This window comes from Limibacillus sp., from assembly GCA_037379885.1.
Classification (GTDB): domain Bacteria; phylum Pseudomonadota; class Alphaproteobacteria; order Kiloniellales; family CECT-8803; genus JARRJC01.
In genome coordinates, this window is record JARRJC010000017.1 from 1 (window position 1) to 83,620 (window position 83,620).

At 65.5% G+C, this 83,620-nt stretch carries 81 protein-coding genes and 2 riboswitches; of the genes, 44 read left to right on the forward strand and 37 right to left on the reverse strand.

What is annotated here, in order from left to right; translation table 11 throughout:
• On the forward strand, positions 1-1,428 hold a 1,428-nt coding region (carB, locus tag P8X75_07365; protein ID MEJ1995020.1), incomplete at its 5' end, for a carbamoyl-phosphate synthase large subunit.
• A gap of 87 nt (positions 1,429-1,515) precedes the next feature.
• On the forward strand, positions 1,516-1,992 hold the full coding sequence (gene greA / locus P8X75_07370) for a transcription elongation factor GreA (GenBank protein ID MEJ1995021.1): 477 nt from the start codon (positions 1,516-1,518) through the stop codon (positions 1,990-1,992).
• A 75-nt stretch (positions 1,993-2,067) separates the two neighbouring features.
• Here the strand turns inward: greA and P8X75_07375 are convergent, their stop codons facing one another.
• Positions 2,068-2,559: an Lrp/AsnC family transcriptional regulator gene (locus P8X75_07375; GenBank protein MEJ1995022.1), complete on the reverse strand. Its 492-nt coding sequence runs from the start codon at positions 2,557-2,559 to the stop codon at positions 2,068-2,070.
• Between the two features lie 127 nt (positions 2,560-2,686).
• Between P8X75_07375 and P8X75_07380 the strand changes: the two genes are divergently transcribed.
• On the forward strand, positions 2,687-3,673 hold the full coding sequence (locus P8X75_07380) for a mitochondrial fission ELM1 family protein (protein MEJ1995023.1): 987 nt from the start codon (positions 2,687-2,689) through the stop codon (positions 3,671-3,673).
• A 113-nt stretch (positions 3,674-3,786) separates the two neighbouring features.
• Positions 3,787-4,749, forward strand: coding sequence for a thioredoxin-disulfide reductase (gene trxB / locus P8X75_07385; protein MEJ1995024.1), 963 nt, complete (start codon positions 3,787-3,789; stop codon positions 4,747-4,749).
• A 16-nt stretch (positions 4,750-4,765) separates the two neighbouring features.
• Here trxB and P8X75_07390 read toward each other — a convergent pair whose 3' ends face one another.
• Entirely contained in the window at positions 4,766-6,388 is a 1,623-nt protein-coding gene (locus P8X75_07390) for an acyl-CoA synthetase (GenBank protein ID MEJ1995025.1), read from the reverse strand.
• Positions 6,389-6,498: 110 nt separating this feature from the next.
• On the opposite strand from P8X75_07390, the gene P8X75_07395 reads away from it, so the two are divergent.
• The 3 genes from P8X75_07395 (at position 6,499) to P8X75_07405 (ending at position 10,078) form a co-directional block, all read left to right on the forward strand.
• Positions 6,499-8,481, forward strand: coding sequence for a propionyl-CoA synthetase (locus P8X75_07395; GenBank protein ID MEJ1995026.1), 1,983 nt, complete (start codon positions 6,499-6,501; stop codon positions 8,479-8,481).
• Positions 8,482-8,493: 12 nt separating this feature from the next.
• Positions 8,494-9,228 (forward strand): hypothetical protein, encoded by a 735-nt coding sequence (locus P8X75_07400; GenBank protein MEJ1995027.1) that lies wholly within the window; start codon positions 8,494-8,496, stop codon positions 9,226-9,228.
• Positions 9,229-9,298: 70 nt separating this feature from the next.
• A complete protein-coding gene (locus tag P8X75_07405; GenBank protein ID MEJ1995028.1) occupies positions 9,299-10,078 on the forward strand; it encodes a glucose 1-dehydrogenase in 780 nt (259 codons plus the stop codon).
• A gap of 83 nt (positions 10,079-10,161) precedes the next feature.
• On the opposite strand, the gene P8X75_07410 is transcribed toward P8X75_07405, so the two are convergent.
• Positions 10,162-10,332, reverse strand: a complete 171-nt coding sequence (locus tag P8X75_07410; protein MEJ1995029.1) for a YdcH family protein — start codon at positions 10,330-10,332, stop codon at positions 10,162-10,164.
• A 110-nt stretch (positions 10,333-10,442) separates the two neighbouring features.
• Here P8X75_07410 and P8X75_07415 point away from each other — a divergent pair, with 110 nt between their 5' ends.
• A complete protein-coding gene (locus tag P8X75_07415; GenBank protein MEJ1995030.1) occupies positions 10,443-11,030 on the forward strand; it encodes a UbiX family flavin prenyltransferase in 588 nt (195 codons plus the stop codon).
• On the opposite strand, the gene P8X75_07420 is transcribed toward P8X75_07415, so the two are convergent.
• Entirely contained in the window at positions 11,027-11,527 is a 501-nt protein-coding gene (locus P8X75_07420; protein ID MEJ1995031.1) for a TIGR02444 family protein, read from the reverse strand. The genes P8X75_07415 and P8X75_07420 overlap by 4 nt on opposite strands.
• Positions 11,528-11,600: 73 nt before the next feature.
• On the opposite strand from P8X75_07420, the gene P8X75_07425 reads away from it, so the two are divergent.
• The 3 genes from P8X75_07425 (at position 11,601) to P8X75_07435 (ending at position 13,534) form a co-directional block, all read left to right on the forward strand.
• Positions 11,601-11,807: a DUF465 domain-containing protein gene (locus P8X75_07425; GenBank protein ID MEJ1995032.1), complete on the forward strand. Its 207-nt coding sequence runs from the start codon at positions 11,601-11,603 to the stop codon at positions 11,805-11,807.
• Positions 11,808-11,913: 106 nt separating this feature from the next.
• Positions 11,914-12,411 carry a 5-(carboxyamino)imidazole ribonucleotide mutase gene (gene purE, locus P8X75_07430; GenBank protein ID MEJ1995033.1) on the forward strand — a complete coding sequence of 166 codons (498 nt, stop codon included), beginning with the start codon at positions 11,914-11,916 and terminating at the stop codon, positions 12,409-12,411.
• Between the two features lie 25 nt (positions 12,412-12,436).
• Positions 12,437-13,534 carry a 5-(carboxyamino)imidazole ribonucleotide synthase gene (locus P8X75_07435; protein MEJ1995034.1) on the forward strand — a complete coding sequence of 366 codons (1,098 nt, stop codon included), beginning with the start codon at positions 12,437-12,439 and terminating at the stop codon, positions 13,532-13,534.
• 149 nt (positions 13,535-13,683) lie between these two features.
• Here the strand turns inward: P8X75_07435 and P8X75_07440 are convergent, their stop codons facing one another.
• Positions 13,684-14,370, reverse strand: a complete 687-nt coding sequence (locus tag P8X75_07440) for a COQ9 family protein (protein MEJ1995035.1) — start codon at positions 14,368-14,370, stop codon at positions 13,684-13,686.
• A 235-nt stretch (positions 14,371-14,605) separates the two neighbouring features.
• On the opposite strand from P8X75_07440, the gene rpsU reads away from it, so the two are divergent.
• On the forward strand, positions 14,606-14,809 hold the full coding sequence (gene rpsU, locus P8X75_07445) for a 30S ribosomal protein S21 (protein ID MEJ1995036.1): 204 nt from the start codon (positions 14,606-14,608) through the stop codon (positions 14,807-14,809).
• 116 nt (positions 14,810-14,925) lie between these two features.
• Here rpsU and parA read toward each other — a convergent pair whose 3' ends face one another.
• Positions 14,926-15,564, reverse strand: a complete 639-nt coding sequence (gene parA / locus P8X75_07450) for a ParA family partition ATPase (GenBank protein ID MEJ1995037.1) — start codon at positions 15,562-15,564, stop codon at positions 14,926-14,928.
• Between the two features lie 154 nt (positions 15,565-15,718).
• Here parA and P8X75_07455 point away from each other — a divergent pair, with 154 nt between their 5' ends.
• The 4 genes from P8X75_07455 to P8X75_07470 all read left to right on the forward strand — a co-directional run bounded on the left by P8X75_07455 (position 15,719) and on the right by P8X75_07470 (position 20,980).
• A complete protein-coding gene (locus tag P8X75_07455) occupies positions 15,719-16,711 on the forward strand; it encodes an L-threonylcarbamoyladenylate synthase (protein MEJ1995038.1) in 993 nt (330 codons plus the stop codon).
• A 39-nt stretch (positions 16,712-16,750) separates the two neighbouring features.
• Positions 16,751-18,202 (forward strand): FAD-binding oxidoreductase, encoded by a 1,452-nt coding sequence (locus P8X75_07460; GenBank protein MEJ1995039.1) that lies wholly within the window; start codon positions 16,751-16,753, stop codon positions 18,200-18,202.
• A gap of 141 nt (positions 18,203-18,343) precedes the next feature.
• On the forward strand, positions 18,344-18,817 hold the full coding sequence (locus P8X75_07465; protein ID MEJ1995040.1) for a YHS domain-containing (seleno)protein: 474 nt from the start codon (positions 18,344-18,346) through the stop codon (positions 18,815-18,817).
• Between the two features lie 375 nt (positions 18,818-19,192).
• Positions 19,193-20,980, forward strand: coding sequence for an acyl-CoA dehydrogenase (locus P8X75_07470; GenBank protein MEJ1995041.1), 1,788 nt, complete (start codon positions 19,193-19,195; stop codon positions 20,978-20,980).
• Here the strand turns inward: P8X75_07470 and rnhA are convergent.
• From rnhA to ispH, 3 genes are read right to left on the reverse strand one after another with little or no spacing between them, the layout of a single operon-like run.
• Positions 20,977-21,426 (reverse strand): ribonuclease HI, encoded by a 450-nt coding sequence (gene rnhA / locus P8X75_07475; GenBank protein ID MEJ1995042.1) that lies wholly within the window; start codon positions 21,424-21,426, stop codon positions 20,977-20,979. The genes P8X75_07470 and rnhA overlap by 4 nt on opposite strands.
• Positions 21,423-22,388: a homoserine kinase gene (locus P8X75_07480; protein MEJ1995043.1), complete on the reverse strand. Its 966-nt coding sequence runs from the start codon at positions 22,386-22,388 to the stop codon at positions 21,423-21,425. The genes rnhA and P8X75_07480 overlap by 4 nt, the downstream gene beginning before the upstream one ends.
• A gap of 29 nt (positions 22,389-22,417) precedes the next feature.
• Positions 22,418-23,383 (reverse strand): 4-hydroxy-3-methylbut-2-enyl diphosphate reductase, encoded by a 966-nt coding sequence (gene ispH, locus P8X75_07485; protein ID MEJ1995044.1) that lies wholly within the window; start codon positions 23,381-23,383, stop codon positions 22,418-22,420.
• Positions 23,384-23,528: 145 nt separating this feature from the next.
• On the opposite strand from ispH, the gene P8X75_07490 reads away from it, so the two are divergent.
• From P8X75_07490 to gcvP, 5 genes are all read left to right on the forward strand, one after another.
• Entirely contained in the window at positions 23,529-23,768 is a 240-nt protein-coding gene (locus P8X75_07490) for a CDGSH iron-sulfur domain-containing protein (GenBank protein ID MEJ1995045.1), read from the forward strand.
• Between the two features lie 30 nt (positions 23,769-23,798).
• On the forward strand, positions 23,799-24,344 hold the full coding sequence (locus P8X75_07495) for a hypothetical protein (protein MEJ1995046.1): 546 nt from the start codon (positions 23,799-23,801) through the stop codon (positions 24,342-24,344).
• A 92-nt stretch (positions 24,345-24,436) separates the two neighbouring features.
• A riboswitch (glycine riboswitch) is annotated at positions 24,437-24,550 on the forward strand.
• Positions 24,551-24,684, forward strand: a riboswitch (glycine riboswitch).
• A 67-nt stretch (positions 24,685-24,751) separates the two neighbouring features.
• A complete protein-coding gene (gene gcvT, locus P8X75_07500; GenBank protein MEJ1995047.1) occupies positions 24,752-25,900 on the forward strand; it encodes a glycine cleavage system aminomethyltransferase GcvT in 1,149 nt (382 codons plus the stop codon).
• 36 nt (positions 25,901-25,936) lie between these two features.
• Complete coding sequence (gcvH, locus tag P8X75_07505) at positions 25,937-26,311, forward strand: glycine cleavage system protein GcvH (protein ID MEJ1995048.1); 375 nt, start codon at positions 25,937-25,939, stop codon at positions 26,309-26,311.
• Between the two features lie 59 nt (positions 26,312-26,370).
• Positions 26,371-29,265, forward strand: a complete 2,895-nt coding sequence (gcvP, locus tag P8X75_07510) for an aminomethyl-transferring glycine dehydrogenase (GenBank protein MEJ1995049.1) — start codon at positions 26,371-26,373, stop codon at positions 29,263-29,265.
• A 98-nt stretch (positions 29,266-29,363) separates the two neighbouring features.
• Here the strand turns inward: gcvP and P8X75_07515 are convergent, their stop codons facing one another.
• From P8X75_07515 to P8X75_07550, 8 genes are all read right to left on the reverse strand, one after another.
• Positions 29,364-29,846, reverse strand: coding sequence for an ATP F0F1 synthase subunit B (locus P8X75_07515; GenBank protein MEJ1995050.1), 483 nt, complete (start codon positions 29,844-29,846; stop codon positions 29,364-29,366).
• 15 nt (positions 29,847-29,861) lie between these two features.
• Entirely contained in the window at positions 29,862-30,344 is a 483-nt protein-coding gene (locus tag P8X75_07520; GenBank protein MEJ1995051.1) for a F0F1 ATP synthase subunit B', read from the reverse strand.
• 150 nt (positions 30,345-30,494) lie between these two features.
• Entirely contained in the window at positions 30,495-30,722 is a 228-nt protein-coding gene (locus P8X75_07525) for a F0F1 ATP synthase subunit C (GenBank protein MEJ1995052.1), read from the reverse strand.
• Between the two features lie 72 nt (positions 30,723-30,794).
• Positions 30,795-31,535, reverse strand: coding sequence for a F0F1 ATP synthase subunit A (locus tag P8X75_07530; protein MEJ1995053.1), 741 nt, complete (start codon positions 31,533-31,535; stop codon positions 30,795-30,797).
• 9 nt (positions 31,536-31,544) lie between these two features.
• The gene (locus P8X75_07535; GenBank protein MEJ1995054.1) at positions 31,545-31,922 is read right to left on the reverse strand and encodes an AtpZ/AtpI family protein; all 378 of its coding nucleotides are present in this window, start codon (positions 31,920-31,922) and stop codon (positions 31,545-31,547) included.
• Between the two features lie 211 nt (positions 31,923-32,133).
• The gene (smc, locus tag P8X75_07540) at positions 32,134-35,595 is read right to left on the reverse strand and encodes a chromosome segregation protein SMC (protein ID MEJ1995055.1); all 3,462 of its coding nucleotides are present in this window, start codon (positions 35,593-35,595) and stop codon (positions 32,134-32,136) included.
• A gap of 79 nt (positions 35,596-35,674) precedes the next feature.
• Entirely contained in the window at positions 35,675-36,304 is a 630-nt protein-coding gene (locus P8X75_07545; protein MEJ1995056.1) for a DsbA family protein, read from the reverse strand.
• 179 nt (positions 36,305-36,483) lie between these two features.
• On the reverse strand, positions 36,484-36,996 hold the full coding sequence (locus P8X75_07550) for a DUF721 domain-containing protein (GenBank protein ID MEJ1995057.1): 513 nt from the start codon (positions 36,994-36,996) through the stop codon (positions 36,484-36,486).
• Between the two features lie 45 nt (positions 36,997-37,041).
• Between P8X75_07550 and mutY the strand changes: the two genes are divergently transcribed.
• A complete protein-coding gene (gene mutY / locus P8X75_07555) occupies positions 37,042-38,124 on the forward strand; it encodes an A/G-specific adenine glycosylase (GenBank protein ID MEJ1995058.1) in 1,083 nt (360 codons plus the stop codon).
• 6 nt (positions 38,125-38,130) lie between these two features.
• Here mutY and P8X75_07560 read toward each other — a convergent pair whose 3' ends face one another.
• The 6 genes from P8X75_07560 to P8X75_07585 all read right to left on the reverse strand — a co-directional run bounded on the left by P8X75_07560 (position 38,131) and on the right by P8X75_07585 (position 44,695).
• Positions 38,131-39,246, reverse strand: coding sequence for a site-specific DNA-methyltransferase (locus tag P8X75_07560; protein ID MEJ1995059.1), 1,116 nt, complete (start codon positions 39,244-39,246; stop codon positions 38,131-38,133).
• 130 nt (positions 39,247-39,376) lie between these two features.
• Positions 39,377-40,003: a ribonuclease HII gene (locus tag P8X75_07565; protein MEJ1995060.1), complete on the reverse strand. Its 627-nt coding sequence runs from the start codon at positions 40,001-40,003 to the stop codon at positions 39,377-39,379.
• 17 nt (positions 40,004-40,020) lie between these two features.
• The gene (locus tag P8X75_07570) at positions 40,021-41,445 is read right to left on the reverse strand and encodes a cation:proton antiporter (protein ID MEJ1995061.1); all 1,425 of its coding nucleotides are present in this window, start codon (positions 41,443-41,445) and stop codon (positions 40,021-40,023) included.
• Positions 41,446-41,476: 31 nt separating this feature from the next.
• Positions 41,477-41,821 carry a tRNA-binding protein gene (locus P8X75_07575; protein MEJ1995062.1) on the reverse strand — a complete coding sequence of 115 codons (345 nt, stop codon included), beginning with the start codon at positions 41,819-41,821 and terminating at the stop codon, positions 41,477-41,479.
• A 133-nt stretch (positions 41,822-41,954) separates the two neighbouring features.
• The gene (locus tag P8X75_07580; protein MEJ1995063.1) at positions 41,955-42,434 is read right to left on the reverse strand and encodes a peroxiredoxin; all 480 of its coding nucleotides are present in this window, start codon (positions 42,432-42,434) and stop codon (positions 41,955-41,957) included.
• A 110-nt stretch (positions 42,435-42,544) separates the two neighbouring features.
• Positions 42,545-44,695 (reverse strand): protein-disulfide reductase DsbD family protein, encoded by a 2,151-nt coding sequence (locus P8X75_07585; protein MEJ1995064.1) that lies wholly within the window; start codon positions 44,693-44,695, stop codon positions 42,545-42,547.
• Between the two features lie 182 nt (positions 44,696-44,877).
• Here P8X75_07585 and P8X75_07590 point away from each other — a divergent pair, with 182 nt between their 5' ends.
• On the forward strand, positions 44,878-45,447 hold the full coding sequence (locus tag P8X75_07590; protein MEJ1995065.1) for a YqgE/AlgH family protein: 570 nt from the start codon (positions 44,878-44,880) through the stop codon (positions 45,445-45,447).
• Between the two features lie 8 nt (positions 45,448-45,455).
• Here the strand turns inward: P8X75_07590 and P8X75_07595 are convergent, their stop codons facing one another.
• Positions 45,456-46,115 (reverse strand): 50S ribosomal protein L11 methyltransferase, encoded by a 660-nt coding sequence (locus P8X75_07595; protein MEJ1995066.1) that lies wholly within the window; start codon positions 46,113-46,115, stop codon positions 45,456-45,458.
• Positions 46,112-47,074 (reverse strand): 4-hydroxybenzoate octaprenyltransferase, encoded by a 963-nt coding sequence (ubiA, locus tag P8X75_07600; GenBank protein ID MEJ1995067.1) that lies wholly within the window; start codon positions 47,072-47,074, stop codon positions 46,112-46,114. The genes P8X75_07595 and ubiA overlap by 4 nt, the downstream gene beginning before the upstream one ends.
• A 57-nt stretch (positions 47,075-47,131) precedes the next feature.
• Here ubiA and P8X75_07605 point away from each other — a divergent pair, with 57 nt between their 5' ends.
• Together P8X75_07605 and P8X75_07610 are read left to right on the forward strand one after the other, a co-directional pair.
• Positions 47,132-47,920, forward strand: a complete 789-nt coding sequence (locus P8X75_07605) for a 16S rRNA (uracil(1498)-N(3))-methyltransferase (GenBank protein ID MEJ1995068.1) — start codon at positions 47,132-47,134, stop codon at positions 47,918-47,920.
• Between the two features lie 49 nt (positions 47,921-47,969).
• The gene (locus P8X75_07610) at positions 47,970-49,340 is read left to right on the forward strand and encodes a glutamate--cysteine ligase (GenBank protein MEJ1995069.1); all 1,371 of its coding nucleotides are present in this window, start codon (positions 47,970-47,972) and stop codon (positions 49,338-49,340) included.
• Between the two features lie 12 nt (positions 49,341-49,352).
• Here the strand turns inward: P8X75_07610 and P8X75_07615 are convergent, their stop codons facing one another.
• The 3 genes from P8X75_07615 to P8X75_07625 are packed head-to-tail and all read right to left on the reverse strand — an operon-like array spanning position 49,353 to position 51,781.
• Positions 49,353-50,573 (reverse strand): CCA tRNA nucleotidyltransferase, encoded by a 1,221-nt coding sequence (locus tag P8X75_07615; GenBank protein MEJ1995070.1) that lies wholly within the window; start codon positions 50,571-50,573, stop codon positions 49,353-49,355.
• An 18-nt stretch (positions 50,574-50,591) separates the two neighbouring features.
• The gene (locus tag P8X75_07620; protein ID MEJ1995071.1) at positions 50,592-51,257 is read right to left on the reverse strand and encodes a CoA pyrophosphatase; all 666 of its coding nucleotides are present in this window, start codon (positions 51,255-51,257) and stop codon (positions 50,592-50,594) included.
• Entirely contained in the window at positions 51,254-51,781 is a 528-nt protein-coding gene (locus P8X75_07625; protein ID MEJ1995072.1) for a DUF1285 domain-containing protein, read from the reverse strand. The genes P8X75_07620 and P8X75_07625 overlap by 4 nt, the downstream gene beginning before the upstream one ends.
• 152 nt (positions 51,782-51,933) lie before the next feature.
• On the opposite strand from P8X75_07625, the gene P8X75_07630 reads away from it, so the two are divergent.
• Genes P8X75_07630 through P8X75_07650 form a run of 5 tightly spaced genes read left to right on the forward strand, consistent with a single transcriptional unit; the run spans position 51,934 to position 58,695 of the window.
• On the forward strand, positions 51,934-52,959 hold the full coding sequence (locus P8X75_07630; protein MEJ1995073.1) for a MoxR family ATPase: 1,026 nt from the start codon (positions 51,934-51,936) through the stop codon (positions 52,957-52,959).
• A 43-nt stretch (positions 52,960-53,002) separates the two neighbouring features.
• A complete protein-coding gene (locus tag P8X75_07635) occupies positions 53,003-53,926 on the forward strand; it encodes a DUF58 domain-containing protein (protein MEJ1995074.1) in 924 nt (307 codons plus the stop codon).
• Positions 53,926-55,296, forward strand: a complete 1,371-nt coding sequence (locus P8X75_07640; protein MEJ1995075.1) for a BatA domain-containing protein — start codon at positions 53,926-53,928, stop codon at positions 55,294-55,296. Before P8X75_07635 ends, P8X75_07640 begins: the two co-directional genes overlap by 1 nt.
• 59 nt (positions 55,297-55,355) lie before the next feature.
• The gene (locus P8X75_07645; protein ID MEJ1995076.1) at positions 55,356-56,579 is read left to right on the forward strand and encodes a DUF4159 domain-containing protein; all 1,224 of its coding nucleotides are present in this window, start codon (positions 55,356-55,358) and stop codon (positions 56,577-56,579) included.
• Between the two features lie 13 nt (positions 56,580-56,592).
• Positions 56,593-58,695, forward strand: coding sequence for a hypothetical protein (locus P8X75_07650; protein MEJ1995077.1), 2,103 nt, complete (start codon positions 56,593-56,595; stop codon positions 58,693-58,695).
• On the opposite strand, the gene P8X75_07655 is transcribed toward P8X75_07650, so the two are convergent.
• Positions 58,649-59,206, reverse strand: a complete 558-nt coding sequence (locus P8X75_07655; protein MEJ1995078.1) for an N-acetyltransferase — start codon at positions 59,204-59,206, stop codon at positions 58,649-58,651. The genes P8X75_07650 and P8X75_07655 overlap by 47 nt on opposite strands.
• A gap of 341 nt (positions 59,207-59,547) precedes the next feature.
• Complete coding sequence (locus P8X75_07660) at positions 59,548-60,474, reverse strand: LysR family transcriptional regulator (GenBank protein ID MEJ1995079.1); 927 nt, start codon at positions 60,472-60,474, stop codon at positions 59,548-59,550.
• Between the two features lie 128 nt (positions 60,475-60,602).
• On the opposite strand from P8X75_07660, the gene wrbA reads away from it, so the two are divergent.
• The 5 genes from wrbA to P8X75_07685 all read left to right on the forward strand — a co-directional run bounded on the left by wrbA (position 60,603) and on the right by P8X75_07685 (position 66,256).
• A complete protein-coding gene (gene wrbA, locus P8X75_07665) occupies positions 60,603-61,205 on the forward strand; it encodes an NAD(P)H:quinone oxidoreductase (GenBank protein MEJ1995080.1) in 603 nt (200 codons plus the stop codon).
• 30 nt (positions 61,206-61,235) lie between these two features.
• Positions 61,236-61,943: a pirin family protein gene (locus P8X75_07670; GenBank protein MEJ1995081.1), complete on the forward strand. Its 708-nt coding sequence runs from the start codon at positions 61,236-61,238 to the stop codon at positions 61,941-61,943.
• 54 nt (positions 61,944-61,997) lie between these two features.
• Positions 61,998-62,957 (forward strand): glutathione S-transferase family protein, encoded by a 960-nt coding sequence (locus tag P8X75_07675; GenBank protein MEJ1995082.1) that lies wholly within the window; start codon positions 61,998-62,000, stop codon positions 62,955-62,957.
• A gap of 166 nt (positions 62,958-63,123) precedes the next feature.
• Complete coding sequence (locus tag P8X75_07680; GenBank protein ID MEJ1995083.1) at positions 63,124-65,643, forward strand: mechanosensitive ion channel; 2,520 nt, start codon at positions 63,124-63,126, stop codon at positions 65,641-65,643.
• Positions 65,633-66,256: a pyridoxamine 5'-phosphate oxidase family protein gene (locus P8X75_07685; GenBank protein ID MEJ1995084.1), complete on the forward strand. Its 624-nt coding sequence runs from the start codon at positions 65,633-65,635 to the stop codon at positions 66,254-66,256. The genes P8X75_07680 and P8X75_07685 overlap by 11 nt, the downstream gene beginning before the upstream one ends.
• A 24-nt stretch (positions 66,257-66,280) precedes the next feature.
• On the opposite strand, the gene P8X75_07690 is transcribed toward P8X75_07685, so the two are convergent.
• Together P8X75_07690 and P8X75_07695 are read right to left on the reverse strand one after the other, a co-directional pair.
• Positions 66,281-66,658: a hypothetical protein gene (locus P8X75_07690; GenBank protein ID MEJ1995085.1), complete on the reverse strand. Its 378-nt coding sequence runs from the start codon at positions 66,656-66,658 to the stop codon at positions 66,281-66,283.
• Between the two features lie 20 nt (positions 66,659-66,678).
• Positions 66,679-67,176: a DUF924 domain-containing protein gene (locus P8X75_07695; GenBank protein MEJ1995086.1), complete on the reverse strand. Its 498-nt coding sequence runs from the start codon at positions 67,174-67,176 to the stop codon at positions 66,679-66,681.
• 71 nt (positions 67,177-67,247) lie between these two features.
• Here P8X75_07695 and P8X75_07700 point away from each other — a divergent pair, with 71 nt between their 5' ends.
• A complete protein-coding gene (locus P8X75_07700) occupies positions 67,248-68,009 on the forward strand; it encodes a DUF4197 domain-containing protein (protein ID MEJ1995087.1) in 762 nt (253 codons plus the stop codon).
• Positions 68,010-68,024: 15 nt separating this feature from the next.
• On the opposite strand, the gene P8X75_07705 is transcribed toward P8X75_07700, so the two are convergent.
• Positions 68,025-68,210, reverse strand: coding sequence for a Flp family type IVb pilin (locus P8X75_07705; GenBank protein MEJ1995088.1), 186 nt, complete (start codon positions 68,208-68,210; stop codon positions 68,025-68,027).
• 274 nt (positions 68,211-68,484) lie between these two features.
• Between P8X75_07705 and P8X75_07710 the strand changes: the two genes are divergently transcribed.
• A complete protein-coding gene (locus P8X75_07710; GenBank protein ID MEJ1995089.1) occupies positions 68,485-69,660 on the forward strand; it encodes a cupin domain-containing protein in 1,176 nt (391 codons plus the stop codon).
• A gap of 25 nt (positions 69,661-69,685) precedes the next feature.
• On the opposite strand, the gene P8X75_07715 is transcribed toward P8X75_07710, so the two are convergent.
• Positions 69,686-70,441 carry an SDR family NAD(P)-dependent oxidoreductase gene (locus tag P8X75_07715; GenBank protein ID MEJ1995090.1) on the reverse strand — a complete coding sequence of 252 codons (756 nt, stop codon included), beginning with the start codon at positions 70,439-70,441 and terminating at the stop codon, positions 69,686-69,688.
• A gap of 475 nt (positions 70,442-70,916) precedes the next feature.
• Positions 70,917-72,539, reverse strand: a complete 1,623-nt coding sequence (locus tag P8X75_07720) for a rhodanese-like domain-containing protein (protein MEJ1995091.1) — start codon at positions 72,537-72,539, stop codon at positions 70,917-70,919.
• 147 nt (positions 72,540-72,686) lie between these two features.
• On the opposite strand from P8X75_07720, the gene P8X75_07725 reads away from it, so the two are divergent.
• The 4 genes from P8X75_07725 (at position 72,687) to P8X75_07740 (ending at position 76,604) form a co-directional block, all read left to right on the forward strand.
• Positions 72,687-73,442 (forward strand): IclR family transcriptional regulator, encoded by a 756-nt coding sequence (locus tag P8X75_07725; protein ID MEJ1995092.1) that lies wholly within the window; start codon positions 72,687-72,689, stop codon positions 73,440-73,442.
• A 141-nt stretch (positions 73,443-73,583) separates the two neighbouring features.
• The gene (locus tag P8X75_07730; protein ID MEJ1995093.1) at positions 73,584-74,366 is read left to right on the forward strand and encodes a CoA-transferase; all 783 of its coding nucleotides are present in this window, start codon (positions 73,584-73,586) and stop codon (positions 74,364-74,366) included.
• Positions 74,363-75,097: a CoA-transferase gene (locus P8X75_07735; GenBank protein MEJ1995094.1), complete on the forward strand. Its 735-nt coding sequence runs from the start codon at positions 74,363-74,365 to the stop codon at positions 75,095-75,097. The genes P8X75_07730 and P8X75_07735 overlap by 4 nt, the downstream gene beginning before the upstream one ends.
• Before the next feature lie 10 nt (positions 75,098-75,107).
• Entirely contained in the window at positions 75,108-76,604 is a 1,497-nt protein-coding gene (locus P8X75_07740) for a class I adenylate-forming enzyme family protein (GenBank protein ID MEJ1995095.1), read from the forward strand.
• A 146-nt stretch (positions 76,605-76,750) separates the two neighbouring features.
• Here P8X75_07740 and P8X75_07745 read toward each other — a convergent pair whose 3' ends face one another.
• Positions 76,751-78,478 carry a SulP family inorganic anion transporter gene (locus tag P8X75_07745; protein ID MEJ1995096.1) on the reverse strand — a complete coding sequence of 576 codons (1,728 nt, stop codon included), beginning with the start codon at positions 78,476-78,478 and terminating at the stop codon, positions 76,751-76,753.
• A 699-nt stretch (positions 78,479-79,177) separates the two neighbouring features.
• On the opposite strand from P8X75_07745, the gene P8X75_07750 reads away from it, so the two are divergent.
• The gene (locus P8X75_07750) at positions 79,178-80,131 is read left to right on the forward strand and encodes an autotransporter domain-containing protein (protein ID MEJ1995097.1); all 954 of its coding nucleotides are present in this window, start codon (positions 79,178-79,180) and stop codon (positions 80,129-80,131) included.
• 833 nt (positions 80,132-80,964) lie between these two features.
• Here P8X75_07750 and P8X75_07755 read toward each other — a convergent pair.
• Positions 80,965-81,318 (reverse strand): hypothetical protein, encoded by a 354-nt coding sequence (locus P8X75_07755; protein ID MEJ1995098.1) that lies wholly within the window; start codon positions 81,316-81,318, stop codon positions 80,965-80,967.
• A 257-nt stretch (positions 81,319-81,575) separates the two neighbouring features.
• Here P8X75_07755 and P8X75_07760 point away from each other — a divergent pair, with 257 nt between their 5' ends.
• Both P8X75_07760 and P8X75_07765 read left to right on the forward strand, forming a co-directional pair.
• On the forward strand, positions 81,576-82,193 hold the full coding sequence (locus tag P8X75_07760) for a hypothetical protein (protein MEJ1995099.1): 618 nt from the start codon (positions 81,576-81,578) through the stop codon (positions 82,191-82,193).
• Between the two features lie 123 nt (positions 82,194-82,316).
• The gene (locus P8X75_07765) at positions 82,317-83,078 is read left to right on the forward strand and encodes an META domain-containing protein (GenBank protein MEJ1995100.1); all 762 of its coding nucleotides are present in this window, start codon (positions 82,317-82,319) and stop codon (positions 83,076-83,078) included.
• Positions 83,079-83,620: the final 542 nt, after the last annotated feature.

The following is an 83,620-nucleotide window of genomic DNA, read 5'->3' on the forward strand; positions in this document are numbered from 1 at the left end:
GAGACGGTCTCGACCGACTACGACACCTCCGACCGCCTCTATTTCGAGCCGCTGACGGCCGAGGACGTGATCGAGATCGCCAAGCGCGAGCAGTCCAAGGGAACGCTCCTCGGCGTGATCGTGCAGTTCGGCGGGCAGACGCCCCTGAAGCTGGCCGACGCCTTGCAGCGCGCCGACGTGCCGATCCTGGGCACGCCGCCCGACGCCATCGATCTGGCCGAGGACCGGGAGCGTTTCCAGGCGCTGCTCTCCAAGCTCGACCTGAAGCAACCGGCCAACGGCACCTCCCGCTCCAAGGAGGAGGCCAAGAAGATCGCAGGGGAGATCGGCTATCCAGTGCTGCTGCGTCCCTCCTACGTGCTGGGCGGGCGCGCCATGGAAATCGTCAACGACGAGCTGGAGCTGGAGCGCTACATCGACACGGCGGTGAAGGTCTCCGGCAAGAACCCGGTGCTGGTCGACAGCTACCTGCGCGACGCCATCGAGGTCGACGTGGACGCGCTCTGCGACGGCGAGAAGGTCCATGTCGCCGGGATCATGGAGCACATCGAGGAAGCGGGCATCCACTCCGGCGATTCCGCCTGCTCGCTGCCGCCCTACACCCTGGGCGAGGAGGTCGTGGCCGAGATCGAGCGCCAGGCCGAGAAACTGGCGCTGGCGCTGGGCGTGGTCGGGCTGATGAACGTCCAGTTCGCCGTCGCCAACGGCGAGATCTACATCCTGGAGGTCAACCCGCGCGCCAGCCGCACCGTCCCCTTCGTCGCCAAGGCGACCGGCCTGCCGGTGGCCAAGATCGCCGCCCAGGTCATGGCCGGGGCGAAGCTCTCCGACTTCCAGCTGGAACGCGCGGAGAACGACCACGTCGCGGTCAAGGAGGCGGTCTTCCCCTTCGCGCGCTTCCCCGGCGTGGACGTGATCCTGGGCCCGGAGATGAAATCGACCGGAGAGGTCATGGGCCTGGACCACGACTTCGGCATCGCCTTCGCCAAGTCGCAGCTGGGGGCCGGCGTTGCGCTGCCGACTTCCGGCAAGGTCTTTCTCTCCGTGAAGGACGCCGACAAGGAAAAGGTGCTGGGCGCGGCCAAGGCCTTGATCGAGATGGACTTTTCTGTGGTCTGCACCGACGGCACCGCGGCCTATCTGCGCGAACAGGGGCTGGAGGTCGAGCGCGTCAACAAGGTGCGCGAGGGCCGGCCCCACATCGTCGACGCCATGAAGTCGGGGAAGATCGATCTGGTCTTCAACACCACCGAGGGCGCCAAGGCCATCGCCGACTCCTTCGATATCCGCCACACGGCGCTGGGGTCCGGCATCCCCTATTACACCACCGTCGCGGGCTGCAATGCCGCCGTGCAGGCGATTCGCGCGCTCAAGGGCGGACAGCTTGAAGTCGCGCCGCTTCAGTCTTACTTTGTTGGATCGTTCTGACGGAAGCTGCGACCGCTGGGCCGAATCCGGGCTGGCGGGCGTTTTCTTTTGAAAGCCCTACGCGAGACCAACCAAGAAGAGTGACGGATGAACGCCAAGGTACCCATGACCGCCAGCGGCTTCACGGCGCTGGAAGAAGAACTGAAGCACCTGCGCTCGGTCGAGCGCCCGGCCGTCATCAAGGCGATCGCGGCGGCGCGTGAGCACGGCGACCTCTCGGAGAACGCCGAGTACCACGCCGCGCGCGAGCGCCAGTCCTTCATCGAGGGCCGCGTGGCCGAGCTGGAGGACAAGATCTCCCGCGCGGAGGTCATCGACCCCTCCAAGCTGTCGGGCGACACGGTGAAGTTCGGCGCGACCGTCACCCTGGTGGACGAGGACACCGACGAGGAGTCCACCTACCAGCTGGTCGGCGAGGACGAGGCCGACGTCAAGCAAGGGCGCATCGCCATCACCTCGCCCATCGCCCGCGCAATCATCGGCAAGGCCGTGGGCGATTCGGTCGAGGTCGACACCCCGCGCGGCGCCAAGCAGTACGAAATCCTGAAGGTGGCCTTCGTCTAGAAAGTCTTCGAATCCGCTCAAGAAAAGGGCCGCTGCCTCTGCCGAGGCGCGGCCCTTTTTACTGTTACCTTTCCCTTAGTCCGCTTCGGGCGGATGGGTCGGGTCGACCGGCACGCCGGGGTCGTCCTTTGAGGTCTGGATGACCTGGATGGTGCGCACGGTGGAGACGTTGGGCGCGGAGGTGAGCTTCTGGGTCAGCTCGTTCTCGTGCGCGGTGTTGCGGGCGACGATCTTCAAGACGAAGTCGTCGGGCCCGCGCGCCATGTGGCACTCGCGCACCTCCGGCCAGTCGGCGACCAGCTTCTGAAAGGCGTTCAGCACCGTCTCGCTCTGCCCGGACAGCCCCACGAGCGCGAAGAAGACCACTTCGTAGCCCAGCGCCATGGGGTCGATGTCGGCGTGATAGCCCTTGATGAAGCCGCCCTCCTCCAGCGCGCGCACCCGGCGCAGGCAGGGCGGCGCCGAGATCCCGGCGCGGCGCGCCAGCTCGACGTTCGTGATGCGGCCGTCGTCCTGAAGGTCCTTCAGGATACGGAGGTCGATGCTGTCCAGCTTGTCGCGGCGCATGTTTTCAGAAGACTCCACGGGAAGGTTGGTTGGCGAAATAATATTGCGCGATCACTAACGACTGCAAGCCCGATCTGCAAGGGACTTTTTTGTTGCACAGAACCCGAGGGCCTGCCTCACTCCCCGCATGGCGCAAGCGAGCGAAAAAGGGCCGCGCTGCTGGGTTCTGAGCGACGGCGGGGCCGGCATGGAAAACCAGTGCCTGGGCCTGGCCGCGGCTTTGGGTCTGGAGCCGGAGGTCAAGCGGGTCCGGGTCCGCGCGCCCTGGCGCTGGCTGCCCGCGGCCTTTCAGCCTTTCGCGCTCTCCTCCCTGTCCCCCGCTGGCGACAGCCTGGAGCCGCCCTGGCCGGACATCCTGATCGCCTGCGGCAAGCAGGTGGCGGCGCCCGCCGCGGCGCTGCGCAGGGCGTCGGGCGGCAGCTGCTTCACGATCTACATCCAGAACCCTCAGCGCGCGCTTACCGGCTATGACGCGGTGATCGCCCCGATGCATGACGGGCTCGAAGGCGAGAACGTGATCGAAACGCTGGGCGGCCTTAACCGCATCACCAGCGAGCGGCTGGAAGAAGCGCGGGAGGCCGCGCCCGAGCGCCTTCAGACCCTGGAGCGGCCCCGCGTCGCCGTGATGATCGGCGGGCCCAGCAAGTCCCATCGGATGACGCCGGAGATCCTGAAGCCGCTGATCGGCGTCCTGCTGATGGCCACCGCCGTCAAGGGCGGCAGCCTGATGGTCACCACCTCGCGCCGCACGGGGCTGGCAAACCAGGAAGCGCTGGTCGAGGCCCTGGGCGGCCACGCCGGCGACCTCTACCTGGGCGAGGGGCCCAATCCCTACTTCGACTATCTGGCGCTGGCCGATCTGCTGGTCGTGACGTCGGACAGCGTCAACATGGTCTCGGAGGCCGCCGCCACCGGCAAGCCGGTCTACCTGCTGGCGCTGCCCGGCGGCACGCCGAAGTTCAACCGCTTCTACGAGGCGCTGATCGACTCGGGGCGCATCCGGGTCTTCGAGGGCGCGCTCGAGTCGTTTCACTACGTGCCGCTGCGCGAAACAGAACGCGTCGCCGGGCTTTTGAAAGAAATCCTGGTCGAACGGGGACTTATCCCCAAGTGAAGGCTCCCCTGGGCGCATGGCTGCCTCCCGCTTCCTTGCGGCTGCGGGCCCCGCTTTCTATCTTGGGACCCTGAAGCCTTATTCGGATAGGAAAGCCCCAGGAGTTCGCCGTCATGAGCCAGTCCGATCACAGCAAGGTCCTGATCCTCGGGTCCGGGCCCGCCGGCTACACCGCCGCGATCTACGCCGCGCGCGCCGCGCTGGAGCCGCGCCTCGTCTCCGGCCTGCAGCCGGGCGGCCAGCTTTCCATCACGACCGACGTCGAGAACTACCCCGGCTTCGCCGACGCCATCCAGGGGCCCTGGCTGATGGAGCAGATGCAGGCCCCGGCGGCCAACGTCGGGACCGAGATCATCAACGACACCATCCTGGAGGTCGACCTCTCCAAGCGTCCCTACAGCCTCAAGGGCGACAGCGGACGAACCTACACGACCGACGTGCTGATCATCGCTACCGGCGCCACGGCGCGTTGGCTGGGCCTGCCCAGCGAGGAGAAGTTCCGGGGCTTCGGCGTCTCGGCCTGCGCGACCTGCGACGGCTTCTTCTACCGCGAGCGCAAGGTCGCCGTGGTGGGCGGCGGCAACACCGCCGTGGAGGAGGCGCTCTTCCTGACCAACTTCGCGTCCAAGGTGACCCTGATCCACCGCCGCGACGAGCTGCGCGCCGAGAAGGTCATGCAGGACCGCCTCTTCAAGCACCCGAAGGTCGAGGTGATCTGGGACTCGGTGGTCGAGGAGGTCGTGGGCGGCCAGGATCCGTTGGGCGTGACCGGCGTGAAGATCAAGAACGTGAAGTCCAATCAGGTCTCCGAGATCGAGGCCGACGGCCTGTTCATCGCCATCGGCCACGACCCGGCGACCGGGCTCTTCAAGGATCAGCTCGAGATGGACTCCGAGGGCTACCTGATCACCAAGCCGGACTCCACGGAGACCAACCTGCCGGGCGTCTACGCCGCGGGCGACGTGAAGGACAAGGTCTACCGCCAGGCCGTCACCGCCGCCGGCATGGGCTGCATGGCCGCCCTGGAAGCCGAGCGCTACCTCGCCGAACTCGAGGTCGCCGAAGCCGCGGAGTAGTTGGTCGCGTCCCGGCTCAGCCGTTGCGCGCCTTTTCTCTCAGCACGAACTTCTGGATTTTGCCGGTCGAGGTCTTGGGCAGTTCGCCGAAGATGATGGTGCGCGGCACCTTGAAGCCCGCCATGTTGTCCTTCGCGAACTGGATCAGCTCCTCGGCCGTCGCCTCGGCGCCCGGGTGGAGCTCGATGAAGGCGCAAGGCGTCTCCCCCCACTTCTCGTCGGGCTTGGCGACCACCGCGGCGCCGGCCACCGCCGGATGCTTGAACAGCAGGTTCTCCACCTCGATGGAGGAGATGTTCTCCCCGCCGGAGATGATGATGTCCTTGGAGCGGTCCTTCAGCTCGATGTAGCCGTCGCCGTGAATGACACCCAGGTCGCCGGTATGGAACCAACCGCCCGAGAAGGCCTGGTCCGTGGCGCTCGGGTTCTTCAGGTAGCCCTTCATGGTGATGTTGCCGCGCATGAAGACCTCGCCGATGGTCTCGCCGTCGGGCGGCACCGGCTCCATGGTCTCCGGATCGGCCACCATGATCGCCTCCTGCACCGGATAGGTGACGCCCTGGCGCGCCTTCCTGGCCGCCTGCTCCTCCTTGGGAAGCGCACTCCAGCCCGGGTCCCACTCGCAGACCACCGCCGGGCCGTAGACCTCGGTCAGTCCATAGACGTGGGTCACCTCGATCCCCTCGTCCGCCATGCGCTGGAGGACGGAGGCGGGCGGCGGGGCGGCGGCCGTCATGAAGTTCACCTTCTGCGAAAAGGGCTTGCGATCGGCTTCCTTGGCGCCGCTCACCACCTGCATGACGATGGGCGCGCCGCACATGTGGGTGACGCCCTCCTTGGCGAAGGCCTCGTAGATCGCCCCGGCCTCGACCTTGCGCAGGCAGACATGGACCCCCGCCTTGGCGGTCACGGTCCAGGGGAAGCACCAGCCGTTGCAGTGGAACATCGGCAGGGTCCAGAGATAGACGGGAAAGGCCGGCAGCGACCAGACCATGGTGTTGCCGACAGCGTTCATGTAGGCGCCGCGATGGTGATAGACCACGCCCTTTGGATTGCCCGTGGTGCCGGAGGTGTAGTTGAGCGCGATGGCGTCCCACTCGTCTTCCGGCAGGGACCACTCGAAAGCGGGATCGCCCCCGGCCAGGAAGGCCTCATAGTCGCTCTCCCCCAGCCGTTCGCCGCCCGGGCCCTCGCTGTCGTCCACGTCGATCACGGGGATCTGCTGGTCCAACATCGCCAGCGCCTGCTTGACGGCCGGCGCGAACTCCGTGTCCGTGATCAGCAGCTTGGCCTCGCCATGCTGCAGGATGAAGGCGATGCTGGCGGCATCCAGCCGGTAGTTGAGCGCGTTCAGAACCGCACCGGTCATCGGCACGCCGTGGTGCGCCTCCACCATCTCCGGTGTGTTGGTCAGCATCACCGCGACCGTGTCGCCCTTGCCGATCCCGCGGGCAGCCAGCGCCGAGGCGAGCCTCAGCGAGCGCTCGTAGGTTTGAGCCCAGGTGTAACGGCGCGCGCCATGCGCCACCGAAGGCCGCTCGGGAAAGGTCGCCGCCGTGCGCCTGATGAAGCTCAGGGGCGAGAGGGGGACGTAGTTGGCCGGGTTCTTGTCGAGACCTGTATCATAGGGGCTGCTCATCGGAACGGCTCTCCTTGCCTGTTGGCGCTCTGGTCTGGGCCCTTCTTCTTAGGCACGGACGCAGGTCTCCCGCAAGAACTTGATCCATCTCAACGTCAGGGACTTTCGATATCGGCTATCCCCGCCTACAGTGTGCGCCAAAGCGCCATCCAGGCGCTGCTGAAGAATTTGAAGACCGGGAGGATGACTTCATGGCTGGCTACCGCGAGCTTCACCAGCGTTCGCTTGAGGACAAGGAGGCTTTCTGGGCCGAGGCGGCCGAGAAGATCCACTGGGACAAGAAGTGGGACAAGGTGCTGGACGACAGCAACCCGCCCTTCTACCGCTGGTTCACGGGCGGCAAGCTCAACACCTGCTACAACGCGCTGGACCGCCACGTCGAAGGCGGGCGCGCCGATCAGGCGGCGCTGATCTACGATTCCCCGGTCACCGGAAACAAGAAGACCTACAGCTACCGCGAGTTGCGCGACGAGGTCGCCAAACTGGCCGGGGCGCTCCAGGCCCTGGGTGTCGGCAAGGGCGACCGGGTCATCGTCTACATGCCCATGATCCCGGAAGCCGTCATGGCCATGCTGGCCTGCGCGCGCCTCGGCGCGGTTCATTCGGTCGTCTTCGGCGGCTTTGCCGCCAACGAGCTGGCGACCCGCATCGACGACGCCAAGCCCAAGGCGATGCTGGCCGCTTCCTGCGGCATCGAACCGGGCCGCGTGGTCGCCTACAAGCCCCTGCTGGACGGCGCCATCGAGCGCGCCACGCACAAGCCCGATCACTGCCTGATCCTGCAGCGCGACCAGGCCGAGGCCGAGTTGACGCCGGGCCGCGACCTGGACTGGGCGGAGACGGTCGCCAAGGCCGAGCCCGCGGACTGCGTTTCGGTCGAGGCGACCGATCCGCTCTATGTCCTCTACACCTCAGGCACCACCGGCCAGCCCAAGGGCATCGTGCGCGACAACGGCGGCCATGCGGTGGCGCTCTACTGGTCCATGAAGAACATCTACGACGTCAATCCGGGAGAGGTCTATTGGGCCGCCTCCGACGTCGGCTGGGTGGTCGGACACTCCTACATCGTCTATGCCCCGCTGCTGCACGGCAACACCACCATCGTCTATGAAGGCAAGCCGGTCGGAACCCCCGATGCAGGCGCTTTCTGGCGCATGATCGAAGAGCACGAGATCGTCACGCTCTTCACCGCGCCCACCGCCTTCCGCGCCATCCGCCAGCAGGACTCGGAGGGCGAGGAGCTGAAGAAGTACGACCTCTCGCACTTCCGCTCCCTCTTCCTGGCGGGCGAGCGCTGCGACCCCGACACGCTGTTCTGGGCGCAGGAGAAGCTCAAGGTGCCGGTGATCGACCACTGGTGGCAGACCGAGACCGGCTGGTCCATCGCGGCCAACCCCATGGGGATCGAGCCCCTGCCGGTGAAGCCCGGCTCGCCGACCCTGGCCGCGCCCGGCTGGGACCTGCGGGTTCTGGACGGCGAGGGGCGCGAGGTCTCTGCCGGCACCATCGGGGCCATCGTCGCCAAGCTGCCCATGCCGCCGGGCACCTTCCCGACCCTTTGGGGCGCGGAGGACCGCTACCGGCAGGCCTATCTGGCCGACTACCCCGGCTACTACAAGACGGGCGATGCGGGTTACATCGACGAGGACGGCTACGTCTATGTCATGGCCCGCACCGACGACATCATCAACGTCGCGGGCCACCGTCTCTCGACCGGCGGGATGGAGGAAGTCCTGGCCGCCCATCCCGATGTCGCCGAGTGCGCCGTGATCGGTGTCGCCGACCAGTTGAAGGGCCAGTTGCCGCTGGGGTTCGTGGTGCTCAACGCGGGCTGCAAGCGCGACGCCAAGGAGATCCAGGGCGAACTGGTGAAGATGGTGCGCGATCAGATAGGCCCGGTGGCCGCCTTCAAGAACGTCACCGTGGTCAAGCGGCTGCCCAAGACGCGCTCGGGCAAGATCCTGCGCGCCACCATGCGCTCCATCGCCGATTCCGAGGACTTCAAGGTTCCCGCGACCATCGACGACCCCGCCATCCTGGAGGAGATCGCAGAGGCCCTGGGCGCCCTCGGCTACGCCAAGCCCAAGGGCTGAGCGCTCAAGCCCTTGAACGGAATCCTCTACCAGCTGGCGGCGGCTAGGCGCCCCGCCTGGATCGAGCCCTGCCTCGACAGCGCCAGGGCCTGGGCCGCCGGGGAAGGGCTGAGCTACCGCCTCTATGGCGATGAGGCCTTCGCCGCCCTGCCCGGCGATCTGGTCGCCAAGTGCGGGGGGCGGCTCCAGATGGTGGCCGATCTGGCGCGTCTGGCGATCGCGCGCCGTCTGCTGGAAGAGGAAGGCTGGGACCGGGCGGTCTACGCCGACGCTGACTTTCTGATCTGGGACCACGCGGCCTTCGCCCTGAGGCAGATGCCCTGCGACCGGGGCGCGGCCTTCGGGCAGGAGTACTGGGTCACCCGCGACGGCCCCCGCCTGAAGCTCCACCGCAACGTCCACAACGCCTTCATGATCTTCGAGAAGGGCGGCAGCGTGCTGCCCTTCTACGAGGAGACGGCGCGCCACCTGCTGGCCCGCGTCGAAGGCGGGGTGCCGCCGCAGTTCCTGGGCCCGAAGCTGCTGACTGCGCTCCAGGGGCCGGCCGCCTTTTCTCTGCTGCCGCAGGCAGGCGCGCTGAGCCCGGATGTGATCGCCGACCTGCTGGGCGAGAGCGACGGGCGGGCGTTGCGCCACATGAAGGGCGCGCTGCCCCGGCCCCTCGGCGGGGCCAACCTCTGCGCCTCGCTGCTGGGAGAGGAACAGGCCGGACGGCTGGTGGATAGGCTCCTGACGCGCAGCGCTTGAAGCCCCTCGCGCCGCATGGCAGCTTGGCGCGAAAGCCCCGGAACAAGCGAAAAAGAAAAAGGAGTTCGCCATGCGTCTTCAAGGAAAGGTGGCCGTCATCACCGGCGCCGCGGCGGGAATCGGCAAGGCCTGCGCCAAGCGTTTCGCCGAGGAGGGCGCGAAGGTCGTGCTGGCCGACGTCCAGGAGACCCGCGGAGAGGAGGCCGCCGAAGAGATCCAGGCCGCCGGCGGGGAGGCGCTTTTCGTTTCCTGCGATGTCGGCGACAAGGCCCAGGTGGAAGCGCTGATGGACAAGGCCGAGGCGGCCTTTGGACAGATCGACTGCTGCATCCCCAACGCCGGGATCGTGCATGCCTGCGATTTCCTGGACCTGAGCGAAGAGGACTTCGACCGGGTGCTCCGCGTCAACCTCAAGGGCGTCTTCCTGACCGCCCAGGCCGCCGCCAAGCGCATGGTGGCCAAGGGCGTGAAGGGCACGATCATCAACATGTCCTCGGTCAATCAGGTCATGGCGATCCCGGCCATCACCTCCTACGTGACCGCCAAGGGCGGCGTCGGCCAGTTGACCAAGGTCATGTCGCTGGCGCTGGCGGACAAGGGCATCCGGGTCAACGCCATCGGGCCGGGCTCAATCCGCACGGAAGTCTTCGAGCAGGTCGCGAACGATCCGGAAAAGCTGCGCGGCATCCTTTCGCGCACGCCCATGGGGCGCGTCGGCGAGCCCAAGGAGATCGCAAGCGTGGCGGTGTTCCTGGCGAGCGAGGATTCGAGCTACATCACCGGGCAGACCATCTTCCCGGACGGCGGGCGCATGGCGCTGAACTACACCGTGCCCGTGAAGGACCAGTGAAGCAGCCGCTAGGCTTGGGATTTAGATTCTGAGCCCGGCGCGGGTGAGCAGATCCGTCCGCGCCGGGAGTCAAAAAAACCGCTTCAGGCTTCTACCTGCAAGCGGCTCAACGTTTCCTTGATGTGAAGCTTCTTCTTTTTGAGTTCGTGCAATCTGATGTCGTCTGGGTGGGGGCGTTGGTTTTCTTGGTCTATCTCCTGCTCCAGGCTTGCATGCTTGGTGCGGAGGGCTTCCAGGTGTTCTGGATTGATCATATCCAACCTCCCTTCAGTAAAATCACCTACCATTTGCACTTGGTATGCTACGCCTCTATCTGCAAGCTGGAAAGATGGTGACTGTGCGCTGCGACAAGGACCGTTAGGCCATGACCGATAAACAACGCATGATCGTGGGGATCTCCGGGGCCAGCGGCGTAATCTATGGCGTCCGGCTCTTAGAGATACTGCGCGATCTGCCCGTTGAGACCCACCTGGTGATGAGCCGTTCGGCAGAGTTGACCCTGGCGTACGAAACCGACCTAAAGGTGAGTCACGTCCAGGAACTGGCCGATGTTATCCACAAGGTCGAAGACATGGGCGCGGCGATTTCCAGCGGTTCCTTCAAGACCTCCGGCATGGTGATCGCGCCCTGTTCGGTGCGCTCGCTGGCCGAGATCGCCTCCGGCGTCACCTCGAACCTGCTGACCCGCGCCGCCGACGTGGTCCTGAAGGAGCGGCGGCGCCTCGTTCTGATGGTGCGCGAGACGCCCTTTCATACGGGCCACCTGAAGAACATGCTGGCTGTCTCGGAGATGGGCGGGATCATCGCCCCGCCGGTGCCAGCCTTCTACGCGCGTCCCAAGGATCTGGACGCCATGGTCGACCACAGCCTGGGGCGCGTCCTGGACCTCTTCGGGCTGGAGAGCGGGCGCGTCGGGCGCTGGGGCGACGACCAGAAGCGCCGGCCCGACTAGACCCCGCTCCCAAAAACCGCCTTCAGGAAAGCCTGCGTCTCATGCGCTCCCTGCCCCGTCGCCTCGAAAAACACGCTTAGGTTCTCCCCGGCCAATTCTTGCGCCCCGGCCTCCTCCCCGGCGGCGGTCAGCGGAAGCAGGCGATTCAAGCGGTCTTGCTGGAGCCGCTCGGCCGCCAGTTCCTGGCGCTTTACCTGGGCTCTGAGCGCCGCCACTCCCGGCTCGGGTTCAAGCGGCTTCAGATGGCGCCGGACCTGGCGGAGCGGCCGCACCACCGAGCGCCGCCACTCCTCCGATTCGGCCTCGAGCGCGCGGGCCTCCGCTTGGCTCAGAGGGTGGCCGCAGACCGCCGCCCAGCAGCAGAACAGCAAGAGGTTCACATCTTGCCCGCCCTCGTCCTGCAGCTTCAGGGCCGCCTCGGCGGCGCCGGGGCGGGCGTAGACCTTCAGCGAGAAGTCCCAGAAGGGATTGGCGCTTGTTTTCTCAGCCTTTTCCACCGACAAAGCGGACTCCTAAGTAACTGGGCCCTGGGCTATAATCACGGACATGAACGACGATACGCCCCAAGACATGGAAGACCAGCAGACCGAGGCGATCAAGGCGCGTCTCTCGGTGCTGGAGAGCGAGCATCGCGACCTCGACGACGTGATCGCGCGCCTGACCGAGAGTTCGGTCATCGACCAGTTGCAGCTGCGCCGTCTGAAAAAGCGCAAACTCCAGCTCAAGGATCAGATCACGCGCCTGCACGCGCAGATACTGCCGGACATCATCGCGTGAGGCCCGAAGGGCAAAAAGCGGGCAAGCGAACCTTGCCTCGCCGGGCCCTTTTCCCAATAATCGCGCTCCCACCCGCCAGGGGTGACGCCGAGACAAGGGACCTATCATGAGCGATCAGAGCGTGGACGTCGGGATCATCATGGGAAGCCAGTCCGACTGGGAGACCATGCGCCATGCCGCCGAGACCCTCGAAGCCTTGGGCGTCGCCCACGAAACCCGCATCGTCTCCGCGCACCGCACGCCCGACCGCCTGACGGACTACGCCAAGTCCGCGCGCGATCGCGGGTTGAAGGTGATCATCGCGGGCGCCGGGGGTGCGGCGCACCTGCCCGGGATGACCGCGGCCATGACGCCGCTTCCGGTCTTTGGCGTGCCGGTCGAGTCAAAGGCCCTGAAGGGCATGGACTCCCTGCTCTCCATCGTACAGATGCCGGGCGGCGTGCCGGTGGGGACGCTGGCGATCGGCAAGCCGGGCGCCATCAACGCCGCGCTGCTCGCGGCCTCCGTCGTGGCGCTCGGGAACAGCGCGGTCGCCAAGGCGCTGGACGAGTGGCGCGCGCGCCAGACCGCCGCCGTCGCGCAAGAACCGAACGGCGAAAGCTGACGCCGATGGGGGGACGGGGGACATCATGGTGAAGAAGAAGGACGCGCTTCCGCCGGGATCGGTGATCGGCATCCTGGGCGGCGGTCAGCTTGGCCGCATGGCCGCCCTCGCCGCCGCGCGGCTCGGCTACCGCTGTCACATCTACTGCCCGGACACCGACTCGCCGGGCAGTCAGGTCACCAGCCTCACCACCGTCGCCGCCTACGAGGACGAAGAGGCCCTCACCCGCTTCGCCGAGTCGGTCGACGTGGTCACCTTCGAGTTCGAGAACGTACCCGCCAGGACCGCGGAAATCCTCGAGCGCCATAAACCTGTCCGCCCGGGGCCGAAGGTCCTGCACATCTGCCAGAACCGGCTGCGGGAAAAGGACTTCTGTGTCGCCAACAAGGTCGGAACGACGCGCTACGCGGAAGTTTCCGGGCCGGACAACCTGGCGCGCACCCTGCGCGAGTTCAGCAAGCCGGCGGTCCTGAAGACCACCGAGTTCGGCTATGACGGCAAAGGTCAGGTGCTGATCCAGAACGACAAGGATCCGGCCGAGGCCTGGGCCGAGATGTCCGGCGGCAAGAAGGACGTGCAGGGCATCCTGGAAGGCTTCGTGGACTTCGACCTGGAAATCTCCGTGATCGTCGCACGGACGCCGGACGGCGCCATGCAGAGCTATCCGCCGGTCGAAAACCAGCACCGGAACCACATTCTCGATCAGACCATCGCACCGGCCCGCATCTCACCGCAGATCGCCGAGCGCGCGGAGATGATCGCCAAGCGGCTGACCGAGGCGATGGACGTGGTCGGCCTGCTCGCGATCGAGATGTTCGTCACCACCACGGGCGAGGTGCTGGTCAACGAAATGGCGCCGCGCCCCCACAACTCCGGCCACTGGACCATGGACGCCTGCGTCACCTCGCAGTTCGAGCAGTTCGTGCGCGCTGTCGCGGGCCTGCCGCTGGGCTCGGTCGAGCGCAGCTCCAACGCGGTCATGAAGAATCTGATCGGCGACGACGTGAAGCAGTGGCACAAGATCCTCCAGGACCCCGCCGCCCGGCTCCACCTTTACGGCAAGGCCGAAGCGCGCCCGGGCCGCAAGATGGGCCACGTCAACAGGCTGTTTCCCAAGGAATAGACGGAATCTGGGCGGCAAGCGTCCCATCCTTCGAGACGACGCTGGCGCGCCTCCTCAGGATGAGGGGGAAACCCACGCTCCAACCTCATCCTGAGGAGGTCCCGAAGGGACCGTCTCGAAGGATGAGCCGCCACCAAGGCGACCGGTCTTTAGCGCATGGGGCGTAGGCGGCGGCGCCCGGGCCGCAGACCGCCTTCGAACAGGCGGTCGGGCAGGTCGAGAAGCTGCTTCATGCCCTTGCCCAGCTTGCCGCCGATCTTCAGCACCTCGTCGATGCGCCGCTCCAGGAAATCCCAGGTCTTCTGGTTTCCTTCGCTTTGATCGTCGAGCCAGACGAGCAGGGTCGAGGAATAGACGCCCGAGAGCAGGAGGCGCTTGGTGTAGAAGTTGTAGTCCGTGGAACGGTCGCCCGCGGCCAGCCACATGGCGTCCACCGTGCGGTAGAGCAGCTTCGTGGCGAGGCCCGCGTTCTGCGGCATGGCGAGGAAGGCGAGCGCCTTGCGGATCGCCTCTCGCTCGCCCGCGTTCTGCTCCAACCGCAGTCGCACGGCAGCGGAGATGCGCTCACGCACCTTCATGTCCTCCAGGCCCATCTCGGCAAGGCCCGTCAACATGCGGCGGTCGGCCTCCTCGCTATGAAAGGCGATCGCCTCCGCCGGGCCGCCGGGAAAGAGGTTGAGCGCCTCGGCCTTGTCCATTCCGGCCGACTCCGCCCCAGCCATCAGCGCGCGCTGGGTCCAGCCGTCGAAGGGCACTTGCGGCAGAACGGCCTCCAGAAGCGCGCGGCGGCGCGCCCTCAGGGCCTCATCGGGATTTTCCTTGCGGTGTGGGCTCATGCCTGCAATATGGCGCGCATTCGCCTTGCTTTCCAGGGGGTTTGCGGATTTCGCCAGCCTTCCGAAAGGGCGAGATTCCGGGCCGAATCCCCTTCACAAGGGACTCCGCTTGTGATAACAACGCCCATCCTTGGTGCCGGAGATCGGCGCCAGGGCCCGTTTTTTGCTTAAACGCGGGCCTTTAGAGTGAAATCGTCCAGCTGAAAAGCTGAGCCGGAAGGAGTGTGACACTACCGTGCACGTAACTGTTCGCGACAATAACGTCGATCAGGCCCTGCGCGCGCTGAAGAAAAAGATGCAGCGCGAGGGCATTTTCCGCGAGATGAAGCTTCGTCGTAACTACGAGAAGCCCTCTGAGAAGAAGAAGCGTGAGCGCGCCGAGGCCGTTCGCCGCCACCGCAAGCTTATGCGCAAGCGCATGGAGCGCGAGGGCTTCTAAGGGGCTGTTCTTCCGGCATTTCCCGGAAGACTCGAGACCACGACCGACCCGCCGGGCAGCTTGCTTCGGCGGGTTTTGTCGTGTCTGGAGCGGGAAGCCGGAGGACGGCGCCCGCTCTACTGCACCTTCTTGAGGATTTCCTTGGCCAGCGCGGCGATCTCCTTGGCCGCCTTGCCGCTGGGCTGAACCTCGCCCACGGCGCGGCCCTCGGAAAGCGCCGAGGCGAAGACCACGCGGTTGCCGATGCGCGTGCGGGCGACGCTGGCGCCCAGTTTCTTCATCTCCGCCAGCATCTCGCCGGTCAGGTTGGCGCGCGGCGGGACCCGGTTCAGGACCATCAGGACAGGGGACTTCTCGTCCGCCGCCATCTCCAGCGTCGGGCGGGTCGCCCAGACGTCCATCGGCGAAGGCTGCACCGGCACCACCACAAGGTCGGCGGCGCGCACGGCCACGCGGGCTTCGGTCTCCATGTGCGGCGGGCTGTCGATCAGCACGATGTCATGGTCGCGCGCCAGCTTCTCGACCTCGTTCTTGGTGCGCCAGCCCTTCACCTGATTGACCAGAACGCCCGCGCCCGCGTCGCCGAAGCGCTCTTCGCGCATGCGGTACCACATGGTCAGCGACTGCTGGGGGTCGATGTCCACCACCGCGACCTTCTTCTTGGCGGCGGTCAGGGCAATGGCGAGGTGGGCTGCGATCGTGGTCTTTCCGGCGCCGCCCTTCTGCTGGGCGACCGTGATAACTTTGGCGCTCATGGGCCAAGGGTCCTTTGCTGCTCGGCTTGTTGCACTGCAACATATAGTGATACATGGGCTGATAGCGGACTTCAAGCGCACTCCGCCGATTAGCAAGGCGGCGGCATTTCTGATAAGCAGGATGGAATCCCAATCCTGGAGACAAAGTCAGCGAATGACCGAAAAACCCCTTCCCAAGCCCCTCCCCGCCAACCCGGAGACCATCAAGGAAGCCGCCCAGCTGCTGGCCGAGGGAAAGCTCGCCGCCTTTCCCACTGAGACCGTCTATGGCCTGGGCGCGGACGCGCGCAGCGACGAAGCGGTCGCCGCGATCTTCGCCGCCAAGCAGCGGCCCAGCTTCAACCCCCTGATCGCGCACTTCGCGGAAGTCGAGGCGGCGCAGCGGGAAGTGCTGTTTGATCACCGCGCGGAGAAGCTCGCCGAAGCCTTCTGGCCCGGCCCCTTGACCCTGGTGCTGCCGCGCCGGGCCGACTGCGGTATCTCGCTGCTCTGCAGCGCGGGACTGGCGAGCCAGGCCGTGCGCCTGCCAAGCCATCCCGTTGCGCGCGCGCTGCTGAAGGAGACCGGCTTTCCCCTGGCCGCGCCCAGCGCCAACGCCTCCGGCCGCCTCAGCCCGACCCAGGCAGAGCACGTCTCGGAGAGCCTGGGCGCCAGCGTCGCCATGATCCTGGACGGCGGTCCCTGTCAGGTGGGCCTGGAGTCCACCGTCGTGGAGCTGTTGGAGGAGGAGGCGCACCTGCTGCGCCCCGGCGCGGTCACGCTGGCCGACCTGGAGCGCGTGATCGGTCCGATGAAGGCGCGCATCAAGGGCCCCGTCACCGCCCCTGGCATGCTGGAGAGCCACTATGCGCCCAAGGCGCCTCTACGGCTGAACGCGACGGAGCTTGCCCCCGGCGAGGCCCTGCTGGCCTTCGGGCCCGATCCCCTGCCCGGCGCAACGGTCACCGAGAACCTGAGCGAGAGCGGCGACCTGCTGGAAGCGGCGGCGCACCTCTTCGCCGCCCTGCATCGCTTGGACCGCGAAGCCGAAGGCGGGATCGCCGTCATGCCGATCCCCGCCGAGGGCCTGGGGCTGGCCATCAACGACCGTCTGGCGCGCGCCGCGGCCCCGCGCCCAAGCCCTGAGGGCGAGGCCGACCCGGAATAACTTGTCAGACAAATTTTGGGCGCTACACTCCTTGCCGTCATGACAGAAAAACCCGACAGAAAAGAACGGCTCGATCGCTTCAAGGCCGCGGCCAGCGACCTGCTGGGCGAGAAGTTCGTGATCGCCGATCCGGACGGCAAATCCCATTACGAGAAGGAGTGGCGCGGGCGCTACCAGCCGAAGTGCGCCTTCGTGCTGCGTCCCGGCAGCACCGAGGAGGTCTCCAAGATCCTGGCGTTGGCCAATGAATACGAAGTGCCGGTCATTCCGCAGGGCGGCAACACCGGTCTGGTGGCCGGCGGCGTTCCCTTCGAAGGCGGCGACGAAGTGATCCTCAGCCTTGGCCGCATGAACAAGATCCGCGACCTGGATCCGGACAACTTCACCATGACGGTGGAAGCGGGCTGCGTGCTGCAAAACCTCCAGGAAGCCGCCGAGGAAGCCGACCGCCTGTTCCCCTTGAGCCTGGGCGCGGAAGGCACCTGCCAGATCGGCGGCAATCTCTCGACCAACGCCGGCGGGATCCACGTCATCCGCTATGGCAACACCCGCGACCTCGTCCTGGGGCTGGAGGTCGTGCTGGCCGACGGGCGCATCTGGAACGGGCTGCGCGGTCTGCGCAAGGACAACACCGGCTACGACATGAAGCACCTCTTCATCGGTGGCGAGGGCACGCTGGGCGTGATCACCGCCGCCGTCCTGAAGCTCTTCCCGCAGCCGCGGGAGACCGCCGTGGCCTTCGTCGCGGTGCCGAGCCCGGAGGCCGCGCTGACGCTGCTGGGGCGCATGCGCGCGGGCACCGGCGATGCGGTAAAGGCCTTCGAGCTGATCCCGCGTCAGGCGCTGGACTTCGCCTTGGAGTACGTGGAGGGCGTGAAGGACCCGCTGGAGAGCCCGTCCGACTGGTACGTCCTGACCGAGATCACCTCGGGCAAGAAGGATTCAGGCATCGGCGAGGCGATGGAGGAGATCCTGGCCGCGGCCTTCGAGGAGGAGATCGTCACCGACGCCACCATCGCCGCGAGCGAGGGGCAGGCCAAGGAGCTTTGGTACATCCGGGAGGCGATCGTCGAGGCGCAGATTCCAGCGGGCGGCTCCATCAAGCATGACGTCTCCGTGCCGGTCTCCTCGGTCCCGGCCTTCCTGAAGGAAGGTCTGGCGCTGGTCGAGAAACTGGTGCCCGGCATCCGCCCTGTCGCCTTCGGCCACATGGGCGACGGCAACATCCACTTCAATCTGACCCAGCCCGAAGGCGCCGACCGCGACGCCTACCTGGCCCGCTGGGACGAGGTGAACGACGCCGTCCACGACCTGGTGGTCAAGCGCTTCGGCGGCTCGATCTCCGCAGAACACGGCCTGGGCCGCATGAAGGTGGAGGAGAACGAGCGCTTCAAGTCCGAGATCGAGATCGGGATGATGCGCGACCTGAAGAAGCTCTTCGATCCCAAGGGCATCCTCAACCCCGGCAAGGTGGTGAGGATCCCGGAGTAACGGATCCCGCCCCGCCGGCCCCGCGCTCACTCAGGCGTGATATCTTGTGTCTTTTCCAGCGTGGCCGCCGGGCACATCTTTTCCAGTGAGCGGGGCGGCGATTCCCTGACCGCCCCGGACCCAAGAAGGGAGAGACAAGACATGCGCGCTTTCCGCATCTACTTCTTCAGCCTGCTGGCCGCCGGGCTCCTGGCCGCCGGCGCCAGCCTCCTGCAACCCTCCGCCGCCCAGGCCGCCGATCCGGTCTACACCGGAACCTTCAGCAGCCTCGCCGTCGACGGCCACGATCCGGTCGCCTACTTCACCATGGGCAAGCCCGTCGAGGGCAGCGCCGACTACGAATACGAATGGAACGGCGCCACCTGGCGTTTCGCCAGCCAGGAGAACCTGGAGAGCTTCAAGGCCGACCCCGAGAAGTTCGCACCCCAGTATGGCGGCTACTGCGCCTGGGCGGTCTCCCAGGGCTATACCGCCTCGGCCGATCCGGACGCCTGGAAGATCGTGGACGGCAAGCTCTACCTCAACTACAGCAAGGACGTTCAGCAGCGCTGGAGCGAGGACATTCCCGGCAACATCGCCAAGGCTGACGGCAACTGGCCGAAAGTGATCGAGTAGGAACGCCCGCGCACCCTCAACAAAGACGCAATCGACAAATACAAAGCCGCCCGGAGCAAGACCCTGCTCCGGGCGGCTTTTTCATTGAACGCCGGACGGAGTCCGCTACTCGGCATCCTAATCCTCTTACACAATACGGTGGCTCACGACCTGTTCCTCTCCCTGCTGACGCTCGGCCTCGTAGCGCGCCCGCTCGGCCCTCCGGTTTTCCAAGGTTCTCCTTAGAACTCTCGAAGTTCCAAGATAGAGGAGAAGGCCCCAAGCGACCAGCCCCCGCATTTCCTAAAGGGGCGACACGCTTGACCCGGATCAGGTTGACCTATAGGTAAACCTGCTGAGACGAGACCGCCGAACGCTAGGAAAAGAGCCTAAGAGATGACCGATTACGCCGCCCCTCTCGCCGACATGCGCTTTGCTCTCAACGAGCTTGCGGGCCTGAAAGACATCGCGGGCCTGCCCGGTTACGAGGAAGCGACTCCAGATCTTGTGGATGCGGTGCTGGAGGAGGCGAACAAGCTGGCCTCCGAAGTGATCGCCCCGTTGAACCACAGCGGAGACAAGGAGAAGGCCGTTTACGAGAACGGCGCGGTGCGCACCCCGAAAGGCTTCGCCGAGGCCTATGGGCAGTTCGTTGAGGGCGGCTGGAACGCGCTACCCTTCGATCCCGACTATGGCGGTCAGGGTCTGCCCTGGACCCTGGGCTCGGCGCTGGCGGAAATGTGGAACAGCGCGAACATGGCCTTTGCGCTCTGCCCGCTTCTGACCCAGGGCGCGGTGGAACTGCTCCAGGCCCACGGCAGCGAGGAGCAGAAGGACAGCTACCTGCCGCGCCTGATCTCCGGCGAGTGGACCGGGACCATGAACCTGACCGAACCGCAGGCCGGCACCGACGTCGGCGCGGTCAAGACGCGCGCCAAGCCGAACGGCGACCACTACCTGATCACCGGGCAGAAGATCTACATCACCTACGGCGAGCACGACTTCACCGACAACATCATCCACATGGTGCTGGCGCGCACGCCCGGAGCGCCCGCCGGGTCCAAGGGCATCAGCCTTTTCATCGTGCCGAAGTTCCTGCCCAAGGAAGACGGCACGCCCGGCACGCGCAACGACCTGCGCTGCGTCTCCATCGAGCACAAGCTGGGCATCAACGGCTCCCCAACCTGCGTCATGGCCTACGGCGATTCCGGGGGCGCGGTCGGTTATCTGATCGGCGAGGAAAACCGGGGCATGGAGTACATGTTCACCATGATGAACAACGCCCGCCTGACCGTGGGGCTCCAGGGCGTCGCCATCGCCGAGCGCGCCTACCAGCAGGCGCTGCACTACGCGCGTGACCGCGTGCAGTCGGCTGAGATCGGCTCGCGCGGCGACGCGGTCGCCATCATCCGCCATCCCGACGTGCGGCGCATGCTGATGACCATGAAGAGCCAGACCGAGGCGGCGCGCGCGCTCGCCTACGTCGCCGCGGGAGAGATGGACCGCGCGCGGCGCGACCCGGACGAGGCGGCGCGTCAGAGCCACCAGATCGACGGCATCGACCTCCTGACCCCCATCGTCAAGGCCTGGAGCACCGATCTGGGGGTCGAGATCGCCTCCCTTGGCGTGCAGGTCCATGGCGGCATGGGCTTCATCGAGGAGACCGGGGCCGCCCAGCACCTGCGCGATGCCCGCATCACGCCGATCTACGAAGGCACGAACGGTGTCCAGGCGCTCGACCTCGTGGGCCGCAAGATCCTGCGCTACAAGGGCGAGACCGCCCAGCGCGTGATCGCCCGCATGGAAGAAGAGCTTCAAGGTCTGACCGCCTCCACCCGCGTCAAGATGATCGCGAGCGCCGTGGGGGCGGGCGTGGAGAACCTGAAGCAGGCGACCGGCTGGCTGGTCGAGGCAGGGGGCAAGGACATGAAGCTGGCCGCCGCGGCCTCCTCCCCCTATCTGCGGCTCTTCGGCACGGTCGCCGGGGGCTGGCAGATGGCGCGCGCCGCCGAGCGGGCGGAGACACTGCTGGCCGAGGGCGAAGGCGATACGGCCTTCCTGGAGGCCAAGATCAAGTCCGCGCTCTTCTACGCCGACAACGTCCTGCCCCAGGCCATCGGCCTGATGACCGCGGCGACCCGCGGGGCGGAAACCCTACAGATGATCGAAGACGCCGACTTCTAGTCGCTCAGGGTCTTGATCGCGTCTCGGGCGAGCTTGTCGGCCCGCTCGTTCTCGGCGTGACCGGCGTGGCCCTTCACCCAGTGCCACTCGATATCGTGGCGCTTCGCCACTTCATCCAGCCGCAGCCACAGGTCCTGATTCTTGACCGGCTTCTTGCCCGCGGTCTTCCAGCCCTTGGCCCGCCAGGCATGGATCCACTTGGTGATGCCGTCGCGCAGGTAGGTGGAATCGCTTGTCAGATCGACCTTCGACGGCCGCTTCAAGGCTTCCAGCGCGGCGATGGCCGCCATCAGCTCCATGCGGTTGTTGGTGGTCGCGGCCTCCGCGCCCGATAGTTCCCTCTCCACCCCGCGCCAGCGCAGGACAGCCCCCCAGCCGCCCGGCCCGGGATTGCCGCTGCAAGCGCCGTCGGTGAAGATTTCAACGCGCTGCTCAGCCGAGGTCATGCATCCAGCCCATAGGCGCCGGGGCCGCGCACCTCCTGATGAAAGCGCAGCTTGCGGCAGTACTCGGTCGGGTCCTTGGGCGTCACCAGCGCGCCTTCGGGATGGTTCAGCAGGTCGTAGAGGCGCGTCAGCAGGAACCGAATCGCGCTGCCGCGCGCCAGGACCGGCAGAGCCTCCAGTTCCTCACGCTCCAGCGGGCGGTGCTCCCGGTAGGCCTGGAGCAACTGGCGCGCCTTGGTGGCGTTGAAGGAGGTGTCCGGCTCGAAGCACCAGGCGTTGAGGCAGATCGCCAGTTCATAGGCAAAGAAGTCATTGCAGGCGAAGTAGAAGTCGATGATGCCGGACAGCTCGTCCCCGACGAAGAAGACGTTGTCCGGAAAGGCGTCGGCGTGGATCACGCCTTCGGGCAGATGCTTCGGCCAGTTCGCCTCCAGGAAGTCCAGCTCCCGATCGAGCGCCTCGCTGAGGCCGGGCTCCACCGTGTCGGCGCGCGTCCGGCAGGACTCGAAGAGCGGGCGCCAGCCCGCCACGGAGAGGTTGTTCGCGCGGCGCATACCAAAGCTCTGCCCCGCCTTGTGGAACTCGGCCAGCGCCGCGCCCAGCCGGTTGCAGTGCCAGGGATGGATGCGCTTGGGCCAGAGCCCCTCCAGGTAGGAGATGATGGCCGCAGGCCGCCCGCAGAGTTCGCGCAGAGCCTCGCCGTCCTTGCCCTTGATCGGCACCGGACAGGAAAAACCCTGGCCGGAGAGATGCTCCATCAGCCCCAGGAAAAAGGGCAGGTCCTCGCGGTGCACGCGCTTCTCATAGAGCGTCAGGATGTAACTCCCCTCCTCGGTGTGCAGCAGGTAGTTGGAGTTCTCCACGCCTTCGGCGATGCCCTTCAGCGAGAGCATCCGCCCCAGGTCGTACTGGGTCAGGAAGTCCTGCAGGTCCTCGTCGGATACCTCGGTGTAGACGGCCATGAGCTTCCCGGATCCCGCCCTTCTCGAATCTAGCCGCTCTGGGCCGCGGCTTCGCTCAGCGCGCGCGGCAGCTTGAAGTGGACGTCCTCCTGCGCAACGTCGCGCATCTCCAGGGCGACCTCGTAGCGCTGGCGGAAGGCCTCCACCACCTCCTCCACCAGCACCTCGGGCGCCGAGGCGCCGGCGGTGATGCCGAGGCGGGCGATGCCTTCGAGCGCCGGCCAGTCGATGTCGCTGGCGCGCTGCACCAGGAAGGCGCGGGAACAGCCGGTCTTCTCGGCGACCTCGACCAGGCGGCGCGAGTTCGAGGAGTTGGGCGCGCCCACCACCAGCAGGGCGTCGCAGTCGCCCGCGATCGCCTTGACCGCCTGCTGGCGGTTGGTGGTGGCATAGCAGATGTCTTCCTTGCGCGGCGCGGCGATCCCCGGGAACCGCTCGCGCAGGGCCGCCACGATCTCCGCCGTGTCGTCCACCGACAGGGTGGTCTGGGTGGCGAAGGCCAGCGGCCGGTCGCTGGGAATGTCCAGGGTGACGGCGTCCTCGACCGTCTCGATCAGGGTGATGGCGCCTTCCGGCAACTGGCCCATCGTGCCGACCACTTCCGGGTGACCTTCATGGCCGATCAGAAGGATGTGGCTGCCGTTCTTGTGATGGCGCTCCGCCTCGCGATGGACCTTGCTGACCAGCGGGCAGGTCGCGTCCAGATAGATCATCTTGCGGCGCTCGGCTTCCTCGGGCACGGACTTGGGAACGCCGTGCGCGGAGAAGACCACCGGCAGGTCCGGCGGGACCTCGTCCAGTTCCTTCACGAAGACCGCGCCCTTTGCCTCCAGCGATTCCACCACGAAGCGGTTGTGCACGATCTCGTGGCGCACGTAGACCGGCGCGCCATAGACCTGGAGCGCGCGCTCCACGATCTCGATGGCGCGGTCGACCCCCGCGCAGAAGCCGCGCGGCCCGGCGAGCAGTATTTTCAGAGGGGGTTTGGCGATCATCCCATCCAACCTTCGGTCGTCGCTTGTCCTTGAACCCGGCCTTCCATAAAGTGTCGGGAAATGCGGCGCCGCGGCAAGGCCGGACGCTCCATTCAAGAACCGCCCGGACAGTAAACCAGCCTGGGCCTGGAAGGAAGACGTGAAGATGACGAAGCCGGTCCCCGCCCGCAAAGGCCCCTACAAGGCGCAGGTCGAGGAGGGCAAGAAGTACTTCTGGTGCGCCTGTGGCCGTTCGGCCTCGCAGCCTTTCTGTGACGGCTCCCACGACGGCAGCGGCATCACGCCCCTGGCCTATAGGGCTGAAAAGAGCGGCGATGTCTGGTTCTGCGGCTGTAAGTCCAGCGGCGACAAACCGCTGTGCGACGGCACCCATTCGACGCTTTAGACACCCGCCAACCATGAAGGATCACCTTCCGTGATGCAGCGACCCGCCTCTTTCGCCTCTCTCGCCGCCCCGCTCTCGCTAGCGGCCCTGCTGCTGCTCGGCGCTTGCTCCTCGACGCAGGAAGCCTCGTCGGTCCGTCTGGTCTGCCCGGCGCTCAGGATCATCACCGGCGCCGATGAGATGACCACCTACCGCGGCAGCGGGCGCGACCTGACCGACGTGGACTTCACCGTCGCCATGACCGACGCCAGCTTCGACTGCATCGCCAACGAGGATGCCGTCGAAGGGGAGATCCAGGTACTGTTCGACGTGCGGCGCGGCCCAGCCAACGAGACCAATCAGGCGCCCTTCAACTACTTCGTGGCGGTGGCGAACAGCGAACAGCAGATCCTGGCGCGCGAAGCCTTCGACGTTGTCGTGCCCTTTGGCGAGAACCGGGGACGGGTTACCTTCGCCGAGGTGATCGGGCCGCAGATTCCCCTGCCCGCACCGGAAGCGGGCGGCAACTACACCATCTTCCTGGGCCTGGAAATCTCCCGCGAACAGCTGGACGACAACCTGAGCGGGCTGCAGTAGGCGCTCAGCCTGATTGACTCCCGCCTGCCTCTGGTTAGACTCTCGTCTTGTCCGGGCGAGCCGTCGAGTCGGCCCGTTCGAACAGCGCCAACGACTTCCCCGTGGGAGAGTTCGGCGAGGCGGGTCACAGGGTTCGATCCGCAGCGCCGGCGCCGAAGGAGCAACCGCCCCGGAAACTCTCAGGCAAAAAGGACCGTGGGGAAAGGCGCCTCTGGAAAGCAGGAGCGGACAGTCTGTCTGGCCGCTTCTCACCGACGGGGTAAGCCGGTGTTGTCTTTAGGGTCTCCCGCCTTTTTGGGGTGATCCGCCGGTGAATCTCTCAGGTTTTGGACAGAGGGGGTTCTGGCGAGCCGCAGTCTATCGCGGATCGCGCCCCTATAATGTCCGGCCAGGAGGCGCTGGCGAGCATGACCACCGAAGAACAATCCGGCGAAAGCCCCCTCAAACAGACTCCGCTCAACGCGCTTCATGAAGAGCTGGGTGCGCGCATGGTGCCCTTCGCGGGCTACGCCATGCCGGTCCAATTCTCCGAAGGCATCATCGCCGAGCATCGCCACACCCGCCGCGCGGCGGGCCTCTTCGACGTCTCCCACATGGGTCAGGCCGTCCTGGAGGGCCTTGGGGACAACGACCCTGCCGCCCTGATCGAAGAACTGATGCCGGGAGAGATCCAGGCCCTGGCGCCCGGCCGCACGCGTTACAGCCAGCTGACCAACGAGCGGGGCGGGATTCTCGACGACCTGATGGTCACCCGCCGCGCCGAGGGCGAGGGGCTCTACATCGTGGTCAACGCGGCCTGCAAGGAGCAGGACTTCGCCCATATCGAGGAGGCGCTCGCGGGACGTGCGCGCCTGACCCGGCTGGAAGACCGCGCGCTCTTGGCGCTGCAAGGTCCGGAGGCGGTGAACGTGCTGGAGCCGCTGGCCCCAGGCGCGGCCGGGCTGGTCTTCCTGGAACAACAGCCGCTGAGCGTGGACGGCATCGACTGTCTGGTGAGCCGCTCGGGCTACAGCGGCGAGGACGGCTATGAAATCTCCGTCCCCGCCGACGAGGCCGAAGCCCTCGCCCGCAAGCTGCTGGAGGCGGAAGAGGTGGCGCCGGTCGGGCTTGGCGCCAGGGACTCCCTCCGCCTGGAAGCCGGGCTCTGCCTCTACGGCCACGACATCGACGAGACCACGACCCCGGTCGAGGCCGGGCTCACCTGGTCGATCGGCAAGCGCCGCCGGGCCGAAGGCGGCTTTCCGGGCGCGGAGATCATCCAGAAGCAGATCGAGGAGGGGCCGGAACGGCTGCGCGTCGGCCTGCGGCCGGAGTCCCGCGCGCCCCTGCGCGAAGGCATCGAACTGCTCGAGGAGGGCGGCGGCGAGGTCGGGGTCATCACCTCCGGCGGCTTCAGCCCCTCGCTCGGCATTCCCATCGCCATGGGCTACCTGCCCCGCCATCTGAGTGAACCCGGCACCCGCGTCGCCGCCCTGTCGCGCGGCAAGGAGGTGCCTTGCGACGTCGTCGGCCTGCCGTTCGTGCCCAGCCACACGGTCAGCCGCATCAAGAAATAGACCCGCATCAAAGGACCGAAGGGAGACGAGGAAACCATGAGCGACACGAAGTACACGAAAGACCATGAATGGATCCGGATCGAGGGCGACGAGGGCGTCATCGGCATCACCGACTACGCCCAGGAGCAATTGGGCGACGTGGTCCACGTCGACCTGCCGGAAGTGGGCGCCAGCCTCAGCAAGGGGGACGAAGCCGCGGTGATCGACTCGGTGAAGGCCGCGAGCGAGGTCTACGCGCCGGTCGACGGCGAGGTGACCGCCGTCAACGAGGCCCTGGAAGAGGACCCCGGCAAGGTCAACAGCGATGCCGAAGGCGACGGCTGGTTCCTGCGCCTGAAGCTGTCCGACAAGGGCCAGTTGGACGGCTTGATGGACAAGGCCGCCTACGACGACTTCGTGGCCGGCCAGTGAGTTTGCGCTGATCCACCGGCCGAGGCGGCCGGGCAGATAAGAGAAAGCGAGACCCGACGATGCAGAATGACGTCACTCCCCTGGCGGCCCTTCAGGGCCAGCGCGATTTCTCCCGCCGCCACATCGGTCCGCGCGACGCGCACTTCCCCGCGATGCTGGAGCGTATCGGCGCGGAGAGCCTGGAAGGCCTGATCGACGAGGCGGTGCCCGGCGGCATCCGCATGCCGCTGGCAAAGGAACTGCCCGATCCGCTGACCGAGCGGCAGGCCGTCGCCAAGCTGAACGGCTATGCCAAGCGCAACAAGGTCCTGACCTCCCTGATCGGCATGGGCTACCACGACTGCGACCTGCCCGCCGTGATTCAGCGCAACGTGCTGGAGAACCCCGGCTGGTACACGGCCTACACGCCCTACCAGGCGGAGATCAGCCAGGGGCGGCTCGAAGGGCTGCTCAACTTCCAGACCATGATCGCCGACCTGACAGGCATGGACCTCGCCAACGCCTCCCTGCTGGACGAAGCGACGGCGGCGGCGGAGGCCATGACCCTGCTGCACCGCCTCTCCAAGGCAAAGACGAACCGCTTCTTCGTGGACCAGGGCGTGCACCCCCAGACCCTGGCCGTGCTGCGCACCCGGGCCGAACCGCTTGAGATCGAGCTTCAGGTCGGCGACCCGGACTCCGATCTGGCCTCGGCAGAGGTCTTCGGCGCGCTCCTCCAGAACCCGACGAGCGATGGCGCGGTCCGCGACCTGACCGGCGTGATCGCCGGGCTGCACGAGCGCGGCGCGCTCGCCGCCGTGGCCGCCGATCCACTGTCGCTGGTGCTGGTGAAGTCTCCCGGCGAGATGGGCGCGGACGTGGTGATCGGCTCTGCCCAGCGCTTCGGCGTGCCGCTCGGCTTCGGCGGCCCGCATGCCGCCTACATGGCGACCAAGGACGCGCACAAGCGCAGCCTGCCGGGCCGCATCGTCGGCGTCTCCGTCGACCGGGCGGGCCGCACGGCCCTGCGGCTGGCGCTGCAGACCCGCGAGCAGCACATCCGCCGCGAGAAGGCGACGAGCAACATCTGCACCGCTCAGGTGCTGCTGGCGGTCCTGGCCGGTTTCTATGGCGTTTATCATGGTCCCGAGGGCCTGCGCCGCATCGCGCGCCGGGTGCATCGCCAGAGCTGCGTGCTGGCCGCCGGGCTGAAGAGCCTGGGCGCGGAACTGCAGGAGGAGGTCTTCTTCGACACCCTGACCCTCAAGGCCGCTGAGGGGAATGGGGCCTTCGTCGCGCGCGCGCTGGAAGCGGGCATCAATCTGCGCCGATATGACGACGGCCGCGTCGGCATCGCGCTCGACGAGGCGACCGAGGTGCATCACCTGGAAAAGCTGTTCAACGCCTATGCGGGCAAGGAAGCCGGCGTGACGGTGGCCGACATCGAGGCGCAGGTCCCCGACGCCCTGCCCACCGCGCTGCTGCGGCAGGACGAGATCCTGGAGCACCCCTCCTTCCACGCCTACCGCTCGGAAACGGAGATGCTGCGCTACCTGCGCCGGCTCCAGGAGAAGGACATCGCGCTCGACCGCTCCATGATCCCGCTCGGGTCCTGCACCATGAAGCTGAACGCCACCACGGAGATGCTGCCGATCACCTGGCCGGAGTTCAGCCGCATTCATCCCTTTGCCCCGCTGGATCAGGCCGAAGGCTACCTGGCCTTGATCCGCGAGACCGAGGACTGGCTCGCGAAGCTGACCGGCTTTTCCGCCGTCTCCCTGCAACCCAACGCGGGCAGCCAGGGCGAGTACGCGGGCCTGCTGGCGATCCGCGGCTATCACCGCAGCCGGGGCGAAGAGCAGCGCAAGGTCTGCCTGATCCCCTCCTCCGCGCACGGCACCAACCCGGCAAGCGCCATCATGGCCGGCATGTCCGTGGTCGTGGTGGGCTGCGACGAGCTGGGAAACATCGACATCGAGGACCTGAAGGCCAAGGCCGAGAAGCATGCCGAAGAGCTCGCGGCCCTGATGGTCACCTATCCCTCGACCCACGGCGTCTTCGAAGAGGCGATCAACGAGATCTGCGACCTGGTCCACCAACATGGCGGACAGGTCTACATGGACGGCGCGAACCTGAACGCGCTGCTGGGCATCGCCAAACCGGGCCGCATCGGCGCCGACGTGATGCACATGAACCTGCATAAGACCTTCTGCATCCCGCACGGCGGCGGCGGGCCCGGCATCGGGCCCATCGGCCTGGCCGAGCATCTGGCGCCCTTTGCCCCCAACCACCCGCTGGCCGCCGAAGCGGGGCCGGAGACGGGGCCGGGACCGGTGTCGGCGGCGCCTTGGGGCTCCGCCTCGATCCTGCCGATCTCCTGGGCCTACATCGCCATGATGGGGCGCGAGGGCCTGATCAAGGCGACCCAGGTGGCGATCCTCAACGCCAACTACATGGCGACCCGCCTGGGCGAGCACTTCAAGGTGCTCTACACCGGCCAGAACGGCCGGGTGGCTCACGAGTGCATCCTCGATGTGCGGCCCCTGAAGGACGAGGCGCACATCTCCAACGAGGACATCGCAAAGCGCCTGATCGACTACGGTTTCCATGCGCCGACCATGTCCTGGCCGGTGCCCGGCACCCTGATGATCGAGCCGACCGAGTCGGAGTCGCGCGCCGAACTGGACCGCTTCTGCGACGCCATGATCTCGATCCTGGAAGAAGCGCGGCGCGTGCAGAAGGGCGACTGGCCGGAGGACGACAACCCCCTGGTCAACGCTCCCCACACCGCCGAGGAGTTGATCGGCGACGTCTGGAGCCATCCCTACAGCCGGAGCGAGGCGGCCTATCCGGTGGACCTGCTGCGTCAGGACAAGTACTGGCCGCCGGTCGCGCGGATCGACAACGTCTACGGCGACCGGAACCTGGTCTGCTCCTGCCCGCCGCTGGAGGACTATCAGGAGGCGGCGGAGTAGCGTCGGCCCGTTGCAAAGACCCGGGGACAAATGAAAACCCCGCCGGGGCGCTGAGGCTCCGGCGGGGTTTTTCTTGTCCGGCTATCGGATGACGGCGATCAGTTGAGCTTGCTGCCCAGCCCGTCGATGGTGTCGTCGATGATCTGGCCGGCCTGCTTGTCCGTCATCTTCTCCGAGACCAGCTTGGCCGTGGCGGCGATGGCGAGGTCAACGGCCTGACCGCGAACTTCGCGCAGGGCGGCCTGCTCGGCCTGGGCGATCTTGTCCATGGCCTGCTGCTCGCGACGCTTCAACTGCTCTTCCAGCTCTTCATGAGCCCTGGTCTGCATGCGCTCGGCTTCCTGCTTGGCGTGCTCGACGATCTGCTCGGCCTCGCCCAGGGCATCGCGCTGTTTGCGCTTGTACTCGGCCAGCATGTGCTGGGCCTCTTCGCGCAGCGTGCGCGCCTCGTCCAGCTCCTGCTTGATCTTGGCGGCGCGGTCGTCGAGGCTCTTGAGCGCCGGGCCCATGCCCTTCCAGACCGCCAGGCCAAGGAAGATCACCAGGGAGAGCGCGATCCAGAATTCCGGCGTGCTGAACATCCTCTAGCTCTCCTCTCAGCCCTTGTCCGCGCCGATGGCTTTCTCAGCCTCGGCCTTGTCGACCTCGGCGCCAATCAGTCGCTTGGTCGCGGCCACGGCGGTCTCCGCGGCGACCGAGCGGATTTCGCCCATCGCCTTGGACTTGGCCTTGGAGATGCGCTCCTCGGCGGCCTTGGTGGACTTCGCCAGTTCCTGACCGAACTCAGCGTGACGCTTGCTGCTCTCGGCCTGCAGGGCCTCTTGCGTCTTCTTCAGCTCGGCCTGCGCCTTGCCGCGCGCCTCCGCCAGCGCCGCCTCGTACTCCTTCAACACGGACTCCGCTTCGGCCTTCAGGTTCTCCGCCTTGTTCAGATCGTCTTCGATCTTGGCCTGGCGTTCTTCGAGAACCTCGCCGATGCGCGGGATCGCGAACTTGTTGAGCACGTAGTAGAGCGCCGCGAAAATCACGGCGAGCCAGAAAATCTGGCTGGCGAACCACTGCGGATCAAATTGAGGCATGACGCACTCCTGCTTTACCGAATGACGCGGGACAGGGACCCCGGCTCAGCCGTGGCCCCGATGGTCCCGCTTTCATCGCCGGCGGACGCTTTGGCCCCTGTCCCGATGGACGGAGGAGCCACCGCGCCGCCTTTCAGCGACCCAGTCGGCTCAGACGACGAAGAGAGCGATCAGCGCGACGATCAGGGCGAAGAGCGCGATGGCCTCCGTCACGGCGAAGCCGATCCAGATGTTCGCGCCGATCTCCTCCTTCGAGGCGGGGTTGCGGGCGATGGCCTGCATGTAGGAGGCCCAGACGTTGCCCACACCGATACCGGCGCCAATCATGCCGATCGCGGCGAGACCCGCACCAATCACCTTCGCAGCTTCAGCTTCCATAACTCTTACTCCTTGCTTTGCAGCGGACAGTTGGAACTAAGACGATAACCCTTGGTCCTTGACCTTAACGCATCAGTGCAGATGGATCGCATCGTGCAGGTAGATGCAGGTCAGGATCGTGAAAACATAGGCCTGGAGGATCGCCACCAGGAACTCAAGCGCCGTGATGCCCACCAGCACCGCCAGCGGAACCACCCCGAAGATACCCATCAGCAGCACGAAGCCGGCCATGACCTTCAAGAGGGTGTGACCGACCAGCATGTTGGCGAAAAGACGCACGGAAAGGCTGATCGGGCGCGAGAGATAGGACACCAGTTCGATCGGCACCAGAATGACGGCGGTCCAGAGCGGCGCCCCCTCAGGGAAGAACAGCCGCAGGAAATGTGCGCCATGGCGCACGATTCCGATCACCGTGACCGCCACGAAGATGACGGAGGCCAGCGCGAAGTTGACGATCAGATGACTGGTGAAGGTAAAGGACCCCGGGATCATGCCCTGGACGTTGCCGATCAACAGGAACATGAAGAGGGTGAAGATGAAGGGGAAGTACTTGCGCCCTTCCGACCCGACGTTGTCGCGCACCATGTTGGCGACCACGAGATAGAGCATCTCGGCGACGGACTGCCAACGGCCGGGCACCAGGGCGCGTCCACGCATGGAAAGCGTCAGCAGGACCGTCGACAAGACGGCCGCGATCACCATCCAAAGCGATGAGTTCGTGAAGGAAAGATCGAGCGAGCCGATCTGGATCGGCACGATCGCATGAATCTCAAACTGGTGGATCGGATCGATGCCGCCGCCTTCAGCTGCCACGAGACGCCCTCACCCCTCTTTTCCGCCGCCGCCCGCTTTGGCCTCACGCTCCGCCTTCACTCGGCGGTCGTAGTCCCGGGCGACCCGGATCACATTCATAAACGCGGCACCAGACCCAAGGATGAAGAAGAGGATCATCATCCAGGGCGTGGTGCCCCACCACTTGTCGAGACCGATCCCGATCCCGATGCCGACAGCCAGCGCGGCGATCATCTCGACGGTGATGCGGAACCCCACACCGATACCGCGAGAGTTAAGCCTGCCGCCGCTCCCCGGACCCTTGACCCGCTTGTCGTAGCGGGACTTGGCGTCGCGCAGACGCTGCTCGAACGTCCGCTTCTGGGAGCCGCTCGGCTGGGGGTTGTCGTCGTCGGGATGATCGTTCATCAGACCCCGATAAAAGCCCCGAACCCGGCCTCTCCGCGCCCTCCTGAAGGCGGGCAGACCTTACGGAGGCACCCTGAGACTGTCAAGGCTGAATAAAGCACCGTCCAGCGCCGGTGAAAGCCGCTGAAACCCTTGGATTTCCGGCCTCCGCGGAGTCCCTGCGGAACGCCATGTGGATGCGCCGTTAAGGATTCGCCGCGCGCTGCTCGCCTCACGCCGTCTCGCGCATCTCCTCGGCCTGACCGAGGTCGACCGAGACCAGTTGCGAGACGCCCCGTTCCGCCATGGTGACGCCGTAAAGGCGGTCGACCCGCGCCATGGTCATGCGGTGGTGGGTGACCACCAGGAAGCGGGTCTCGGTGGAGCGCGACAGTTCCTGCACCAGGGTGCAGAAGCGGTCGACGTTGGCGTCGTCCAGCGGCGCGTCGACCTCGTCCAGCACGCAGATCGGCGCTGGATTGGTCAGGAAGCAGGCGAAGAGCAGCGAGAGCGCGGTCAGCGCCTGCTCGCCGCCCGAGAGCAGCGACATGACCTGAAGGCGCTTGCCCGGCGGGCTCGCGAAGATCTCCAGCCCGGCGTCCAAGGGGTCCTCGGCTTCGGTCAGCGCCAAATGCGCGCGCCCGCCGCCGAACAGGCGCACGAAGAGCTCCTGGAAGTGCTCGTTGACGGTCTCGAACGCCTTCAAGAGCCGCTCGCGTCCTTCCTTGTTGAGGCTGGAGATGCCCTGGCGCAGCCGGCTGATCGCGGCGATCAGGTCGTCGCGCTCGGCCTGAAGCTCGTCGATCTGCTTTTGCATCTCCTCGGCCTCGGCCTCGGCGCGCAGGTTGACCGGCCCGATGTTCTCCCGCTCGCGGGTCAGGCGCTCGGTGCGGCTGACCAGATCATGGCGCGGCGGCAGGTCCTGGGACGGATCGTGCTCGGCCAGTTCCAGCGCCTCTTCCAGGCCGCACTCCAGGCGTTCGCGCACCCGCTCCTCCAGCGTCTTGAGCGCGATCTCCGCCTGCTCGACCTGGCCTTCGGCGCGCACCCGCTGCTCGCGGGCTTCGCCCAGCTCGGCTTCCGCGGCCTTCACAGCCTTGTCGGCTTCGATCTGCGCGCTCTCGCCCAGGGCCAGATGATCGGCGGCCTCGCGCCGGGCAGCCTCGGCGGTGGAGACCTTCTCGGCCAACGCCTCGCGGCGTTCGACCAGGTCTTCCGGCTGCACCTCGAGCGTCTCCAACTCCGCGGTCACCGCGGCGCTGCGCTCGCCCAGTTCGGCGAGGTGGCGCTCGGCGCCCTCGGCCCGCTGGCTCCAGCTCTGGCGCTCGGCCTCGATCGACTCCAGACGGCGGCGGCGCTGGGCGGCCTCGGCGGCCAGGCGGTTGACGGCGGCCAGGGCCTCGCTGTTGCGCGCCTTGGCCTCGGCCAGTTCGCTGCGCAGCTCGCCCGCGCGGTTCCGCTCGGCGGCGAGGTCGGGCAGTTCGGCGTACTCCTTGCGCGCCTCGGCCAAGGCGGCGGCGGCCTCTTCACGTTCGCCCTCAAGGCGCTCCAACTGCTCGCTCAGGCCCGCGAGCCGCTGCGCCAGCGCGCCCGCCTGCTGGGTCAGGCGCGTTTCAGTCTCACGCTTCTCGGAGAGCGCGCGATAGGCCGCGCGCTGCGCTTCGCGCGCGGCGCGCTCGGCTTCCTGCGCCGCGTTCGCGGCCTCCTTGGCCTCGCTCAGCCGCGCTTCGGCGGCTTCCGCGGTCTTGGCCGCGCCCGTCATCTGCTCGCGCAGTTCGGCGAGACGGTTGCGCTGTTCCAGGCGCTGCGCAGCGGAGGTCGGCGCGCCCTCGCGCACGGAATAGCCGTCCCAGCGCCAGAGCGCACCCTCCTTGGTGACGAGGCGCTGGCCGGGCTTCAACTCGGCCTGCAGGCGGCGGCCCGCGGCTGCGTCCGGCACAACGCCGATCTGGGAAAGGGCGCGGGCCAGCGCCTTGGGGCCCTTGACCTTGTCCGACAGGGGCTCGGCACCCTTGGGCAGGGGCTGCGCGCTGCTCAAGGGCGGCAGTTCCAGCCAATGCACAGGCGCGGCGTCGTCGCCGGAGGCTTCCAGTTCATCGCCCAGGGCGGCGCCCAGAGCCTGCTCGTAGCCCGCAGAAACCTTCACGGCGTCGATCAAGGCCGGCCAGATCTCTCCCTCGGCGGGCTCGACCAGCGCGGCCAGCGCCCCGGCTTCAGCTTCCAGGCGCTCCAAGGCGCGGCGTGCCTCCCGCTGGGCTTCGCTCGCTTCGCCATCGGCGGCGCGGGCTTCGGCCAGCGCGGCCTCGGCGCGCTCCAGTTCGCTCTCCGCGGCCGTCAAGGTCGCCTCCGCCGCCTCGCGCTCCTCACGCGCCGCGGTCAGGCGTTCTGCGGGAAGCGTCTCCTCGGAGAGGCGCTCCTTCTGGTCTTCGGCCTGGCGCTGCTGCTCGCCCAGGCGCTCCACCCGGCGGCCGAGCTCTTCGATGCGCCGCTCCAGGCCGGAGGCCCGCGCCGCGTCGGCGGCGATCCGCTGGTTGAGTGCGCCCAGCGCCTCTTCCTGCTCGGATACTTCCGCTGCGGTCTTGTCCAGGGTCTCGCGCGCTTCTTGCTCGGCCTCGGCCTCTCCCGCTGACGCCTGCTTCAAGCCCTCGCCCTCTTCATCCAGGCGCTGGCGGGCCTCGGCGGCGTCGGTCATCAAGGACTGGGCGCGCTCGCGGTCGCGCTCCAGTTCCGCCAGCCGTTCGCGGGCCTGCCGCGCGGCTTCTGCGAGCTGGCGCTCTTCGCGCTCCAGGGTCTCGCGCTCCAGCAGCAGGCGCTGCAGGGCGGCGGCGGCGGCGGCCTCGGCGTTGCGCAGTTCGGGCAGCTTGGAGGCCAGATCGGCCTGCAAGGTGGAACGGCGCGCGGCCTCCTCGGTCAGTTCGTTGACCTTGGCGCGGGCAGCCTCCAGCCGCTCGCGGGTCGCGGCCATGGAAGCCTTGGCCGCCTCTCCGTCGATGTGCAGCAGCAGCGCCTCGGCCCGGCGCAACTGGTCGGCGATGTTGCGGTAGCGGGTCGCCTGGCGCACCTGTTTCCGGAGCGCGCCCAACTGGCTCTCGAGGGTCCCGACCACATCATCGAGACGCTCCAGGTTGGTCTCGGCGGCCTTCAGGCGGAGTTCCGCCTCATGGCGGCGGGAGTGGAGACCGGTGATGCCCGCCGCTTCCTCCAGCAGCGAGCGCCGCTCGGTCGGTTTCGCGGAGATGATCGCGCCGATGCGGCCCTGGCTGACCAGCGCCGTCGAGTGCGCGCCGCTCGCCAGATCGGCGAACAGGAGCTGGACGTCGCGGGCCCGGACCTCCTTCCCGTTGACGCGGTAGTTGGAGCCGGAGTTGCGCTGGATGCGGCGCACCACCTCCAACTCCGAATAGTCGTTGAACTGGGCGGGCGCGCGGCGTCCGGCGTTGTCGACCACCAGCGCCACCTCGGCCAGATTGCGCGACGGGCGGTTGGCGGTGCCGGCGAAGATCATGTCGTCCATCTCGCCGCCGCGCATGCGCTTGGCCGAGGTCTCGCCCATGACCCAGCGCAGCGCTTCGACAAGATTGGATTTACCGCAGCCGTTCGGGCCGACGATCCCGGTCATGCCCGGTTCGATCGGCACCTCTGTCGGGTCCACGAAGGACTTGAAGCCCGACAGGCGAAGCTTGGTGAAATGCACCGGCTCTTACCCCCTCGTTGGAGAGAGGCGCCTGAAGGACTTGTTACGCGGGATGGCTGGGCGACGCGGCTCTCTTGCGTCAGCTCCGGCTTTCCGCCTCCTCCAGGATCCTCTCCAGTTCCTCAAAACTCCGGTTGCCCGGATAGAGCTCGCCCCCGATCACCAGGCTGGGCGTGGAGCTGACCTTGTAGCTGTCCTGCCCGTGCTTGGCCTTTTCGAGAATGCGGTTCAGTTTGTCTTCGTCCTGCAAGCAGGCGTTGAAGCGATCCCGGTCGATGCCGCCCAGCTTGGCGCGCTTGGCCAGCTCCTCCACCGGGCTTTCCGCCAGCGCCCACTGGCGCTGCTCCGCATAGAGCATCTCCAGGAAGGCGAAGAAGGCCTGATCCTGCTCGAAGCAGTGCGCGATCATGGACCCGGTGAGCGCCACCCGATCGAGCGGATAGTCCCGGTAGACCAGACGCGCGCGCCCCTCCTTGATCCAGGTCTCCTTCAACTGCTGCAAGGTGCCGCCGTGAAAGGCCGCGCAGTGCGGACAGGTGAGAGAGGCGTATTCGATGATCGTAACCGGCGCGTTTGCATCCCCGAGGATGCGGTCATCCTCGAAGATCTCCTCCGCCGCGAGAGCGGGATTCGGGGCCAGCAGGCCTCCCGAGACGCTCCCGTAGGCCGCCAGGGCCGCGCCCGCCATCATGATCTGCCGTCTGTTCATCGTGTTACCTACCATATCTAGTGGATGCTATGCTGACTCCGAAAAGAGCTCAAGACGAGTCTTTTCCACAGGTTGCGAGCGCTGCCGCCCAAGGTGCTAGCGTGAGAATTGGGCAGCAATACGGCCTCTTTTCAAGTCAAGAGAGCGTTACAGGGATGATACGCCCCGCAAGGGGGCCGTCATCCCCTGGCGAGCAATCTCTCGCCCAAGCGCCGCATGGCCTCGCGCAGCTCTGGGTCGCGGATCGCCGATAGACGCTCCTCCAGGGCTGCGCGCTCGGCGGGCGGCACCTCGCGCTCGGGCGGAGGCGGCGGCCGCCGAAAGGCCCGCTCGGGCAGGGGGCCGGAGGTGAAGCGCAGCCGGGCGACGGCGGTGTAGCCGAAATAGACGTTGATCTTCTCCAGCAGCAAGGGCTCAAGGTGCTGCAACTCCGTCGCCCAGGACTGGTTGGCGACGCGCAGGGTGAGCGTGCCCTCGCGCTTGCGCTCGCGGTCGGGAAAACTGAGCTTCTGCGGCAGGCAATAGGCCGCCGTCTCCTCGCCCACGACGCTCGGCCAGTCGGCCAGGAAGGCGGCCAGCGCCTGTCCCTTCTTGCCGAGCGCCTTGCGGGCGAGCGGTTGGGCGATGCCGCCCAGCGGGCGCAGGCCGCCGCGCCGCGTCTCCTTCTCTCCTGCTTTCCACTTACCGGTCATGAGCCCTTTCCCGAGCGCCTATAGCGTCCCATTATTGCGCCTGTCATGGAGTCCTCCGCAAGCAGAGCCACCGAGAAGAAGGACAACCGCGCCCTGCCCGCGGCGCTGCTCGCCTGGTACGACCGCCACCGCCGGCGGCTGCCCTGGCGCGCACCGCCGGGCCAGCGCGCCGAGCCCTATCACGTCTGGCTGTCGGAAATCATGCTGCAACAGACGACGGTGGCGACGGTCGGCCCCTACTTCGCCCGCTTCCTGGAACGCTGGCCCGCTGTCGAAGACCTGGCGGCGGCCGAGCAGCAAGAGGTTCTGGCCGAGTGGGCGGGCCTCGGCTACTACGCACGGGCCCGCAACCTGCACCGCTGCGCCCAGGCGGTCGCGGGCGACCATGGCGGGCACTTTCCCCAGACGCAGGAAGAGCTGAAGAAGCTTCCGGGCATCGGCGACTACACGGCGGCGGCCATCGCCGCCATCGCCTTCGACCGTCCCGCGCCGGTCATGGACGGCAATATCGAGCGCGTGGTCTCGCGCCTCTTCGCCGTGGAGGAGCCGCTGCCCGGCGTGAAGCCGAAGCTGCGGAGCCTCGTGGCCGACCTGACCCCCCAAGAGCGTCCGGGCGACTACGCCCAGGCCATGATGGATCTGGGTGCGACGCTCTGCCAGCCCGCCCGGCCCAAGTGCCTCACCTGCCCGCTGACGGCCTTCTGCGAGGGGCGCGCGCTGGGCGTGGCGCCGCGCCTGCCCGCCAAGGCGCCCAAGAAGCCAAAGCCGACGCGCAGAGGCATCGCCTTCTGGCTGGAAGATGCCGAGGGCCGGGTGCTGCTGCGCCGCCGCCCGGAAAAGGGCCTTTTGGGCGGCATGACGGAAATCCCCTCGACCGAATGGCGCGAAGCCGGGGTCAGCGAGGAGGAAGCCGGGAAGACCCATCCCGCCCCCGCCGAATGGCGGCGGCTCGAGGGCCTCGTCCGCCACACCTTCACCCACTTCCATCTTGAACTGGAGGTCTGGGCCGCGCGCCTGCCGGATAGCCGGAAGATCGAGGGCGCCTACTGGTGCGCGCTCGACGACCTGGGCGGCGAGGCGCTGCCGACCGTCATGCGGAAAGTCGTGAAGCAGGCGCTGGGGCGCTGATCCGGCTCAGTTCAGCTCGGCCCGGACCTTGTCGCGCAGCACGTCGATTGGGACGCGCTTGCCGTCGTCGGGCAGGCACCAGAACTGCCAGCCGTTGCAGGCGGGCGCGCCCTGGACATGGGCGCCGACCTGATGGATCGAGCCTGAAAAGCCATCCGTGACCAGCGTGCCGTCCGCGCGCACCTTGGCGCGGTGGCGGCCGTTGTAGCTGACCAGCGTCGTGCCCGGCTCCAGCAGCCCGCGTTCGACCAGCCAGCCGAAGGGCACGCGCTTCTGCTCGCGCTTTTCGGTGACGCTCAGGGAATCGGGATCGCTCGGCACGACCTTCTCGATGCGCTTGCGCGCGGCCTTGGCGTACACCGCCTCGCGCTCCAGGCCGATCCAGCGGCGGCCCAGCTTCTTGGCGACGGCGCCGGTGGTGCCGCTGCCGAAGAAGGGATCCAAAACCACCTCACCCGGCTTCGTGGCCGCCAGGATGCAGCGGTGCAGCAAGGCCTCGGGCTTCTGGGTGGAGTGCACCTTGTTGCCCTCGGAATCCTTCAAGCGCTCGCCGCCCGAGCAGATCGGAATGTACCAGTCCGAGCGCATCTGGAGGTCTTCGTTGAGCGCCTTCATGGCGCGGTAGTTGAAGGTGTAGGAGGCCTCCTGGTCCTTGGAGGCCCAGATCAGCGTCTCGTGCGCGTTGGTGAAGCGCCGTCCCTTGAAGTTCGGCATGGGGTTCGACTTGCGCCAGATGACGTCGTTCAGCACCCAGTAGCCCAGGTCCTGAAGCGCCGAGCCGACACGGAAGATGTTGTGGTAGCTGCCGATCACCCAGAGAGACCCGTCCGGCTTCAAGAGCCGGCGCGCCTGACGCAGCCAGGCCCGCGTGAAGCGGTCGTACTCGGCGAAGTCGGCGAAGGAGTCCCACTCGTCCTCGACGCCATCGACCCGTGAATTGTTCGGGCGCGTCAGCTCGCCGCCCAACTGAAGGTTATAGGGAGGATCGGCGAAGATCATGTCGATGGAGCCGTCCGGCAGCCCCTTCATGATCTCGATGCAGTCGCCCTCGATGATCTCGCCCAGAGGCAACGCGCTACCGCTGCTGGCCCCTTTGGCCGCCTTCGCACCCAGCTTGCCCATGACTTCCCCTGACTCTCTACCCTGACGACTTAGCCCGTACCCTATTGCCCAGCGGGCTCTTGTTATCCGGCTATCCTTGCCAAGAGGGGAGTCGCCGTCAAGAAAAAACAGCCAAGAAGAGTCAGGAGAGTCAGTAACTTATATTAAGACTCTCACGTACAGGTCTAAAAGATCGGCGGTGCAGGGGGGTGGCTCCCAGGCGTTTCAGGGCCTCCAGATGCTCCGCCGTGCCGTAGCCGGCGTTGCGTTCCCAGCCGTAGCCGGGGTGCTCTTGGGAAAGCCGCTCCATCTCCCTGTCCCGCGCCACCTTGGCGACGATGGAAGCGCAGGCGATGGAGAGGCAGAGGCTGTCACCCTTGACCACGGCCAGCGCCTCGCAAGGCAGGGCCCGGGGCAAACGGTTGCCATCCACCAGCAGCGCGCGGGGCTGGCGCGGCAGGGCCTCAACCGCGCGGGTCATGGCCAGAAGGCTCGCCTGGAGGATGTTGATCTCGTCGATCTCCTCCGGCTCCGCGCGGCCAAGGCCGACGGGCAAGGACTTGAGCAGAATCTGAGAGAGGGTTTGGCGGCGCGCCGCGGTCAGCTTCTTGGAATCGCCGATGAGCGCCAACTGCTCGGGCGGCAGGCAGTCGGGCTCGAAGATCACCGCGGCGGCGATCACCGGCCCGGCGAGCGGACCCCGCCCGACTTCGTCGATCCCGGCGACGGGGGTGAGGCCCCGCTCCCAGAAGCCGCGTTCCTTGAGGTCGTCCGGCATGTCCGCCCTCTCGAGAGTCAGGGGGAGGCTTTGTCCTTCGCGCCCTTGCCCGCGTCCGGGGCCGAGGGCGTCGCCGCGGGTTGAGGTTTCACCCCGCCCTTGATCGCGGCGAGACGGCGCAGCAGCCTGCGGATCTCCTTGGTCTCGGCGACGAAGATGAGCCGCCCCAGTTCGCGCCCGGAGGAGACCCCGGCCAGCGTCACGCGGTGGACCCGCCGCGCCAGCACCATCCAGGCGGGCGAGAAGACAAGACTCAGGACCGTGATCGAAACGATCAGGCGGTAGGTCTCGTCGCCGACCAGGGCGAGGCCCACGGCCATGGCGCCCAGGATGAAGGCGAACTCGCCAATCTGGCCCAAGAGCGCGCCGGGGATGATCGCGTTCTCCCAGGTCTCTCCCAAAAAGCGCAGGAAGGCGATGTTGGCGGCCGTCTTGACCAGCAGCACCAGCAACACCAGCAGCAGAACGGTGATCAGGTTATCCCAAAGATAGCCGAGGTCGAGCAGCAGCCCGATGGACAGGAAGAAGACCATGACCAGCAGCGACTGAATCGGCGCGACCGATTCCTGCATGGTGTGGCTATCGCGCGAATTGCCGATCACCAGACCCGCCAGAAAGGCGCCGTAGGCCGTCGAAAAGCCGAGCAGGCCGGAGATCGCGGCGGCGGCAAAACAGAAGGTGATGCCCCCCAGCACCCGGAGGTCGGGGTTGTTCATCACCACCGCCTCGAAGGGCAGACGGATCGGCCCCCGCTTGATCAGCAGGTAGACGAGGGCGGCCATCAGCGCCAGGGCGATGATGATCTTGATCGCGATGTCCCACCCGAGGCCGCCGCCCGCGCCCAAACCCGCGATCACCAGCATCATGGGGACGACCGCAAGGTCCTGGGCGATCAGCACGCCGACCGTGATCTGGCCGGACCGCGTGCCCATGTCGCCCAGGTCTTCGAGCATCTTGATCGCCACCGCCGTCGAGGAGAGCGAGAGCACGAAGCCCAGCACCACCGAGGCCGGCGTGCTCCAACCCAGCGCCCAGCCGGTCAGGAAACCGGCGCTCATGCCGAGACCGAGTTGCAGGGCGAAGGTGCCGAAGGCGATTCGCCAGAGCTTGGCGAAGGATTCCAGCGAGAGTTCCATGCCGACGATGAAGAGCAGCAGGATCACGCCCAGTTCGGCCATGAACTGGATCATCTCGCGATTCTCCACGAGCCCGAGCGCCGAGGGGCCCATCACCAGCCCGGCGACGATGTAGCCGACGGCGGGCGGCTGTTTCCAGCGGCTCAGGAAGACTCCGCACATCAGTGCGATCATCACCAGGATCGCGAGACCCGTCAGGTGGTCGAGCGCGTTGCCGTGGTCCAGGCCGACGGCGGCCGCCGTCTCCTCGATACCCGTTTCAACGCCAAGGGATGTTTCGCCGTCGCCAGCGCCAATACTTGCCATAGCAGAATCATAGCATCCGCTTGGCGCTTGGCTAGTGCATCCGCGCTCCGTTCGGCACCTTCTTGTCCGGAGACAGCAGGACGATCGCCCCTTCCTCGTCCGAAAGACCGAGGACCAGGAACTCGCTCATGAACTTGCCGATCTGCTTGGGCGGGAAGTTGACCACGGCCACGACCTGCCTGCCCGGCAACGTTTCCGGATCGTAATGGACGGTGATCTGGGCGGAGGACTTGCGCACGCCGATCTCCCCGCCGAAATCGACCCAGAGCTTGATCGCGGGCTTGCGTGCCTCGGGATAGGGCTCCGCCTGGACAATGGTGCCAACGCGCACATCGACCTTCAGGAAATCCTCGAAAGACAGCGTCTCCTCGCTCATGGCACGGCCTCCATCCTCGCCCGGTCCGTCGTATCCGGCGGGGAGGGTGCGGCAGGAGCCGTGAGGGAGACAAGAAAAAAGCGGCCCGGCGTCTCCGCCGGACCGCTTCCCTTCAGCGTGACCGCTGCGGTTCTCAGAGCTGGGTCAAGACGTTCTCGACGGCGGTGTCGCCGAAGCTGCCGCGCTCGTCGACCGCGATCCAGGAGACCTTGCCGTCGTCGACGATCATGGCGAAGCGCTGGCAGCGCGGGCCCATGCCGGCGACCGTCAGGTCGATGTCCAGGCCCATGGCCTTGGAGAACTCGGCGGCGCCGTCGGCCAGCATCGTGACCTTGCCGTCCGCGCCCTGGTCCTTGCCCCAGGCCTTCATGACGAAGCCATCGTTCACCGACATGCAGATCACCTCGTCGACGCCCTTGGCCTTGACGTCGTCGATGTGGCTGACAAAGCCGGGCAGGTGCTTGGCCGAGCAGGTCGGGGTGAAGGCGCCGGGCAGTCCGAAGAGCACGACCTTGCGGCCCGCGAAGAGATCCGCGGTCTCGAGGTCCTCCAGGCCGTTCTCGCCCAGCTTCTTGAGGGTAACGTTGGGAATGGAATCACCGGCCTTGATCATTTTCTCGTCTCTCCTGGGTTGCTTTGCCAAAGGGGGCGGGCTCGCCCCCCCACCGTTTCGGGTCATTACATAAGATTTGCCTGGGGGAAATCCAGCGCCGTCTTTCACCGTCAGCCGCCGCGCGCCTTCTCCACGGCTTCCAGGACCGCGCTTTCGGTCAGCAGCTCGGGCAGCGCGATACCCTCGGGCGCGCCGGGGCCGTAGACCGCGTTGAAGGGAATGCCGTAGCGCCCGAAAGACTCCAGATAGGCGGCGATGGCCGGGTCCGGGTTGGTCCAGTCGGCCTTCAGCGCGGCGAGGCTCTCGCCCTCCAGAAGTTCCAGCACCGGCCCGCGCTCCAGGACCAGCGACTTGTTGACCTTGCAGGTGATGCACCAGTCGGCGGTCACGTCGACCAGCACCACCCGGCCCTCGCCCACCAGGGCTTCAAGCCTTTGCGCATCATAGGGCTGCCACAGGCCGGCGCTGCGCTCGCTGAAGACGGGCTCGGGCTTGGGCAGCGCGAAAGAGACCGCCAGAACCGCCGCCGCCAGCAGGAACCCCAGGGGCTTGGCCCGCCCGGCCAGGGGCGCGCGGTTGCGCAAGGCGGTCACGGCCGAGAGCGCCAGCAGCAGGGCCGCGATGGCGAGCGCCCCGCCCACATCGATCTGCCGCGCCAGCACGGTCAGCAGCCAGACCGCCGTTCCGGCCATCGCGAGGCCCAGGATGCGCCGCAAGGTGATCATCCAGGAACCGGGCTTGGGCAGCGCGCGGGCAAGGCCCGGCAGCAGGGCGACCAGCAGGTAGGGCAAGGCGAGCCCCAGCCCCAGCGTCAGGAAGATCAGGAGAATCTCGAACGGCCCGCGCGCGAGGGCGAAGCCGACCGCGGTCCCCAGGAAGGGCGCGGAGCAGGGCGTGGCCAGCAGCGTCGCCAGCGCGCCGGTCATGAAGTGGCCGGTCAGCCCGCGTTCCGGCGCGCCCTCCGCCGCCCGCCCGGCCCAGCCGGGCAGGGAGAACTCGAAGAGCCCGAAGAGGTTCAGCGCGAAGGCGGTCAGCAAGAGCGTCATCCCGGCCAGGAAGAGCGGTTGCTGGAACTGGATGCCCCAACCGACCGCGAGCCCGGCGCCCTTCAAGGCCAAAGCGCCCAGGGCCAGGACCAGGAAGGAGACCAGGATGCCCGCCGCCGAGGCGAGGAAACCCAAGCGCACTTCTGAACGGGCCTTGCCGCCCTGGGAAGCGACCGACAGCAGCTTGAGGGAGAGCACCGGCAGGACGCAGGGCATGATGTTCAGGATCAGCCCGCCGAGCAGCGCGAAGAACAGGATCGTGAAAAGCCCTTGGCCACCGCCCTGAACGTCAAGACCGCCAAGTCCGCCGAGATTGTCCAAGCCGCTGGGCGCCGTTTCGTAGCGGGCGAGCCAGGTCTCCTCGATGCCGCGCGGTGTTTCTGAACCCTCGCCTGCCTCCATCAGGGTCAGGCGCAGACGTTTGCCGTCGACCACGCCCTCGGCGATCGGGCTCTTGCCGATGGCGAGGCTCATCCTGGCGGTTTTTCCGCCATCGGAAAGCGTGACCTCGGGCTTCCCGAAGAAGAAGCCCGGGGGGCCCTCGACCAGCAGGTCCGGGGACTCAAAGGGCGTTTGCGAGGTAGCCACGGCTTCGAGGCGCGGGTCGTCCAGATCCCCGGCGAGCTCGAGAGAGGCGAGCGTCAGACCGGGATCGCCCGCACCCGGAAGCCGTCCCCGCCAGCCCTCGATCAGCGCCGCCTGCTCGCTCGCGCCGCCGCTGCCACCGGCGGGCAGCGACAGGCTTATCTCGCCCTCCTGCGGCACGCAGATCTCCGAACAGGTGAGGAAGTTCACCATGCCTTCCAGCCGCAGGGGCTGGCCCGGATCAGCGGGCGCCGCCGTCAAGGGCAGCACCACCTCGCCGCCATAGCCGAAGGTCTGAAGCCCGAAGAGCTCGAAGCGGTGCGGCAGCGGCCAGTGAATCTCCACCGCCTCCAGATTTTGAGAGGCATCCCACTCGACCGAGGGCGGATAGCCGGCGGAGCCTGGCGAACGCCAGTAGATCTTCCAGCCCGGCTCCATCCGGAATTGCAGGCCGAGCTGGACCTCTCCGCCCTCTCCAAGCCCGTCGCTGGCCGCGATCAGCCGCACCGCCGTCTGATCGGTGATCAGCCAGGGCCCGGCGGTCGCGCGCGCCTCGACAGCCGTCACAAGCAACAGGAAAGCTGCGGCGGCAAGCCGGATCGCGCCCATGATGTTTCGTCTTTGCCTCATTCCGGCCTTCAATAGGGGTCAGTCTTAAAGAGTTCAAGATCAGGCTTCCCATATTAGGGGGCCAAAGCAAGCCGGCCCGTCACTTTTGCGTGTTGAACGGCTTTGTGCTGGGATGATCGTGCGGCGGCGGGAGAGAGGGTAGGCCACGCCGCCATCGGATGGTTTTGAGAAGCGGGAGAGAGATGGAAAGCCCCACGGACAGCGACCTGACAGGCCAGATGCTCATCGCCATGCCGACCATGGCCGATCCGCGCTTTGAGCGCAGCCTGGTCTTCCTTTGCGCCCACAACGAGGACGGGGCCATGGGCCTGGTGGTGAACCGGGCGGTGGAGGAGATTTCCTTTGCCGAGATGCTGGAGCAGCTACAGATCGAGCAGCTCTCCCCCGCCGAGGATATTCAGGTCCAGTACGGCGGCCCGGTGGAAACCAGCCGGGGTTTCGTGCTGCATTCCGCCGACTACCTGCACGACGGCTCGCTGCAAGTGACCGAGCAGGTGGCCCTGACGGCCACGCTTCAGGTGCTGCGCGACATCGCGGAGCACCAGGGACCGCGCCACAAGATGCTGGCGCTGGGCTACGCCGGGTGGGGACCCGGACAGCTCGACACGGAAATCCAGGAGAACGCCTGGCTGACCGTCGATCCGGACGAGGAATTGCTGTTCGGCGGCGAGTTGGAGGGCAAGTGGGGCCGGGCGCTCAAGAAGTTGGGTATCGACCCTTCCATGCTGTCCGCGGCGGCCGGCCACGCCTGAGCCGTCGCTCAGCCCTCCGGCGAAACCCGCCAGACCACCGCGTTGCGCAGATCGGTGTCTTCGATCTCGCGCGTCGTCTTCACCGAATAGGCGATGACCCGCTCCAGGCCGCTGCGCGGCAGATATGTCCGCAAGGGATCGCCCATCAGGACCTCCCGCCCCTCGGCGGCCAAACCGCGCAGCCAGAGCATGAAACGCTCAGACGGGGTTTTCTCATAGCAGACGTCGCCCGCGATCACGACCTGCCAGGCCGGGTCGCTCTCGCCCACGAGGTCGCGCTCCTCAATCTCCAGTTCGACGCCGTTCAGCTCTGCGTTCAACCGGATCGCCTCGACCGCGAAGGCGTCGATCTCGTTGGCGATCACCCGTTTGGCGCCCGCCTTGGCAGCCGCGATGGCGGAGAGGCCGGAGCCGGACGCGAAGTCCAGCACGGTCTTGCCGCGCACGGCTTCCGGATGATCCAAGAGGTAGCGCGCCAGCGCCTGCCCGCCGGCCCAGGCGAAGGCCCAGAACGGCGGCGGCACGCCCTTTTCCGCCAGCGCCGCCTCGCTCGCCTCCCAAAGCGGCGTGATCTCGCTCGCCAGATGCAAGCGCAGCTCGGGCAGCAGAAACGGGCTCTCTATCGCCGTGTTGTCCTCGATGAAGCGCCGGGGATCGGCAGGCTTCACAGCAGGCCTCCCAAAAATCCCAGCCAGAGCAGCAGTCCGAAGACCTTGTTCGACTGGAAACGGGTCAGGCAGTTGCGCGGCCGGTCGCTGTTCATGGTGCCGACCTGCCAGGCGGCCTGCGCCGCCGCCGCCAGCCAGCCGAGCCAAAAGAGCGGCCCCACACCGACCGTCAGGGCCGCCGCGGCGAAGAGCGCCAGGGCCAGCCCGTAGAAACCGAAGAGCCAGGGCCGCGAGCCCTCGCCCAGGCGCAGCGCCGAGGACTTCACGCCGATCAAGAGGTCGTCGTCGCGGTCCTGATAGGCGTAGATCGTGTCGTACCCGAGCGTCCAGCAGAGGCCGCCCAGATAGAGCAGCAGGGCGGGCAGTGCGAGAGAGTCGGTCACCGCCGCCCAGCCCATCAGCGCGCCCCAGTTGAAGGTCAGCCCCAGGAAGGCCTGCGGCCAGTAGGTGACGCGCTTCATGAAGGGATATGCCGCGACCAGCGCCAGCGAGGCCACGCCCAGCCAGATCGCCGTGGGCGACAACTGCAGCAGGATCAGGAAGGAAACCGAAAGCAGCCCGATCAGGAACAGCAGCGCGTGGCGGGCGCGGATCCTGCCGCTGGCCAGCGGCCGCGTTGCGGTGCGCGCCACCTTGGCGTCGATGTCCCGGTCCCAGAGGTCGTTGACCACGCAGCCCGCCCCGCGCATCAGGACCGCGCCGAGCCCGAAGAGCAGCAGCAGCCGAAGGTCGGGAGCCCGGCCCTGATGGAGACAGGCCAGCGTGATGGCCCACCAGCCGGGCCAGAGCAGCAACCAGCTTCCGATCGGCCGATCGAAGCGCATCAGCAGCAGATAGGGGTGCCAGCTCTCCGGCGTCAGACGGAAGGCCCAGTGGTCGCGGCGCGTGTCGCTGGCGTCGGCGCGGCTCACGCCAAGATAGAGCGGACCGCTTCCGCTTGTTCCCTTCTGAAGGCTCATGCGCTAATCCTCATGGCACCAATCAATGAGCGCTGCGGCCAAGAGGTTCAAGGGCAGATGTCTGAAAGCCCGCAGGAAAAGAAGATCGCAACGCGGCTTTTCGTGGAGGAGCCGCTGACCCAGGGGGCGAAGATCGGCCTGGATCACGCCCGCGCGCACTTCCTGCGCTCGGTGCTTCGGCTCGGTCAGGACGCGCGGCTCGCGGTCTTCAATGGGCGCGACGGGGAATGGCTGGCCCGCATCGAGGGTCTGGGCAAGGGCTGGGCCTCGCTGGAGGTTCTGGAGCAACGCCGCCCGCAGATACCCGAACCCGACCTCTGGCTCGCCTTCGCGCCGATCAAGCGCGGGCGCATCGACTTCCTGGCCGAGAAGGCGGCCGAGATCGGCTGCTCGCGCCTGCTGCCGGTCATCACCCGCTTCACCGACGTCAGCCGGGTCAACACAGAACGCCTGGCCGCCAACGCCCGCGAGGCCGCCGAGCAGTGCGAGCGCCTGACCGTGCCGGAGGTGGCCGAGCCCATCAAGTTCGCGAATCTCGCCGAGACCTGGCCCGCCGAGCGGCGCTTGATCCTCTGCGCGGAGTTCGGCCCGGCGCGCCCCATCGCCGAAGCCCTGAGCGAGATCGGCGAGACGCCCGGCCCCTTGGGCGTGATGACCGGGCCTGAGGGTGGCTTCGCCCGCTCCGAGCTTGACGCGCTGGTTGAACTCCCCTTTGTTACGCCTGTGAATCTGGGCCCCCGGATTCTCAGGGCCGACACCGCCGCGCTCGCAGCGCTCGCGCTCGCCCAGGCGCTCTGCGGCGATTGGCGCGACCGGCCCGACATCAGGGTTGCGCCGGCCTCCTAGGCCGACCAATTAGTTTGAGTTCTGATTTTCCCGAGGAACCCGCCCAGCCATGTCCGCACCGCCGCAGTCGAAGGGTGAGCCCATCACGAGCAAGGCCCAGCTCGTCGAGTACCTTGAAGCGGGCTGCAAGCCCGCCGAGCAATGGCGCATCGGCACCGAGCATGAGAAGTTCGCCTACTGCCTGGAGTCCTTCCGCCGCCTGCCCTACGAGGGCGAGCGCTCGATCCGCGCCGTCCTGGAAGGCCTACGCGACTCCTTCGGTTGGACGCCCATCGAGGAGGAGGGCAAGGTCATCGCCCTCCAGAAGGACGCCTGCAACATCACGCTGGAGCCGGGCGGCCAGTTGGAGCTTTCCGGCGCGCCGCTGGAGAACCTTCACCTGACCTGCGCGGAGGTGAACGACCATCTGGATCAGGCGCGGCAGGTGGCCCAGCCGCTCAAGATCGGAATGGTCGGGCTCGGCTTCGACCCCAAGTGGAAGCGCGAGGAGATTCCCTGGATGCCCAAGGGGCGCTACGGCATCATGCAGCGCTACATGCCGACCAAGGGCAGTCTCGGCCTGGACATGATGCTGCGCACCTGCACCGTGCAGGTGAACCTGGACTTCGCCAGCGAAGCCGACATGGTGAAGAAGTTCCGAACCTCGCTGGCCCTGCAGCCCGTGGCGACGGCGCTCTTCGCCAACTCGCCCTTCACCGAGGGCAAGCCCAACGGCTTCACCTCCTACCGCAGTCATATCTGGACAGACACCGACCCGGACCGCTGCGGCATCCTGCCCTTCGTGTTCGAGGAAGGCATGGGCTTCGAGCGCTACGTCGACTACATCCTCGACGTCCCCATGTACTTCGTCTACCGGGAGGGCAAGTACCTGGACGTCGCGGGCCAGTCCTTCCGCGATTTCATGGACGCAAAGCTGCCCGGGCTGCCCGGCGAGACCCCGACCATGAGCGATTGGGCGGATCACCTGACCACGGTCTTCCCCGAGGTGCGGCTGAAGCGTTTCCTGGAGATGCGCGGCGCCGACGGCGGGCCCTGGAAGTCGCTCTGCGCCCTGCCCGCGCTCTGGGTCGGGCTGCTCTACGACAGCGCCAGCCTGGACGCGGCCTGGGACCTGGTGAAGGACTGGACCCACGAGGATCATCAGAAGCTGCGCGACGAGACGCCGCGCCTCGGCCTCCAGGCGCAGGTCGCGGGCCGGAGCCTTCAGGACATCGCGCTCGACGTGCTGAAGATCTCCAGTGCCGGACTGGCCGCGCGCGACCGCATGAGCCACTCCGGCTACGACGAGCGCCAGTATCTGGAAAGCCTGCTGCGCACGGCGGAAAGCGGCATGACGCCGGCGGAGGAGAAGCTGCGCGCCTTCGAGACCCGCTGGGGCGGCTCGGTCGACCCGCTGTTCAAGGAACACGCCTACTACTGAGCATCCGAGCCGTTACCTCCGGCTCAGTCTGCGCTTCGCCTCTTCGAGGCAAGCCTCGCGGTCCGGCGCGTAGTCCTCTGCGATCCACCAGTCTTCCAGGGCCTTCAGGGTCCGTCCCAAGGCGGGGCCGGGCTCGCACCCGAGCTCCAAGAGGTCGCGCCCCTGCAAGGGAAACCGCGGGGCGGTCCAACCGCCCAGACGCGTCAAGGCTTCCTTGAGGTCCGCGCCCTCGGCCGCCGTGCGCGCGGCGGAGAGAAGCAGGATATCCTCCAGGCTCTCCCGCCCCAGGCGGTAGGCGCCCAGACGCAGGTCTTCGCGCGAACTCTTCAAGGTGAGTGCCAGACCCGGCGCCGAGAGCGTCAGCAGACGGTCGCGTTCGGCGTTGGAGAGGCGCAGGCGCTGAGCCGTGGCGCGCAGCGCCGCCTCGTCGGCAGGCAGGAGGGCGGCGAGCCTCAGAAGGGGATCGGGCCTGGGCTCCAGCCCCAGCAAGCAAGCGAGCGCCGTCAGATCGGCCTGGGGCAGCACCCGGGCCAGCGCACCGCTGTCGCGCATGGCCGCCAGCGCGGGATAGGGATCCGCCGCCGCCAGCAGCTTCAGCATCTCGACCCGCAGGCGCTCGCCGGACAGCCCGTCGATGCCCGCCGCCTCGGCCCGGATCGCCTCCAAGGTCTCCCGGTCGGGTTCCTCCCTGCCGTAGTGCGCCTGGAAGCGGAAGAAACGCAGGATGCGCAAGTAGTCCTCACGGATGCGCGCCACGGGATCGCCGACGAAGCGCACTCGCCCCGCCGTCAGGTCAACGCGCCCCTCGAAGGGATCGTAGAGCCGCCCGTCGGGCGCCAGGGAAAGGGCGTTGAAGGTAAAGTCGCGGCGCGCGGCGTCGGCCTCCCAATCGTCGGTGAAGGCGACCTTGGCCCGCCGCCCGTCGGTCTCTATGTCCTCGCGCAGGCTGGTGATCTCGAAGGGCTGGTGCTCCGCGACCGCGGTGACGGTGCCGTGGTCGAGACCGGTCGGCACGGCCTTCAGGCCAGCAGCCTCGATCAGCTCCACGACGCGTTCGGGCCGGGCCGGGGTGGCGATGTCGATATCGCGGATCGGTCTGCTGGCCAGGGAATCGCGCACGCAGCCGCCGACGAAGCGCGCCTCGGCCCCGCCTGCGGCCAGGGCGGCCAGCACGGCCGTGACGGCGCTGCCCGTCATCCAGTCCTTCAGTTCGACGGTCTCGACCGGCTGCATCGCCGCCCTCTTTTTCGATCACGCGCCGGGATCGAGCGGATCGCCCAGAATCTCGGCCAGATTGGAGAGCATGCCCGCCGTGGCGCCCCAGATGAAGTGCTCTTGGTAGGGATAGACATAAAAGTGCCGCTCCTTACCCTGCCAGACGCGGCTGTGGAGCCGTCTGTTCTCCGGGTTCAGAAAAAAGCTCAAGGGCGCCTCGAAGACCGAAGCCACCTCGAAGCTGTCCAGCTCCAGATCGAAGGGCGGACGCACCAGACCGACGACCGGCGTCACCTCGAACCCCGTGCGGGTCAGATAGACGTCGAGGCGGCCCAAAAGCTCGATATGGCGGGGATGCAGCCCGATCTCCTCCTCGGTCTCGCGCAGGGCGCAGGCCTCTGCATGGGCGTCGCACTCCTCCAGGCGGCCGCCCGGGAAGGATATCTGGCCGGCGTGGTCGCGCAGATGGTCGGTGCGTTGGGTCAAGAGGATCGACGGTTCCTGTTCGCGCAGCACCAACGGCACCAGCACGGCGGCGGGCGTCAGGCTGCGCGCCGGATCGAAGAACTCGGGGTTGAGGTCGTGGTCGCCCCTCGGGCGCTCGGCCAGCAGGGCCTGTTCCTCGGCGCTCATGGGCGATGCGCGGCGCGCGGTCTTACGCGGCGCCTGGAGGCGCGCCAGGATGTCCTCGGCTGAGATCATCGCGCCGGCCCCAGCGGAAAGAACAGCCCGCCGCTCCAAACGCCCAGGCAATCGGGGTCCTCGTCGGCGGGTTCGGCCAGCTCGGCCAAGTCGTAGTAGACCGAGCGGGTCAAGAGCGCCTCCAGCCCGTCGCGGATCTCCACGTAAGGGCTGGGTTCGCCACTCTCCGGGTCTTCCGCGACGCGCAGCGGATGATCCGCGCCCGCCGCCGCCGTCTCATCAAGGTTGCTGCGGAAGGTCAGCGTCTGGCTCCGCCCCTCGCCCTCGCGCATCATCTCCACCGCCACGAAAGGGGCGTCCTCGACCTCGATGCGGGCCCGCTCGACGGGGGTCTTCAGAAAAAAGTCGCCGTTCTCGTCGCGCATCAGAACGCTGGCGAAAAGACGCACCAGACGCTCACGCTTGATCGGCGTTCCTTGATAATACCAAGTGCCGTCCCGCGCGATTCGCATGTCGATGTCTCCATCGAACATCAGCGGGCGAGCGCCCGCCGCAGTCTCGTTTCTCGTTCCCTCGTCCGTCATTTCCTCGTTATTCACTATCTTTTGATGGCCGGGCCTTCCCCATCGGCCACCTTTTAGCCATGTTGATATAAGTACAATATGGTGATTGAGAGACGGGCGTACAGCCACCCAAAGGCTGCCGGCCCTTCGTGAGATGGGAGGCTTCCAGCTACATGAGCATGACCGACAATCCCGAAACCGGCCCGAACGGCGCCCTGGCGGACGAAGAAGTCGCCGCGCGCGTCGAAGCCCTCGGCCAGCGCCTGCAAGAGGTTCGCGGCGCGATCGGCGAGGTGATCTTCGGCCAGGAAACAGTCATCGAGCGCACGTTGATCACGCTGATCGCCGGCGGGCACTGCCTTCTGGTCGGCGTGCCGGGATTGGCGAAGACCCGGCTCGTGGAGACTCTCGGCACGGTCTTCGGGCTGGAGGACAAGCGGGTGCAGTGCACGCCCGACCTGATGCCCGCCGACATCCTGGGGTCCGAGGTGCTGGAGGTGGACGACTCCGGCCGCCGCTCCTTCCGCTTCATCGAGGGGCCGGTCTTCTGCCAGCTTCTCATGGCCGACGAAATCAACCGCGCCAGCCCGCGCACCCAGTCGGCCCTGCTTCAGGCCATGCAGGAACACCGCGTGACGGTCAGCGGCCAGCCGCGTGAGCTGCCCACGCCCTTCCACGTGCTGGCGACCCAGAACCCTCTGGAGCAGGAAGGCACCTACCCGCTTCCCGAGGCGCAGCTCGACCGGTTCTTCATGGAGATCGACGTCGATCATCCTGACCTCGACGCCGAGCGGCGCATGCTGATCGAGACCACCGGCTCGAAGCAGACCGGCGCGCGCCAGATCATGTCCGCCGAGGAGTTGATCGAGGCGCAGGGCCTGGTGCGCCGCGTGCCGGTGGGCGACAAGGTGGTCGAGGCGATCCTCTCCATCGTGCGCTCCGGCCGGCCCGAGCACAGCGAGCTTTCGGAGATTCAGAACCAGGTGGCCTGGGGCCCCGGTCCGCGCGCCAGTCAGGCGCTGATGCTGGCGGTGCGCGCCCGCGCCGTCATTGAGGGCCGCTTTGCGCCTTCCATCGACGATGTGGTCAACCTCGCCGCCCCGGTGCTGCGCCACCGCATGGCCCTGACCTTCGCGGCCCGCGCCGAGGGCGTGACCATCGACGACGTGATCGAGCGTCTGACCGCCCCGCACGCCTGAGGCGGGCGGACCATAGAGGCGAGAGCAAGGAACGAACCGGACGGTGAGCAACCCCGCGTCCCATAGGCACCAGACCCGCGCCGCGCTGGCCCTGCGCCAGCAGGGCGAGCAGCGGGCCGCGCGGCTGCCCGCGCTGCTGCTGTCCGCGGAGCGGGTCGCCAACACCGTGGCCCAGGGCGTCCACGGGCGGCGGCGCGTCGGCCAGGGCGAGACCTTCTGGCAGTTCCGGCAGTACGAGACCGGCGACCCCCTGCAGCAGATCGACTGGCGGCAGTCGGCCAAGGGTGACCGGATCTTCGTGCGCGAGCTGGAGTGGGAGGCCGCGCAGTCGGCCTGGATCTGGGTGGATCCTTCACCCTCCATGGCCTGGCGCTCGGGCGAGGCCCTGCCGGCGAAGCTGGAACGCGCGCGGGTGATCGCCATGGCTCTGGCGATCCTGATGGTCCGCGCGGGCGAGCGGGTCGCACTGCTCGGCAGCGACCAGCCGCCGAGGAGCGGGCGCGGTGCGCTCGCCAGCCTCGCGGCCCGTCTTTCCGACCTCTCGACAAGCGATGCGCCCGACGCCGGGCTGCCGCCGCTGCGCCACCTGCCGCGCCACGCCCAACTGATCCTGGTGAGCGATTTCCTGGAGGACCCGGCAGCGCTGGAGGCTCGGCTGCGCCACTTCCTGACCGCCGGGCTGCGCGGCCATCTTGTGCAGGTCCTGGACCCGGCCGAACTCGCCCTGCCCTACAAGGGCCGTTTGCGCTTCGACGGGCTTGAGGGCGAGGAAAGCTGGCTGCTCTCGCGGGTCGAATCCGTGCGCGACGACTATCTCGACCGGGTCGAGCGCCTGCAGGCGGCGTTGCGCGACTTCGCCGCCTCGGTCGGCTGGGGCTACAGCCTCCACATCACGGAGCGCCCAGCCGAGCCGACCCTGCTCGCCCTGCATCAGGCGCTTTCCGTCACAGCGCTGGAGAACCGCTGATGCTGGATCTGGGCCTTATCGCCTTCGCCCAGCCGGCGCTGCTCTTTGCGCTGATCGCGCTGCCGGCCCTGTGGCTCTTGTTGAGGCTGACGCCGCCCGCGCCCAAGAGCCAAAGCTTCCCCGCGCTTCGGCTTCTCTTCGGCCTGCATCCGCGAGAGGAGACACCGGCGCGCACGCCCTGGTGGATCCTGCTCTTGCGCCTTGCCATCGCCGCCTTGTTGATCCTGGCTTCCGCGCAGCCGCTGCTCAATCCCACGGCGCGCATGTCGGGCAGCGGTCCGCTGGTGCTGGTGATCGACGACGGCTGGGCCGCCGCCCCGCGCTGGCAGGACCGGCAGGAGGCCTGGGGCGCGCTGCTCGAACAGGCCGAGCGGCAGAATCGCGCCGTGGTGCTGGCGTCCACTGCGCCCGCGCAGGATGGCGCAGCACCCTTCTTCTCCGATCTGCTGTCGCCCGGTGAGGCGGCCGAGCGCCTCGCCACGCTGGAGCCCAAGCCCTGGCCCAGCGAGCGCGGCGCGCTGGTGACGGCGGCGCGCAACCTTAGCCTTGAAGGCTCTGCGCAGGTGGTCTGGCTCTCCGACGGCCTCGCCCATCCCGCCGACGAGGAGTTGGCCAGGACGCTCCAGCGGCTTGGCTCGCTCACCGTGCTGAGCCACGCGCCGGGCGGGCTCGCCAAGCTGCTTCTGCCGCCCGAGCGCGGCAGTGCGGAGCTTTCAACGGAGTTGCGCCGCGCCGAGAGCGAACTGCCCGAGATCGTGGCGGTCGACGCCTTCGCGGAGGACGGGCGCTTCCTCGGCCGCGCGGAAGCCCGCTTCGAACCCGGCGCCACGGAGGCGCAAGCCCGCTTCAACCTGCCGCTTGAGCTGCGCAACGAAGCGGTCCGTCTGGCCGTCTCCGGCGCGGGCGGCGGCGGAGCGGGTGCGGTGGCGCTGCTCGACGACCGCTGGCGGCGGCGGCCCGTGGGACTCTACGCAGCCGACGGCGTCGAAGCCGAGCGTCCCCTGCTGGGCGAGCTCTTCTTCCTGGAACGGGCGCTCGCGCCCTTCACCGAGCTGCGGCGCGGTTCCATCCAGGACCTGCTGTCGCGCGACCTCTCCGTTCTGGTGTTGGCCGACGTGGGCCGCCTGACCCCCGATGAGCGCCAGCGGATCGAGGACTGGATGGAGCGCGGCGGCCTGCTTCTGCGCTTCGCCGGGCCGCGGCTGACCGCGGCGGTGCCGCCGCCGGGCAGCCAGGAGGATCCGCTCCTGCTTCCCGTGCGCCTGCGTCAAGGCGACCGGGTGCTGACCGGCAGCCTTTCCTGGGACCAGGACAGCGGTCTTGCGCCCTTCGCCCCGGACTCGCCCTTGGCGAGGGCTGGAACGTCCTGATCCATACCTCGGCAAACCGTGACTGGGGCACCCTGCCGATCTCCGGGCTCTTCGTGGAGATGCTGCGCCGCCTGATCGATCTCAGCGAGGGCGTCGGCGCGCAAGGCGACGAAGGGGCCAGCCTGCCGCCCCTGCAACTGCTGGACGGCTACGGTCGCCTGACGCCGGCCTGGCCGGAAGCGACCGCCATCTCGAGTCTCGAGGGCGAGGCGCCGCAACTGCCGAACCCCGCCACCCCTGCCGGCATCTACGGGGATTCCCAGCAGCGCCGCGCGCTCAATCTCGCGCCTGCTCTCGACACTTTGCAGCCCCTTTCCAACCTGCCCTCGGGCGTCGCCCTCACCGGTTACGAGGCCAGCCGGGAGCGGGACCTGATGCCCTGGCTTCTCGCCGCGGCCTTGCTGCTCGCGTCCCTCGACCTGCTGGTGGCGCTCTGGCTGCGCGGCCTGCTGCGCGGCTTCAGACCGGCGGCCCAGGCAGCGGCTTTGGGCCTCGCCCTGTTGCCGCTGACCGCGCTGGCGCCGCTGAACGCGCTGGCGCAGAACCTGCCGCCGGAGGACCCGCAAGCCTTTGCTTTGCAAGCGACGACCGACACGCGGCTCGCCTACGTCCTGACCGGCGTTCCCGCGGTGGACCGCGTCAGCCACGCGGGTTTGACCGGACTGTCGGAGATCTTGGTGGCGCGCACCTCCATCGAAGCCGCGGAGCCCTTTGGCGTGACGCCGGGGCGCGACGAGCTGGCTTTCTTCCCGCTGCTCTACTGGCCGGTCACAGCGCAGCAAAGGCCGCTCGACAGTCTCGCCCAGCAGGCGGTCAGCGACTATTTGAGGAACGGCGGCACCATCGTCTTCGACCTGCGCGAAGAGCGCGCGGGCCAGGGATTCGGCGGTCTCGTCTCTCCCGGAGAGGCCTCGCTCAGGCGTCTGACCGCCGGGCTGGAGATTCCGCCGCTGGGTCAGATCGGGCCGGATCACGTCATGACCAAGGCCTTCTACCTGCTGCAGGACTTCCCCGGCCGCTTCACCTCGCCTTCGCTCTGGGTCGAAACGGTGGGCGATGACCAGAACGACGGCGTCGCCTCGGTGATCGTGACCTCCAACGACTGGGCCGGCGCCTGGGCCATCGATTCCGCGGGGCGGCCGCTCTTTCCCATGGTCGGCGGCAACACCCAGCGCGAGATGTCCTTCCGCGTCGGCATCAACCTCGTGATGTACGCCATGACGGGCAACTACAAGGCCGATCAAGTGCACATTCCCTACATCCTGGAAAGGCTCGGGCAATGAGGGGGGTTCGAGCATGACCGGAAGCGCCGTCAGCATCGCCTTTTCGCCGCTCCTGCCGATCCCGGTCCTGATCGCGCTTGCGGTGGTCTGCCTCGGCGTGGCTGCGCTCGGCCTGCTGCGGTCTGCGCGCGGGGGCTGGCTGCGCCTGCTCTTCGTGCTGATCGGCCTGGGCGCGCTCGCCAACCCGGCCCTGGTGAGCGAGGAGCGCGAGAGCCTGCCCAACGTGGTCCTGATGATGCTCGACCGCAGCGCCAGCCAGACCATTGAGGAGCGCCCGGAACAGATCGCCGAACTGGAGCGCTACCTGGAAAGCGAGTTCGCCAACTTCGAGAACCTGGAGGTGCGGCGCGTCCCCTTCGGAGAGGAAGGCCAGCTTCGCCGCGAAGGCTCCAACCTCGAACGTCCGCTGCGCCGGGCGCTGGCCGAGATTCCCGAAGGACAGCTGGCCGCCGTCCTGCTGGTCAGTGACGGACAGATTCACGATCTCGGCCAGGAGCTGGACGGCGGGACGGACTTGCAAGCGCTGGGCTTCGACGCCCCGCTCCATCTGCTGCTGACCGGCCGGCCGCAGGAAAGCGACCGCCGCCTCACCGTGACCCAGGCCCCCGCCTACGGGCTGATCGGCAAGCCGCTCAGCCTGACGGTGCGGGTCGACGATCTGGGTGGCCCGCCGCCCGGCAGCGGGCTGGACGGGCAGGCGCGCCTGGTGCTGCGCCAGCCGGGCAAGCCGGAGACCAGTCTGCTGGTGCCGATCGGCGAGGAGAGCGAGATCACCTTCGAGCTCGACCGGCGCGGGCGCAGCGTCCTGGACCTGGAGGTCGAGCCCGGGCCCGGCGAACTCTCCCTGGTCAACAACCGCGCGGCGGTGGAGGTGCGCGGCGTGCGCGAGCGGCTGCGCGTACTCTTGGTGTCCGGCGAGCCGCACTCGGGCGAGCGGGCCTGGCGCAACCTGCTGAAATCCGATCCCTCCATCGATCTGGTGCATTTCACCATTCTCCGCCCGCCCGAAAAGCAGGATGGAACGCCGATCCGCGAACTCTCGCTGATCGCCTTTCCGACCCGCGAGCTCTTCGAGGTGAAGCTGGAGGAGTTCGACCTCATCATCTTCGACCGCTACCGCCGCCGTGGGGTGCTGCCGCAGCTCTACCTCGGCAACGTGGCGCGCTTCGTGCGCGAGGGCGGCGCCCTGCTGGAGGCGGCGGGTCCCGCCTTCGCCTCGCCCCTCTCGCTCTACCGCACGCCGCTTGGCCTGGTGCTGCCCGGCGAGCCCAGCGGCAGGGTGATCGAAGGCCCCTACAAGCCGGCCCTGACCGGTGTCGGCCGGCGCCACCCGGTGACGGCGGGCCTGGACGGCGACGCCGCGGATCCCGCCTGGGGTCGCTGGTTCCGCCAGATCGATGTGGAGGCGCGGCGCGGCGAGGTGCTGATGACCGGGAACAACGGCAAGCCCCTGCTGCTGCTCGACCGTGTCGGCGAAGGCCGCGTGGCGCAGTTGGCGAGCGACCACCTCTGGCTCTGGGCGCGCGGTTACGACGGCGGCGGACCACAGGCCGAACTGACGCGGCGGATCGCCCACTGGCTGATGAAGGAACCGGCGCTGGAGGAGGAAGACCTGCGCGCCGAGGTCAAGGGCGAGGAACTGGTGATCGAAAGACGGTCCCTGTCGCCCGAAGAGCGGCAGGTGACCGTAACACGTCCCGATGGTCAGGAGATCACCTTTGCGATGGCGCCGGACGAGAGCGGGCGCATGCGCGCCAGCCTGCCGGTCTCCCAGACCGGTCTCTACCGTGTCTTCGATGGAGAGATGACGGCGCTCGCGACAGCGGGCTCGCTCAATCCGCTTGAGTATCAGGACCTGCGTTCGACGCCCGAGCGTCTGGCGCCCTGGGTCGAGGCGAGCGGCGGGCTGAGCGCGCGGGTCTCCGAGCGGGACTGGCCGGACCTGCGCGAGGTGCGGCCGGGCCGCGACCGGGCGGGGCGGAACTGGATGGGCCTGATCGACCGGGGCGCCTACCGCGTCACGGGGGTGAAGCGGACCTCTCTGCTGCCCGGCCTCGCGCTGCTGCTGCTCACGCTGGGGGCGCTGAGCTTCGCCTGGCAGCGCGAGGGGCGCTGACCGCCGCAGTCCCGTCAGCCTTCCCGATCATGCCGGAGACGCCGGAGAGCGCGCCCGGGGTCAGCTCGAACACCTGGAAGCGTTCCGGTTCGACCGGACCGGGCAGGCGCAGCCGCCGCGCCACGGCGTTCTCGAAGCCATAGGGGCCGTAGTAGGCCGGGTCGCCCACCAAAACGCAGATGTGGTGTCCCAGGTGCTTCGCCTCGGCGAGGCCGTGGCGCAACAGGGCGCGCCCGATCCCCTTGCCCTGAAGCGAGGGCTCCACGGCGATGGGGCCGAAAAGGATCGCGGGCGTGGCGGTCTTGCCGATCACGATGGGCCAGAAGCGCAAGGTCCCCAGAAGCTGGCCGTCTTCGTCCACGGCGACGTGACTGAGGCCCTCCAGGGGCTCGACCCCCTGGCGCAGGCGGTAGACCGTCTTCTGGTGGCGGTCCGGCCCGAAGGTCCGGTCCAGGAGGGTTTCGATCTTCTTCGCATCGCCGTCGCGCTGCGGCAGGATTTCGTATGACATTCTTCCAGGACTCCAAGAAGTCAGGCGCTGGTGGCTGTCAGCGCCCTTTTGCGGTTTCGCGCCGCGTTGGCTGTCCTTGGAAGCTGTCATCTGGTCCCCTGTTCGCGGTCGAGCGGTCTGGCGGTCTCGACGGTGTTGGCGGGGAACCGGGGAAGCTGGCGGCTTCGGCTCGGTCAGACGCGGCGCAGGCTGCGGTCCGCCGGAAGGCGGGACGGCAGGTGCTGTCGTCGTCGTCGGAGTCGAAGAAGCTTGGTCACTGAACGTGGCTTTCCCGGGTGATCCTGAATGGCTCGTTCTTTCCCTATCATAGCTCTGAGGCGCGCACCACGCGAAAAACACGCTCAGCCTTTCGGCAGCTTCACCCGCCAATAGGGTTCCGGCCCGAAACGCGTGGCCAGGAAGTCTATGAAGACCCGGACCTTGGGCGAAAGGTTGCGACCGGCCGGATAGACCGCATGCACCGCCGTCGCGGCAAGGTCGCGCCAATCGGGCAGCACGCAGACCAGCCGCCCCGCCCGGAAGGCGTCGCCCGCCAGAAACTCGGGCAGGAGGGCGATGCCCAATCCCGCCTCGCAGGCCGTCCGCAGGGCATCCCCGTTGTTGGCGCTGAGCGGCCCGGAGACCGTCACCTGGCGCCGCTTCCCGCTGCTGTTGCGAAAGGTCCAGCGGTTGCCGGAGCGCTGGTAGGCGTAGGTGAGGCAGGCGTGGTCGCGCAGGTCCTCCGGCTTCTGCGGCGCGCCATGGCGGGCGAGGTACTCGGGGCTCGCGCAGAGGATCCGCTCGCTTGGCGCGAGCTTCCGAGCGCGCAAACTGGAGTCTTCCAGATCGGAGATGCGAATCGCCAGATCGACCCCCTCCTCCACCAGATTGATGCGCTGATCGCTGAGCGTCAGCTCCACCTCGATCTCCGGATAGCGGCGCAGGAAATCCGGCAGGCAAGGCGTCAGATGGAGAACCCCGAAGGAGACCGGGGCATTGAGGCGCAGGCGGCCCCTGGGCGCGCTGGCGAGCGGCCTGAGGGCCGACTCCGCTTCCTCCACTTCGGAAAGCAGATGGCGGCAACGCTCGTAGAGCGCTTCTCCGGCCTCGGTCGTCGAAAGGCGGCGCGTGGTCCGGTTGAGAAGCCGCAGGCCGAAGGAATCCTCAAGCCGGGCGATTCGCTTGGAGACCACCGGCTTGGAGATCGAAAGCTCGCGCGCAGCGCCGGTAAAGCTGCCCTGCTCCACGACGGCGGCGAAGGTGGCGAGTTCGGTGAGGCGCTCAAGCACAACGATTGTTCATCTCAAGAAACAATAATTTTCCTTTTTACCCAATAGTTTCCTTATCGTTCAAGTCCTATCTCTTTGGACGAGGCCCAAGCGGGCAAAAGCGATCTTGAAACCGGGAGTTCACAGAGATGACCAAGCTTCTTGTTCTTTACTATTCCTCCTACGGCCACATCGAAAAGATGGCCGAAGCCGTCGCCAAGGGCGCGAAAGGCGTCGAGGGCGTCGAGGTCACCGTCAAGCGCGTGCCCGAACTGGTGCCGCAGGAGGTGGCCGAGAAGTCGGGCATGAAGACCGAGCAGGCCGCCGAGATCGCCTCTCCGGGCGAACTGGCCGACTACGATGCGGTGATCTTCGGAACGCCCACCCGCTTCGGCAACATGGCCAGTCAGATGCGCAACTTCCTGGACCAGACCGGCGGGCTCTGGGCCGAAGGCAAGCTGATCGGAAAGGTCGGCAGCGTCTTCGCCTCCACCGCCACGCAGCACGGCGGCCAGGAAACCACCATCACCTCCTTCCACACCACCCTGCTGCACCACGGCATGGTGATCGTGGGCCTGCCCTACTCCGCGCCGGGCCTGCAGGAGATGGAGGAGATCAGCGGCGGCACGCCCTACGGCGCGACCACTCTGGCCAAGGGCGACGGCAGCCGCATGCCCTCGGACAACGAACTGGAACTCGCCCGTTTTCAGGGCGAACACGTGGCGACCATCGCCAAGAAGCTTCACGGCTGACGGCCGCCTTTCAAAGAAGGAGTGAGAATCATGCTTGAAGTACGTCGCTTCGCCGAGTTGGGCGGCTTCGAGAACGATTGGCTGAAGGCCCATCATCACTTCAGCTTCGGCCACTACTACGATCCCAATCGCCTGGGCCACGGCGCGCTCTTGGTCTGGAACGACGACACCATCCAGCCGGGCCGGGGCTTCGAGCTTCACGGCCACCGCGACATGGAGATCATCACCTATGTGCGCAAAGGGGCCATCACCCACCGCGACCACCTCGGCAACGAAGGCCGCACCGAAGCGGGCGACGTCCAGGTGATGTCGGCGGGTAAGGGCATCCTGCATGCCGAGTTCAACGAAGAGGACGACACCACGCAGATCTTCCAGATCTGGGTGCGTCCGAACCAGACCGGCATCGAGCCGCGCTGGGAACAGCGCCGCTTTCCCAAGGCGGAGCGGGCCGCCCGCCTGGTGCCGCTGGCCTCCGGCCGCCGCGAGGACGAAGGCGCGCTGCCGATACAGCAGGACGCCGCAGTCCTGGGCGCCGCCCTGACCGCCGGTCAGAGCGTGACCCACGAGGTCGGGCGGGGCCGCTCGGCCTATCTGGTCGCGGCGGTGGGCCGCCTGCAGGTGAACGGCCAGGAAGCCGCGGCCCGCGACGGCGTCGCGGTCACCGGCCCCGCAAAAGTCGAGATCGAAGCCCTGGAGGACAGCGAGCTGCTGCTCGTGGACGTCCCGGCCGTCCCTTGACCGGGGCGGCCCCAGGGCCTGAAGGACTAAAGAAGTAAGAGAAAGGAGCCGACCATGGGTCTCTTGGTAGACGGTGTCTGGCACGACAAGTGGTACGACACGAAATCAACCGGCGGGCGCTTCAAGCGCCAGGAAAGCAGCTTTCGCGACTGGGTGACGGCGGACGGCGCGTCCGGCTTCAAGGCGGAGCCGGGGCGCTACCGCCTCTACGTCTCGCTTGCCTGCCCCTGGGCGCACCGCACCTTGATCTTCCGCAAGCTCAAGGGGCTGGAGGAGATGATCCCGGTCTCCATCGTCCATTGGTACATGGGCTCCGAAGGCTGGGAGTTCCGGGAGGAGGACGGCGCGACGGCCGAGCCGCTCTATGGCTTCACCCGCCTCCATGAGCTCTACACCAAGGCCGATCCCGCCTACACCGGCCGGGTGACCGTGCCTGTCCTTTGGGACACCAAGAAGGAAACCATCGTCAGCAACGAATCGGCGGAGATCATCCGCATGCTGAACAGCGCCTTCGACGAGGCCGGCGCCAAGCCGGGCGATTTCTACCCGGAAGCCCTGCGCGGGGAGATCGACGCGGTCAACGAGGAGGTCTACCACAAGGTCAACAACGGCGTTTACAAGGCCGGCTTCGCGACCGCGCAGAAGGCCTACGAGGAGGCGGTGAGCGAGCTCTTCGAGACCTTGGACGGCTTGGAAGAAAGGCTCTCCGGCCAGCGCTACTTGACCGGCGACCAAATCACCGAGGCCGACTGGCGGCTCTTCACCACGCTGGTGCGCTTCGATCCGGTCTACGTCGGCCACTTCAAGTGCAACCTGAAGCGGATCGTGGATTATCCCAACCTCTGGGCCTACACCCGCGACCTCTATCAGCAGCCGGGCGTGGCGGAGACCGTGAACCTCCACCACATCAAGCAGCACTACTACGTCAGTCACGAGACCATCAATCCGACCGGCGTGGTGCCCAAGGGGCCGGAGATCGATTTCTCTCTGCCCGTTCACCGCAAGGCGGCGTGACGGCGGCCCCTCTCCACGGTCACGAAAGAGTTGCAAGCGAGGGGGTCGCCTCACCGCGGCCCCCTCGTTATGCTCTTTTCCGCCGACACCACCAGCGAGCGGGAGAGAGCGAGGAATGCGGCAAGGTCCAGGGATCCTGAGAGCTTTTCAAAGAAGCGTCGGGCTCATGCTGCTGCTGGCGGCTTTGTTGCTCCCGCTCGATGCCGGAGCACAGAGCCTCCAGGAACTCCAGCAGCGCGAACAACGCTGGTCGCTCTCGCTCGATACGCTGCGCGAGCAGATCGACAAGGACGAACTCTCGCGCAATCAGCAGGAGGAAATCCGCACCCGGCTCGAGCAGATCATCAAGCAGGCGCAGGACATAGACAGCCTCTTGAAGGAACGCCTGACGCCGGTACGCGCGCAGCTCGAAGCGCTGGGTCCGGCCCCTGGAGAAGGCGAACCCGAAGAGGATGCCGAAACCGCCCAGCAGCGTGAGAACCTCAACCGCCAACTCAGCGAGTACCAGGGGCTGCTCCAACGGTCCGACGCGCTGGTGGCCCGCGCGCAAGCGCAGCTCAGGGACCTTTCCGTCAAAACCCAACGCCAACGCACGCAACGCCTGCTGGAGCAGGCGCCGCTTCCGCTCGCGCCCTCCACCCTGACCGCCGCCTTCGGCCAACTGGGCACCATATGGAAGAACCTGAACGCCCTGCTCACAAGTTGGTGGAGCGAGGAGCGGCCCGCCGAACGGGGGTGGACGCCTTACCTGATCGTCCTGGGCGTCATGGTGATCACCATCAGCCTCAGCCGGTTCGTCAGGCGTCAGACGGAGCGGCGCTTCGGCCAGCGCGATGACATCGCGGCCCCGAGTTACCCGAGGGCCGTCCTCGCCTTCGTGGTGACCGGCTTGGGGCGCGCCGTCTCGCCCTCTCTCATCGCCTTTGTGATCTGGTGGACCCTGGGAAGGGTCGAGTTGATCACAAAGGAGATCGAAGCGATCACCCTCGGGCTACTATGGGCGGTCGTGATCTACGCTCTGATCGGACAGTTGAGCCGGGCCGCACTGGCGCCGGGGCGTCCGCAGTGGTCCATCGTGCCGCTGGACTCGGCGCAGACCACCGGGGCCGGCATCTCCATGCACGGACTGGCCATCATCATGGCCGTCATCGGCGGCCTGTCGCGGGCCGGGCAGGCCATCCGGGACCCGCTTCCCGAGTTCGTATCGCTCGCGACCTTCGTCGGCACGGCCACGCTGGTGACCTTCGTGGCCCCGCTGCTGGGCGCCTGGCTCTGGCGCCCGCCGAAGCGCGATGTTGAAGGCTCGGCGGAGGGCGGCAAGGCGGAGGGCGGCAAGGCAGAGGCTCAGGAGCGCAAGACCTTGGGGGTCGGCCTCGGGTTCTTGCGAATCGCGATCATCGGCCTTCTCGTCGCCGTGGTCCTGGCGGCGTTCCTTGGCTATTCCCATCTCGCGGTGGCGATGATGGATGGGCTGCTGGCGACCGCCATCACCATCGGCTTCGGGCTGATCCTGCGCACGGTCGCGATCGAGATACTGCAGACCCTGTTCTCGCCCGACCGCCGCAGCTTCATCGCCCGCCAGCTGGACCTGAGCCAGGGCGGCAGCGAGTCGCTGGTTTTCTGGCTCACGCTGCTGATCGACACCTGTTTGATCCTCATGGCCATCCCCTTGATCATGCTGGAATGGGGCGTGCCGGACTCGGTGCTCGCCTACTGGTTCCTTCAGATTTCGGACGGCATCAAGATCGGCGAGTTCACCTTCGCGCCGCTCTCCATCCTCTATGCCTTCGTGGTGTTCGTGGTCGGCCTGATCGCGGTGCGCTTCATCAAGCGGATGCTCAATCAGCGCATCCTCTCGCGCACCCGCCTGGATGTCGGCGCCCGCCACTCGATCTCGGCGGCGACGGGATATGTCGGCTTCGCGGTCGCCGCCATGCTGGCCGTGGCGACGCTCGGTATCGATCTCTCCAATCTGGCGATCATCGCGGGCGCGCTGTCGGTCGGCATCGGCTTCGGTCTTCAGAACGTGGTCAACAACTTCGTCTCCGGCCTGCTGCTCTTGATCGAGCGCCCCATCAAGGTGGGCGACTGGATCGTGGTCAGCGGATACGAGGGAACGGTCAAACGCATCTCCGTGCGCTCCACCGAGATCGAGACCTTCGACAGGTCCGAAGTGATCGTTCCCAACTCGGAGCTGGTTTCCTCGCCGGTCACCAACTGGACCCACAAGACCCGTATCTGCCGCGTGATCGTTCCCGTGGGCGTGGCCTATGGCAGCGATACCGAGCTGGTGCGGGATATTCTGATGAAGGTCGCAAAGGACCACGAGGACGTGCTGAGCTACCCCGCCCCCTTCGTGATCTTCAAGGCTTTCGGGGACTCCTCGCTGAACTTCGAGCTCCGGGTCTATGCCCGCGACACCGACTACTACCTGACGCTCATCAACGACCTGCACTTCGCCATCGACAAGGCCTTCCGCGAACAGAAGGTCGAGATCCCCTTCCCGCAGCGGGACCTGCATCTGCGCGACAGCGATACCCTGGCCGAAGTCCTGCGCAATGGGCGCAGTCAGAAGGTCTCCCGGCGGCAGGAAGAGGGCGAGGGCGAGGGCGAGAACGGAGAGACGAAACCGGACTCGACCGCCAAGCCCAAAAGCATGCCGGAGCAGGAAAGCGATGGCGAGTGACGGTAGTCACGTCCCGCCGGAGGACTTGGAGAGCTTGCTGGCGGACTGCTGGTCCCGTCTGCAGTCGGCGGCGGCCGACCGGCGCGACCCTTTTCACATCATGGGGCTCTCGACAATCGGCCTGGACGGACGGCCACGGGCCCGCAGCGTCGTGCTGCGCGCGGTCGAGCCGGAGGCGCGGCTGATCGTCTTCCACTGCGATCGGCGCAGCCCGAAGGTCGAGGAGTTGCAGCGCGATCCGCGTCTGGCCCTGCTCTTCTACGACAAGCCAGGCGGCCTTCAGCTCCGCATCGAGGCTGAAGCGGAAATCCACCTTGAAAGCCCACGGGCCGAAGAGGCCTGGCGGAAAAGCCATCGCTTCGCGAGGCGCTGTTACCTGCAAGAGGAAGGGCCCAGCAGTCCGGCCTCCGGGCCGACCTCGGGTCTGCCCCCGGCTTTCGAGACCCGGGAGCCCGAAGAAGCCGAGCTGGACCCGGCGCGGGAGAACTTCTGTCTGGTGGCCTGCCGGGTCGAGCGGCTGGACCGCTTCTCCCTTGCCCACGACGGGCACAGGCGGGCTGCCTGGCGCTGGCGCGACGAGGGCGCCGTGGAGAGCACTTGGCTGGTGCCGTGACCCTCTCCCGCCCTGCAAAGCCGCCTAGAAGATCGCGGACAACTGCGCGTCGTAGATCCCAAGCAGTTCACTCATGCGCGGGCCGTCGCAGCCTTCGGATTTGTGCTTGGAGGCGACCTCGCGCCGGGCGGCGTCGATGCGCGAGAGCTGGATCCCGGGCATCACCTGGCCGCGCGTCTTCTCGTTGAGCAGCGCGGCAAGCTCCGCGCGGTCTTCCTCGGTGGGTTCGAGCGCGCGGCAGAGCAACGCTGCCTCATAGGCGGAACGCAACTCGCTGTAGAGGGCTTCAGCCTGTTCGGCGCTCTGTGGCAACTCATCGCCTTCCACCGTCCCGCTCTGCCCGAAGGCTGGCGAGGCGAGCAAGAGAACCGCCGCTGCGATCAGAGAGGCTTTCAGAGTCATGGCTTGCTTTCCCTTTCAGTCTAAAACGAGGAGTTGGGCTCTTCGAGGAAGGCGCGCTCCTCCTCGGTCGAAGGGCGTCCCAGAACGGCGTTGCGGTGCGGGAAGCGCCCGAAACGCTGGATGATCTCCCGGTGCCGTTCGGCGTAGGTCAGCCACTCAGGGTTCTCCGTCATGGCGCCGAAGAGCCGGCAGCAGAGTTCCTGGTCGGCCAAGTCCTCGCTGTGCTCGAAGGGCAGATACAAGAACAACCGCTCTTCCGCGCTAAGGCTGGAGTCGAACTCGCTTTCGAGTGCTCGCCGCGCAACCTTCAAGGCCGCCGGGTCGGAGGCGAAGGCTTCCGGGCTTCCGCGATAGATGTTGCGCGGCACCTGATCCAGCAGGATGCAGAGCGCCAGCGCCCCCTTCGGACTGTCCGCCCAGGCGTCCAACTCGCCCGCGACGGCTTGCCTGTGGAGCGCCGCCAGACGCCGCCCCACGGCGGCGTCGAAGCTGTCGCTCCGCTCGAACCACTGCCGCAAGACAAGGTCGAGAACAACGCGCCGCCGCCCGAAACGGCGGCAGAAAAGCGTTATCCTTGGGGGGCAAGATCATGGAACGAAGCGAGCGCTGCGCTCGGCGGCACCTTCTATTGGGCGGGTTGGCCCTGGCGAGTTCCACCCTGCTCGGCGGATGCAAGACCGGTGACCTGAACCAGGCCATGTCCCAGCTTTCCGGAACGCTGGGCGGGCTGGGTGGCGGGTCGGGCGGCGGGCTCAGCAATGACGAGATCGCTGCCGGCCTGCGTCAGGCCTTGCAGGTCGGGACCGCGCGCACGGTCCAACGCGTCTCCCGGCACGACGGCTACCTGAGGGACGCGGCCATCCATATCTTTTTACCTGACGGTCTGCGCGATGTGCAGGAGGCGCTCAAGTTCGTCGGTCTCTCAGCGCTCGCCGACGATGTCGAAGTAAAGTTGAACAGGGCAGCCGAACAAGCCGCAGGGCGCGCCAAGCCGATCTTCCTCGACGCCATTCAAGCGATGACCCTCAACGATGTCATAGGGATCTGGCGCGGGCCGGAGGACGCCGCCACGCGCTACTTCAAGGGCCGCATGACCCCGTCGCTCAAGCGCGCCTTCGGCCCCGTGATCGACGGCGCGCTCGCGTCTGTCGGTGCGCTATCCGCCTATGAACGCATGATGGGAGAATACCGGCGTTTGCCGCTGGTGCCGGATGTGCGCGCCGACCTGCGCGGACACGCCTTGGAGCAGGCAATCGCGGGCCTGTTTCACTATCTGGCGAAAGAAGAAGCGGAAATCCGGAAGAACCCGGCTGCGCGAAGCACGGAGCTGCTACGCAGGGTCTTCGCTTAGCCCCAAAACCCTCAATTAGGTAAGCGCCGAGTTCAGATTCTGCCACCGTACACCAACCGCCGCGGCCACTGCGACAACGATGGCGATAACCAGCGCAGTGATCAGACCGATGAGGATGGAATATTCGATCAGTGACGCTCCCTCGTCACCGGACCAAAACGCGGCGGCCTTCTTTCTGAAGCCAATCGCAGAATACTTCATAAGCTCTTCTCCAGACACGCCTTTGCCTCGTCATCGCCGTGATCCATTTTTGCCAGGATTTAACTTGACGACGATCGGCTTGTATAAATTTGTATCAGAACACTACTAATAATTCACTAACATATGGAGAAAATTGACTTTTATTGACAGAACGGTAGCGGCGCGGGCGGCGTGATCCCTTGAACCTCATCGGGGTTTCGTTAGACTCTCGCGGTCGAGTGTCGAACTCTTTATTGGAAGCCGCTCCGGCAAGGAACGGAGCTGGAGAGCGGGTATGATGGAAATCACTTTCGATCGCTTGATTGAGCCCATCGGGCGCGATCGCTTCTTCGAGGAATATCACGGCAAGACCTGGCTTCACGTGAAAGGCGCGCGGGAAATCTCCGATCAGGTGATGTCCTGGGACGAACTGGGCCGGCTCATGTCGATGCGCGCCATCTGGTCGCCGGCGACCTTCCGCGTGATGCTGGACCGCAAGGCGCTCAAGACCGAAGACTACTGCAGTCCTCTGGTCGCCACCGGCGGCGCGTCGCAGATGCGTCCGGACCCGAAGAAACTGGGGCCTTTGATCCGGCGCGGCGTCTCCGTGGTGCTGAACGACGTAAGCACCCATACCGCGGGGGCAGCTGCGGTCGCCGACGCCTTGCAGGAAGCCACGGGCGGCAGCGCGCAATCGAACCTCTATTTCTCCATGAGCCAACGGCAGGCCTTCGGGCCGCACAATGACGCGCACGACGTCTTCGCTCTCCACTGCTGCGGGGAGAAGATCTGGCATATCTACGAGACCAAAGAGGATTCTCCCATCGCCCATCCGCGCTTCCAGCGGTCGTTTGAAGAGAGCGCCAAGATGGCCGGCCCGAAGGTCGCCGAGGTGAAGATGGAGCCGGGCGACCTGCTCTACATCCCGCGCGGGCAGTTCCACGACGCCCTGGCTTCCCAAAACGGCGCGGTCCACATCGCCTTCGGCGTCACCATGCCGAAGATGATCGATCTCCTGACCCCGCTCTGGGAGGCCTCGGTAAGCTCGGCGAAGATGCGCGCGGACCTTCCGGTCAAGCCCGACATCGAGCAACTCTCGCGCATTCTCTCCGATATGGGGGATGAGTTGAAGCGGATCAGCCAGAGTCCACAGATGCTGCGCATGTGCGAGACGCTGCTCGCCGGGTTTGGCTACGAGAACGACTACCTGGACCTGGAGAGTCTTCTGGAAGGCGAGACCTCCTACAAGGTCAATGGCGATATCCGTTTCACCAAGGTGCAGGGCAAGCCGGTGCTGGCGCGCGGCAAGGAAGGGGTCGAGGTGCCCGGCGAGATGGTCGAGCAGGTCGCCTGGGTGATGGGGCGCGAGCAGATGCGCGACAGCGACCTCGCCCACGCCTTTCCCGCCATGGCGGACAGCGAGCGGCAGGAGTTCATCGGCAGCCTCTTGCGCATGAACGTGCTGCGCTGACGCGCGGGCGCTGAATCCTCCAGGATCACCCGCGCCCGATGAAGGGCATGGTGGTCGCCATGATGGTCATGAACTGCACGTTCGCATCGAGCGGCAGGTCCGCCATATGCCGGACCGCCTCGCCGACGTGGCGCGCATCCATCACCGGCTCAGGCTTCACGGAGCCGTCCGCCTGAGGCACGCCTTCGGGCATTTTCTCGGTCATGGGCGTTGCGGCATTGCCGATATCGATCTGCCCGCAAGCGATGTTGAAGGGGCGGCCATCCAGCGAGGTGGACTTGGTGAGTCCGGTGATCGCGTGCTTGGTGGTGGTGTAGGGCGCTGAGCCCGGCCGGGGCGCCGTCGCCGAAATGGAGCCGTTGTTGATGATGCGCCCGCCCTGCGGGTCCTGACGGCGCATCAGGTTGAAGGCGGCCCGCGTGCAGTAGAAAACGCCGTTCAAGTTCACGTCCACCGCCTTGCGCCAATCCTCCGGCGTGATGTCGCCCACCGGCGCCCCCGGCGTGAAGATACCCGCATTGTTGAACAGCAGATCCAGCCGCCCGAAGCGCTTTTCGATCTCCGCGAAAAGCGCCTCCACCTGATCAGGGTCGCTCACATCACAGGTGAGCGCCAGGCCCCGGTCCCCGGCATCGGCGGCGGCGAGGGTCTCCTCAAGCTTTTCCTTGCGGCGTCCGACCACGATGACCCGGTAGCCGCCTTCCAGAAGCGAGGTCGCGACTGCGCGCCCGACGCCCGTGCCGCCGCCGGTGACCAATGCGATCTTGGAATCCTTACTCATGATGGCGCCCTCGCCTCCTCTCGTACTGCTGCCCATCCCGGGAGCCGCCGAGGCTACCACAGATTCCAATGAGGGTAAGGACTGGGAGAGGTGGCTGTGGATGCAGTCTGGAGTGAACGCGTCTCTGCTCACAATTCCCTGATATCCGGGAAAATACAGGGAATCTTCCGATTCTTAGCCTGCTTTGCGCCAGAGCGTCCTATCTAAGGCGCTGATTCAGCCTGGCTTTCTGGGGAAATTCCCTAAGAACCGAAACAGGGAATTAGATTCAGTTATCAGGGAATTTCTTTCCGATAACAGGGAAGCTGCTCAGGAGAACAGAGAGCCGTAGTTGAATCACCCTCTGCGGAAGGCAAATGCCTCGTTATGGCTAATAGCGGACATCATTATCTTGCCCCGATCTCCAATGGCGGAGTTGCCGTCGTGACCGCCGAGGACAGCCTGTCAGCAGACCTTGCGAGACAGGCCGGCTCGGTCATTCTTGGAGGGGTATCGGCTTAAAGTGATGGGTACCATCATTCTCCAACTGGTCGATCAATCCGAACTCCCAATCAAGATAGGCCTGCATTGCTTTTCGGGGCGCGTCGGTTCCCTCATAAGGTCGTCGGTAACGGTCAATAGGAGGCGAGGCTAGATTGTTTTCACCAACCTCCAATTTCTGTCCCATAGCTACCCAAGCCGATGTACCGCCACTCAAGACAGAGACCTCACCATCGAGCCTTTTGGTCAAATCCGGCGCTGCAAGGGCTGCCAACTTACCCTCAGGGCTTGTCACGACATAGCGCCTAGTAACCGGTAGATTTCTGCAATCCTCTTCGAGGCGGGAGCGCAGCAAATAGAAGGCGCCGGGAATGTGCCCTTTCTCGTACTCCGCGTGCTTTGCGAGATCTATTATTGTCGGCGGATCAGCTCCCTCTCGAAGTTCTGCGAGTTCTGACGTTTCTATCTCCCTGTGCTCAGGCAGTTCAATTGGCTGCCCGTGCCAGGCGCCGGTCTCCGAGAATGCCTCTTTTGGGAGGTCCTGCAACACATGGACCTCCCATGCCATCTGGGCCAACCATGAACCGGTCATGTTTGCGCGCACGCCATCGTCGTCAACCAAAACGATGCGGGCTCCACGCGTGGGCGCATACATCTCAGTCTCCTGAACCAGTTGGCCGCCAGGGATTGGATAGAAGCCGACTAGGTGCCCCGTCTCATACTCCTCGAAGCTGCGGACGTCGAAAAAATAGGTGGTCCGCCCCTCCTGCTCATCCCAGCCAGCGATGTCACTGAGTTTCACGTGGCGGACCCCAGCGCGTTTGGCCACCTCATTTGCGCGACGAGCCGCAACTTCCCGTGCGACTTCCGGTGTCTCCCGGCAAATTCGGTCTTCATTGTGATCCAGTTTTTGACGCGCGAGTAACCAGCCAATGGTGCCGTTACGAAGAGCAGCGACTTGGTTTGGCAGGTTGGCATTTATCAGCGATTGAGCGCCGATGAGACTCCGCGTTCGCCCTGCGCAGTTGACGATCACCCTAGTCTTCGGATCCGATGCGAGGTGCCCAGCGCGCAGCACCAGTTCCGCGCCCGGTACGGAAGTCGCGGTGGGGATCGACATGGTCCTGTACTCGTCGACGCGCCGCGCGTCGAGAATCACGATGTCCTCCCCGCGTTCGATCATGGCCTGCACCTCCTCGGCGGAGAAGGAGGGTGTATGGCAGCGCGCCTCCATCAGTTCGCCGAAGGCTTTGCTGGGCACGTTGACGTCGATGAATAGCTCTCCGCCCCCGTCCTTCCAGGCTTGGAGCCCACCCGAGAAGACGCCCACGTCGCCATAGCCCATCGCGATCAGCCGCTGTGCGGCCGCCTCAGCCAAGCCTTCGCCGCCGTCGAATGTCACAATCGGAACGTCCAGGCGAGGAAGCTTCCGATAGGCATCCAGCTCCAGCCGGGCGAAGGGCAGGTTCGCCGCAAAGAGGGGATGGCCCTCGGCATGGGGCGCTTCCTCCCGCACGTCCAGGAATGCGATCTCCCGACGGGCCAGGAGATGTGAGCGCACATACTCGAAATTACGTGGAGCGGGGCTTGGCGGCCGCCCTTGTCTACTTTCCGTCATGACCCCGTTCCCTGCTTCGGTGCGAACCCCTGGAAAGATCGAGCTTGTCCCAATAAATAGGATGATATATCCATTATTTGTGAAGGCTGCCCGGCAAGCGCCGGCCTGTCAAGGCCGAAGGCAGGACATTGGAAAAGGGGGACTCTCTTGGACAAGACACTTCTGAAGGGCCTGTCGGTTCTGGAAGCCGTGATCGCTGACGATCAAAACGCGCGCAAGCTGGAGGACCTGGCTGCCCAGCTCGGGCTCACCCGGAGCAATGCCCACCGTACCCTGCAGACACTCGCCCATGCCGGTTACATCGAACGCGACCCCCAGAAGGGCGGCTACCGAGGCACGATGAAGCTCTTCGAGCTCGGGTCCCGGTCGCTTCAGAGCCTCGATGTGCGCAAGATCGCCCAGCCCTTCATGGCCCGGCTGCTGGAGGAGACCAGCGAGACGGTGCATCTCTCGCTGCTAGACGGCCTTGAGGTCGTCTACGTCGAGAAGCTCGACGGCGTCCTGCCGATCCGCGCCTATACCTCGCTTGGAAGCCGGGCGCCGGCCTATGCGGTTGCAACTGGAAAGGCGCTGCTGGCTGAGCAGAACGAGGCTCTGTTCGACCGGTTCGAGGGGGCGCTTGAGGCCTATACGAAGCTGACCGTCGTCGAGGTCCCGGCGCTGAAGCGCGAGGCCCGCAAGGTGCGCGAACAGGGTTATGCGATCAATCGGGGTGAATGGCGAGCGGGCGTTGGCGGGGTCGCCAGTCCGGTCTTCGACGGTGCAGGTCAGGCCATCGCGGCATTGGGGATCTCCGGCCCCACCGAGCGCCTGACGCCGGCAAAGATGAAGCAGCAGGGACCCTTCGTCCGGTCTGTCGCGCAGGAGCTTTCACGCGCCATGGGGCACCAGGGTAGTCGCTAATCCCAAGATTTAGGACTGTGTTCTCAAATAATTTGACAGCCGCCCTGTCAGTGGTTAGCCAGGAACGGCGCCAATCGAATTGAGGAGAAGATTATGTCTTCGGGCTTTCCGGGCACTGACAAGCAGATTTCCCTGAAGGAGTTGGCGGCGAAGATTCCCAACGGCGCATCGCTCGCCTTGGGCGGGAGCTTCCTGCATCGTGGACCCTTCGCTTTCGTGCGTGAGCTTATTCGCCAGGGCAAGAAAGACCTCGAGATCATCAAGCAGTCACCCGGCTACGACATCGACATCCTTTGCCGCGCGGAGAGCGTAGACAAGGTGCGGGCCGGAATCGTTGCTATGGAGGGCAACTTTGGATTGGCGCCCTATTACCGGAAAGCGGTCGAGGGCAACCGCGTTCAGCTCGAGGAGCACGCCTGCTACAGCCTCACGGCAGGCTTGCGTGCAGCGGCATATGGCATTCCCTTTCAACCCTGCGCCGGGCTGCACGGTAGCGACATTCCAGCCATCAACGGCTGGAAGTTGATTGAGGATCCTTACGGCGCGGGCGACCCCGTCTACGCCATCCCTGCAATCCGGCCCGACTACGCGGTGATCCAAGCCAGCGAAGTCGATGCGCGCGGCAACGTCAGGATCGCCGGAACCTCTCATTGGGATCACATCATGACGCGCGCGGCCAAAAGCGTGCTGGTGGTGGCGGAGAAAATTGTCGAGACAAGCGTCTTCACCGCGGCGCCCGAGGCCACCGCAGTCCCTTACTTCATGGTCGAGGCTTTCGCCATCCAGCCGAACGGCGCTTGGCCTGGCTCGAGTTGGCCGGACTATGCCATCGACTACCCGGCGGTAGAGGCCTACCTAGAGCCCGGCGAGGAGAGCCTTGCCGCACATCTGGCCAAGGCGCCGGAGGCCGGAGGCCACAAATGAGCAACCACTGGTCAGGCTTCTCCTACATCGTAACCAACCTCGCCCGCTTCATCCGGCCCGGCGAAATCACGTTCAGCGGAGTCAACTCGACCCTGCCGATGCTGGCATGCCTGTTGGCGAAGAAGGCCATGGAAGAGGACTTCATCTATATCAACGTCGCCGGTGGCGTGGACCCACAACCCTCCTCGATTCCAATCTCCAGCTCGGATCCCTTGCTGGCGGAGGGATCCGCGTCAATTTTCGACAACGAGGATTTCTATGATCTCTGCGCTCGCGGCCGCATGGATCTTTGCTTCCTCGGCGCGGCCCAGATCGATGGCTTGGGCAACGCGAACAATTCAGCGATCGGGGACTGGCAGCATCCGAAGGTACGCCTGCCCGGCGGTGGGGGCGGTGCAGTGATGCTGCCAACCGCGCGGCGCGCGTGCACCTGGCGCACAGAGCACTCACCCCGCACTTTGGTCGATAAACTGCATTTCTGCACCTCAGCCGGTGGGTTCCATGGCGTGGTGACGCCGATCGCCGTGTTCAAGAAACGGGCGGAACGTCTGGCGCTCGCATCCTGGCATCCGGAAGTCTCTCTCGAAGAAGTACGCGAGCGGACCGGCTTTACTTTTGACTCAGAGGGCGCGGAACCCTCCGCCGCCCCGAGTGAGCGCGAGAAGATAGCTTTGACTGAACTTGACCCGGACGGCCAGTTTGAGAGGGACGCCAAGGTGGCGCTGCGATAGGCCCGATTCCATGAAGCCAGAGAATCAAAGCCTCCTACCAGCCTTCTTTGCGCTATGGAAGAGTCAGGAGCGCCGCGGACGAATCGCCCTAATCGGGCCTCAACGGGAGATCACCTACCCAGAGCTCCACGACGAGGTGGGCACGCTAGCCGGCAAGCTTCGCGCGGCGGGCATCTTGAGGGGCGCGCGCGTTGCGATCGCGATGGAGCGAACCGAAGCAGCGATTGTTGCTTTGCTCGCCGTCCTGACCGCCGGAGCGGTTCCTTGGATGTTGGAGCCGAACCTTGGTGGTAACGAGTTGCGGCGGCGACTCAGCATGACCAGGATCGCCTGGCTACTTTTGGACGACGCAAATGAGGGGGAGCTAGCGCTAGAAGACCTGCCCACCCTCACGCACCTCAAGGTCGATGAGCTATCGGAAGCCGACCCCTACTGGGATTTGAACATCGGAGGCGAGGCTCCTGCTCTACTACTCTTCACCTCCGGAAGTAGCGGTAAGCCTAAAGGCGTTCTTCAAAGCCACCGAGGCGTGCTGGGCAACGCCAGCGGCGTCGCCGAAGCTACAGGCCTACAGCCGGAAGATCGGCTCCTCCACATCATGCCCCTTTTCCATACCAATGGAATCAATAACCAGATTCTGGCGCCGCTGCTGGCGGGAGCGAGCATTGCCATGGCTGGGCGATTCAAGGCTGAGAATATGCCGGACTGGATAGCACGATACCAACCGACCATCGTAACCGGCGTGCCTACCATTTTCTCTCGCATGTTGCCGGTGGACTTTCCGCCCGAAACGCTCACGTCAGTGCGAATGCTACGCTGCGGGTCAGCGCCCATCACCGAAGAGCAATACCGCCGCGTCGAGCAGAAATTTGGCAAACCCCTGGTGCTGTCTTATGGCCTTTCGGAGGCCACCTGCACATCTACTCTGAATCCCCCGGCAGCGCCGAGGCTTGGCTCGGTGGGCAGACCTCTGCCGGGTCAGCGGGTCGAAATTCTAGACAGCCGCGGTGTATTACTCACGGAACCCGACTCCGAAGGAGAGGTGTGTATCTCCGGCCCGACCCTGATGCTCGGCTATATTGATGAGCAGTCAGAGGGCCTGCCAAAGCCGCCTGGACCTCGGCTGGCAAGCGGTGACCTGGGGTATCTTGATCAGGATGGTTACCTATTTCTGACCGGGCGAAAGAAAGAGGTCATTATCCGCGGCGGAGAAAACATTTCGCCCGGGCTTATAGAAAGTGTCCTCATCAAGGTTCCCGGCGTAGAGGCGGTCTGCGTGGTGGCTAAACATGATGCTGACCTAGGAGAAGTGCCGTTCGCCTTCGTGGTGAAGACTGAGGGAAGTGAGGGCAAAGCCCTTAGCAGCGAAGTTATGAGCGCTGCTGTGGAATCTGAGCTTTCACGCATTCACAGACCAGCAGGATATCAATACCTCGACAGGCTACCCGAAAACTCCGTAGGAAAAGTTGATCGTAAGCGGTTGGCAGAGAGTTTAGCTGACTTGTAGATGCTAGGTCGTTGCACTACTTGCTCCGCTCGCCGTAGTGCATAGCCTGAGTTCTAGGACACCCGGCTGAAAGGCGCTGAGTTGCGACCGACCGCTATTGGCTGGAAGCAGGCATTCGAACCGCACTGGGTGGAAAGTTCCAAAAATCAGATGCTCTCAGTCTTCGCCTGCTGCTTGGCAAGCTTGGTCCCTTGCTCGATTGTTTCGGCGTACTCGACCAAGGGCGGCCTGAGGCCGTGCGCCTGCAGTTCGTCTCCGACCTCTTTGGAAGTCCCTGTCAGAATGACTCGCACCGACCCCCTCGATGCTTTCCGCACCAGTCCCACCAAGGTGTTCGCGGCTGTCGAGTCCAAGAAGGGGACGGCTGAGAAGTCCACTATAAGCGTGCGGTGGGTGTCGGCGATCCTGTCGAGCACAGAACCAATCGAAGTGGCTGCTCCGAAGAACAGCACTCCGGAGATACGGTAGACTATCAGGTCGGGATCCGTCGCCGCGCGTTCGTCATAGGGTGCGCGCGCACCGTCCGCGGAGTCGGACCGGTCTTCCTCGACCATCGGGCGCTGCGCCTCCACGACAGTTGTCTTCGACATGCGATGGATGAAAAGGACCGAGCCCAGCGCGAAGCCCACCACGATTGCCTCAGTGAGGTCACGGAAGATCGTGAGGAGCAAGGTCGATAGCATCACGGCCGCATCGCCGCGGCTGGTTCGAACCAAGACTGCGATCGCGTTCTTTTCGACCATGTTCCAGGCGACGACTGCCAGCACGGCGGCAAGACTGGCCAAAGGGATGTAGCTGGCTAGAGGCGCCGCGACGAGAACCAAAAGCAGGATGAAGGCGGCGTGCAGGATTCCCGCGATCGGCCCATGGGCTCCTGCGCGTACATTTGTTGCTGTGCGTGCGATGGTGCCTGTCACGCACATCCCGCCGAAAAGGCCAGAGGCGACGTTGGCCACACCCTGGGCAACAAGTTCGCAGTTTGACCTGTGGCGACGGCCGGTCATTCCGTCGGCGACCACGGCTGAGAGCAACGATTCGATTGAGCCCAGAAGTGCGAAGGACACCGCGTTCGGCAGCACGGCCGTGATCTTCTCAATAGTGATCTCGGGAAGAGCGGGTAAAGGCAGCTCGCTCGGAATGCCGCCGAACTCGGACCCGACGGTGGCGACGGGAAGGTCGAAAAGCCCTGAAACCGCACTCGCCCCGGCCACTGCGATTAGCATTCCGGGCCAGTGCGGTCGGAATTTCCTCGCAAGTGCGATGACCGCCAGAGTGGCGACCGCGAGAAGGGTCGTCACGGAATCGAGCGTGGGGAGAGCTCGCCAGATAAGCGGCAGTCTCTCCAGGGCCGGTCCGGGCATATCCGAGGTCAATGCCAGGCCGAGTAGCGGCCCAATCTGGCTTGCGAAGATTATCAAAGCGATACCCGCCGTGAAACCTACGGTCACCGGGTAGGGAATGAACTTGATATAAGTGCCAAGACGAAGAAAGCCGATCGCCGCGAGAATCAGACCTGACAGCATGGTCGCTAGGATCATTCCGTCGATACCGTGAGTCAGCACTGTGGCAGAAACCAGGACTATGAACGCTCCAGCAGGACCTCCGATCTGAAAGCGGCTTCCGCCCAAAGCTGAGACGAAGAATCCGCCGACGATAGCAGTGTAGAGACCCTGAGCCGGCGTGGCCCCTGATGCGATGGCTATGGCCATTGACAGCGGTAGCGCGATGATCGCCACGGTCAGGCCTGCCAGAGCGTCCGCACGGAAGTTTGCGAGCGAGTAACCTTCGCGCAGAACGGTAACGAGCTTCGGCGTGAATAGTTCTGAGAAACTGGGACGAGTAGTCGATGCCGTTACCGGCTCTTGTGAGGACATCCTGCCCTGCCGGGACAATGTAAGACGGGTGGATAGTGAGTTGATGTGATCGCGACCGATGCTTGAGAAGACACTGGAGGCGAAGTTTCACTCTGCTCAAAACGCCCCAAAAGGCAACAGACAAACGGCTTCAATTGCCAGAAAGCCGCAGTCAGACCACTTTTCCACTTCTTCTGCTATTGGCTATAAGCAGACAGTGAATTGAAATAGCGACTGTAGAGGGTGTGGCCCAACTAAGCCTTAACCGGACGGATCGATTGCCGCAGAAATAGAGCGCGTCGCCTGCGTTCTAGGTCTTTCAACCAAGGAGGGGACGGCGACGCGCTCATTTCAAGCCATTCATGGCTCGGGGAGAACAAAAAGGTGGAGAGGCAATTAGGCGAAATTTAGGCGAAAAAATCTGCGCCGGTTGCGTTCGGAGAACGGCGCAGGGAGTTCATTGAGTTTTTTAAATTTTGCGGGCGCTAAACTACACATCATCGATGAGCTGTCAATAAACAGGATGCAGGACCTCAAGGCGCTCCGCGACTTCTACTGGCTAGAAGCGGTCACTGAAACATAGCCTTCTAGAAACGCAATGCCGCTGGCGGCATCCGCCATATTAGAAGCTGGTGCTGCGTTGATTGCGCTTTAAGGCGAGCTAACCTTTTAACAAGCGCTTTTCACACGTTGCACTTAGATTGCGGGGGTCAGAGTAGGGTGGCGGTGCAAAGAATCTCTTGGGGATTTACGGCCGCGTTGATCGCATGTTGGCCTTCGTTTACCTACGGGCAGAACGTTGAAGACATTTTTGGCTCGGTTCTGCGCGAGAACGCCGAAGCAGCGTTGGCAGTGTATGGAATAGCCGCAGTACCCAGCGAGACGGCTAGCACGCTTCAACTAGAGAGCACTTCCTCAAAGTACAACACCTTCAGAGCCGGTCAGTTCGGTGGTGGCTTCACTTTGGATGAGGAATTCCCGCTTTATCTTGAGGGCTTCATCGGCTTCACGCGCTATGACCCACAACTGATTATCAGCGAGGGAGGAGAGGAGAGCACCCTTCCCTTGAGGTGGAACACGGTCGCGGCTACTGGAGGCATTGGTTGGGAGTTTGATATCAATGAAAATCTTAGCATCTTACCAATGGCACAATTCTCGATTGGCCGTATCCAGAGCGATACATCGATTGCCGCCCAGATAGTGGCTGAGAAACTGGGCCTGGATACAAACTTCATTGATGGTGGCGGCTTGACGGTCGGCGGCGTCGGCGGATCTCTTAGCCTCATTTACAACAAGCGCTGGGAAAGTGATTACGAAGTCGACGTCACTTTCCGGCACACACATATCCATCTGCGCCCCGTCCTCGACAACAGGAACGTCATTGCAAGCGCTGACGCAATCACGACTGGTTTTTGGTCAAGACTTAGAATTCCAACCGGATTGCGTTTATTCGACCGTCCCGTTCGCATAGTGACGGAAGCTTCAGGATCATATCTCTCAGGTGATCAAGGACGCGCGCTGAGCACTAGTTGGCTGCTGCAGGGAGGAGCGGGTGGCGAGATCGACTTCTCGGAAACGTGGGTACCTCTAATCAGTACGACTAGACTTGTGGCGCGCTACACACATGGCGAGAACCTAACAGGTTTTTCCATCGGATTGTCTGCTAGCTTTTGAACCATCGAATAGGACCCACGTGGAAGGTCTCATCTATAAGGAGTACTGAGGCCGCTATTGGCTAAAAGGGTTTATTGGCCTTCGCGCCCCTTTGGCCTAATTCCTTGGCATGACCGATGCAGCCGACTATCCCTTTCCGCGAGTTCGTATCGACTGCCGCAAGTGCGGTCGTGGTGGGGTTTATCGCCGGGAGCGCTTCGCCGCCTTGGTCGGCCCAGATACGTCGCTCCGTGATGCTTTATCAAGAATTGTTGCCGATTGCCCTGAGCGGCAAACAGATGGTGCTGGTGCAGATGCTTGCGGCGCCTGGTACCCCGATCTAATAGACTATTGACGCGCATAGCGAGCTCGGTAGAACTGGTTGACACAAGGGATTTAAAACCCCTCGCCTTAAAATTCTCGACTTCGAGCTCCACCGGTAGCGCCAGCGTCTAGATCTTCGGGAAGAATGTTTTCAAAAGAAGCCGCGCTATCAACTATGACAGCGCGGCAAGTGAACAGGGAGACTTCAGGCTTGGCTAAAGCCCAAGCGATAAAAGGTTATCAGGGTGGTTTCGAGCCGGACTAGCAGAAACACCGCTGGGCCCCTTGTCCGCTTTTGGCTAAGAGCGGAGAACAAAGAAGCGCCCCCGAAGTGAAGTCACGCCGGGGGCTCGATAAAGCACCGGTGCGTTCGGGATCGATGCTGCAATCAATTCTCTGAGCATCTAATGGTTCACATTCCGCGGGAGCCTAACGGCGGGACCCATTATTCGTGTAACCTGATGTCAAAGCTCCGAATTCGACCTCTAGAATTTCGGCTGTGCCGAGCGTTGTTGAAATTACTCAAAAACCTATCGAAGCAGATCGTCTACTATGCCCACAGCTTCGATAACTGTTTGGGTATCATCGGCAACGCGTAAGATCTCATTGTCGACGCGGATGTACTTCTCTCCCTTCGCGAGGGGCTTGAGCTTCCATTTCGACAAGTCGTCGATGTTCTTGAACTTAAGATCAGCAGGAAGCTTTGAGCCACGCGTATATCGCTTAACCTGACCGGGCGGGACAACCTTTCCTCCGCCGCCCTTTCCTTTCTCGCCGATCGATTGAACCGATTTTTCCTTACCGCTCGCTTGGACGTCGGGGGGCGAAAGGACGAAAATGGCAAAAGATGCAAAAGCGATGAGGACAAGGATTTTAATACGCATGTTTGCTCCCAGAAAGTGAGGGTGGCTCGCTCAGCCGGTCGACCGTTCCTAATTGACCAATTAGATGGCTAGCTCCTTAGGACAAGATCAGGTTGTCATAGATGAAAGACGAAAATGCGCTTGACCAATGAATCTACACCCTGCGGAGAAAGTCCGGTATTGGATAAAAGCACGTGTCATTCTGAGTCCACGATCCTGTAAGCTTTTGGTTATAATGACAGCCATCTAGTGGTTGTCGGTCTCCAGAAGGTACGCATATGCAAGTTATTCAAGCTCTCTTCATCGGACTTGCCTTGATCCTATCGACCGAGGTCATGGCCGATCATTCGGGCCGAAAGGTTATCGAAACGAATGGTCCTATCGTAAAGCGCATCCTGATCATGTCCTTGGATGAGGCCCCAGGGAAAAGATGGCCTCCGGTCGCGCGTGAGATATCGAAGGCGCTGGAAACCCGGCCATCCTCTCTCGACTATTGGACCAAACTAGGCGAAGAACTCGCATCACAGGACCGCGAGGCCATGACGCTCCGGCTCGAAAAGGAGCTGGGAGCGCTACCCTACACCGAGGACACTGCTGACGAGTGGATCGGGCCTATCGAACTGGCCTCGCGCGGCTTCAAGGGAGATTGTGAGGACTACGCCGCCCTCGCGCTCTATGTCCTGGGCGTCGCCGGCGTGCCGGAGTTCGAAGCGGTGGGCGTGCTCGGGTACGACCACCTGGAGCGTCCCCATGCGGTGGTTTTCATCAAGGACGGTGACACCTGGCGCGTGGCCGACTTCGCCTCCCCTGGGGGGCTGGAGTCTATCGACGCCGGCTTCAAGCCGATCGGCGGCGGCACAACCGGCCATGTTGCAATCAACCTGACTAAGGAATGATTGCGGATGCCTCAGGTATATTCTTCGTGGCTAGCCAGTACTGTCGCTTTCGCATTTGTACCGTCAGCATATTGCCAATGACGATGGACCCATCCGAGCTATGTGAGATTTGGCAGCATTTCCATGCGTGATTATCTAGCCGCCCTCGCTTTTACTCTGATTTTAGGCGCTTTTCATCCCGCACAGAGCCAAGAGATGGCCTTTTTGTCGATCAAGGTTGGCTATTCCGAATCTCTATTCCCGCCGCCGAACAGCGTTTTGCACGTTCAACTTCTGGATACCTCAAAAGCGGATGCAAAGGCAGTGCAGCTTTCTGCTCAGCGGTTCAAAGCCGTTAATCCGCCACAGATAGTACGCTTGTCCTACGACCCTGCGCTTATTGACAAGCGTCTGAGCTACGCTGTTTCCGCCATATTATTCACTGAAGAAGGGGTCTTGTTCCGAACTACTTCTGCTTATCCAGTGCTGACACGCGGGGCTTCCGACAGCATAGAGGTTCATCTCGAAAAGATGCCTGAACGCACGCAGGTGGCCCAAGCACCGGAAGGTTTGGCAGGCGTTGCCTGGTCTGCTTTTGAGATTGGCGGTCGCGCGCTGATAGTCGACGATCCGCCGACACTCAGCTTCCAAGAAGAAGGCCGTTTCAGCCTCTATGCGGGATGCAACCGCTTTACAGGTGTCGCTGAAATTGATGGACCCGCAATCTCCTTCCCTACCTCCATGGCAGGGACCCGAAAGGCCTGCCCCGGCAATCGGGAGAAGTTGGAGCAGGATACCCTTTCAGTTGTCCAAGATACGGCCCGATATGAACTGCGTGGTAACCTCCTGTCGCTCTTATCGTCAGCAGGGACGGTTGTCGCTCGGTTTCAAGCTAGGCCCAAATAAACCGCATCACGGATTTTTAAGGATAGGATGAAAGAACGCCGTCAGGCGCCCCGTGGGCCTGACTGCCTAGTCTCGCCGCTCAGGCGATCGCCCAACACCTGGCAATAGCCAAAGCACGCCGAATGACTCACTTCTCGGAGGGCCGGATTCTTTTTAGTAAATCCCAAACCGGGATCGCCGCAACCCCACCAACGAGTCCGCCAACGTAGCTTGGGAGGGCCAATCCAAAAAGGTTCTCGGAGATGATGCCAGCGATGAAACTGGCAATCAGCATCACGCCTACCGTCAGAAGGATTCTCTGCCAAAACGGGAGCATCGTTCTCATCGCACCTATCCAATCAAGAGGGTGACTGTGCTTCATACTATGCGATTAAATGATACTTAAATGAACTACGCCGCGTGAGTTGGGTCTTTTTTAGCTTGAGGTGTACATGCAAGAGACGTGGAATACTCGAAAGACAAACACGCTGGTTTCAGCACGCGTCAAGTATTTAAGCTTGTTCTATAATATACTCGCCAATCGGCAAAAGCTCGAGAGGCTT

Excerpts from the sequence above, each read along its gene's own strand:
- P8X75_07580 (MEJ1995063.1), bottom strand. The coding sequence starts at position 42,434 with ATGATCAAGGCCGGTGATTCCATTCCCAACGTTACCCTCAAGAAGCTG.
- P8X75_07735 (MEJ1995094.1), top strand. The coding sequence starts at position 74,363 with ATGAGCAACCACTGGTCAGGCTTCTCCTACATCGTAACCAACCTCGCC.
- P8X75_07410 (MEJ1995029.1), bottom strand. The coding sequence starts at position 10,332 with ATGATCAATCCAGAACACCTGGAAGCCCTCCGCACCAAGCATGCAAGC.
- P8X75_07610 (MEJ1995069.1), top strand. The coding sequence starts at position 47,970 with ATGTCCGCACCGCCGCAGTCGAAGGGTGAGCCCATCACGAGCAAGGCC.
- P8X75_07440 (MEJ1995035.1), bottom strand. The coding sequence starts at position 14,370 with ATGAGCCCACACCGCAAGGAAAATCCCGATGAGGCCCTGAGGGCGCGC.
- mutY (MEJ1995058.1), top strand. The coding sequence starts at position 37,042 with ATGGAGTCCTCCGCAAGCAGAGCCACCGAGAAGAAGGACAACCGCGCC.
- P8X75_07535 (MEJ1995054.1), bottom strand. The coding sequence starts at position 31,922 with ATGAACGATCATCCCGACGACGACAACCCCCAGCCGAGCGGCTCCCAG.
- P8X75_07565 (MEJ1995060.1), bottom strand. The coding sequence starts at position 40,003 with ATGCCGGACGACCTCAAGGAACGCGGCTTCTGGGAGCGGGGCCTCACC.
- ispH (MEJ1995044.1), bottom strand. The coding sequence starts at position 23,383 with ATGATCGCCAAACCCCCTCTGAAAATACTGCTCGCCGGGCCGCGCGGC.
- P8X75_07455 (MEJ1995038.1), top strand. The coding sequence starts at position 15,719 with ATGACCGAAAAACCCCTTCCCAAGCCCCTCCCCGCCAACCCGGAGACC.
- P8X75_07415 (MEJ1995030.1), top strand. The coding sequence starts at position 10,443 with ATGACCGATAAACAACGCATGATCGTGGGGATCTCCGGGGCCAGCGGC.
- trxB (MEJ1995024.1), top strand. The coding sequence starts at position 3,787 with ATGAGCCAGTCCGATCACAGCAAGGTCCTGATCCTCGGGTCCGGGCCC.
- P8X75_07680 (MEJ1995083.1), top strand. The coding sequence starts at position 63,124 with ATGCTGCTGCTGGCGGCTTTGTTGCTCCCGCTCGATGCCGGAGCACAG.
- P8X75_07520 (MEJ1995051.1), bottom strand. The coding sequence starts at position 30,344 with ATGCCTCAATTTGATCCGCAGTGGTTCGCCAGCCAGATTTTCTGGCTC.
- P8X75_07590 (MEJ1995065.1), top strand. The coding sequence starts at position 44,878 with ATGGAAAGCCCCACGGACAGCGACCTGACAGGCCAGATGCTCATCGCC.
- P8X75_07560 (MEJ1995059.1), bottom strand. The coding sequence starts at position 39,246 with ATGGGCAAGCTGGGTGCGAAGGCGGCCAAAGGGGCCAGCAGCGGTAGC.
- P8X75_07765 (MEJ1995100.1), top strand. The coding sequence starts at position 82,317 with ATGCGTGATTATCTAGCCGCCCTCGCTTTTACTCTGATTTTAGGCGCT.
- P8X75_07690 (MEJ1995085.1), bottom strand. The coding sequence starts at position 66,658 with ATGACTCTGAAAGCCTCTCTGATCGCAGCGGCGGTTCTCTTGCTCGCC.
- P8X75_07570 (MEJ1995061.1), bottom strand. The coding sequence starts at position 41,445 with ATGGCAAGTATTGGCGCTGGCGACGGCGAAACATCCCTTGGCGTTGAA.
- P8X75_07615 (MEJ1995070.1), bottom strand. The coding sequence starts at position 50,573 with ATGCAGCCGGTCGAGACCGTCGAACTGAAGGACTGGATGACGGGCAGC.
- P8X75_07390 (MEJ1995025.1), bottom strand. The coding sequence starts at position 6,388 with ATGAGCAGCCCCTATGATACAGGTCTCGACAAGAACCCGGCCAACTAC.
- P8X75_07670 (MEJ1995081.1), top strand. The coding sequence starts at position 61,236 with ATGCTTGAAGTACGTCGCTTCGCCGAGTTGGGCGGCTTCGAGAACGAT.
- P8X75_07745 (MEJ1995096.1), bottom strand. The coding sequence starts at position 78,478 with ATGTCCTCACAAGAGCCGGTAACGGCATCGACTACTCGTCCCAGTTTC.
- P8X75_07740 (MEJ1995095.1), top strand. The coding sequence starts at position 75,108 with ATGAAGCCAGAGAATCAAAGCCTCCTACCAGCCTTCTTTGCGCTATGG.
- P8X75_07720 (MEJ1995091.1), bottom strand. The coding sequence starts at position 72,539 with ATGACGGAAAGTAGACAAGGGCGGCCGCCAAGCCCCGCTCCACGTAAT.
- P8X75_07760 (MEJ1995099.1), top strand. The coding sequence starts at position 81,576 with ATGCAAGTTATTCAAGCTCTCTTCATCGGACTTGCCTTGATCCTATCG.
- P8X75_07470 (MEJ1995041.1), top strand. The coding sequence starts at position 19,193 with ATGACCGATTACGCCGCCCCTCTCGCCGACATGCGCTTTGCTCTCAAC.
- P8X75_07480 (MEJ1995043.1), bottom strand. The coding sequence starts at position 22,388 with ATGGCCGTCTACACCGAGGTATCCGACGAGGACCTGCAGGACTTCCTG.
- P8X75_07640 (MEJ1995075.1), top strand. The coding sequence starts at position 53,926 with ATGCTGGATCTGGGCCTTATCGCCTTCGCCCAGCCGGCGCTGCTCTTT.
- P8X75_07575 (MEJ1995062.1), bottom strand. The coding sequence starts at position 41,821 with ATGAGCGAGGAGACGCTGTCTTTCGAGGATTTCCTGAAGGTCGATGTG.
- P8X75_07650 (MEJ1995077.1), top strand. The coding sequence starts at position 56,593 with ATGACCGGAAGCGCCGTCAGCATCGCCTTTTCGCCGCTCCTGCCGATC.
- rnhA (MEJ1995042.1), bottom strand. The coding sequence starts at position 21,426 with ATGACCTCGGCTGAGCAGCGCGTTGAAATCTTCACCGACGGCGCTTGC.
- P8X75_07545 (MEJ1995056.1), bottom strand. The coding sequence starts at position 36,304 with ATGAACAGACGGCAGATCATGATGGCGGGCGCGGCCCTGGCGGCCTAC.
- P8X75_07605 (MEJ1995068.1), top strand. The coding sequence starts at position 47,132 with ATGTCTGAAAGCCCGCAGGAAAAGAAGATCGCAACGCGGCTTTTCGTG.
- gcvP (MEJ1995049.1), top strand. The coding sequence starts at position 26,371 with ATGCAGAATGACGTCACTCCCCTGGCGGCCCTTCAGGGCCAGCGCGAT.
- P8X75_07700 (MEJ1995087.1), top strand. The coding sequence starts at position 67,248 with ATGGAACGAAGCGAGCGCTGCGCTCGGCGGCACCTTCTATTGGGCGGG.
- ubiA (MEJ1995067.1), bottom strand. The coding sequence starts at position 47,074 with ATGAGCCTTCAGAAGGGAACAAGCGGAAGCGGTCCGCTCTATCTTGGC.
- P8X75_07755 (MEJ1995098.1), bottom strand. The coding sequence starts at position 81,318 with ATGCGTATTAAAATCCTTGTCCTCATCGCTTTTGCATCTTTTGCCATT.
- P8X75_07405 (MEJ1995028.1), top strand. The coding sequence starts at position 9,299 with ATGCGTCTTCAAGGAAAGGTGGCCGTCATCACCGGCGCCGCGGCGGGA.
- parA (MEJ1995037.1), bottom strand. The coding sequence starts at position 15,564 with ATGAGCGCCAAAGTTATCACGGTCGCCCAGCAGAAGGGCGGCGCCGGA.
- P8X75_07460 (MEJ1995039.1), top strand. The coding sequence starts at position 16,751 with ATGACAGAAAAACCCGACAGAAAAGAACGGCTCGATCGCTTCAAGGCC.
- P8X75_07710 (MEJ1995089.1), top strand. The coding sequence starts at position 68,485 with ATGATGGAAATCACTTTCGATCGCTTGATTGAGCCCATCGGGCGCGAT.
- P8X75_07375 (MEJ1995022.1), bottom strand. The coding sequence starts at position 2,559 with ATGCGCCGCGACAAGCTGGACAGCATCGACCTCCGTATCCTGAAGGAC.
- P8X75_07645 (MEJ1995076.1), top strand. The coding sequence starts at position 55,356 with ATGCTGCGCCGCCTGATCGATCTCAGCGAGGGCGTCGGCGCGCAAGGC.
- P8X75_07425 (MEJ1995032.1), top strand. The coding sequence starts at position 11,601 with ATGGAAGACCAGCAGACCGAGGCGATCAAGGCGCGTCTCTCGGTGCTG.
- P8X75_07655 (MEJ1995078.1), bottom strand. The coding sequence starts at position 59,206 with ATGTCATACGAAATCCTGCCGCAGCGCGACGGCGATGCGAAGAAGATC.
- P8X75_07515 (MEJ1995050.1), bottom strand. The coding sequence starts at position 29,846 with ATGTTCAGCACGCCGGAATTCTGGATCGCGCTCTCCCTGGTGATCTTC.
- P8X75_07675 (MEJ1995082.1), top strand. The coding sequence starts at position 61,998 with ATGGGTCTCTTGGTAGACGGTGTCTGGCACGACAAGTGGTACGACACG.
- P8X75_07630 (MEJ1995073.1), top strand. The coding sequence starts at position 51,934 with ATGAGCATGACCGACAATCCCGAAACCGGCCCGAACGGCGCCCTGGCG.
- P8X75_07465 (MEJ1995040.1), top strand. The coding sequence starts at position 18,344 with ATGCGCGCTTTCCGCATCTACTTCTTCAGCCTGCTGGCCGCCGGGCTC.
- P8X75_07585 (MEJ1995064.1), bottom strand. The coding sequence starts at position 44,695 with ATGAGGCAAAGACGAAACATCATGGGCGCGATCCGGCTTGCCGCCGCA.
- P8X75_07625 (MEJ1995072.1), bottom strand. The coding sequence starts at position 51,781 with ATGACGGACGAGGGAACGAGAAACGAGACTGCGGCGGGCGCTCGCCCG.
- P8X75_07525 (MEJ1995052.1), bottom strand. The coding sequence starts at position 30,722 with ATGGAAGCTGAAGCTGCGAAGGTGATTGGTGCGGGTCTCGCCGCGATC.
- purE (MEJ1995033.1), top strand. The coding sequence starts at position 11,914 with ATGAGCGATCAGAGCGTGGACGTCGGGATCATCATGGGAAGCCAGTCC.
- gcvT (MEJ1995047.1), top strand. The coding sequence starts at position 24,752 with ATGACCACCGAAGAACAATCCGGCGAAAGCCCCCTCAAACAGACTCCG.
- P8X75_07620 (MEJ1995071.1), bottom strand. The coding sequence starts at position 51,257 with ATGATCTCAGCCGAGGACATCCTGGCGCGCCTCCAGGCGCCGCGTAAG.
- P8X75_07550 (MEJ1995057.1), bottom strand. The coding sequence starts at position 36,996 with ATGACCGGTAAGTGGAAAGCAGGAGAGAAGGAGACGCGGCGCGGCGGC.
- gcvH (MEJ1995048.1), top strand. The coding sequence starts at position 25,937 with ATGAGCGACACGAAGTACACGAAAGACCATGAATGGATCCGGATCGAG.
- P8X75_07705 (MEJ1995088.1), bottom strand. The coding sequence starts at position 68,210 with ATGAAGTATTCTGCGATTGGCTTCAGAAAGAAGGCCGCCGCGTTTTGG.
- P8X75_07435 (MEJ1995034.1), top strand. The coding sequence starts at position 12,437 with ATGGTGAAGAAGAAGGACGCGCTTCCGCCGGGATCGGTGATCGGCATC.
- P8X75_07685 (MEJ1995084.1), top strand. The coding sequence starts at position 65,633 with ATGGCGAGTGACGGTAGTCACGTCCCGCCGGAGGACTTGGAGAGCTTG.
- P8X75_07715 (MEJ1995090.1), bottom strand. The coding sequence starts at position 70,441 with ATGAGTAAGGATTCCAAGATCGCATTGGTCACCGGCGGCGGCACGGGC.
- P8X75_07380 (MEJ1995023.1), top strand. The coding sequence starts at position 2,687 with ATGGCGCAAGCGAGCGAAAAAGGGCCGCGCTGCTGGGTTCTGAGCGAC.
- P8X75_07490 (MEJ1995045.1), top strand. The coding sequence starts at position 23,529 with ATGACGAAGCCGGTCCCCGCCCGCAAAGGCCCCTACAAGGCGCAGGTC.
- greA (MEJ1995021.1), top strand. The coding sequence starts at position 1,516 with ATGAACGCCAAGGTACCCATGACCGCCAGCGGCTTCACGGCGCTGGAA.
- wrbA (MEJ1995080.1), top strand. The coding sequence starts at position 60,603 with ATGACCAAGCTTCTTGTTCTTTACTATTCCTCCTACGGCCACATCGAA.